The sequence below is a fragment of the Telmatospirillum sp. J64-1 genome, from assembly GCF_006980715.1.
In the GTDB taxonomy this organism is placed as follows: domain Bacteria; phylum Pseudomonadota; class Alphaproteobacteria; order Rhodospirillales; family Magnetospirillaceae; genus Oleiliquidispirillum; species Oleiliquidispirillum nitrogeniifigens.
Genome location: NZ_SBHN01000008.1, coordinates 53,888 through 166,062, shown reverse-complemented (window position 1 = coordinate 166,062; position 112,175 = coordinate 53,888). Strand labels below are relative to the sequence as shown.

Sequence of the window (112,175 nt, the reverse complement as noted above, 5' to 3'; positions counted from 1 at the left end):
GCCATGTCCGTTTCCGTCACCACCCGGCCGCCGCGCCCCGGCGAGGTGGACGGCAAGGATTATCACTTCATCACCGTGGACGAGTTCAACCGCCTGGCCGGCAATCACGACTTGCTGGAACATGCCCGCGTCTTCGACAATTACTACGGCACGCCGCGCGGCCCGGTCGAGGAAGCCCTGGCCTCGGGCAAGGACGTGCTGTTCGACATCGACTGGCAGGGCACGCAGCAACTGGCCCATAACGCGCGGGCCGACCTGGTCAGCATCTTCATCCTGCCCCCCACCGTCGAGGAACTGGAGCGCCGCCTGCGCGCCCGCGCCCAGGATTCCGAGGAAGTGGTCGCCAAGCGCATGTCCAAGGCCGCCGACGAGATGAGCCATTGGGCCGAATACGACTACATCATCGTCAATCACGACGTGGACTCCTCGGTCGCGGCGGTGCGGTCGATCCTGGGGGCGGAACGGCTGAAGCGCGAGCGTCAGGTCGGGCTGGCCGATTTCGTCAACCGCCTGCGCGGGCAGTAAGATCCCGCCGGACATCCCCTGCACAGGGAAATGCCGAAAAACGAGGAAGGGGCTTAGGCGCGTGGCCCATCCGTCCGGGCGGGGCGAAGGTTCCGCCGTCCCATTGCGGCTGGCGGCCTTCTATGCCGCCTTCTTCCTGTTCCTCGGCATCCATCAGCCTTACTGGCCGGTCTGGCTGAACGCGCAGGGCCTGTCGGCAGCGCAGATCGGCATCCTGCTCGCCGCGCCCCTGATCGTGAAGATCGCCGCCAATCCACTGGCGGGCAGCATCGCCGATGCGCGGGGCGACCGGAAAGCCCCGCTGCTGGCGATGTCTGGCGCAGGGCTGGCGGCTTACGGCCTGTTCTTCCCGGCGGAAGGATTCTGGCTGCTGCTGCCCCTGACCCTGCTGGTTTCCGCCCTGATCCTGCCCATGATGCCCCTGGCCGATACCCTGACCATGGCCAAGAGCCGGGAGCTGGCGCTGGATTACGGGCGCATCCGCCTGTGGGGGTCGCTGTCCTATATCGCCGCCGCAACCTTCGGCGGCATGGTGCTGGCACAAGCGGACGGCGACCGGGTGCTGTGGATGCTGCTCGGAGCGCTGGGGCTGGTCGTGCTGTCCTGCCTCACCCTGCCCGACCTCTCCCCGGAACCCCCGCACAAGCCGCGTCCCGGCGAGGACGGGAAAGGATCCTTCCTCCGGCTCGCCCTGCACCCGGTCTTCCTGCTCTTCCTCGCGGCCACCGCGCTGATCCAGACGAGCCACATGATCTATTACGGCTTCGCCACGCTGCATTGGCGCGATGCCGGGCTGTCCCCGGCCATGATCGGGCTGTTCTGGAGCCAGGGCGTGATCGCCGAAGTGCTGCTCTTCGCTCTGTCCGGCCTGCTGGTCCGCCGCGTCGGCATCGCCCGGCTGGTCGTCCTGGCCGGGCTGGCCGGTGCCATCCGCTGGGCCGTCCTGGGCGCGACCACCGCGCCCGCCGGCATCCTGGCGGTGAACTGGCTGCATTGCGCCACCTTCGGCATGACTCATCTCGCCGCCATGCATTTCATCCAGCGCGCCGCCCCGCGCACCATGACCGCCAGGGCGCAAAGCCTTTATGCCTCCTTCACCGCCGGGCTGGCGCCGGGACTGGCGATGCTGGGGGCCGGGCCGGTCTATGACGCCTTCGGCGGCAGCGCCTTCCACGTCACCGCCCTTCTCGCCCTGCTGGGCGCACTGGCGGGTCTCCTGCTGTGGCGGCGCTGGGACGGGCGGGAATTGGCATGAAGACCATCTCCCTGCGCCTTGCCCTTTACTATGTCGGCATGTTCCTGTTCATGGGCATCACCCTGCCCTATTGGCCGGTCTGGCTGGAAGCCCAGGGCATGGGCGCGGCGGAGATCGGCATGCTGCTGGCCGCCGCCTATGCCGCCAAGCTGGGCAACCCGCTGATCGGCGCCCTGGTGGACCGGCGGGGCGACCGCAAGAAGCCCATGATCCTGCTCTGCCTGGGCGGCATCCTGGCCTATCTGCTGTTCCTGCCGGCTTCGGGCTTCTGGTCCTTTCTGCTGCTGACCGTGATCACGACGGTCCTGGTCACCTCGCTGATGCCTTTGGGCGACAACCTGACCCTGCTGCAGGCCAAGCGCCACGGCCTGGATTACGGCCGCATCCGCCTGTGGGGATCGGTCGCCTTCATCCTCGCCTCCATTTCGGGCGGGGCCATTCTCGAACGGGTGGAGGCCGATATCGTGCTGTGGCTGGTGGTTGCCAGCCTGATGGTGCTGCTGGTCTTCTGCCTGTTCCTGCCCGATATGGAACGCACGGCGCGGCAGGACGGGAAACCGGCGGAGAAAGGCCTGCTCTGGCGCCTGCTGCGCCACCCGGCCTTCCTGACTTTCCTGGCAGCGACCAGCCTGATCCAGATGAGCCACATGGCCTATTACGGCTTCGCCACCCTGCATTGGCGTCAGGCGGGGCTATCCACCGACCTGATCGGCCTGCTCTGGGCCGAGGGCGTGCTGGCGGAAATCCTGCTCTTCGCCTTTTCCGGCGCATTGCTGCGCAGGATGGGAATCGGGCCGCTGCTGATCGTTTCGGCGCTGGGATGCGTGCTGCGCTGGGGCGTGCTGGGCCTGACCACCGACCCCGTCGCCTTGGCCGCAGCCCAGCTTCTGCATGCCGCCACCTTCGGTGCCGGGCATCTGGCAGCCATGCATTTCCTGGTCCAGGCCGCGCCCCGCGCCGTCTCGGCCCGCGCCCAAAGCCTTTATTACTCCATCACCACCGGCGTTGCCTCGGGCCTTGCCATGCTCGCCGCCGGACCGCTCTATGCCGCTTTCGGCGGAGCGTCCTTCCTGGTCATGGCGGCGATCTCGGTGCTGGCGGTGGCGATGGCCTGGCGCCTGATGCGCCGCTGGCAGGGCGAGGAACTGGTGCTTTAATCCTGCACCAGACCGATATGGACGCGATAGCAGTTCTGGCACCAGTACAGCTTCTCGCCCTGATGCTCGATCACCATCATGACGGCCGTGCCGCGGCAACTGGGACAGGAAGGCTCGGCTTCCTTCCTCTCGTCCTTTTCATCCTCCTCCTGAAGACGGAGGCAGGACGGCAGGTCGGCCGGATCAGACCGGCAATCCGGCTGCCGCGTGCAATCCTGGCAACCACAATCGGAAACATCGCCGCGATGAGTCTCGCAGACGCGTTCCCGCCTAAATCGCGCCCCGCCGGCGGGCGGAACGCGAAGGGAGATCGCAGCACTTTCCATGGCCGTTCCCAAAGGTCTTAGAGCTTTTGACCAGAGGGTAGCAAGATCTCGGCCTTACGTCTTCTCCCGATTGTTATTCTTCATACAAATCAGGGAATCACCTTAAACAGGATATAGCTATCCCGCGCATGCACAATAACAACATCTAGAAAGAAAGGGTCAGGAGCGTGGTGCGATATCGCAATAGGCCCCGCTGGAGAAGACCAGGGGCGGACGTTCCCATCGCTCGAAGCGTTCCACCTGCCCGACCATGATCAGGTGATCGCCGCCATCGTAATGGCGGTAGCTGCGGCATTCGAAACGCGCCACCGTGCCTTCCAGCACCGGCGCGCCGCCCAGGCCCTCGTCGAAGTCCAGACCGGCGAACTTGTCCGCGGACGGCGTGGCGAAATGGTTGGAAAGCGCGGCCTGGTCGGCGGCCAGCACATTGACGCACCAGAATTCCACCTCGCGGAAGACCGGGAAACTGGGGCTGCTGCGAGAAATGCTCCACAGCACCAGCGGCGGCTCCAGCGAGACGGAATTGAAGGAACTGACCGTCATGCCGACGCGCACGCCATCGGCAGAGCGGGCGGTGACCACCGTGACGCCGGTGGCGAAACCACCCAAAGCCCGCCTAAAGGCACGGCCGTCGAAGGATTGCGGCGCATGACCTGCGCCCACATTGCCGGCGGATTTCAGAATTCTGGCTCCGCTCACGCCGCACCCTTCGCCGGTTTCCCGGCCTGTTCATGCACCAGCATCAGGTCTTCCTCGTTCGATAGCGCGATTTCATCAAGCATCCCCTTTCACATAGCCAGACTGGCCGGGCTTGACCAGACATTCCTCTAAAATGGTGCATCCTCCCCTGCCGAACGGCCCGATCCCGGGCGACTACCCCTTTCGGGGCGGGTGGGCGAATCGTATTGCACGTGCTAAGGTCTTCTGGCCAATGACAAATTCGGACGGAGAGGAGCCATGACCATCGGTCACAGGATTCTTGGGAAAGGGCCGGAAAAAGTTATCATCCTGCATGGCTGGATGGGCGACCACAGTGCTTTCGAGCCGGTGTTTCCCTTCCTGGACGAGGATGCCTTCACCTTCGCCTTCATCGATTACCGGGGCTATGGCGCATCGCGCGACATGAAAGGCGAATATTCCATTGCCGAAATCTGCGACGATGCCGTCCAGCTGGCCGATCAACTGGGATGGGACCGCTTCCATGCCGTCGGCCATTCCATGGGCGGCATGGCGGTGCAGTGGCTGGCGGCCTATTTCCCCGAAAGGCTGAAGAGCGTGGTGGCGCTGACGCCGGTTCCGGCCAATGGCTATCCCATGGACGAGGACACGCTGATCCTGTTCCGCAGCGCCGCCGACAGCGCCGAAGCCCGCGGCACGATCCTGTCCTTCACCACCGGCCAGCGCCTGGGGCGGATGTGGGAGAAGAGAATGGTGGAACGGTCCTTCGCCACCACCACGCCGGAAGCCCATCGCGGCTATTTCGAAGCCTGGATGGGCACCGATTTCGCCGAGGACGTGGACGGCTGTGAACTTCCGATCAAGGTGCTGGTCGGCGACAACGACCCCGCCATGTCGGCCGACCTGATGTGGAACACCGTCATGAAATGGTTTCCCAACGCGGAAATCGAGGTGATGTCCAACAGCGGCCATTATCCCATGCAGGAAATCCCCGTATGGCTGGCCCAGGAAATTCAGTCCTACATGCAGGCCCATGCCTGAGCGAGGCGGGGCCGGAGCGGAAGCGGCCCCGCCCCGACCTTCCCCCCTTCCTTGATTCAGGGGGGTAAATGTGCATTACATGCCGGACCCTTTTTGAACGCGAATGCCGGGAGAAACCAGGATGGCGACAGGATATGCGGGCGACGTGACGCCGGAAGAAGCCTGGAAGATGCTGCAAGAGGAAACCGGCGCCGTGCTGGTGGACGTGCGCAGCCAGCCGGAATGGAATTACGTGGGCCTGCCCGACCTGACGGAACTGGGGCGCAAGCCGGTGCTGGTGCAATGGCAGGTCTTCCCGACCATGGCCCAGAATCCCGCCTTCGCCGAGGAACTGAAGGCCAATGGGATTGGCCCCGACCAGCCGGTGCTTTTCCTGTGCCGCAGCGGCGTCCGTTCGCTTGCCGCCGCCCAGGCCATGACCGCCCAGGGCTTCGCCCGCTGCTACAATATCAGCGGCGGTTTCGAAGGCCCGCTCGACGAGCAGAAGCATCGCGGCCGCCTCGCCGGCTGGAAGGCCTCGGGCCTGCCCTGGCAGCAGGGCTGAGACCTCTCCCGCGGACCAGCGGAAAAGCGGATACGAAAAAGGGGTAAGCCAGAATACCCGATGGCCTGCCCTTTGCCCGCTGGTCCAAGTCGGGGAGCGGCGCTTAGCCTCGTTGACGGAATTCGTCAAGTCGAGGACACCGCCTGTGCCATTTCCACGCCTACCCCTCCTGCTCGCCTTGTTCGCCGTCCCCAGCCTGGCCACGGCAGCCGAGCAGGCGGTACCGCCGCCCTCCGTCTGGAACGAGACGACCGTCCAGCGCCTGGCCGACACCTTGTCCAACGCGTCGATGGACGGTCTGAACCCACAGGATTATCCGCTGCCGCCGGAGTGGAGCGCTGCGCGCGAGACGGCGCTGGAAACGGCCCTGCTGACCTATGCCGCCGATCTGTCCCAAGGCCGGGTGCGGCCCCATGAGCGCGAAGACTGGCGCATTTCCCCTTCCCCCTTGGACCCCAACCGCCTGCTTGCCGCCGCCGCCATGGGCGGGGACGTCCTGGCCGAGGCCCTGAACCAGCTGGCGCCGCCCCATGAGGGCTACCGCCTGCTGCGCCAGAGCCTGATCGGCTATCAGCAGATCGCCGAAAATGGCGGCTGGCCGCAGATACCCGACGGCCCGCCCTTGCGCCTCGGCACCGCCGATCCGCGCCTGGACCTGCTGCGCGAAAGACTGCGCCTGACCGGCGACCTGTCCGCCGATGCCGGCGGCGGCCCGACCCTGGACACGGCCACCCTGGCGGCGCTGAAATCCTTCCAGGCGCGGCACGGCCTGCCGCCGGACGGCCAGTTGGGGCCGCGCAGCCTTGCCGCCCTCAACATCCCGGTGGAACAGCGCATCGCGCAGATCACCGCCAATCTGGAACGCTGGCGCTGGCTGCCGCGCCATTTCGAGCCCTTGCGCATCGAGGCCCATATCACCGACGCCACCGTCCGCCTGATCGACCACGGCACGACCCTGCTGTCCATGCGCAGCGTGGTGGGCCATCCCGAGACGCCGACTCCCAGCCTGATCGGCGAGCTGGAATATATCGTGGTCAATCCGCCCTGGTTCGTGCCCGACAGCATCACCGCGCGGGAAATCCTGCCGGAAGTCCGCAAGGACCCCTTCTTCCTGGCCGCCAACAACATGAGCGTCCTGGACCGCCGGAACCTCAGCCCGATCATGACGCCCATCGACTGGAACAGCTTCGAGGCGGGCAATTTTCCCTATCGCATCCGCCAGGAGCCCGGCCCCGACAATTCGCTGGGGCAGATCAAGTTCCACATGAAGGATGGCGGCAGCATCTTCCTGCACGACACGCCCGAGCGTCATGAATTCGCTTTGGACGAGCGGGCCTTGAGCCATGGCTGTGTGCGGGTGGAGAAGCCTGTGGAACTGGCGGCGATGGCCTTGGACCAGCCGGAGAAGTGGACGTCGGAAAGCCTGCATGCCCTGATCGGCGAGGGCAAGACGCGCTGGCTCAAGCCGCGCCAGCCCATTGCCGTCTATCTATTCTACTGGACCGCCTGGGTGGATGAAGACGGACGGGTCCAGTTCCGCGAGGATATCTATGGGCGCGACGAGATTATCCTTTCGGCCCTGACCCGGCGCAAGGGAGAGGGATAAGCCCGGCCCCGTCCCGACCCCATATGGAAGATCAGGAGAAATCACCGGGGTGCCCTGATGGACCGGCGGAAAAGACGGACTGAAGCAATCCTGGCGGGGGGCATCCTGGCGGCCCTCTCGGCCAGTTTCCTCTATCATGCCCTAAGACCAGAACAGCGGAAGCTGACCTATCTTCTGGACCATCAGGCCGGCGTCGATGACCCGGAATTCCACCGCACCGTGAACACCTTGTTCGGCCTCGGCCTGAGCGACGGCCATCGCCTCCAGACCCTGAAGAATGGCGACGAAATCTTTCCCGCCATGTTGTCGGCCATCGCGGCGGCAGAGCAAAGCATCAATTTCGAAACCTATATCTACTGGTCGGGCTCCATCGCCTGGACATTCGCCAAAGCTCTGGCCGAACGCGCCCGCGCCGGGATCAAGGTCAAGGTCTTGCTGGATTGGGCGGGAAGCGTGCCGATGAAGCAGGAACTGATCGATCACATGCGCAAAAGCGGCGTGCAGGTGGCCCGCTTCCGCCAGCCGCACTGGTATTCGCTGGACCGCATGAACAACCGCACCCACCGCAAGCTGATGATCGTCGATGGCGAACTGGGCTTCACCGGCGGCGTCGGCATCGCTGATAAATGGCTAGGCGACGCCAGGGGGCCGGAAGAATGGCGCGACAATCATTACCGCATCGAAGGCCCCGCCGTGGCGCAGATGCAATCGGCCTTCGCCGATCACTGGCTGGAGGAAACCGGCGAATTGCTGCGGGGTCCGCTGTATTTTCCACAACTGGAGAAATGCGGCCCCATTCCCGCGCAATTGGTCAGGAATGCGCCCTATCGGGGCAGCCAGTCCATGCATCTGGTGTTCATGCTGGCGATCTCTGCCGCCCGGCGTCATATCCGCATCAGCGCCGCCTATTTCGTTCCCGACGATTTGACCATCGCCCATCTGCTGGCCGCCCGGCGGCGCGGCGTGGAAGTGGACATCATCGTGCCGGGCCGTCACATCGATAAAAGCTATGTCCGCGAGGCCTCGCGCCGGCTTTGGGGCCCCCTTCTCGAAGCGGGGGTGCGGATCTACGAATTCACGCCCTCGATGTATCACTGTAAATTGCTGATTATCGACGAAAGCTGGAGCAGCATCGGATCGAGCAATTTCGACGAACGTTCCTTCCGCCTCAATGACGAGGCCAACCTCATCGTCTATGACCACGCCTTCGCCCGCGACCAGATCACGCTGTTCGAAGCCGACAAGCGCCGCTCGCGCGAATACAACTTTCACCAATGGCGCCGTCGCCCCTGGACGGAAAAAGCCAGCGAGGAAGCCTGGAACCTGCTGCGCGCGCATTTATGACCGCTCCAGTGGAAACCTGTCTTCCTTAGTGGAAAGATATTTTCCACCTCCCTCCCCTCAGCAGTCACCTCAATGTCACGGAATCCCTGGGCCTACCCGTTCGGGCGAGGTCTTTCCAGCTCTGGCATGAGATTTGCGCATACCGGCCATGTCCTGACCGGCATGCCCGCCGGAACGGCTGCAAGAAGACTTCGAACGGGAGGGGGCAGTGGCTGCGCTTGAAACATTCTACGATGTGATCCGACGGCAGGGGATTTCCCGCCGGTCCTTCCTCAAATTCTGTAGCCTGGCGGCGGCCAGCATGGGGCTGCCGCCTGCGATGGCGGGCAGGATCGCCCATGCCATGGAGACCAAACCGCGCATTCCGGTGCTCTGGGTCCACGGCCTGGAATGCACCTGCTGCTCGGAAAGCTTCATCCGCTCGGCCCATCCGCTGGCCAAGGACGTGATCCTGTCCATGATCTCGCTGGATTACGATCCGGTGATCATGGCCGCCGCCGGCGACCAGGCCGAGGCGGCGCTGGAAGACACCATCCAGCGCTACAAGGGCAATTACATCCTCGCCGTCGAGGGCAACCCGCCGCTCAACGAAGACGGCATGTTCTGCATTGTCGGCGGCAAGCCTTTCACCGAGCAATTGAAGCATGCCGCCAAGGATGCCATGGCCGTCATCTCCTGGGGCTCCTGCGCTTCCTGGGGCTGCGTCCAGGCCGCCCATCCCAATCCGACCCAGGCCACGCCCGTCCACAAGGTCATCACCGACAAGCCGGTGATCAAGGTGCCCGGCTGCCCGCCCATCGCCGAGGTGATGACGGGCGTGGTGACCTACATGCTGACCTTCGGCCGCCTGCCGGAACTCGACCGCCAGGGCCGCCCGAAGATGTTCTATTCCCAGCGCATCCACGACAAATGCTACCGCCGCCCGCATTTCGACGCCGGCCAGTTCGTCGAGGAATGGGACGATGAAGGCGCGCGCAAGGGCTATTGCCTCTACAAGATGGGCTGCAAGGGCCCGACCACCTACAACGCCTGCTCGACCACGCGCTGGAACGAGGGCGTCTCCTTCCCCATCCAGTCGGGCCACGGCTGCATCGGCTGCTCGGAAGACGGCTTCTGGGACAAGGGCTCCTTCTACGAGCGCCTGACCGACATCAAGCAATTCGGCATCGAAGCGAATGCCGACAAGATCGGCATGACCGCCGCCGGCGTGGCCGGTGCCGCCATCGCCACCCATGCCGCCCTCAGCGCCGTCAAGCGCGCCCGGGCGGGCAAGGGCGAAAACCAATAAGGCGCGGGGGAAAGAATGAGCATCACCACTCCCAACGGCTTCAATCTCGACAATTCCGGCCGCCGCGTCGTCGTCGATCCGGTCACCCGCATCGAAGGCCATCTGCGCATCGAGGTGAATGTCGACGAGGACAACGTCATCCGCAACGCCGTCTCGACCGGCACCATCTGGCGCGGCCTGGAACTGATCCTGCGCGGTCGCGATCCGCGCGACGCCTGGGCCTTCGTCCAGCGCATCTGCGGCGTCTGCACCGGCACCCATGCCCTGACCAGCGTGCGCGCGGTGGAAGACGCGCTTGGCATCGACATTCCGGAAAACGCCAATTCCATCCGTAACATCATGCAGCTCTGCCTGTATGTGCACGACCATATCGTGCACTTCTATCACCTGCATGCGCTGGACTGGGTGGATGTCGTCTCGGCGCTGAATGCCGACCCCCGGGCGACCAGCGCCCTGGCGCAATCCATTTCCTCCTGGCCGCTATCCTCGCCGGGCTATTTCCGCGACCTTCAGACCCGGCTGCGGAAATTCGTCGAATCGGGGCAGCTGGGGCCGTTCAAGAACGGCTATTGGGGCCATCCGGCCTACAAGCTGCCGCCCGAGGCCAACCTGATGGCCGTGGCCCATTACCTGGAAGCCCTGGATTTCCAGAAGGACCTGGTCAAGATCCACGCCGTCTATGGCGGCAAGAACCCCCACCCGAACTGGCTGGTCGGCGGCGTGCCCTGCGCCATCAATCTGGATGGGACCGGTGCGGTGGGCGCGGTCAACATGGAGCGCCTGAACCTGGTGTCTTCCATCATCGACCGTACCATCGCCTTCACCGAGCAGGTCTACCTGCCCGACCTCATCGCCATTGGCGGCTTCTACAAGGACTGGCTCCATGGCGGCGGGCTGTCGAGCAAGAACCTGCTGTCCTATGGCGACATTCCCGACCGCGCCAATGATTATTCGCCCGCCAACCTGATGCTGCCGCGCGGCGCCATCATCGACGGCAAACTGACCGAAATCCAAGACGTGGACCTGACCGACCCCGAGCAGGTGCAGGAATTCGTCGGCCATTCCTGGTACAAATATGCCGACGAATCCAAGGGCCTGCATCCCTGGGAGGGCGTGACCGAGCCCCATTACCAGCTCGGCCCCAAGGCGGTGGGCACCAAGACCGACATCAAGGCGGTCGACGAAGGCGCCAAATATTCCTGGCTGAAGGCCCCGCGCTGGCGCGGCCATGCCATGGAGGTCGGGCCGCTGGCCCGCTACGTCATCGGCTATGCCCAGGGCAATCCCGAATTCAAGGAACCGGTGGACAAGCTGCTGCGCGCGCTCGACCTGCCGCTCGAAGCCCTGTTCTCGACGCTGGGCCGCACCGCCGCGCGCGGACTGGAATGCGAATGGGCGGCGCAGAAGATGCGCTACTTCCAGGACAAGCTGATCGCCAATCTCAAGGCCGGGGACCTGCATACCGCCAATGTCGGCAAATGGGAGCCCTCGACCTGGGCCAGGGATGTCAAGGGCGTGGGCTTCACCGAGGCGCCGCGCGGGGCCTTGGGCCACTGGATCCATATCCAGAACACCAAGATCGCCAATTACCAATGCGTGGTGCCCACCACCTGGAACGGCAGCCCGCGCGACCTGCAAGGCAATATCGGTGCCTTCGAGGCCTCGCTGCTGGATACGCCCATGCACGACCCGCAGCAGCCGCTCGAGATCCTGCGCACCATCCACAGCTTCGATCCCTGCCTGGCCTGCTCGACCCATGTCATGTCGCCGGATGGCGAGACGACCATCGTCACGGTTCGCTAAGGGAGGACGGCCATGACCGTTCAGACGGATCCCAAGGACCTAGCGGTCCACGAAACCCCGCCGGGCGAGGCCCATGCCCGGACCTCGGTCTATGTCTACGAAGCACCGGTGCGCCTGTGGCACTGGATCAATGCCCTGGCCATCGTCGTACTGTCGGTGACGGGATACCTGATCGGCAGTCCGCTGCATTCCACCGGCGGCAGCGGCACCGACAACTTCCTGATGGGCGGCATCCGCTTCGTCCATTTCACCGCCGCCTATGTCTTCGCCATCGGCTTCCTCGCGCGGCTCTACTGGGCGTTCGTGGGCAACCACCATGCCCGCCAGCTTTTCACCCTGCCCTTCTGGAACGGGGCCTGGTGGCGCGAACTTTTCGGCGAGCTGAAATGGTATTTGTTCCTGGAAAAGGAGCCGAAGAAATATGTCGGCCATAACCCGCTGGCCCATGCGGTGATGTTCTTCGTCATCACCCTGGGCTCGATCTTCATGATCCTGACGGGTTTCGCCCTCTATGCCGAAGGCACCGGCCATGACAGCTGGCAATGGGCGGCCTTCGGCTGGATGACCGCGATCTTCCCCAATACCCAGGGCCTGCATACTTGGCACCATCTGGGCATGTGGGTGATCATCCTCTTCGTCATGGTTCATGTCTATGCCGCCGTGCGCGAGGACATCATGTCGCGCCAAAGCATCATCAGCACCATGATCAGCGGCGAACGCATGTTCAAGGACAACCGGCCCTGATCCTTCATGCACGGAAAGACCATGGACAACCAATTGGACATCACGCCCGAGCGTGACGAGGATTTCGACATCCTGGTGCTGGGCATCGGCAACCTGCTATGGGCCGATGAAGGCTTCGGCATCCGCGTGGTCGAGGAAATGCACCGCCGCTATCGCTTTCCCGATCCTGTGCGGCTGATGGATGGCGGCACGCAGGGGCTGTATCTGGTGCAGTATGTAAAGGCCTGCCGCCGCCTGCTGGTCTTCGATGCCATCGATTACGGCGAGCCGCCCGGGACCATGAAGCTGGTGCGCGACGAAGAGGTGCCGCGCTTCATGGGCGTCAAGAAGATGAGCCTGCACCAGACCGGCTTCCAGGAAGTCATCTCGGCGGCCGAATTGCTGGGCTGGGAGCCTGAAGCCATGGCCCTGATCGGCGTCCAGGCCGAGGAACTGGAGGATTGGGGCGGCTCCTTGCGTAAGGGCACCAAGGCCCGCATCCCGCAGGCCATCGAGGAAGGGCTGAAGGTCCTGGCCGAATGGGGCGTGCAGGCGCAGGAGCGCGAGGAACCGCCCGCAACCGGGCTGCTGCGCTTCGACCTGGACATCGCCGGCTACGAAGCGGGCCGCACGGCCATCCTGGAAAGCCTGTAGGCCATGTGCATCGGCATTCCCATGCGGATTCTCTCGGCGGAGGGCCTGCTCGCCTTATGCGAAGGACGCAATGGCGCGCGCCAGCAGGTCGACCTGTCCTTGACTGGTCCGCAGGCGGCGGGGACCTGGCTGCTGGTTCATCTCGATACCGCCCGCTCCGTCATGACCGCAGAGGAAGCCCGCCGGGTGGCCGATGCGCTGGAGGCCATCGAAGCGGTGCAACAGGGCCGGGATATCGACCACCTTTTCGCCGATCTGGTGGAGCGCGAGCCGGAACTTCCCGATTTTCTGAGAGAGGCAAAATGAGCGTCCTGGTGCGAAACCTGACCACCCGCCACGACATGCCTTTGGTCGATGAAGCCCAGGCCGATGCTCTGGCCGCCGGCGAAGGCGCGGTCGCCCTGTTCTTTCCCGGCAACCCCCAGACCAATGGGGAAAGCAACGATGTGGCGGTGATTCTGCCCGAACTGGTTGCCGCCTTCCAGGGCCGCTTCACCGCCGCCGTGGTCGCCCCCGATGCGGAAAAGGCGCTGGCGGCCCGGCATGGCGTCTTCGTCATGCCCAATCTGGTCTTCCTGCGCCGGGGCCAGGTCCTCGGCACGATCCCCAAGATCCAGGACTGGAACGTCTACATGACCAAGATTTCCGCCATCCTCGAAGGATAAGGAGCGCCGTCCATGTTCGAAGCCAAGCTCGATCTGTTGCAGATGCCCAAGGGCGTTGCCGGCTGGCGCGCGCCCCGCATTGCCAGCGACGAGGATATCGCCAGGCTGACCGAGGCCAAGGCCGCCCTGGATGCCTTGCTCGCCGCCGCCGAAACCTATGCCCAGGGCGGGCCCGGCACCGTCATTGACATCGCCCATCTCGACGCCCCCAGCCTGGAGATCCTCGACCAGATCCTGGGACAGGGCGAGGTGCAGGCGACGCTGGAGAACGGGAGCCGGACCCGCATCCAGGAAGCCGTGATGCCCGGGCTGTGGCGCGTCCACGGCGAGGATGTGCATTACCTGGAAGTGGGCGACGTGCCCGAAATGCTGCGCCAGGTCGCGGACACCGGCAGGGCCGAGCTTGCCATCCCCCCCGCCCTGCCCGAGGGCGCCATGAACGTGCTGCCGGTGCTGGCGGAAATCCGCGACACCATGGGGAAGGTACGGCGCGGCGAAAAAACGCGCGAGATCAACCTGACCCTGCTGCCCATGACGCCGGTGGATTTGAACGTCCTGGCCGAGGCTCTGGGCCTGGGGCGGGTGACCATCCTATCGCGCGGCTACGGCAATTGTCGCATCACCGCCTGCGCCTGCCGGGGCGTCTGGCGCATCAGCTATTTCAATTCCGACGACAAGATGATTCTGGACGTGGTGGAAGTGGGCGACATCCCCGCCGCTGCTTTGGCCGCGCGCGAGGATTTGGCCGATTCCGCCGACCGCCTGCGCCAGGTCATCAAGGCATACTGGCCATGACCGCCCCCTTGCTGCCCGGCATCTTCACCGGCGGCGGCGACCGTCTGGGCGAGCAGACACGGCTCGAATGCGGCGTCTGCTGGCACGTCTACGATCCCGCCCGGGGTTGCGAGGTCTGGGAGATTCCGCCCGGCACTCCCTTCGCCGCCCTGCCCGACCACTGGCGCTGCCCCAATTGCGACAACGAGAAATCCGTCTTCCTGCCATTGGACCAGGCACCGGAAGACGGCATGGACAGCCGCGTCGCCGCCCTGGTCGCCTGCTTCGAGGAGACGGCGCAAAGAATGTGCGACCTGCCCGTCCATAATCCGGCCCTGCGGGTCGATGCAGTGGGCTTCCGTCCCTTCGGGGAAGGCTGGCTGGGCATCCTGATCACGCCCTGGTTCATGAATATCGTTCTGCTGCCCAAACAGGCAGACGCCTGGGACCATCTGATGCCCGGCGCGGAAAAGCAGCGCCATGCCTTGCCCGCCGGGTCTTACGACTTCGAAGTGGCGCGGGCGGAGGGTATGGGAACCTACCAGACCTGTTCCCTCTTCTCGCCCATGCACGAATTCGCCGATCACGAGGGCGCGCGCCTGACCGCCGAAGCCGCCATCGACGCCCTGATGACGGCAGAGGAGGAGCCGCAGGAAGCGGAGGCTGACTCTCGTCGGATCGATCGCCGCGACCTGCTGCGCGGCCGTTTCGGAGGGCCCGAAAACTGATCCAGCATGCCGCCCGGCCCCTTCTCAGACTGGAACTGCAACAGCAGGGAAACCGTATCCGCTCCGCCTGCCTGCATTCCAGCCGATTGCTCGGCGCGGCCACCGTCTTTCACGGCCGCCGTCCCGAAGAGGTCCTGGACCTGCTGCCCCTGCTGTTCAGCCTGTGCGGCGCGGCGCAGCGCGCCACCGGGCTGATGGCCTGCGAGCAGGCCATGAACATCCTGGCCCCGCCCGCCCAGCGCATCGCCCGCCGGGTCTTGGTGCTGGGCGAAGCGGTGGCCGAACAGGGATTGCAAGTGCTGCGCGACTGGCCCCTGCTGCTGGGCGCGCCGCCCTTGATCGCGCAGGCGCGGGACTTGCGCAGCCTGCTCGGCGGCCTTGAAACCTGTCTGTTCGCGGGGCCCTGGCATCACCCCGGCGGCACGCCCCTGGCCCCCGACCGCAAGGCCTTGCAATCCCGCCTGTCGCGCGCCCGCGCCATCCTGGTCCAGGACATGCTGGACGGACAGGATCCCCGCGACCTGCTGATCGATGCCGGGGCGCTGCTGCGCTGGAGCCGGTCCGCCTCCGGCCCCGTCGCCGCCATGCTATGCCGTCTGCAAGCCGAGGGACTGGAAGCTTTCGGCCGCAGCGACATTCCCTTGCTGCACGAACCCGCGGAGGCACGCCTGGAAGAACGCCTGTCCGGCCCCGACGCCGCCCATTTCGTCGCCCGCCCCGACCTTTCGGGCCACCCCGCCGAGACCGGTCCGCTGGCCCGGCGCTGCGGGACAGGCATCGTTGCCCAGCTGATGCGCGAACATGGCAACGGCCTCCTGCCGCGCCTGGTGGCTCGGCTGGTCGACCTGACCGAGAACATGGAGGAATTGGAGGAGTCGGCTCGGCTTCTCCGTCCGGAGGACGGAGCCCCCCGGAGGACCGGACCGACGGAAGCTGAAACAAGCGGCACGGGCTTCGGCCTGATGCCTTCGGCGCGCGGCCTCCTGGCCCATCGGGTGGCGCTCGAAGACGGCCATGTCGCTGACTGGCGAATCCTCGCCCCCACCGAATGGAACTTCCACCCTGACGGCCCCCTGGTGCGCGGCTTGACCGGCGCATGGGCGGGGGAGGATGCTGAATGGCGGGCACGGCTGCTGATCGCCGCCCTGGATCCCTGTGTCTCCTGCGAGGTGAGGGTTGCGCATGCATGAAATGGCATTGGCCGAAGGCATCCTCCAGGTCCTGGAAGATCAGGGCAAGGCGCAGAATTTCAGCCGTGTACGGACGATCTGGCTGGAACTGGGGCAGTTGGCCCATGCCGACCCCCAGGCGCTGGCCTTCTGCTTCGATGCCGTCATGCGCGGCAGTCTGGCCGAAGGGGCCAAGCTGGAAATCCTGACCATTCCCGGCACCGCCTGGTGCCTGGAATGCGGCGAATCGGTCCCCCTGGCCCAGCGTTACGACCCCTGCCCGCGCTGCAATTCGCACCGGCTGCAGGTCACCCAGGGCGAAGAGATGCGTATCAAGGAATTGGAGGTGGAATGATGTGCACCGTCTGCGGCTGCGGCGAATCCCGCATCGAGGACCACCACCATCATCACGATCATCACCACGATCACAGTCATGACCATCACCATCACGGCCCGGACCTGCATTACGGGCAGGGTCTGGCGGGGGTGCATGTACCGGGGCTGAGCCAAGCGCGCATCGTGCAGATCGAGCAGGACATCCTGGGCCGCAACGACAGCGATGCCGCGCGCAACCGCCAACGCCTGGCCGAAAGCGGCATCTTCGCCCTGAACCTCGTCTCCAGCCCCGGCTCGGGCAAGACCACCTTGCTGGTCGAAACGGTCAGCCGCCTGCAGGAACATTTCCCCGTCGGCGTCATCGAGGGCGACCAGCAGACCGCCTTCGACGCCGACCGCATCCGCGCCACCGGCGCCCCGGCCGTGCAGGTCAATACCGGCAAGGGCTGCCATCTCGACGCCCATATGGTCGGCCATGCCCTGGACAAGCTGGCCCTGCCCGAGAATTCGGTGCTGTTCATCGAGAATGTGGGCAACCTCGTCTGCCCCGCCGCCTTCGACCTGGGCGAGGCGCATAAGGTGGTCATCCTTTCCGTCACCGAAGGCGAGGACAAGCCGCTGAAATATCCCGACATGTTCCACGCCGCCGACCTGATGATCCTCAGCAAGGTCGATCTGCTGCCGCATCTGCGCTTCGACGTGGAACGCTGCCTGGACTATGCCCGGCGGGTGAACCCGGAGATCCGCCCGCTTCTGCTGTCCACCCAAAGCGGCGAAGGCATGGAGGACTGGCTGAACTGGATCACCGAAGGCCGCCGGACCGCCATGCGCAAGCGCGCCGAATTGCTGGAAGGCAAGCTGGCCGCCTTGCGCCGCAGCCTGGAGGGCTGAGACGTGACGGCGCAGCCCTACCAGATCGTCATCCCCCTGCCCCGCCCGGGGCCGAGCGTGCTGGCCGTCGGCGCCTTCCTGAAGAACACCATCTGCGTGACGCGCGGCGACAAGGCCTATCTCTCCCCCGTCATCGGCGACCTGGACAGCGCCGATGCCTGCCGCCGGTTCGAGGCAATGGTCCAGGCCCTCTGCGCCGGGCTGGAGGTCGAGCCGATGGCCGTTGCCCACGACCTGCACCCGGATTTCCATTCCACCCGCTTCGCCCAGGGCTTGGGGATTCCGGCCTTCGCCGTCCAGCACCACCACGCCCATGCCACCGCCATCGCGGCGGAACACGGGCTGGACGCCCCCTTGCTGGGCCTGTCGCTGGACGGTTTCGGCCTGGGACCGGGCAATGAATCCTGGGGTGGCGAATTGCTGCTGGTCGAAGGCTCCGGCTACCGCCGCCTTGGCCATCTCGCTTTGCTCGCCCAGCCCGGTGGCGACATCGCCGCGCGCGAACCCTGGCGCATGGCCGCCGCCGCCCTGCACCGGATGGGGCGCGGCGCGGAAATTCCCTTCCGCTTCACCGATCATAAGGCGTCGGCCCTGCTGGGGCACCTCCTCGACCAGGGCCTGAACTGCCCGCCCTCCTCCTCCGCCGGACGCCTGTTCGACGCCGCCTGCGGGCTTCTGGACGTCCATCCCGTCGCCGAATTCGAGGGCCAGGCGCCCATGGCGCTGGAGGCCATGGCGACGGCCCCGGAAATCCTGCCGGGCGGCTATGGCCTAAGGGACGGCGTGCTCGACCTGCTGCCATTGCTCGATCATCTGTCGCATTGCAAGGATGCGGCACGCGGCGCCAACCTCTTCCACGGCACGCTGGCGCTGGCCCTGGCCGATTGGGTCGCCCAAGCCGCCGAGGAAACCGGGCTGCACCGCGTCGCCCTGGGCGGCGGATGCTTCTTCAACCGTGTCCTCTCCGGCCTGCTGACGGCGCATCTGCGGGAACACGCTATCGAGCCACTGACCTGCCGGACGATCCTGCCGGGAGACCAGGGCCTGAGCCTGGGGCAAGCCTGGATCGCCATACAGGAGATAAATCAGTGATCGGGCGGTGCCCGCATATCAAGGAGTGACCGCAATGTGTCTGGCCCTGCCGGCCCTGGTAAAGGACGTCCTGCCCGATGATACCGCCAGGGTGGAACTTGGTGGCGTGATGAAGGAAATCTCGCTGGCCCTGGTCGAGGATGTGCGGCCGGGCGATTACGTCATCGTCCATGTCGGCTATGCCCTGTCCAAGCTCGACCCCGAGGAAGCCGCGAAGACCCTGGCCTTGTTCGAGGAAATGGCGGCATCCGCCCCGGCGGTGGCGGAATGAAATATGTCGACGAATTCCGCGACGGCGTCCTGGCCCGCAGGCTGGCCGCCGCCATCCACGCCGAAGCCGCGCCGGAACGCCGTTATCACCTGATGGAATTCTGCGGCGGCCATACCCATGCCATCTCGCGCTACGGCATCGAGGACCTGCTGCCCGGGAATGTGCGGATGATCCACGGGCCGGGCTGCCCGGTCTGCGTACTGCCGGTAGGGCGCATCGACAATGCCATCGACCTTGCCCGCCGCCCCGGCGTGATCCTGTGCACCTATGGCGACATGATGCGCGTGCCGGGCTCGAACCGCCTGTCGCTGCTGAAGGCCAAGGCGGAAGGGGCGGATATCCGCATGGTCTGGTCCACGCTGGATGCGCTGAAGCTGGCCCGGGACAATCCCGACCGGCATGTGATCTTCTTCGCCATCGGCTTCGAGACCACCACGCCGCCGACCGCCGTGGCCCTGAAACAGGCACGGGCGCTGGAGTTGAAGAATTTCAGCGTCTTCTGCAACCATGTCCTGACGCCGCCCGCCATCCAGGCCATCCTGGACAGCGCCGACGGCTCGGAAAGGCTGGACGGCTTCATCGGCCCCGCCCATGTCAGCACGATCATCGGCTCGCGCCCCTACGAATCCGCCGCCGCCCATTACCGGAAGCCGGTGGTCATTGCCGGATTCGAACCGCTGGACGTGATGCAGGCGGTGCTGATGCTGGTGCGTCAGATCAATGCGGGCCGGTTTGCGGTGGAAAACCAGTTCTCCCGTGCCGTTACCCGCGCGGGCAACGAGAAGGCCCAGGCGCTGGTGGCCGAGATCTTTGAGCTGCGCGACAGCTTCGAATGGCGCGGCCTGGGGATGGTTCCCCATTCCGCCCTGCGCATCCGCGACGAATTCGCCGCCTGGGATGCGGAAAAGCTGTTCGACATCGCCACCCTGCCGGTGGCCGACAACAAGGCCTGCGAATGCGGCGCCATCCTGCGCGGCGTCAAGAAGCCCGCCGATTGCAGGCTGTTCGGCACGATCTGCACGCCGGAAAATCCCATGGGGTCCTGCATGGTATCCGCCGAAGGCGCCTGCGCCGCCCACTGGACCTATGGCCGCTTCCGCGATGCCCAAAAGAAGAAGGACAAGCAGCCGGCATGAAGATCACCCGCAAGGACTTCCCCCGCCCGCTGGACCTGAAAACAGGCCGCATCGACCTCTCCCACGGCGCCGGGGGCCGGGCCATGGCGCAACTGGTCGAGGAAATGTTCCTCGCCGCCTTCGACAACGATCTGCTGCGCCAGGGCAATGATCAGGCGGCCTTCGCCGTGCCGCCTGGGCGCATGGTCATGAGCACCGATTCCTATGTCATCTCGCCGCTATTCTTCCCCGGCGGCGATATCGGCTCGCTGGCGGTGCATGGCACCATCAACGACGTCGCCATGGCAGGCGCCAGGCCGCTCTATCTCTCGGCAGGCTTCATCATCGAGGAAGGCTTTGCCTTGGCCGACCTCGCCCGCATCGTCCAGAGCATGGCCAAGGCGTCCAAGGAAGCCGGTGTGCCGGTGGTGACGGGCGATACCAAGGTGGTCGAGCGCGGCAAGGGCGACGGCGTGTTCATCAACACCGCCGGTATCGGCGTCCTGCCCGAAGGCATGGCGATCTCGGGCGACCGCGCCCGGCCCGGCGATGCCCTGCTGATTTCCGGCAGCCTGGGCGATCATGGCGTCGCCGTCATGTCCCAGCGCGCCAGCCTGGGATTCGAGACGGAAATCCAGTCGGATTCCGCCGCCCTGCACGGCCTGGTCGCCGCCATGCTCGACGCCTGCCCCAGCGGCATCAACGTCCTGCGCGACCCCACGCGCGGCGGCCTCGCCGCCACCTTGAACGAGATCGCCCGCCAATCCGGTGTCGGCATGGTGCTGCGCGAAGCCGCCATCCCGGTGAAGGAGGCCGTGCGCGGCGCCTGCGAATTGCTGGGCCTGGACCCGCTTCACGTCGCCAATGAAGGCAAGCTGATCGCCATCTGCGATCCAGCTCAAGCCGAAACCCTGCTCAGCGCGATGCGCGCCCATCCCTTGGGGCGGGACGCCGCCATCATCGGCCATGTGGTCGAGGACGACCACCATTTCGTCCAGATGGAAACCGCCTTCGGCGGCGCGCGCGTGGTGGACTGGCTGGCGGGGGATCAATTGCCGAGGATCTGCTAGGGAGAATATGGGCTGCCCGCCCGCATATCCCCTCGCCTATTACGCCAGCCCTCCGTAGAGCAGGGCACAGATGAAGACGGCGGCGGCCACCCCGGCGATGTCGGCGGACAGGGCGGTGGGGATGGCGTGGCGCAGGCGGCGGACATTGATTGCACCGAAATAGACGGCCAGCACGTAGAAGGTGGTTTCCGTCGAGCCTTGCAGGGTGCTGACCAGATAACCGGCATAGGAATCCGGCCCGATGGCGGGATCGTTGATGACGGCGGCCAGGATGCCATAGGCGCCCGAACCGGAAAGCGGACGCAAAAGCGCCATGGGCAGGGCCTCGGCGGGCAGGCCGATCAGCTCCGTCACCCGGCCCAGCGGCACGATCACCATGTCCATGGCACCGCTGGCGCGGAACATGCCGACGGCGGTCAGGATGGCGACCAGATAGGGAATGATGCGCACCGCCACCTGGAAACCATCCTTGGCACCTTCGACGAAGGCTTCATAGATGCGCACGCCGCGCATCATCCCGAAGCCCAGCAGGGCGACCACCAGGCCGGGAATGATCCAGGGCGCGATCTGGCGGCCCCACATCACCGTCAGCGGCACCAAAGCGGCGATGCCGCCCAGCACCAGCACGGAAACCCATAGCGGATAGGCATTGACCGATTCATCGGCCACCGGCTGGTCGCTGGCGGGCTTGGCCTGGTCCGGGGCCTGGGCTTCCTCCTCCGCCTGCGCCTCCACCACCGGCATGGGCGAGCGGCGTTGCAGCAGCTTGGCCATGCAGATGGCCACCGTGGTCGAGACGATGGTGGCGAACAGCGTCGTCGGCACGATCCCCGCCGGATCGGTGGAACCTGCGGCGGCACGCAGGGCGATGACGCCGGTGGGCAGCAGGGTCACCGAAGACGTGTTGATCGCCAGGAACAGGATCATGGCATTGCTGGCCGTGCCCTTCTGGCGGTTCAGGCTGTCCAGTTCCTGCATGGCGCGGATGCCGAACGGCGTGGCGGCATTGCCCAGCCCCAGCACATTGGCCGACATGTTCATGATCATCGCCCCCATGGCCGGATGGTCGGGCGGCACATCGGGGAACAGGCGCTGCATCAGCGGCCGCACGGTGCGGGCGACGATGACCAGCAACCCACCGGCCTCGGCCACCTTCATCAGCCCCAGGAACAGCGTCATCACGCCGATCAGGCCCAAGGCCAGCGTCACCGAACTGTCGGCGCTTTGGATGACGCCCTGGGCGAGCTGCTCCATCGGCGTCGCGCCCTCGCCGGTGAATTGGACATGGCGCCAGGCGGCAACGACGAAGGCAACGGCCACAAGCACGAAGAAGATGATGTTCACGCGGTTTCCCCCACTGGAAGCGCGGCGAGTGTAAGGGAAATCCGTCAGGCTCGACAGAGGCTTGCCCCTTCTCCTAACATCCGCCTCCCAGCAGGAGCGAAACGTGAAGGAAAGTCTTTCAGAAGCCTTCAAGGCAACGATACCGGTCGCCATGGGATACATGCCCCTGGCCGTCACCTTCGGATTCATCTTCCAGAAGGCCGGGGCCGACTGGTTCCTGGCGCCGGTCATGAGCATCGTCCTCTATGCCGGTGCGGCGCAATTCATGTCGGTACCCATGCTCGGGCAAGGACTGCCGATCTGGGAGATCGCCCTGGCCGTCGCCCTGGTCAATCTGCGCCATGTCTTCTACGGCCTGTCCCTGCACAGCAACCTGCCGCGCAGCCGCCTGGGCAAGGTCTATTTCATCCATGCCCTGACCGACGAGACCTATTCCCTGCTGACCGCGCGCGAGGGCGGAACGAGCGGCCGCTTCAAGGTCATGGTCGCCGCCATCAACCAGGCTTGGTGGGTGGCCGGTTCCACCCTCGGCGCCCTGCTCGGCCTTTCGGTCAGCCAGGACGTGACGGGGCTGGATTTCGCCCTGACCGCGCTGTTCGTGGTGCTGTGCCTGGAACAGGGCCGCGCCGTCCGCTCGAACCTGCCCTTCCTCGCCGGACTGGCGGGCGCGGCCCTGGCCTGGCTGCTGCTGCCGGGCCAGTTCCTGGTGGGAGCCATCGGCATCGCCGCCGTGATCCTGCTGACCCTGGGGAGGCGAGCCTGATGGACACGGGATATGTGCTGGCGGCGATCCTCGCCACGGGGGCCGTCACTTTCGCCCTACGCGCCTTGCCCTTTCCCTTCATGGCGCTGCTGAAGGACAACAAGGCCATCGCCATCCTGGGCCGCCTGCTGCCGACCGCGATCATGCTGATCCTGGTTCTCGCCAGCCTGCGCGGCGTGGAGGCGGCGGCGCTGCCCTGGCTGGCCCATGTCGGGGGCATCGCCGCCACCGCCCTGCTGCATCTTTGGCGGCGCAACGCCCTGCTCAGCATTTTCGGCGGCACCGGCCTCTACATGCTGCTGCAACGGGGTTTGGACTCCTCGCTTCTCGTGTCATAGTGACGCCAACACCCCGGAGAAAGGTGAGGAAAACAAATGCCGCTCCGCAGGCTTCCCCCGCTCAACGCACTGCGCATCTTCGAATCCGCCGGGCGGCATGAAAGCTTCGCCAAGGCCGCCGAGGAACTGCATCTCACGCCCTCGGCCATCAGCCACCAGATCCGCACCCTGGAGGAGCATCTGGGGGTGGCCCTGTTCCAGCGCGGGCGGCGGGGCCTGACCCTGACGGAAGCCGGGCGGGCCTATCTGCGGACGGTCCGAAGCGCTTTCCAGCAGATCGCCGAGGCGACACTGAAGCTGCAAGGCGAAAGCGAGATCGAAACCCTGACCCTGGGGGCGGTGACCAGCTTCGCCAATGTCTGGCTGGCGCCGCGCCTGGGCAGCTTCGTCAAATCCCATCCCAGCATCGACCTGCGCGTGACCTCGCAGGTGCGGCCCGCCGATTTCGACCACGGGCTGGATGCCGCGATCCTGTACGGCGCGGGCGACTGGCCAGCCCTGCAAGCCGACGAATTGCTGCGCGTCAGCATCGCCCCGCTTTGCAGCCCGGCCCTGCTGAAGGGCGAACATCCCCTGGAGAAGCCCGAGGACTTGCGCTTCCACACCCTGATCCATAACGACAACAAGCTGCTGAGTTGGTCCGCCTGGCTCCAGGCCAATGGCGTGGACGGGGTGGCGAGCCATCGCGGCCCGCGCTTCGACCGCTCGACCCTGGCCCTGGACGCGGCGGCGCAGGGGCTGGGCGTGGCCTTGGACGACACCGACCTGCTGGCCCGCTCCTATCTCGAATCCGGACGGCTGGTGGCGCCCTTCGGCCCCGGCGCCCGCAGCGAGGCCGGCGCCTATTGGCTGGTCTATCCCGCCACCACCGCGACCCGCCCGGCCTTCACCGCCCTGCGCAACTGGCTGCTGGCCGAGGCGCGCGGCTCCGCGCTGGCCTGAACGGCAATTGATCGCCGGCTGCTGAAAATGCCCCGCATCGTCTCGTCACCCCCGCGAAAGCGGGGGTCCATGTGGGAGCTTATGGAGATGCGAACCGCTCAAGTCCGATGCTGCGGCAGCATGGATTCCCGCTTACGCGGGAATGACGATGAAAACAGGAGTTTTTCCGCAGACTGCTAGAACAGCAGCGTCACCAGCACCGGCACCAGGATCGCCGTCGCCAAGCCGTTCAGTCCCATGGCGAGACCGGCGAAGGCACCGGCCACCTCGTGGCATTGAAGGGCGCGGGCGGTGCCGATGCCGTGCGAGGCCAGGCCCATGGCGAAACCGCGTGCCGGCCATTCCTTGACCCGTATCAGATCGAGAACGGCGGAACCGATGACCGCGCCGACGATGCCGGTCAGGATGACCAGGGCCGCCGTCAGGGACGGCAGGCCGCCTACCTGTTCGGCCACACCCATGGCGATCGGGCTGGTGGCCGATTTCGGAGCCAGCGACAGCAGGGTCCGGTCCGAGGCGCCCAGGACCCAGGCGATCCCCACCGCGCTGGCCGCCGCCGTCAGCGAACCGGCCACCAGGGCGACGGCCACGGCCAGGATCGACCGTTTCAGGGCATGGAACTGGCGATAGAGAGGAATGGCCAGGGCAACCGTCGCCGGGCCGAGCAGGAAGTGGACGAATTGCGCGCCCTCGAAATAGGTGGCGTAATCGGTATCCGTCACCAGCAGCAGCCCGACCAGGACCAGCATCGCCACCAGCACCGGATTGACCAGCGGCGAACGCCCGGCCTTTTCCCACAACCACATGCCCAGCTGATAGGCCAGCAGGGTCACGGTCAGGCCCAACAGGGGCGAGGTCGCCAGATAGACCCAGATCTCGTGAAGCTCGCCCATTACCCGCGCCCTCCGTTCCGGGGCGTCAGCCAGCGCATGATCAGGGCGGTGACGGCGATGGTGATGACGGTACTGCCGATCAGGGCCGCCGACAGGGGCAGCCATTCCCGCATCACCAGCGGCAGATGCAGCATGACGCCCACACCGGCCGGAACGAAAAGCAGCGACAGGTTGTTGAGCAGGCCGCGGGCGGTGCCGTCCAGCCCTTCGGGGACATGGCCCCGCAGCATCAGGCCGACGAACAGAATGACCATGCCCAGGACAGGTCCGGGCAGCGGCAGGCCGAGAAGGCGCGCCAGCACCTCACCGGCGAGCTGGCAAACCAGCAGGAGCGTGATGTATCCGATCATCGGGCAATTCTAGCGGGAAAATCCTCCGGCGCGAAGCTGGTATTACCAATTTTCAGACCCGCAGTCTCCATGCCTCGCTGACATGGACGGGCCGCCCCGCGACCACCGTCGCCACCACGCGCGGCAAGGCGGGATCGGCGGCATCGACCAGCAGGATGTCGGCACGCCGTCCGACCTCGATGACGCCCCGGTCCTTCAGCCCCGCCGCGCGAGCGGGATTGCTGGAAACCGTCGCCCAGGCCGCCGCCAGGGAGAAACGGCCCGAGGTCATCAGGCGAAAAGGGGCGGCCAGCAGTGCCGGATAGAAGTAATCCGAGGTCAGGATGCCGCATAATCCCTGCCCGGCGATGGCGGCGGCATCCAGCCGCCCGACATGGCTGCCGCCACGCAGCACATTGGGCGCCCCCATGACCGTCACGTCGCCCAAGCTGCGGGCGCAGCGCGCGGCTTCCTCGGTCACCGGGAATTCGCAGATCCGGCAGCCCAGGCCGCTGTACCAGCTGCGGATCTCGGCGCTGTCATCGTCGTGGGAAGCCATGGGAAGACCGGCCATGCGGGCGGCCTGGGCCAGCATCTCCACGCTTTCCGGCACCCGTTCGGCGCGCTGCCGGACCTCCCCGACCAGGGCGGCGAAATCGGCCGTCGTGGTTCCCGCCCGGGCGGCATAGCTGGCAAGGCTGTCCGGCCGTTCCACCTTGGCCATGAATTCCGGCAGGTGGTCGTTGAAGGCCAGCAGATGGATACGTCCCGCCGCCACCCAGGCCAGGATGTCCACCACCGCATCCAGATTGTAGATCTCGTGGCGCAGATGCACCCTTGTGTCGCAGCTCAGCCGCCCGTTCAGGCTTTCCAGCGTGTCGAGAAAGGCGAAGGCCACCTCGCGCCCCCGCAGCCCCGGTTCCCATGACCAGGTCAGTCCGTGATAGGCCGTGGTGATGCCGTTGGCCGCCATCTGCCGGTCGGATTCGAGCAGGGCCAGATCCAGCGGAAAGGACACGCCGGGCCTGGGCATGATCTGGCGTTCGAAGGCATCGCCATGCAGATCGACGATGCCGGGCAGGACCAACAGGCCGCTGGCGTCCCAGACTTCGCGCACGCCCGTGCCGCTGCCGATCCGGGCGATGCGCCCGTCATGAAGAAACAGGTCGGTCTCGACCCAGCTCCCGTCGCCCTTGAGGATGCGTCCACCAACGATATGGATCGTCATCTCCCCCTCATGCTGCACTGCAAAAACAGGAATCCATAACCTGGGAAGGGTTTCTCCTCTCGTGAAGCTTTGATGACCATTGGAAAGGGCGGAACGGCCGAAAGGACGCCTTTCCCACTGATGGGGCAAGCGTCCTCTTTCTTTTCGGGCGTAACGGCAGGACAGGGAGTCGCGGCGGCGGACCGCCTCACCGGCCAAGATTGGGAGTCGTCGGCGTGACGGTGATACGCCCGGCCTGGGCGACGAGGCCCGTACCGGCGCCGATACCTGCATAGAGGCCGCTTCCGGTCCCCGCCCCGATTCCGGCACCCATGCCGACATCGGCGGTCACCTCCCGCCCTGCGTCGCGCACGCTCGCCCCGGCATTACCGGCAGGCGTTTCTCCGGCCCAGACACCGCCGGGCGCAGGCGCCGAAGGAGCGGGCGCGGCAGGCACAGGCGTACTGCCAGAGGGCATGTCGCCCGACCCGGCGCCGGGTGTCCCGCCCGATATTCCCCCGCCGTCCGGCACGGAAGGCGCGCCGCCGGGGCCGGGGATCACGAGCGCATTCTCGACCCGCAAGCCGGTCTCGGTCATCTGCACTTCGCCCACGGAATAGGTTCCCGCCTCGCCGTCCGTGATGGCGGTCGGCAGATCGGGATCGGCCTGCACCACTTCGGGCGCCGAATGCAGCGGTTCGAGGAAGCAGCCGGTCAGGACGAAGATGCTTCCGACCGTCAGGACGGGCAGCGGGCGACGGAGGAATGAACGAAGGTCCAGGCGCGGACGAACTGTGCTCATATGCCGATCTCCTATAGCCATAACCTAAGTGTCGCAACACCGCCCGCCCGCTCCAAGTCGGCAGAGGGAGCACAACCGATGCTCCCTCTTCCCCGAAAGAGCGTCATATTAGACCGTCCTGGCTGTCGCCGGGGTTGAGATGGGAGATCCAGCCCCCATTCTTCTGAGATGATCCTTCACCCGGGAGTATGAATGAGGTTCCTGCCCCTCGCCCTTTCCTTGGCCCGGCGCGACATGCGAGGCGCGCCCGGTAGCTTCTGGGTGCTGGTGGCCGGCATTGCCCTGGGGGTGGCCGTGATGGCCGCCATCGTCGGGCTGGCCGGGGCGGTGCTGGACGATCTTCGGACCGGGGCACGCAGCAGTGTCGGCGGCGATGTCTCCTTGCGCCTGTTCCACAATCCCGCCACCGATCAGCAACGCGCCTTCCTCCAGGCCGCCGGAGATTATAGCGAGACGGCGGAACTGCGCCCGCTGGCCCGGCGTTCGGATGGCAGCCAGCCGACCCTGGTGGAACTGAAAGGCGTGGACGGGGCTTATCCCCTGTACGGCCATGTCCTCCTCGATCCGGCCTCGCCCCTGGCAACGGCCCTGGAAGAACGCGACGGCTTGTGGGGGGCGGTGGTCGATCAGGCCCTGCTCAACCGGATGGATCTCTCGCTGGGGGACCATCTGCGCCTCGGCGGCATCCTGGCGGAGATACGGGCGGTGATCCAGGCCGAGCCCGACCGCTCGCTGCGCGCCTTCTCGCTGGGGCCGCGGGTCATGATCGGCCTTCCCGCCCTGGAACAAAGCGGCCTCGCGGCACCGGGCGCACAGGTCTACTGGTACAACCGCCTGCGCCTGCCGCCGGGCACCGACACGGCGGCCTGGATCGCCGGATTGGAAGAGCGTTTCCCCGATGCCGGATGGCGCATCGTCGATGCGGCGCAAGGCGTGCCGGGGATGGAACGCAGCACCCTGATCGCCCGCGCCCTGCTGATGATGGTGGGGCTGACGGTACTGCTGATCGGCGGCATCGGCATCGGCAGCGCGGCCAGCGGCCATCTCGCCCGCAAGGCCACCACCATTGCCATCCTGAAAAGCCTCGGCGCTCCGCCCAAGCTGGTCCAGGGCGTCTATCTCGCCCAGGTCCTGGGCGCGGCGCTGCTGGGCATCGGGCTGGGGCTGGCGGCCGGGGCGGTGGTGCCGCTGGCGGCCAGCCTGTGGCTGGAAGACTGGATGAGTCCGGGCATACAATGGCATGCCCTGGCCGTGGCCGCCGGTTTCGGCTTGCTGACCGCCTTGCTGTTCTGCCTCTGGCCGCTGGGACGCCTGCGCGAGATCAGTCCGCAGCGCCTGTTCCGCCAGGTGGTCGATCGCCCCGCCGCCCGTTCCCGCCCCCGCATGATGGCGCTATCCACGGTGACGGCCGCCTTGCTGCTGGTCCTGCTGTTCAACGCCAGCGGGATGCCTGCCCTATCCCTGGCCTTTGCCGTCGCCGCCGGTCTGGTGGTGCTGGCCTTCCTGGCCCTGGGCAAGGGGCTGGCGAAGCTGGCGGGCATGCTGCATTCCTCCTGGCCGCCCTTGCGCCTGGCCTTGAGCAACCTGTCCCGTCCCGGCGGGGCGACGGCTCCGATGACCATGGCCCTGGGGCTGAGCCTGACCCTGCTGGTCGCCCTGGAGATGATCCGCGCCAATGCCGCCCATCACATGGCCGCCACCCTGCCCGCCCAGGCGCCGGATCTGGTCTTCATCAACCTGCCGCCCCAGCCGGAAGGCTTCGACGAAGCCGTCGGCGCCGTCGAAGGCGTGCAGGCCGTCCGGCGGGCGCCCTTCCTCCATGCCCGCGTGACCCATCTGGGCGATGTGCCGGTCCATGCCCGCCCGGTGCCCGGCGATATCGCCTGGGTGATCCGGGGCGACCGTGGCCTGTCCTGGGCCGCCCATCCGCCGCCCGAGACGCGCCTTGTCGCCGGGGCGTGGTGGGATGCCGATTATGCCGGACCGCCCTTGGCTTCCGTGGATGCCCAGGCGGCGCGGCGGCTGGGTCTGTCGGTGGGGGACGAACTGACCCTCGACCTGTCGGGAAGCCCCCTGCGGGTCCAGATCGCCAATCTGCGGGCCATGGACTGGACCGGCCTGGGGCTGGATTTCCCCATCCTGCTCTCGCCGCCCCAGCCGCCGCCCGCCCATACGGAAGTCGCCGCCATCTGGGCCGCGCCGGAATCCCTGGACGCAATCGAGCAGACGGTTCTGCACCTCTTTCCCGAATCCCCGCCGATCCGCGTCGCCCCGGTCATCGCCACGCTGGGCGGCCTGGCCGAACGGGCCGGGGCGGCCCTCAGCGCCGTTTCCGCCCTGACCGCCTTGGGCGCCTTGATGGTTCTGGCCGGCAGCCTCGCCGCCAGCTACCGCCGCCGCCTGACCGAAGCGGTGCTGCTGAAGGTGCTGGGACTGAGGCCGCGTCAACTGATCGCTGCCAGCATGCTGGAATTCGCCCTTCTCGGCCTCTCGGCCTCGGCATTGGCCCTGCTTCTGGGCAGTTTTGCCGCCTATGCGGTGGTGGTCCGCCTGATGCCGGAAAGCGGTTTCTTCCCCCTGGGCGGCCCGCTGCTTCTTGCCGGTATCGCGGTCGCGACCATGGCGCTGGTCGGGCTGGCCCTGTCGCAGCGCATCCTTTCCCGGCCCTCGGCGCCGCTGCTGCGGCGCATGGCGGAAATGTGATGCGAGGAAAAGGTTGACCCGAAGGCCCGTGGTGAACAGACTCCCCCGTCTTTGCACCCTCACCGCTATCTGAGGATGGGCTTCCGCATCGCCGACGGAGGCACCGGACAGGAGATGTAAATGACGATCAGCATCGACATGGGATCGACACCGGCCGGCGTGCCGGCGACGCTCGATCTCGAGGAGCTGCTGGCCACACGCCTGCTGGTCCAGGGCAATTCCGGCTCGGGCAAATCGCATCTGCTGCGCCGACTGGTGGAACAGAGCACGTCGTGGGTGCAGCAGGCCATCATTGATCCCGAGGGCGATTTCGTCACCCTGGCCGATGCCTTCGGCCATGTGGTGGTCGATGCCAGCGCCCATACCGAAAGCGGCCTGCAACAGATCGCCAACCGTGTGCGCCAGCACCGCATCTCGGTGGTGCTGAACCTGGAGCATCTCGAAGCGGAACGCCAGATGCGCCATGCCGCCGCCTTCCTGGGCGGGCTGTTCGATGCCGACAGGGAGTTCTGGTATCCCATGCTGGTGGTGGTGGACGAGGCCCAGCTTTTCGCCCCCTCCGCCGCCGGCGAGGTCTCGGACGAGGCGCGCAAGGTGTCGCTGGGCGCCATGACCAATTTGATGTGCCGGGGCCGCAAACGCGGCCTAGCCGGCATCATCGCCACCCAGCGCCTGGCCAAGCTGGCCAAGAATGTCGCCGCCGAGGCCTCGAATTTCCTGATGGGCCGCACCTTCCTCGATATCGACATGGCGCGCGCCGCCGACCTGCTGGGGATGGAACGCCGCCAGGCCGAGATGTTCCGCGACCTCGCGCGCGGCCATTTCGTCGCGCTGGGCCCGGCCCTGTCGCGCCGCCCGCTGCCCATCCGCGTCGGCAGCGTGCAGACCTCGGCCCGCGCCGGCAGCCCCAAGCTGATGCCCCTGCCGACGACGCCGCCCGAGGATGCGCGCGAACTGATCATGAAGCCGGGCGAATTCGAGATGCCGCCCCGTCCGGCCATGGCCGTGCGCCCGTCGGCCTCGGCCACCGCCGATATCCTGGCCGAACTGTCGCGCCCCCGCCCTGCCCCGCCGCCGCGCCCGACGCCCGAACCCCGTGCCGAAGCCCCGGCGTCAGAAGGCGAGGATGCCGCCGTCGAAACGGAAAGCGAAGAAAGCGCGCCCACGGCCCCGCCACAGTTCCAGGAACCCCCCCGGCAGAGCGACCGTCCGCCGAGCCTGGACGACATCCTGCGCGAGGTCCTGGCCGACCCCGATGCCACCTTCCGTTCGGTCGCCGTTCTCTATCAGGATTTCCTGGTGCGCTGCCGCGCCTACCGGGTCAATGGCCGGGCGCTGGACTTGGCAGCCTTCCGCCGCAAGCTGGCGACGGCGCGGGCGGGCGTCGATGCCGCACCCACCGGCGACGATCCGGAATGGGAAAAGGCCGTGGCCATGACCGCCGAACTGCCCGAGGACCTGCACGGCGTCTTCCTGCTGCTGGCCCGCGCCGCCCGCAACCAGGCGCCCTGCCCCTCCGATGCCGAGATCGCCCGCGCCCGCGGCAGCCGTTCGGCCAACCGTGCCCGTTTCCTGCTGTCCTATATCGAGGAACGCGGCCTGATCGTTTCGCAGGACGATGTCTTCGGCAACCGCGTCATCGCCTTGCCCGCCCTGGGCTGGCAGACGGCGCCCGGCGACCCGACGGCACCCGATGAGTCATCGGACGACATCTTCGACGTGGCATGAAAGGATGGTGCCGCTTAAACGCGGCACTTTCCGCCTGATTTCGTCGGAAGGAAGAGCGTTCTAGAAGACGAACAGATAAAGCAGAATGATGATGGGAATCGGGATTCCGAGGAACCAAAGAAGAATACCTTTCATCATGCACCTCCGTTCTGTTGCAACTTATTAACAGTCGGAAGGCGCATTCGTTCCCTCTGTTCCGGTTTTTATTCAGCAGGATTGAAAGCGCAGGCGGAGAAGACCTCCGGAAGCCGGTCTGTTGTCCTGAGCCGGAAGGACGTTCTCCAGGGTCAGGGCCCCGTCCAGCTGCGCCGCCAGGCTGCGGATCAGGCGCAGCCCCAGATTGCTTTTCTTGCCCTGCCGGACCTCGGAAGAGAAGCCGATCCCGTCATCCTCCACCTCGACGACGATATCGCTGCCCTGGCGGTGCAGACGGACGGCGATCCTGCCGTTCTGCCGTTCCGGGAAGGCATGCTTGAGAGAATTGGAAACGGCTTCATTGACAAGCAGGGCCAGCGGCATCGCCTGGTCCAGTTCCAGGACGATCCGCGGCTCCACATCGGCGGACAGCGTGATACGGTTCCCGGTGGATGCCGCCAGCACGGTACAGAGACGGTTGATGTAGTCGCCCCCGTCCAGCCCGGCGAAATTTTCGCTCTGGTAGAGGATCTCATGGACCAGCGCCATGGCCTCGACCCGCGACAGGCTGTCCTCGTAGCCGCTTCTCGCCTCCGGAACGACCTTGCTGGCTTCCAGCATCAACAGGCTTTGAATGATCGCCAGATTATTCTTCACGCGGTGGTGGATCTCGTTGAGCAGGATCGAACGCTGCCGCAGCACGGCTTCCTTGGTCTGGATGGCCTTGGCCGTCCACCATGTCAGCAGGAACAACAGCGACAGACCGATCACAAGCGCGCTGACCGTCTTGATGGCGTCCTCGCGCCAAAGGGCCAGGACATCCTGCTTGCTGCTGGTCACGATGACGGCCAGCGGCCAGCCGCGTATGCTGCGATACGCCCCCAGGCGGAGCTCATCATCCAGCAGCGAAGTCATGTGTAGCCGTCCCTGGGGGGCCTGCGGCAAGTATTCCGTAATCAGTCTCGTCTGGCCGAAAGACGGCAGCGGAGTATCCCCGTCATCGCGAAGACGAAGCGCAATGACGTTGCCGTCGGTCTTGGTAATGATGATGTTGTCGTTGGGGGCCAGGGTCAGACGGGCATAGACGGCCTCGAAATAATCCCGTTCGACCGAAGCGACCACCACGCCGCGAAAAGCGCCTTGCCCGTCCCGGACGGCCATGCTGACCGAAAACAGCCATCTCTCGCTCACCGCGCCCTTGCGCAGGCCGCTGACATAGACATCCGCCCCCCTGGCATGGGCATGATAAAGAGCCGTGGCCGAGAAGTCGAAGCCTTGCGGTGCTTCCGTGACGCTGCTGGCCGTGACACGGCCATCCTGGTCCAGCACCCAAAGCTGCGACAAGTCGGGAAAATAGTTCATCCAGTCATGGAGTTCCTGATGCAGGGAGGGATCGTGGAGATCGCGGCTCGTCAGTTCGGCGCTGAGATATCTCAGCACGCCCTGGGCCTCGCTCAGGACTTTCAGCGCCTGTTCTTCCAGCAGTTCGGCCAGGACTTCGTTCCGCTGAAAGGTGTCCTCGATATGCGCCGTACGGGTTTGGTATAGGCTCCAGGCGGTATAGATCGTGAAGCTGATGGCACTGAGCAGAGCAATGAGCAGAAGACGCCAAGTGGCATCGGCCCTGACAGGTCGTGAAGGTGTCAACATGCTCCCTCGCGTGACTGTGCCCCACCCAGTCCCCCCGTTCGGCTTAACGCAGATGGGGCTTCTTACGATAGCAGCATATTTACCCCCCTTCTATTGTGGATTGTCCGGCACCACCACCTCTATTACTTTTGTCTGATCTTCGGCCATGGCAGCCAGCAGGGTATTGACCCCGTCCATGGCGGCGGAGATGGTCCAGCGGATCTGGTTCTCGGCCTCCTTGTCGCCATGGGCCACGGCCTCGGGCAGGATCTGCTGCTGCAGGAACGCCGCCACGCCGGCAAAGGCGCGCGCGGTCGAGGCGGCATGGTCGGGGGCCACCGTGAAGCGTCCGGTCTGCTCGATCTGGTCGGCCGCTTTCAGCAGATCTTCCATCATGGCGGCGATGCGTTCCTCGCTCTGGTCCGTCTTGCGGGCCACGAAGCGCAGGATGGCGGCATAGCGGGTATAATCGGACATGGACGGCCTCCTTCAAGCGAAGGGGCTGATTAGCAGCATCGGCCGCCAGAGGCCAGACTAGTTCTGGCCCGCCAGGGCCTGGGGCGGTTCGAGGCTGTCGAAGAAATCCAGCGCCGCCTGTTCGGCACCATCCGGCCAGAGATGGGGATAATAGCGCCCCTGCCGCGTATGGGATTGCTCATACAGGCACCAGACGACCGGATAGGCGCCGTCCTCGTCGCCATAGCGCTGGCACTCATAGGGGCTGTCATAGTCCCCCGCCGGGCGCGGCGGCAGGGCATTCTGGTCCAGCAGGGTATCGATGGCCGCGCGTCCCTCCTCCACCGGCACCAACTCGTCTTCCGGATTGTGCAGCAGCAGCGCCGCGACCTGCCCGGAACATTCCGCCGCCATGATGCCCCCGGCCACGCTGGCGATCCCGCGCAGCACCTCTCCCCGTGCACAGGCCAGGCTGTTGACGAAGGAGGCCCCCAGGGAATGGCCGACGGCAAAGATTTCCTCCTGGGCGATGCAATAGCGCTGGCTGAATTCCTCGACGATGCGGTCGAACAGCACCGCATCCGTGGGCAGGCGCCAGACGAAGGTGCCGTCGGCCTGCCGCAGGGCCTGGGGATAGACGAAGATGGAGCGTCCGTCATCGGCCCCTTCCAGGCGGTAATAGCGGCGCACCTGCTCGGCCGGATTGGTGCGGCCGTGAAAAGCGACGATCAGGCGGTGGGGACGGTCGGGCCGGTAATCGAGCGGCAGGGCGGCGATCAGGCGCCGCTCCTCGCCCTCCACCACAAGGCGTTCGGGCAAGGCGTCCGGCGGCGGAAGGCCGCAACCGGGCGACTGCGCCGCCGCCGTCGAAACGGCGGACAATGCGGCAAGACCAACGGAAAAGGCGAAAAGGCGTGCGTCCATACCCGGTAAACAGACGTTAAAAGGATGAGTTTCCACCCTATCCCTTCGACGTCAACCCGGCTTGACGTAACGCAACATCTTGGTACCGGTGAACCCCGGAATATCACGCCGTTCGGCCAGGGTCATGCCGTCCAGTTCGTCCAGCACCTCAGGGGAGAGCGTGGTACGGAAGCCGATGGCCGAAGACAGGGGCGAGGCGATGCGCTCGACCAGCCGCCCCAGCTTCTTGGCGGAAGAAAAGCGATTGATGATGAAGACTTCCCCGCCCGGGGCGCAGACGCGGCGCATCTCGCGCAGCAGGCGGCGCGGCTCGGGCGTCACCGACAAAACATACATGGCGACCACCGCCTCGAAACTGCCGTCGCGGAAGGCCAGGCGCTGCCCGTCCATGACCGCCAGCACCTCGACCTGGCGCAGGTTCAGGCGCTCGGCCCGTTCCCGCGCCTTGACCAGCATCTCGGGCGAGACATCGATGCCCACCACCCGCGCCTGCGGGCTATAGCTGGGCAAGGACAGGCCGGTGCCGACGCCGATTTCCAGCACCCGGCGGGAAAGGCCGCAATCCATCGCCTGCAGGGCCGCCCGCCGTCCGCGATCCAGCGCCGCTCCGAACACCAGGTCATAGATGCCCGCATTGCGGCCATAGGCCGCCTTCACGGCGGCGAAGGAAGAAAAGCTTCCCTGCTCCTGCGACTTGTCCTGGGGCATGTCTTCCCTTTCGGAACCGAGTCAGCTGCCGGTAGCGGCGCGATAGATCTCCATGGCCTCGGGCATCATGGCCTGCAATTGCTGGATACGCTGGCCCGGCGCCGGGTGAGTGGACAGGAATTCCGGCGGGCGTCCGCCCTGCTGCTCCATCTTCTGCCAGAAGGTGATGGCCGCTTGCGGGTTGTAGCCCGCCTGCGCCATGTATTGCAGGCCCAGCCGGTCGGCCTCCAGCTCCTGATTGCGGGAATAGGGCAGGATCAGGCCGTATTGCGCCCCGGCCCCCAGCACACCGGCGACGATCTGGGGATTGCCGAAGCCCGCCGCGCCCAGGGCCGACGCGGCCAGATCGGCGCCCATCTGGGTCGCCATCTGCGAACTGACGCGCTGCGAGGCGTGGTCCCGTTCATTATGAGCAATTTCGTGGCCGATCACGGCGGCCAGTTCGTCGTCGCTGCCGACGATCTGCATCATGCCTTCATAGACGCCGATCTTGCCGCCCGGCAAGGCGAAGGCATTGGCCTCCTGGCCTTGGAAGACCACCACTTCCCAATTCGAGGGATCGCGGTCCGCCGCCTGCAGAAGACGGGTGGCGACGCGCTGCGCGGTCTGCTGGTACTGCCTGTTGTTCGACACGGGCGTTTCCGACCGGATCTGCTGCCAGGCTTCCAGCCCCATCTCCTGAACCTGTTCCTCGGGCACCAGATTGAGGCCGATCCCGGTTCCCGTCGGCGCACAGCCCGAAATCAGCAAACCGCCGCCGAGGACGACGGCGGCAGCGGCATGACGAAAAACGGGACGCCCCCCCTGCTTGGCGGGCCGTTGGTCTACAGGCATGTCCACCTTCTCCACTCTTGGTGCTGACTTTCAACTTGCCAACATGTGGGTACAAGTGAAGTTCCACGCTAGCGGGGCGCTTGTTCAACGACTCCATACCAGCCCAGACCACGATAGGTTTCATAGCCCGGCGTCAGGGAAAAGCCTACCAGATGCCCTTTGTCATCGACATAGGAACCCGAGGAGGCATTGCCGGTGCGCAAGGGATAGACCTCGCTCAGCAATCCCTGGCTGTCGCTGGCGGCGATGACGCGGTGGCGGCTGTCCACCAGCAAGGCGCGGGTGCGCTGGCGTTCCTCGTCCGTCAGGCGCAGCGACTGGACGATGGTGCGGGCCTGGCTTTCCCAGTCGAAGAAGATGCCCAGCACGCCGATCACCGGCCCGTCCTCCGCCCCGTCCCTGCGCACCGCCGCCGCATAGGTGGCGACCGCCCGGCCGCCGAGCTGGGCATTGCGGCTGATATCGGCGACGGAGAATTCGCTGCCGCTGCGGCTGGACAGGGCCTGGCGGAACCATTCCTCTCCGGCGACCGAACATCCGGGAGCCTGCGGATAGCGGCCGGGCCGTCCGGTGGCGATCACCCGGCCGCTGCGGTCGGCCACCCACAGGTCGAGATAGACAGTATAGGCGCCCAGGATGACGCCCAGCCGCCGCGAGGCATGATCGGCGGCGGCCTGATCCGTCCGGGCACAGAGATCGACGATGGCGCTGTCGGTCGCCCACCAGCGCACATCGCAGGATCGTTCATAGAGATTGCGGTCCATCACCTCGATGGCATAACCGGCGAGATCGGCCAGGCGCGACCCGCGCACCTGCTGCGCCGTCTCCTGCAAATCCACGACTTCCTGCTGAAACATCTTGCGCAAATCCAGCGAAATGGCAGTCACACGCTGCGAAATCTCCTTCACCTCGCTGGCGACCACGGCGAAGCCCCGCCCGGCCTCGCCCGCCCGCGAGGCTTCGATCAGGGCATTCAATGCCAGGATATTGCTGGCCTTGGTCACCGTCTGGATTTCATCGATCTTCAGTGTCGCCAGTTCGGAAATCTTGCTGGCAAGCGCGAGTATTCTCTCAGGCATTCCCGTCTCTTCGATTCACCGGCATGCGCCACACATGCAGGAATGTGCGGAGCAGGACTATGACAGAATGAAAACTCTTTCCGGTCGTGAGGTGTAAACCTCAACTCTTCCCTAAGATGTGCTGCGCTGCACATCTAGGATGAGCATAGTTGCCCATCCCTCCGGACTTGCGCTTCGTTGCACTCAATTCTTCCGGGGTCTTGGCATGATCATGCAGAGGGCCCGTTCGGGACGCAACATCATAATGTGGGGCAGCCGCAAGAAATAATCACCCATCACCCTCAGGTGGAACCTTGCCGCCCACGCCCTTCCCGGCGCGGGCGGCACGGCCTTCCGTAGCGGCCTGTTACGGGGTCTCGGCCACGGGGGCATCGGCCGGGGTCAGCCGCAGCACCTCGCCGTCCTCGTGCTCGGTCAGCGCCCAGATGGAGCCGTCGGCGGCGATCTCGACGTCACGGATGCGTCGGCCCAGCTCGATCAATTCCTCCTCGGCCACCTGATCCCCAGAGATGGCTACCCGCATGATACCCTGCCCGACCAAAGCGCCGATCAGCATGTCGCCCCGCCATTCCTGGAAGGGTTCCCCCTCGTAGAAGGCCAAGCCCGAGGGCGCCACGGTCTCTTCGAAGGAATGAAAGGCCGAGACCATGCCTTCATGTTCGGTACCCACGCCCATGGGTGCACCGGAATAATCGCTTCCCGAGGTCAGATAAGGCCAACCGTAATTCTGGCCGGCCTCGATTCGGTTGATCTCGTCGCCACCCAAGGGGCCGTGATCGACCGCCCACAATTCCCCCGTATCGGGATTGAGGGCCAGGGCCTGGACGTTGCGGACACCGATGGCGTAGATCTTGTCGTCGGCTTCCTCGTCCTGGAGGAAGGGGTTGTCCGGCGGCACGCTGCCGTCATCGGCGACACGGATGATCGAGCCGGCCTGGTCGCCGGGATCCTGCGCGCGCGAGATATTGCGGCGCTCGCCGATCGACAGGAATAGGGTGTTGTCGGCGGGATTGAAGGCCATGCGCCCGCCGAAATGCAGGCCGCTGGAATCCTGGTCCTCCTCGTTCATCTCGAAGATGGTTTCCACATCCTCCAGCCGCGCCGTCTGGCCTTCCTCGACAAGCCGGCCCCGGATGATGGCCGTCCCCGCGCCGTGATCCGAAGGCTTGGCGAAGCTGAGATAGACGAACTGGTTCTCCTCGAACATGGGATGCAGGACCACGTCGAACATGCCGCCTTGGCTGCGGTCGGTTTCGCCTTCGAAGCGAAAGACCTCGGGTGTGCCTTCAAGAGGCTCCGACAATTGTCCCTCCGGGGTGCCGATGCGCAGATTGCCGGAATTACGCTCTGTCACCAGAAAGCGGCCGTCGGGCAGGAAAGCCATGCCCCAGGGATGTTCCAGCCCCTCGACCACCGTCTGTACCTGAATCTGATACTGCTCGGACGTCGTCGTGGGCGGGACCTGGGCCAGAGCGGCAGAAGAAAAGCCTGCAATCATGGTGGCAAGGGCAGTACTGCCCAGCAGCGGTCGAAGCGGGAGCGACATCGTCTTGGTCTCCTGATCGTGAAGATTGGGCAGGTCCGGGGCGCGGACCATTGCTGCCATAACCACCAAGACGACAAAGAGTTCCCGCCCTTCTCCCTTTTCCGAACACAACCAGACACCTGCGCGTGACGCGCGGGCAGACACTTGCGCATGACGTGCGGGAGAGGCCTTCCTTGGCCTTCCTTTCGCGCACCCGCCACCGCCAGGGGTCGAAGGGATAAATCATCCACAAGGATTAAGTAGGGCCGAACCTTCCGGACGGAAACGTGTTGGCGGCATATCGCCCGACGCTCGCAGACAGAAACGGGAGCAGGAAATGAGGCCAGAAGACAATCGCGAACCTGGAGTTGGAGTCTATGGCGACTCCGCCACGCCGACCAAGAAGAGCGGCGCGTCCTGGCTGTTATGGCTCGTCGTCCTTCTCGTGATCATCGCCCTGCTAGCCTGGGCGTTCATGTAAAAAGGAGGAAGTGTAATGGCAAAGACCATCGTCGGTCTTTATCACGGATCTGTTGATGCCCAACAGGTTCTCCATGATCTGGTCGAGAACGGCTTCAGCCGCGACGACATCAGCTACATCATTCCTCAGCAAGGCGATGCCGCCGCCCGCCGGGCTTTCGGCACCACGACCTCGGTCGAACCCAGTAGCGAGGACAGCACCTGGATGTCGAGCGAGGATCTAATGGATGTCAGCGGCATCGGTCCGGTCCTCGTGGACGGCCGCCTGAAGGAACGCCTGAGCGGCGGCGAAAACGCCCTGATCGAAAGCCTGGAAAGCGAAGGCGTGCCGGAAGAAGACGCGCGGGCCTATGGTGAAGGCGTCAAGAACGGCGAATGCCTGGTGGTGCTGCATTCCAGCGACGACCAGGTCTCGACCGGCGCCGACATCATGAACCGCCGCCACGCCTCGCATATGGAAGACCAGCCTCGCCGGCACAGCGAGATGAATGAGATCGACAGCGAGGAAGAACGGCGCGACATGAGCGGCACCGGTCTCGCGGGCGGCACCGGAATGGTCGGCGGCGCCGGAATGGTGGGCAGCACGGGCATGGAGAACCGGGGCAGCCTGGAAGGCCGCAGCAACATCGAGGACGAAACCGGGATCGAGCATCGCGCCAGCCTGGAAGAACGGAGCAGCATCCAGGGCGATACCGGCATGGAAAGCCGGAGCGGCATGACCGAGGATCGCACCAGCCTGGAAGGCAATACCGGCCTAGGAAGCGATACCGGCCTGGAAAGCGATACCGGCACCGAAGGCGGCAGGCTGGAAGCCGCCAAGGAAGAGCTGGAAATCAGCAAGCGCAAGGTCAGCGACGGCGAGACGCATGTCCGCTCGCATGTCGTCGAAACGCCGGTCGAAGAGAGCATTTCCCTGCGCCAGGAAAGGGCTGAGATCGAGCGCAAGGCGGTGGACAAGGAAGTCGAGGACAACGACGACCTGTTCCAGGAACGCGATATCAGCGTCACGGAAAGCCATGAAGAGCCGGTGATCCACAAGCAGGCGCATGTGGTCGAGGAGGTCGACGTCAAGAAGGTCGCCACGACCGAACAGCGCAAGGTGCGCGACAAGTTGCGGGAAACCAAGATCGACGTGGAAAAAGGACCCGGCAGCCGCAAAGGCTACAACAAACCCAACTGACCAGGGAGGCCAGCGTGTCCGACGACGATTCCATCCCCGTGGCCCGCGAAGAGGTCACGGTCGGCAAGGAACGGAAGGAAACCGGCCGGGTCACGGTCCACACCCATGTGCGCGAGGAGGTCCGGCCGGTCGAGGTCGATCTGGCCGAGGAGCGGGTGGAAATCCGCCGCATTCCCGCCGAACGCTTCGTGGATGGGCCGGTCCCCGACCGGCGGGAAGGAGACACGCTGGTCGTCTCGGTGCTCGAAGAGGTCCTGGTGGTCGAGAAGCGCCTGAAGGTGGTCGAGGAGATTCACATCACCCGCGTCACCAGCCATCACGCCCATCGGGAGGAACATCACCTCCGCCGCGAAGAGGTCGAAATCGAACGGAGCGGCGGCGGGACGTGATTCCCGCACCGAACCTTCGGCAGGGCGTCGTGTTGGCCTTCATATCTCCCCCTCATTGGCAAGCCACCAAAAGGAGCCGGATATGATGCCAGACAGAGAAAAGAAGCCCGGCGAAGGCCAGGTCTATGGCGATACCACCGTCACCACCAAGAAAAGCGGGCCTTCCTGGCTGCTTTGGCTGGTGGTCCTGATCGTGGTGATTGCCTTGCTGCTCTGGGCCTTTACCTAAAGGCCGCAAAGCAAAAAGCCGGGCAGTGCCCGGCTTTTTTTCTGCTTTCGCCCAAGGCGAAGATGGCGTCCCCACGGGGATTCGAACCCCGGTCGCCGCCGTGAAAGGGCGGTGTCCTAGGCCTCTAGACGATGGGGACATCGTGCGGCGGAGAACCCGCCGAAGGCAGAACCGAAGAAGATGGCGTCCCCACGGGGATTCGAACCCCGGTCGCCGCCGTGAAAGGGCGGTGTCCTAGGCCTCTAGACGATGGGGACGTCTTCGGCGTGGGCGGGGTTATACTTGGGTGACGGAAAAGCGTCAAGAAGCTTTTTGAAACTTTTTGGGCCGCCTCCCTCATGCGGCTAAGGGCCTTTATCGCACGGGGGAGGCGTCGTCGATGAACAATTGGACGGCGTTGCTGCCCTGCCAGCTGTCCAGGCGGAGGCAGCCCGCGAAATGCAGGGACTTGCCCACCCCCGACAGCAGCGCCACGCCCAGGTCGCTGTCGGCGGCGCGGAAGGCGATGCCTTTCAGGCGGCTGTTGCCCTGCCCCGCCAGCACGCAACGCACATGACCGCTGCCGACGATGTCGCTCTTGATCAGGCGGGCTTCGGTGATGGCGAAGCGCGGTTCCGGATTGCCCGACCCGAAGGGGCCGCATTGCCGCAATTTCTCGACCAGGTCCAGCGCGGCCCCGCCGGCATCGATGGCGCCATCGAGTTCCAATTCCGGCACCAGTTCCCCCGCCGCCTGCGCGGCTAGGCGCTCGCCCAGGAAGGTGCGGAAATCTTCCAGCCGGTCGCGCGACACGGTGAATCCCGCCGCCATGGCATGGCCGCCGCCCTTGACCAGGATGCCCGCCTGGCGGGCGGCGATCACCGCCGAGCCCAGGTCGAGGCCGCTGACCGAACGGCCCGAGCCCTTGCCCTCGTCGCCTTCGAAGGCGATGACGCAGGCTGGACGGTTGTAGCGTTCCTTCAGGCGCCCGGCGACGATGCCGATGACGCCGGGATGCCAGCCGTCCCCGGCCACCAGGACCAGCGGCAGGCCATCGTCGGGGCGGCTTTCGGCCTGCTCGATGGCTTCGAGCAGCACCATCGCCTCGATCTCCTGGCGCTCGCGGTTATAGTCGTTGAGGCGCTGCGCGATGGCCATGGCCTGGGCGGGATCGTCGCAGGACAGAAGCTGCGTGCCCAGATCGGCCTCGCCGACCCGCCCCCCGGCATTGACGCGCGGCCCCATGATATAGCCCAGGTGATAGGCATCCGGGCGTTCCTTCACCCCGCCGACATCGGCCAGGGCGGCAAGCCCGGCATTGGCGCGCCGCGCCATGACCTTCAGCCCCTGCGTCACCAGGGCGCGGTTGACGCCCTTCAGCGGCACCACGTCGCACACCGTCCCCAAGGCGACGATGTCGAGCCATTGCATCAGGTCCGGCCCCTTGCCGTTGCCGTAATGCCCGGCCTCGCGCAGGGCGCGGTTGATCCCCACGACGACCAGGAAGGCGACGCCGACGGCGGCCATGTGCCCATGGGGGCTGGTTTCGTCCAAGCGGTTGGGATTGACCACGGCGATGGCGGGCGGAAGCGCCGCCTCGGCTTCGTGATGGTCGACCACCACCACATCCAGCCCGGCCTGGCGGGCGACCTCCAGCGGCTCGAAAGCGGTGATGCCGCAATCCACCGTCACCACCACACCCGCGCCCTCGTCCTTCAGGCGCAGCAGACCGGCGGCATTGGGGCCGTAGCCCTCGCGGATGCGGTCGGGGATATAGACCCGCACGCGGGCGCCCACGGCGGTGAAAAAGCGCTGGAGCAGCGCCGAGGAAGTGGCGCCGTCCACGTCGTAATCGCCCCAGATGGCGATCAGTTCGCCGCCGCGCACGGCAGCGGCCAAACGTTCCACCGCCGCGTCCATGTCGCGCAGATGGAACGGATCGGGCAGCAGATCGCGCAGGGTGGGATTAAGGAAACTTTCGGCCTCGTCCAGGCCGATGCCGCGCGCGGTCAGCACGCGGCCGACGACTTCGGGAATGCCCAGACGCTGGCTCAAGGCCAGCGCGGCCCGGTCATCCCCACAGCCCAGACGCCAGCGCCGCCCGGTCAGCGAGCGCTCGACACCCAGGAAGGCTCCGGTTGCCATGGCCCCAGTCACACTCATACTGAGTCCCTTCGACACGTCTCGCATGTTCCGCCGCCGGACCGGTGAAAAGCGGAAAAACCGCCCGGCCCCATTTCAGCGGAATGATACCCCTGCCCCCCTTCAAGGAGGGTTAAAAAGAAACGGGGCGAGGCGAAAGCCCCCGCCCCGTCCTTCGGCTCAGCGATCGGCCGGCAGGAAACCGGTCTTGACGTTGAAGTTGTGGTGCGACTCGATGTAGCGCACGGTGCCCGACTTCGAGCGCATGACCAGCGAATGGGTGATGGCCCCGCCATGGAAGCGGCGCACACCCCGCAGCATGGCGCCGGTGGTGACCCCGGTCGCGGCGAACATCACGTCGCCCGAAGCCATGTCGAGCATGGAATACTTGCGGTTCAGGTCGGTGATGCCCCAGCGGGCGGCGCGGGCGCGCTCGTCGTCGTTGCGGAAGATCAGGCGGCCCTGCATCTGGCCGCCGATGCAGCGCAGGGCGGCGGCGGCCAGCACGCCTTCCGGCGCGCCGCCGATGCCCATGTAGATGTCGACGCCGGCTTCGGGCTGAGCGGTGGCGATGACGCCCGAGACGTCGCCGTCCGAGATCAGCATGATGCGGGCGCCGCATTCGCGGACCTTGGCGATCAGTTCGTCATGGCGCGGACGGTCCATGATGCAGACCAGCAGGTCGGACATCTCGGCGCCCTTGGCCTTGGCCAGGTTCTTCAGGTTGACGCGCGGATCCTCGTCCAGGTCCACCACGCCCTCGGGCAGGCCCGGGCCGACCGCGATCTTGTCCATATAGGTGTCGGGCGCGTTGAGGAAGCCGCCTTCCTCGGCCATGGCGACCACGGCCAAGGCGTTCGGGCCACCCTTGGCGGTGATCGTCGTGCCTTCCAGCGGGTCCAGGGCGATGTCGATCTTCGGGCCGCCCATGCCCACCTTCTCGCCGATATAGAGCATCGGCGCCTCGTCGCGCTCGCCTTCGCCGATCACGATGGTGCCGTCGATGGACAGGCTGTTGAATGCCTTGCGCATGGCATCCACCGCCGCCTGGTCGGCGGCCTTCTCATCGCCCAGGCCGACCAGACGCGACGCCGACAGGGCCGCTGCTTCGGTCACCCGCACCACCTCGAGGGCGAGGTTGCGGTCCATGGTGGCGGGATAACCGTTCGAGACGGGCTTCTCAGCAGACATTGCGTTGCCTTCCTCTCTTTTTCTCACAGGGCCGTTCCGGCCCCCTAGAAGGATTCGATACGAATGATACGGGCGGGCTCGACGACGGCGGCGATGGCGTTGATTCGTTCCACCGCCCGCATCAGAGCCTCTTCCCGCGTGTCATGGACGGTCAGCACCACAGGCACGGTTTCACCGGGCGCACGGCCACGCTGCAGGATCGCCTCCATCGAGACGTCCTCGTCGCGCAGGGCACCGGCAATCTCGGCGAAGACGCCAAGCTGATCGACCACCATCAAGCGGATGTAGTAGTTCCCGCGGTGTTGCTCCATCGGAACTATGGGCAGGGTCTCTAGTGCAGAAGCAGGAACACCGAAGGTCGGGGCGCGCCGCCCGGCGGCGATATCGATCAGGTCGGACACCACCGCCGAGGCCGTCGGGCCGGCACCGGCGCCACGGCCTTCATAGACCGAGCGGCCGACGAAATCACCCTCGGCGACCACGGCGTTGAACACGCCTTCCACATTGGCGATGGGCGAGCCCACCGGCACCATGGTCGGATGGACGCGCTGCTCGATGCCCTTTTCGGTGCGCCGCGCCACGCCCAGGAGCTTGATGCGGTAGCCCAGTTCCTCGGCGAAGCGGATATCCAGCGCCGAGATATTGGTGATGCCTTCGATATGCATGGCCGCGAAATTCACCGGGCAGCCGAAGGCCAGGCTGGCCAGGATCGACAGCTTGTGGGCCGCGTCCGTGCCTTCGATGTCGAAGGCGGGATCCGCCTCGGCATAGCCCAGGGCCTGGGCCTCTGCCAGCACTTCCGCGAATTCCCGCCCCGTCTCGCGCATGGTGGTCAGGATGTAATTGCAGGTGCCGTTCAGGATGCCGTAAAGCTGCTGGATGCGGTTGGCGGCCAGACCTTCGCGCAGGGCCTTGATGATCGGGATGCCCCCGGCCACCGCCGCCTCATAGGCCAGCGTCAGGCCCTTGTCCTCGGCCAGCTTGGCCAGGGCATGGCCGTGATGGGCCAGCAGCGCCTTGTTGGCGGTGACCACATGGCGGCCCCGGGCGAGAGCGGTTTCGCAGACCGCCTTGGCGATGCCGTCCGAGCCGCCGATCAGTTCCACCACCACATCGACATCGGCGTCGTTGGCCATGGCCTCGGCGTCTTCGTACCAGGGCAGGCCTTCCACATCGATGCCGCGGTCGCGGCTGCGGTCGCGCGCCGAGACGGCGGTGACGACGACCGGGCGGCCGGCACGGGCTTCGATCAGGCTAGCCTGCTCGCGCAGCAGACGAACGGTGCCGGCCCCGACAGTGCCGAGGCCGGCGATGGCGATCTTGAGAGGTGCGTTGGTCAAGGAGCGGATACCTGTTTCTTCTCGTATTCTTCCAGCACCTTTTCGTAGGAGCCCAGGAAGGTCTTGATGTTGCGCACGGCCTGACGGGTGCGGTGACGGTTCTCCACCAGCCCGATGCGGACATGGGTATCGCCGTATTCGCCGAAGCCGATCCCCGGCGCCACGGCCACCTGGGCCTCGCGCAGCAGCAGCTTCGAGAATTCCAGCGAGCCCAAATGGGCGAAAGCCGGCGGGATGGGAGCCCAGGCGAACATGGTCGCGGGCGGGCTGGGCACGTTCCAGCCCGCCTGATGCAACCCTTCGATCAGCACGTCGCGCCGTTCCTTGTAGACCCCGCGGATCTGCTCGACGCAATCCTGCGGGCCGTTCAGCGCGGCGGTGGCCGCCACCTGGATGGGGGTGAAGGCGCCGTAATCGAGATAGGACTTGATGCGCGACAGCGCCGCGATCAGCGTCTTGTTACCGGCGGCGAAGCCGATGCGCCAGCCCGGCATGTTGTAGGTCTTGCTCATCGAGGTGAACTCGACGGCCACGTCCTTGGCACCGGGAATCTGCAGGATCGACGGCGGCGGCTCGACGTCGAAATAGATTTCCGAATAGGCCAGGTCGGACAGGATGTAGATGCCGTGATGGCGGCAGTAATCGACGACTTGGCCATAGAAATCCAGATCCGCCAGCAAGGCCGTGGGATTGGACGGATAGTTCAGCACCAGCGCCACCGGCTTGGGCACGGAATGGCGCACGGCGCGGTCCAGCGCCTTGAGGAAATCCGCGTCCGGCGTCACCGGCACGTAGCGGCAGGAGCCGCCGGCGATGATGAAGCCGTAGGGGTGGATCGGATAGCTGGGATTGGGCACCAGGATGATGTCGCCCGGGCTGGTGATGGCCGAGGCCAGATTGGCCAAGCCTTCCTTCGAGCCCAGGGTGACGATGCATTCGCTTTCCTGGTCCAGTTCGACGTTGAAACGCCGGGCGTAATAGGCGCACAGCGCCTTGCGCAGACCGGGAATGCCGCGCGACATGGAATAGCGATGAGCGCGGGGATTGCGGGATGCTTCCACCAGCTTGTCGACAATATGCTGCGGCGTCGGCTGATCGGGGTTGCCCATGCCGAAATCGATAATGTCTTCACCGGCGGCGCGAGCTCGGGCCTTCATCGCGTTGACTTCAGCGAAGACGTAGGGCGGCAATCTTTTGATGCGATGAAAATCCTGCTGCATGATCCTGATCACTCGAGAATCGCGAATTCCCTCGGCCGCACGCCTCGGCCGCGGAATGTCTGCGGGGGGAAAAATGTTTAGCGCGCCAGGCGTCAATAGTCGATAAAGATTTCCGCCACCCGCCCCGGTGCCTCACCTACCCCGCCCGGCGCCGAGGCTTCGATTCGCATGGCGGAGGCCGGCACGCCGAAACCGGCGAGGACCTCGGCCACGGCATTGGCGCGCAGCAAGGACAGTTCGAAGTCCCCCAGCATGCGCTCGACGGGATCGCGGCCGCCGGTCTCTCCGCCGCCATGGCCGATGATGCGCACGACGCGGCCTTCCTGCTCGTGATACAGGTTGGCGACGGCCTTCAGCCGTTCGGTATCCTTGCCGCCCAGGCGCGACGAACCGCGCAGGAAAGTGATGCTCGTGACCTTCGACAGTGGCGCGGCCTCGGCGTTCGGGGAGGTCCGGCCCTGCGGCCGCGCTTCATTGCCCAGGGCGGCCTGATGCATGGCGGCATCCAGGTCGGTCTCGGCCAGGCGGCGGCGATAGACGTCCTCGGTCACGGGTGCGATGCCGCGCGCCACAAGATGGGAGGGAGCGAGGGCGCGGTCCGGGGGCGGCGGCTCGGCCGATGCGGTCTGGGTGGCGGGAGCGGAGGCGGCAGCGACCCGCGCCACGGCGGCGGCCAACTCGTCTTCCCCCTGATCGGGCTGGGCGGCGGCCAGATGGACGGCCTCCTCCCGCAGCACTTCGGGCCTCTGCGGCAACAGCGCCACGGGCGCCTCGAACAGGACGGCACGCGGGGCGGGCGGCGGCGGCTCCGCCGGAGCGGGGGCATCAAAAGCGGCACAAGCCGAAAGCAGGAGCGTGGACAGGGCCGTGCAGGCCAAGCCCGTCAATGCCTGATGCCGGTGCTGCCCTCTGCCGAACTGCCACATCGCGAAACGACCGCTCCGAAGGATGAAAATCTCATTAATTTCCCCAACTTGGGGCGAAGTACGTTTAACAGTCGCTCGCAAGAAAGTATATAGGTCTATGGAGCCTCTGCCCGTCACCCTTGGGCCCGCTCTCAGACTGAGGGGATAGTCCCTTCGCCAGGCTTGTGGCAGGGCTACTTCTGTCTGACAAGATAGGGTGCCTTGACCGAGGAAAGACGAATGGCTGAAGAGATGGGAGCAGATATCAAGCTGGCGGATCCCGCGGAATTTTCGGCAGCCATGGCGAACATTGCCGAGCGCAGCCAAAAGATCGTTTCCGAATTCCTGACCCGACAAACCGCGAATGGCGGTCTGGGAGAGGCCGATCCCCTGCATATCGGGGGCGCTTTCCTCGAAATGACGACGCGCCTGATGTCCGATCCGGCCCGGCTGGTCGAAGCCCAGATGAATCTGTGGCAGGACTACATGACGCTGTGGCAGAGCACCGCCCGCCGCCTGATGGGCGAGGAGACCGAGCCGGTGGTGCAGCCCGAGAAGGGGGACCGCCGCTTCAAGGACGAGATGTGGCAGGAGAATGAGGTCTTCGACTTCATCAAGCAGTCCTACCTGCTGACGTCGCGCTGGATGCAGAAGGTCGTCCAGGACGTCGAGGGGCTGGACGAGCACACCGCGCAGAAGGTGGATTTCTACACCCGCCAATTCGTCGACGCGATGGCGCCGAGCAATTTCGTGATGACCAATCCCGAAGTTCTGCGCACCACCATCGAGACCGGCGGCGAGAACCTGCTCAAGGGCCTGGACAACCTGCTGGCCGACCTGGAACGCGGCCATGGCCGCCTGAACATCCGCATGACCGACCTCGAGGCCTTCAAGGTCGGCGAGAATATCGCGGTGACGCCGGGCAAGGTGGTGTTCCAGACCGACCTGATGCAACTGATCCAGTACGACCCCACGACCGAGACGGCCTACAAGCGCCCGCTGATGATCGTGCCGCCGTGGATCAACAAATTCTACATCCTCGACCTCCGGCCGAAGAATTCCTTCATCCGCTGGGCCGTCGAACAGGGCCACACGGTCTTCGTCCTGTCCTGGGTCAATCCCGACGAGACGCAGGCCCAGAAGACCTTCTCCGACTACATGCTGGAAGGCCCGCTGGCGGCGCTGGACGCCATCGAGAAGGCCACCGGCGAGCGCCAGGTCAATGCCATCGGTTATTGCCTGGGCGGCACCCTGCTCGCCTCGACCCTGGCCTATATGGCGGCCAAGGGCGACGACCGCATCGTCAGCGCCACCTTCTTCACCACCATGCTGGATTTCGAGGAAGCGGGCGAGCTGTCGGTCTTCATCGACGAGGAACAGCTGACCTCGCTCGAGCAGCGCATGAACAGCCAGGGCTATCTCGACGGCTCGGAAATGGCGACCTCGTTCAACATGCTGCGGGCCAACGACCTGATCTGGTCCTTCGTGGTCAACAACTACCTGCTGGGCAAGGACCCCTTCCCCTTCGACCTGCTGTACTGGAACTCCGACTCGACCCGCATGCCGGCGGCCATGCACAGCTTCTACCTGCGCAACATGTACCAGCAGAACAAGCTGCGCGAACCGGGCGGCATCACGCTGGACGGCGTGCCGATCGACCTCGGCACGGTCAAGGTTCCGGCCTATATGCTGTCCACCAACGAGGACCATATCGCGCCCTGGAAATCGACCTTCGCCGGCACCTCGCTGTTCAGCGGCCCGGTCAAGTTCGTCCTGTCGGCCTCGGGGCATATCGCCGGCGTGGTCAATCCTCCGGCGGCGAACAAATACTGCTACTGGACCAACAACCGCAAGGTGAAGGACCCCGACACCTGGCTGAAGAACGCCAAGCAGAATCCCGGCTCGTGGTGGGTGGACTGGCAGAGCTGGATCGAGAAGCATGCCGGCCCGCAAGTCCCGGCCCGCAAGCCCGGCGACGGCAAGCTGAAGCCCATCGAGGATGCCCCCGGCAGCTTCGTGAAGGTCCGCCTGGCCTGACCGACCGGAAGACCTGACAAGAACGCCCCCGCCATCACCGGCGGGGGCGTTTTTTCTTATGCGGCTTCCGGGAAGTGCCTACCCCTGCCTCTGGCCCGCTGTGCCGTCTCAAAGCATAAGCAGGCGCCCAAGAGCCTCTCAGTTCATCCGCTGCCGTTCCAGCACCATGTCCTCGAGGCGCCGGGTGCGCAGATAGAGGCGGTAGCTGCGTTCGAGCAGGCTGCGCAAGCCGTCGGGCAAGGCTTCGTCCTCGGCGGCGTCGTGGCTGAGGCAGACATTCTCGGCGGCCAGACGGTTATGTTCGGCGCAGGCCTCTTCGAGGGTCAGTTCGCCTTCCTGCACCGCGCGCTGGAGCATCAGCCAGGCCATCACCTGGGTCAGGCGCGTGGTCACGCGCATGGATTCGCAGCTGATCCGCAGACGGGCCACCGGTCCGGCGCCCACATGCTCGCGCGGCTGCACATAGGCGGCGTAATTCCTCGCCTCGACGATGAGGTTGAGGGTTTCCTCGTAGGTCTTCACCAACAGGCTTGGCTGGGCCATCCGGCGCCTCCGTCCAGGCTCTTATCCTGTCCCCACGTGGCCTTCCCGCAGGCCATTTTCAATTCCGCCCCGTCCGCGAATCCGGGTGAGGAAATACCCCTGAAGGATAGCAGGGCCCAGCCGCTTGACAGTGTTTGAGGGCGCCTTAAATCCCATTGCGTCCGGTTGCCGGAATGGGGCCGGACGGCTGAAAACCGGGGACGATCAACAGGATGTCCCCGTTCCAAGACACCATGTTGCTTATGAAAGGATATGGTCATGCGCAGCTTCGATCTCTCTCCCCTCTTCCGCTCGACCGTCGGCTTCGACCATCTGGCGCGCCTGCTGGATGCGGCCCAGCGCGTGGACGAATCGGCCTTCTCCTATCCGCCCTACAACATCGAGAAGATGGGCGAGGACGATTACCGCATCACCATGGCGGTGGCGGGCTTCTCCGAAGAGGATCTGGATCTGACGGTCCAGGAAAATCAGCTGGTCATTACCGGCCGCGCCCGGAAGGAGGATGAAAACCTCCGCTACCTGCATCGCGGCATCGCCGGCCGCTCCTTCGAGCGCCGCTTCAACCTTGCCGACCACATCCAGGTCAAGGGCGCCAGCCTGGTGAACGGCCTGCTGCATGTGGACCTGGTGCGCATCGTTCCGGAAACCCTGCGTCCGCGCAAGATCCAGATCGGCACCGCCGCGCCGTCCCGCAGCATCGAGCACAAGACCGAAGGTGAAGACCAGAGCAAGGCCGCCTGAGCCTTCTCGGTCGAACCGCCAGTCAGGACGCGCCGGAGGGAAACCTCCGGCGCGTTTCGTTTTTCACGGAAACATCACTTTACAAGAGCAACAAATTTACGCCGCGCCGCAAAAAGTAGTTCAAGACTTTACAAATTTACAAAATCACAGGCATTGTTCTTAGTAAATTTGTATCCGATCTTCCGGGGAGACATTTTCCCTGGAGGCCTGAATGACCAAGGAACTCTACGACATCGCCGAACAGCCGCCCCTGGGCGCCGTTCCGCCGAAAATGCATGCCTGGCTGATCCGTCCCGAACGCTTCGGCGAACCCAAGGATGCGTTCCAGCTTGAAGTCGTGGATGTCCCCGAGATCAAGGATGATGAAGTCCTGGTCTACGTCATGGCGGCGGGCATCAACTACAACAACGTCTGGGCCGCCCTGGGCACGCCGGTCGACGTGATCGGCGCCCGCAACAAGGCGGGCGAGCCCGAACGCTTCCATATCGGCGGCTCGGATGCGTCGGGCATCGTCTACAAGGTCGGCGCCAAGGTCACCAACCTGAAGGTCGGCGATGAAGTAGTGATCCATTGCGGCACCTATGACGCCGATTGCCCTCTGGTGAAGCGCGGCGTCGACGAGATGTATTCGGGCAGCTACCGCATCTGGGGGTACGAAACCAACTGGGGCAGCTTCGCCCAGTTCACCCGCGTCCAGGCCCATCAATGCCTGCCCAAGCCCAAGCACCTGACCTGGGAAGCCTCGGCGGCCTACATGCTGGTCGGCGCCACCGCCTACCGCATGCTGATGGGCTGGGGCGAGCACGCCCTGCGCCCCGGCGACGTGACGCTGATCTGGGGCGGCGCGGGCGGCCTGGGTTCGATGGCCATCCAGATCGCCAAGGCCGTCGGCGCCACGCCGGTCGCCGTCGTCTCGGGCGAGGAGAAGATCCCCTATTGCATGCAGTTGGGCGCCGAGGGCTGCATCGACCGCCGCAAGTTCGACCACTGGGGCATGCTACCGCACTGGAAGGACGAGGAAGCCTATGGCAAGTGGCTGAAGGGCGCGCGCAGCTTCGGCAAGGCAATCTGGGACATCCTCGGCGAGAAGCGCAGCCCGCGCATCGTCTTCGAACATCCCGGCGAGACCACCATCCCCACCTCGCTGTTCGTCTGCGAGACCGGCGGCATGGTGGTGATCTGCGCCGGCACCACCGGCTACAACGCCACGGTGGACCTGCGCTACATGTGGATGCGCCAGAAGCGCGTCCAGGGCAGCCATTTCGCCAATGACGCCCAATGCGCGGCCTTCAACGAACTGGTCCTGGAGGGAAAGGTCGATCCCTGCCTGTCCGAAGCCTACAGCTTCAACGACCTGCCGCACGCCCACCAGCTGATGTACGAGAACCGCCACCCCGCCGGCAACATGGCGGTGCTGGTCGGCGCGCCGGGCTTCGGCCAGGGGGCGAAGGAAGGCGCCGCCGAGCGCCAGGCGGCCGAGTAAGGGGTTACGCCTCCCCTCCCGCTCCGCTAAACTCTTCTCCGGGCGGCGCCCTCGTTCCGCCCGGAGAAGAGCAAGCGAGTTCCTATGGAAAAGAAGGCGATGCTCGGCCACAAGGTCCGCCGTCTGCGGCGCGACCTTGGCCTCACCCAGGCCCAGATGGCCGAAGCTTTGGGCGTTTCGCCCAGCTACTTCAACCTGATCGAGAACAACCAGCGCCCCTTGACGGTCAACCTGCTGCTCAAGCTGGGCCAGGCCTTCGACGTCGACATCCAGAGCTTCGCCGACAATGAGGAAAGCCGCCTCGCCTCGGAACTGACCGAAGTCTTCGGCGATGCGCTGTTCCGCGACAACGACGTCAAGAAGCACGACATCAAGGAACTTGCCGCCATCGCACCGGGGCTGGGCCAGGCGGTGGTGGCCCTCTACCACGCCTATCGCGAGGCCCATGACGCGGTGCAGGCCCTGGCCGAGCACGTGGCCGACCGCGACAAGCTGCAACTGCTCCAAACCAAGGCCTTCCCGGTGGAGGAGGTCCGCGACTTCTACCACGCCACCGGCAACCATTTCCCCGACCTCGAGGCCGCCGCGGAAACGCTGTGGGCCAGCGGCGAGCTTTCCGCCAGCGACCTGTGGCGGAGCCTGAGCGACTATCTGCAGCGGCACCACCAGATCGCCCCCAAGATCATGCCCATCGACGTGATGGGCCAGACGATCCGCCGCTTCGACCGCCACAGCCGCCGCCTGCTGCTGTCGGAAATCCTGCCCTCCTCGGGCCGGGTCTTCCATCTGGCGGTCAAGATCGGCCAGCAGGAACACGGCGCCCTGTTCGACCGGATCGCCGCCTCGTCCGGCCTGTCCAGCCCCGAAGCCATCAAGCTGCTGCGCGCCGGGCTGGCGAACTACTTCGCCGGCGCGGTGATGATGCCCTACGACCGTTTCCTGCAAACGGCCAAGTCCACCCGCTACGACATCGAGATCCTGCAACGGCGGTTCGGCGCGAGTTTCGAGCAGGTGTGCCACCGCCTGACCACGCTCCAGCGCCCCTCGGCGCGCGGCGTGCCCTTTTTCCTGATCCGCGTGGACAAGGCCGGCAACGTCTCCAAGCGCTTTTCCGCCATGGGGATGCATTTCGCCCGCTTCGGCGGCGCCTGCCCGCGCTGGAACGTCTATGACGCCTTCCGCACGCCGGGGCTGATCCAGACCCAACTGGCCAGCATGCCCGACGGCTCGACCTATTTCAGCCTGGCCCGCACCATCACCAAGCCCGGCGGCGGCTATCACCAACCGCCCCAGCAATTCGCCATCGGCCTGGGCTGCGAGGTGGCTCATGCCCCGCAACTGGTCTATGCCGACGGCCTCGATCTGGAGAGGACGGAAGCCGCTGTGCCCATCGGCATCAACTGCCGCCTCTGTGAGCGCCCCGACTGCTCGCAGCGCGCCCATCCGCCGCTCAATCACCGCATGATCGTGGACGAGAATCTGCGCGGCCTGGGCGCCTATTTCTTCACGCCCAACGCCCCGCCCGGATAAGCCGAAACCGTCCTTGCCCGCCAAGGATGCAGAAGGGCGGAGGTTAACTCCAATGAACTTATGATGACCTGCTGTCCTGCCGCTGTAGCGGGGTTGTAGGGTTACCACGCATTAGGATAGTGTGGTTTCCCCAGTGGGATTGATACGATCCGAATGATGGCAGGGCTATGAGCAAGTACCGCTATACCACCACCGTGACGATGGCAGCCTTCAGCTTCGCGCTGATGTGCGAATTGGCCACGGCAAATCACGCAGAGGCTCAAATGGTGATCGGTGCGGGGCCGCAGCCTTCTGCCGTCATGGTCGATCTCGAGGTCCTGAACAGCATGGGCCAGGCGCTCACCTTGCCGCATATGCTCGCTCCGCAGCTTCGCCCGCCGTCCGACGCCGCGCCTTTCGAGACATCCTCGGTGATGGTCGACGAGCGGATCGTCCTGACCCCGCCCGCCCAAGTCCAGGCCGCCCCGGCGGTCTACCGCCACGGCAACGAAGTCATCACCCTGATCCCGCCGGGCCACCAGCAGCAGCGCAAGGCCACCGCCGCCAAGCGCGCGGAACAGCCCATCAAATCGGCCTCCCTCCGGACGTCCAGGCCCGCCGCGCCCAAGCAGCCCCCCCTGGGCCTGACCCAGGCGCCCGGCATCAAGCCGCAGCCGCCGCAAAGGAACATCCATCCGGTCAAGGTCGAGCAGACGGAGCTGGCGCAGGCAGTCCAAGAAGAGACGCCGAAAGCCGCCGCTCCCGACCAGACGGCCGCCCTGATCGAGACCGCCGGGCTGCCGCGCGAATGCGTGGAGGTGAAGCCGGAGGCGGCGGCGACCGAAACTCCGGCAGAGCCCGAAGCAAAGACGGTGGCGGAGCCCGAGGTGAAGACGGTCGCGGCAACGCCCGAGGCCGAGGCGGAAGCCGAAACCCCCGCCGCGCTTCCCGAAAACGACACCGCCGAGGAACCGGCGCCCATCGCCCTGCGGACAGAAGAGGCCGAGCCTCCGCTCGAAGAAGCCGCTCTCGCCGACGACAAGGTGAAGGAACCGGTCAAGATCGTGGTGGCACAGGCCGAAACGGTCATGTCGGTCGCCTCCCCCGTCCTGGCCGAGGCGCCCCCCACCTCCCTGCTGGAAGTCCAGGCTGAAGCCCCGCCGGCACAGAAGCCCGTTCCGCCGCTGCCCGAGGTCGATCCCCTGCCGCCGCCGGCTCCCGGCCTCGAACCCGCCGATCTCGCCCTGCGGCCCGAGGACGAAACCGTCCAGGAAGCCACCCTGCCCGCGCTGCCCCCCGCTGCCGGGAAGGTGCTCGGCCTCGATGACGGCCTGCGGGTGATCTTCGCGGTGGAAAACTCCGCCCTGCCCGAGGTGGCGCATCCGGAATTGCAGAAGCTGGCCTTGCGCCTTGCCAAGGAAGAGGGCCTGACCCTGCAATTGGTCGCCTATGCCTCCGGCGACGAGAGCGACACCAGCAAGGCCCGCCGCCTGTCTCTCTCACGCGCGCTGGCGGTCCGCGCCTATCTGATGGACAATGGCGTCGATTCGGAGAGAATCGAGGTCCGGGCGCTGGGCCACAAGAGCAGCGAAGGCGAGCCTGACCGCGTCGATGTGGTGCTGCTCCAGCGCTAGGAACCTGTATGAAAGGACCAGTCCGGCGAATTTTTGCCTTCATTCGGGCGTAATTGAGCGTTACGCAGTCAGTCCTGCCTCGACGCCATTCCTAGAGGAAGCCTCTTAGCATGACCCATCCGCGCCGTTTTCTGATCCGCATGGCTGCCTTTCTTGCCGCGGTGGCCGTGGTGCTGGCACTCCTCTCGCCCGGCCTGTCCGGTGCATTCCTCGCCAATCCCGCCCTGAACGGCCTGATCTTCGTGGTCTTCCTGGTGGGCGTGGCGCTGAACTTCCGCCAGGTCCTGCAAATCCGCCCCGAGATCGACTGGCTGGAGAAATTCCGCCGCGGCCAGGCCTCGCTGTCCTCGGAACAGGCGCCGCGCCTGCTGGCGCCGCTGGCGACCATGCTGGGCGAGAGCCGCCGGGGCGACCGCTTCACCATGTCGGCCATGTCCATGCGCTCGGTGCTGGACGGCATCGCCGCTCGCCTGGACGAACAGCGGGAACTGGCCCGCTATTTCATCGGCCTGATGATCTTCCTCGGCCTGCTAGGCACCTTCTGGGGCCTGACCCAGACCGTCAGTTCCATCGGCAACGTGATCCAGAACCTGCAGATCACCGGCGATGATTTCGCCTCGGCCTTCGCCGGTCTGCGCCAGGGCCTGGAAGCGCCGCTGGCGGGCATGGGCACGGCCTTTTCCTCCTCGCTGTTCGGCCTCGGCGGCTCGCTGATCCTGGGCTTCCTCGATCTGCAGGCGGGCCGCGCCCAGAACCAGTTCTACAACGAACTGGAAGAATGGCTGTCCGCCCAGACCCGCCTGACCGGCGGCACCGGCATCGTCGCCGAAGGCGGCGATCAGTCGGTTCCGGCCTATATCCAGGCGCTGCTGGAACAGACCGCCGAAAGCATCGACAATCTGCAGCGCATCCTGTCCCGGGGCGAGGAAAGCCGCATTTCGGCCAACAACAACATCCGCGCCCTGACGGAAAAGCTGACCACGCTGACCGACCAGATGCGCGCTGAACAATCCCTGATGCTGCGCCTGGCGGAAAGCCAGCTTGAAATGAAGCCGATCCTGGCCCGCTTGGCCGAAGCCAGCAGCCAGGGCATGGACGACAGCACGCGCAACCATATCCGCAATCTCGACGCCTCGCTGTCGCGCATGGTCGATGAAATGAGCGTCGGACGCGATGAGGTGATCCGCGAAATGCGCAGCGAGTTCAAGCTGCTGGCGCGCACGATCGCAGCCATCGCCGAAGAAACGGAACCCCGCTGAGGGAGTTAGAGGATCATGGCCTCCATCGGCCGCCGCGCACGCCGCACCACCGACATCTGGCCCGGCTTCGTCGACGCGTTGGCGACGTTGCTGATGGTCATCATCTTCCTTCTGATGATCTTCGCCCTGGCCCAGTTCTTCATGGGCCAAGCCCTGTCCGGGCGTGACGAGGCCCTGAGCCGCCTGTCGCGGCAGATGAACGAATTGTCAGAATTGCTGTCGCTGGAACGCCAGGCCAATGCCGATCTGCGCCTGAACGTCGCCCAGCTTTCCAGCGAATTGCAAAGCTCGGTCGCCGAACGCGAGCGCCTCGCCCTGCGCCTGTCGGAAGCCGAGGCCGCCGCCGAGACGGTGGATGTGCAGATGCGCGAAATCGCGCTGCTCAAGCATGACGTCGAGGCGCTGGAAGCCCTGCGCATCGAACTGGAACGCCAGATCGCCGAGATGGGCGCGAAGCTGGGCGAAAGCGAAGGGCAACTGGCCGAGGAGCGGCGCCTCAGCGACGAAGCCCGCGCTCATGCCGCCCTGCTCAACCAACAGCTCGAAACCCTGCGCCAGGAAATCGCCCGCCTTGCCGCCGCCCTGGATGCCTCGGAAGCCCTGGCCGCCGAGCAAAGGATCGAGATCGCCAATCTGGGCAGCCGCCTGAACCAAGCGCTGGCCAGCAAGGTCGAGGAACTGGCGCGCTATCGTTCGGAATTCTTCGGCCGCCTGCGCCAGGTTCTGGGCAACAAGCCCGGCATCCGCATCGAAGGCGACCGTTTCGTCTTCCAGTCTGAACTTCTGTTCGACTCGGCCTCGGCCGATCTGGGGAATGCGGGCCGCCAGGAAGTCACGCAGCTCGCCGAGACGCTGAAGACCATCGCGCGCGAGATCCCGACGGACGTGAACTGGGTCCTGCGCGTGGACGGCCACACCGACCGCCTGCCGATCCGTAGCGGCCGCTACGAGTCCAACTGGGAACTCTCCACCGCCCGCGCGCTTGCCGTGGTCAAGCATCTGATCGACCAGGGCGTCCCGGCCGACCGTCTGGCCGCCGCCGGCTTCGGGGAATATCACCCCATCGATACCGGCAACACGCCCGCCGCCCTGGCCCGCAACCGGCGTATCGAGCTGCGTCTCGACCAGCGGTAATCCGGCCTGCGTCAGATGAAAAAAGACCGGAGCATTCGGCTCCGGTCTCAAACTGCGGACAAATCCATTTTCCCCGTCACTCCCGCGAAAGCGGGAGTCCATGGAGCCCCCTCATCCATCTCCGGCGGCTCACACCTCCATGGGCCCCCGCTTTCGCGGGGGCGACGGATGAGGACAGGCGGAACCGGTTTTGCCAGCAACCTGCGACCAGGACATTCCGCCCCGGTCTTTTTTTCAGGGCATCACCCCTCGGACAGGTCGGTGCCCAGTTCCTGGCCCAGCAATTCGCGCAATTCGACCGAAGCATCCTTGGTCGCGATCCAGCGGCCGTCCTGGTAGCCGAAATGCCAGGCGCCCGAAACCGGCGAAGACAGCCAGACCTGCCGGTTGGGAGCATGCTTGTTGACGATGAACTGCCGGCCGTCCTCCAGTTCGATCGTCAGGATGCCGCCTTGCAGCTCCACATCCAGGTCGTCGCCCAGGGCGTCTTCGATGCGGTCGGCGATTTCCGACAGGAAATGATCGGCGATCGTGTGGAAACTGCTTTCGTCCAGACTCATATCTCGCTCTCTCCAGGCGGGGTTTTGGCCCGAACCATATCTTGGGAAAGGCCCGGCAACAAGCCCGCCCCCATATTGTCCGGCTATTCCGTGTCTGCGGACTTGCACCCCCGGCGATGATCCGCTATAAGGCCCGCTTCGGATTTGGGAGCAGCAGGACCATGAAGAAGGACATTCATCCCGAATACCACGAAGTCAACGTGGTCATGACGGACGGCACCGAGTTCAAGACTCGCACCACCTGGGGTTCGCCCGGCGACACCCTGCGCCTGGACATCGATCCCAAGTCGCATCCGGCTTGGACCGGCGTGCAGCGCCTGATGGACACCGGCGGCCAGGTCGCCAAGTTCAACAAGCGCTTCGCCAGCTTCGGCTTGAAGTCGTCGTAAGGCTTTCCGTAAGGCGCATCGGCCCTGTTCGATGCGCCTTACCGGTCTTTCGGGCGTCCCTCGCACCGCCTGCCTTGTGCAGTGCGGTTTTTTTGTGCCTGCCCAACACTTCTTTAACCTAATACGCTAGATTCTCTTTCGGATTAGTCGACAGCTCTTAAGGCATGGCGCAGCCTCGCTGCGCCCACAAGCGGTGGATAACGTGAGCGGCAGCGTTTCGATCACTTATTTCGAAGTCTATATCGCTGAGAATCAGCGCTGGATGCTGCATGCCCGCTTCCCGCGCGAACAGCGTGAGACGGCCATGCAAGAGGCCAAGGTGCTGGAACACAGCCTGGACCTGCCGGTCAAGGTGGTCCGCGAGACCTACTTTCCCCGCGACAACCGCACCGACGAAAAAACCGTCTATCTCAGCCCGAAACTGGCGGGACGCGACCCCTTCGGCTTCGGCAGCGGCCCGTCCTCCTACAGCCAGAAGGTCAACAAGCAGCGCGACGGGCGTTTCCAGGGGCTGGAACCGGCCAGCCCTGAAGTGCCGGGCTTCGAACAATTCTCCCCCGGCGCCCTGAGCAAGCTCGAGAACGAGCAGCCCCGTCCCTTCTTCCTGCGGGAAAGCAAGAGCGCCATCGAGAATGTGGCGCGGCTGGTCGGCATCCTGCTGGCAAGTCTGGTCGTCGCCGCCTTCGCCGCCATCATCGTCCGCACCGCATTGGGGCAGATGGTGGCCTCGGGCGTCAGGCTGAGCGCCGATCTGCAAACAACCATCCAGGTGGGCGTCTTTCTCGCCGTCTTCCTGGTCGCCGCCCTGCCGCTTGCCATGCGCTTGCTGAACTGGGCTCTGCTGCTGACCGACGATGCCCAGCCCGCGTCTTCCAACGGCGCGGCATCATCCGCCTTCGCCCCGCCTCCGGCGGAGGGCGCCCGCCGCCCCGACCCGATGACGAAGGAGCGTCCTAAATCCGCCAGCCAGGGCGATTACGCCCTGCCCTATGACGAAGCCATGGAGGCGGCGGCCAAGCAGCAGAAAGCGGAACCGCCCGCGGAAGACAAAAAGCCGGAAGACAAGGCCCAGGCCGAAACCAAGCCCGAACCCAAGGCCGAGGAAAAAGCCTCGGAGCCCACACCGGCTCCGAAAGCGGAGGAAAAGAAGAAAAAAGCCGCCGAGGAGAAGGAAAAGAAGGCCGCCGAACCGCCAGAACTCGAACTCTGCCGCCTCGACCTGACCCGATTCCTGAGCGGGGCGCTGACGGCGATCAAGGCCGAGCGCCCGCAACTGGACGCCTTCAACAAATTCGGTCTCAACCTGATCCTGGGCGGCGCGGCGGAAATGGCCGCCGAACGCCACCAGTTGGAGACCTCCTGGCAAATGGCCCTGCTTGCCGAGATCATGGAGATCACCGGCACCAAGCCCAGCCTCAGCCGCTCCTTCTGCGAGAAATACGAGAGCTATCTGCTGGAACCGCGCTATGTCCACATGATCCAGGCAGGCCGCGACGCCATGGCCAGCCTGCTGGAGGACGGTAGCGACCCCTGGCGGGAACTGCCCGCCGTGATGGAGGCCTGGAACAAGCCTTCCGCCACGAACCAGCAAGGCGGCAAGAGCATCATCGCCATCATGTTCACCGACATGGTGGATTCCACCTATCTCACCCAGCTTCACGGCGATGCCGTGGCGCAGGACCTGATCCGGCGCCACAACGCGATCGTGCGCGCTGCCTTGCAGGACAATGGCGGCAGGGAGATCAAGCATACCGGCGACGGCATCATGGCCTCCTTCGCCTCGGTCACCAATGCCGTCACCGCCGCCGTCGCCATCCAGAAGGCCGTGGCCGAGCATAACGAGAAATCGCCGACCCAGCCGCTGCATCTGCGCATCGGCATCAATGCGGGCGAGCCCATCAAGGAAGACAACGACCTGTTCGGCAGCACCGTGCAGATGGCTTCCCGCGTCTGCGCCCAGGCCGGTTCCGAGGAAATCTTCTGCACCAACGTGGTGCGCGAGCTTGCCTCGGGCGGCAAAGGCGCGGCCATCCGCCCGCGCGGCGAATACGAGCTGAAAGGCTTCGCCGAGAAGGTGCCCCTCTATGAAGTGGTCTGGGACGAAGCGGCGCTGACGGAGAAGGAAGAAGCGCCGGAAGGAACAGAAGCGGCGGTGGAGAAGGCGGAGTAACCGTCTTCGCAGGGCGGTGCCCGCCGCCGCCCTCTACCCTTCAGATGCTGCGGCGCAGGCGCCTGAGGGCCGCCTGGGTCGGGTAATGATCCATGAAATGGGCGGCCTTGCGCAGGAAGTTACGCTTGTGGCGCAGGCGCCACAAGGGCAGGCTCCAGCTTCGGCGGCTGGGCTTGATGCCTGTCTGGGACATGAAGACGACGGCCCGCAGGGCATGGCCGTGCAAGGTCGTCACGCGCACCGGCTCCAGCCGGTATTCCCAGCCTTCATAGGCTTGCAGGCGGTGGAAGGCGGCCTGGCCGAGGTCATGGATCAGCACGCCCTGCACCCAGCCCGAGCTATGGGGCAGCAGCATCGGATAGGTGCGGCCGGCGACGAAGACCCGGCGGAAGCCCTGGATTACCGCCGGTTCCATGGCATGGGTCGGCAGATGCGCCCCCAGGACCACTTCCTGGACATCGCCGTCCATCAAGGTGCCGAAGACGAACAAAGGCGTTCCAGCCACTTTTCCCTCAGGCCTTGAGCGGCAGAGTGTCGAGCACGAGATGCGGCGGCAGATACACTTCGGCACGGGTCCCCTGGCCGAGCGCGCTGCTCAACGTCAACTCCCCGCCATGCAATTCGATGAAGGATTTGGTCAGCGGCAGCCCCAGCCCGGTGCCGTCATAGCGGCGCGACAAGGCGCTGTCCACCTGGCCGAACGGTGCCAGGGCCTTGACCAGGTCCTGCGTGCTCATGCCGATGCCGGTATCCGTGACGGCCACGATCAGCCCGCCATCGGCGCAGCGTTCGGCAGAAATCTGCACCGACCCGCCGGGCGGAGTGAATTTCACCGCGTTGGAAAGCAGGTTGAGCAGGACCTGCTTGAAACGGCGCTCGTCCACCATCACGGAGGGCAGGTTCGGAGGCAGGGTCTCGCCCAGGAAGATGCGCGCAGTCTGCGCCCGCTCCCCCACCAGCCGCAAGGAAGCCCGCACCAGCGGCGCCAGATCCACCGGTTCGGGATGTAGTTCCAGATGGCCGGATTCCACCTTGGACATGTCGAGGATCTCGTTGATCACCTCGAGCAGGTGGCGGCCGGAATCGTGGATGTCCTGAGCATATCCGCGATAGGCAGGCACCCCCAGCGGCCCCATCATCTCCGAACGCAGGATGTCCGAGAAACCGATGATGGCATTGAGCGGCGTGCGCAATTCATGGCTCATATTGGCCAGGAATTCAGACTTTGCGCGATCGGCCAGCTCTGCTGCCTCCTTCGCCTGGCGCAGTTGCTCCTTGGCCTGCTTGTGGGCCGAGATATCCTTGATGATGGCCTGCACGATCTGGCGTTCGCCAAGGGTGACCAGGGACGCGGAAATATCGGCGGGAAAGAGACTGCCGTCCTTGCGGCACATCTGGATGTCGCCAACCAGCGCACTGCCCTGCCGCAGGGCCTGCTCGAAGGCGGCGCATCCGCGCTCCCGCGCCGGACCGGGCTGGTAGAGGCCGGCGACGTTCATACCGTTCAACGCCTCGCATTCATAGCCCAGCACTTCCTTCGCCTTACGGTTCCCTTCCCGCACGCGGAATTCCTCGTCGACCAGGATGATGGCATCGGGCGCGTCATTGGTCAGGGCCCGGTATTTCTCCTCGGACCGGCGCAAGGCTTCCTCGGCGGTTTTACGGGCGATAATGTCCTGGATCAGGCTGAAATAGCCTTTCACAGCGCCATCCTCGCCGAAATGAGGAAGGAAGACGACGTGTATATGGCGGCTGGAGCCGTCGGCAAAGCGGATCGTGTCCTCGGAATCCACCTCCCGCCCTGCCAGGACCTCCTTCAATTTTCCTTCCATGCATTCGAAGACGCCTTCTCCGAACACGTCCAGGATCGTCCGCCCGATCAGCGACGCAGGGGAAAGGTTGAGCCATTCCTCGTGGCGCTTGTTGGCGAAGCGGAAACGATGCTCGCTGTCGCAGTAGCTGATCAGGGCCGGCATGGCATCGGTGATCAGGCGGATGCTCTGTTCGCTCTGCCGCAGGATCTCTTCCGCGCGCTTGCGTTGCGCGACTTCCCGTTCCAGTTCGCGGGTCCGTTCCTGCACCCGCCGTTCCAATTCGTCATGGGCCTGCTGCAGGGCCTGTTCGGCCAGCTTGCGGGAAGTGATGTCCTGGACCGTGCCCCGCATCCGCTTGCCGCACCCCTCCTGTTCCGGCACCAATTCGCCCTGTTCCAGGATCCACAATTCCCTTCCATCGGGATGCCTGAGGCGGTGCTCGCAGCGAAAGGGCTCCTGCCCGTTCAAGGTCCGCAGCAGGGCGGATTCCACCCCCGGATGGTCTTCCTCGGGGATGACTGTCAGCATGGTTTCGTAATCGGGCGTGGAACCAGGGGCGAAGCCGGTAAGGCGGAAGACCTCGTCCGACCACCACAAGGTTCCGCTTTCGATGTCCCATTCCCAATTGCCCAGCTTGGCGATGCGCTGGGCCTCGGCCAGCCTTGCCCGGGCCCCGTCCAGTTGCTCGGCCAGATGGCGATAGCGCTCCTCGCTGGCACGCAGATCCTCGATCGCCTTCATCCGCTCGGTGATGTCGATGCCGGTATGGATCATGAAGCGCACCGAGCCGTCCTGATGGTTCAGGACGGTATTGGACCAGCGGATGCGCCGCCGCGAGCCGTCACGGTGGATCCAGTCGTTCTCATAGGTCCCGCCCAAGCCCCCCTTGAGCAGGCGCCGCATTTCACGGGCCAGCCCCTCCCGCTGTTCCGGCGGGATGATGATGTCCAGGAAGGGTTTGCCGACGATTTCCGGCGCGCTGTAGCCAGAAAGTTGCTCGGCCATGGGATTGAAATGAACGATGCGCCCTTCCGGATCGCTCACCGCCACCACGGCCCCCGTGGTTCTCACCACGGCACTGACGAAATCCCGCTCCTCGCGCAGGGCCTGTTCGGCCCGGCTGCGTTCGGTGATATCATTGGCATAAAGATGAACCACGCCGTCGGTACTGGGATGATAGGTCCAGCTCAGGACACATTCATCCAGTTCGACGATCACATCCCTCTGCGTGCGCTGTTCCGACAGGCAGGCCGTGACGAGGGAAAGGTGGCCGGGCGGCAACAGCCGCGCCACATCCCCCAGCCCAAGCTGGCGGCTCAAACCCTCTGCCGCCGAATTCCGATAGATCACCTGCCCGTCCGCCGCGGCGGCCAGGATGGGATGGGGATGTTCGCGGGGAAAAGCGGCCAAGCGCCTGTTTTCTTCCAGCAGACGCTTGCGTTCGCAGGCATGGCGCAGGGTGCGGGCAAGCAGGCTGCCATTGGTCAGGCTCTTGATCAGGTAATCCTGGGCACCGTGGCGCAGCATCTCCAGGGCAAGGCTGTCGTCGTCGGAACCGGTCAGCGCCACCACCGGCACGGCAGGCGCCACGGCCAGGACCGCCGACAGGCAATCGAGGCCACGCCCGTCCGGCAAGGTCAGATCGAGCAGAACGACATCGAAATCCCCTTCCCCCGCCAGACGGCACCCCTCGCCCAAGTTCTCAGCCAGGCTGAGACTGAAGGCATCGGAGCCTTCCTCGCCCAACCAGACCTTCACCAGATGGGCGTCGGCCGGATTGTCTTCAACCAGGAGTACACGCATTCCTTCCCCACGGGGCAACTCGCCCAGTGACCATTTAGCAGGGATGGAAGCCTGTTGGGAAGGGTTTGCTCAAGCGGCCTGGAACGCGATGCCGCTTGCCGCCAGTTGTTCCTCCAGCAAGGCCGTCATGGTCTTCAGCCCCTGGGCAGTCTTGGCCTCGCAACGGGCGACCAGCACCGCCTGCGTATTGGAGGCCCGAAGCAGCCACCAGCCTTCGGGACGGCGCACCCGCACGCCGTCGATATCAACCATATCGGCCCCCTGCTCCTTCAGCCGCGCCTTGACCTCCTCGATCACCGCGAATTTCCGGTCTTCGGGGCAATCGAAACGCAACTCAGGGGTGTTCACCGGGTGCGGCAAACGGTCATGGCGGTGGGCCAGGCTCTCATATTCCGACGAAGCCACCACGTTCATCATGCGTATGGCGGCATAAAGCGCGTCGTCATAGCCGTAATAGCGGTCGGCGAAGAAGATGTGGCCGCTCATCTCGCCGGCCAGCGGCGATCCGGTTTCGGCCATCTTGCTCTTGATCAGGGAATGGCCGGTCTTCCACATCAGCGGCGTGCCGCCCATCCGTTCAATCTCGTCGAACAGGGTCTGGCTGGCCTTGATGTCGGCGATGATGGTGGCCCCCGGCTGGTCGGCCAGCACTTCCTCGGCCAGCAGAACCATCAACTGGTCGCCCCAGAGGATGCGTCCCTGGCCGTCCACCACGCCGATGCGGTCGCCGTCGCCGTCGAAGGCGATGCCCATATCGGCCTGCTCGAACAGCACCGTATCCTGCAACTTGACCAGATTCTTGGGCTCGGTCGGATCGGGGTGATGGTTCGGGAAAGTCCCATCCACATCGGCGAATAGCAGGGTATGGCGGCCCGGCAGACGGTCGGTCAGCTGCTTCAGGACGGCCCCCGCCGCCCCGTTGCCCGCATCCCAGACCACCTTCAGGTCGCGCTTGCCGCGATAATCCTGGACCAGCCGCTCGACATAGCGCTCGGCGACGGATTCCTCGACAGCCTCGCCCTTGCCCTCGGCGAAGTCGCCGCCGGCGGCGATCTCGCCCAGACGGCGGATATCGGCGCCGAAGAAAGGCTTGCCGCCCATCACCATCTTGAAGCCGTTATGGTTCGGCGGATTGTGCGAGCCGGTGACCATGATGCCGCCATCGGCCCCGCTGACCTTGGCGGCGTAATAGAGCATCGGCGTCGGCCCGAGACCGATGCGGCGGACCTGCATGCCCGTCACCACCAGCCCCTCGACCAAAGCCGCCTCCAGTTCCGGCGATGAGAGGCGCCCGTCATAGCCGACGCAGACGACGCGCCCGCCCTTCTGCGCCAGCATGGTGCCGAAGGCGCGGCCGATGGCCCGCGCATCCGCCGCCGAAAGCGTCTCACCGACGATGCCGCGAATATCGTATGCGCGCAGGATGGTGGGGTGAAAGCGGTGGCTCTGGCTCATGCGGCCCATCCTCTTCCCTTTCCGGCTTCAAGTGATGACGGTCGGCGTGTCGCGGCCGGTGCGACGGGAAATTTCGGCCAGATCCTTGGCAATGGCGATCAGTTCGGCCAGGGCGTCCTGGTTGTCCTGGTCGTGCTTCTCGGGATCGGGTTCGTAGCGTTCCATATAGATCCGCAAGGTCGCCCCCGCCGTGCCGGTGCCCGACAGGCGATAGACGATGCGCGAGCCATCGGTGAAGACGACTCGGATCCCCTGCTTCTTGCTGACCGCCCCATCCACCGGGTCGGTGTAGCTGAAGTCGTCATTGAAGGCAACTTCGAAGCTGCCGATACGGCGTCCCTTCAGGGCCAGGTTGCGCAGATGCTCCATCACCCCTTCGGCGGCTTCGGTATCCAGGCCTTCGTAATCGTGGCGGGAATAGTAGTTGCGGCCATATTGGCGCCAATGGCCGCGCACGATCTCGTCGATCGCCTCGCCCCGCGCCGCGACCACGTTCAGCCACATCAGCACGGCCCACAGGCCGTCCTTCTCGCGTACATGGTCCGAGCCGGTGCCGAAGCTTTCCTCGCCACATAGCGTGGCCTTGCCGGCATCGAGGAGATTGCCGAAGAACTTCCAGCCGGTCGGGGTTTCCCAGCAGGGAATCCCCAGGGCCTCCGCCACGCGGTCGGGCGCTTGGCTGGTCGGCATGGACCGCGCGATCCCCTTCAACCCCTCGGCATAGCCCGGCGCCAGATGAGCGTTGGCCGCCAGCACCGCTAGGCTGTCGCTGGGGGTGACATAGAAATTCCGGCCCAGGATCATGTTACGGTCGCCATCCCCATCCGAGGCCGCCCCCATATCGGGCGCGGCGGGACCGTTCATCACCGCCACCAGATCATGGGCATGGACCAGATTGGGGTCGGGATGCCCCTGGCCGAAATCGGGCAGAGGCTTGCCGTTGATCACCGAACCCGGCACCGCGCCCAGGCGCTTTTCCAGGATCTCGCAGGCATAGGGGCCGGTCACCGCATGCATCGCGTCGAAGCAGATGCGGAAGCCGTCGTGGAACAAGGTGCGGATGGCGTCGAAATCGAACAGGCTTTCCATCAACTCGGCGTAATCCTCCACCGGGTCGATGACCTGCACCACCATGCCCCCCAAAGCGGTCTCGCCGATCTGGTCGAGATCGACATCGGGACAGTCGAGGATGCGGTAGCTAGTGATCTGGCGCGTGCGGGCATGGATGGCTTCCGTCACCTTTTCCGGTGCCGGGCCGCCGGCCGCGGTATTGTACTTGATGCCGAAATCCTCGTCCGGGCCGCCGGGATTGTGGCTGGCCGAGAGGATGATGCCGCCGAAGGCACCGTATTTGCGGATGACGCAGGACGCCGCTGGGGTGGACAGGATGCCACCCCGCCCCACCATCACCCGTCCAAAACCATTGGCGGCGGCCATCTTCAGGATGACCTGCACGGCCTCGCGGTTATAGAAGCGGCCATCGCCGCCCAGGACCAGCGTCTGACCCTCGAACCCTTCCTGGGTGTCGAAGATCGACTGCACGAAATTCTCGAGGTAATGGGGCTGCTGGAAGACCTTGACCTTCTTACGCAGGCCCGAAGTGCCCGGTTTCTGGCCTTCGAAAGGAGTGGATTCCCGGATGATGACTTTGATGGATGGTTCTGTCGCCATGGTCTTTCCGGATGGAGCGGTGGGGCCGCCAAGGCCCCGCCGGTAGGGATCAGTTGACGCCGGGACGTCCGACGCAGCGATAGGTGAAGCCCGCTTCGGCCATGTCGGCGGGATTGTAGATGTTGCGCAGGTCGACCATGATCGGGCGCTTGAGCAGGCTCTTCACGCGGGTCAGGTCGAGGGCGCGGAACTCGTTCCACTCGGTCAATATGGCGAGCGCGTCGGCGCCGTCCATGGTGTCGTAGGCATTATCGCAATAAACGATGTCGCTCAGCAGCTTGCGCGCCTCGTTCATGCCTTCGGGATCGAAGACGCGGACCAGGGCCCCCTGCTTCTGCAAGGCCGGGATGATGTCGAGCGAGGGGGAATCGCGCATGTCGTCGGTATTGGGCTTGAAGGTCAGGCCCAGCACCGCCACCGTCTTGCCCGCCACGCTGCCGCCGCAGGCGGCGACGATCTTGTCGGCCATGCGCTTCTTGCGCTGCTCGTTGATGTCGACCACCGTCTCAATGATGCGCAGGGGCGAGTTCTTGTCGCGCGCCGTGCGCACCAGGGCCAACGTGTCCTTGGGGAAGCAGGACCCGCCATAGCCCGGGCCGGGATGCAGGAACTTCTTGCCGATGCGCCCGTCCAGGCCGATGCCGCGCGCCACGTCGTGGACATCCGCACCCACCTGCTCGCACAAATCGGCAATCTCGTTGATGAAGGTGATCTTGGCCGCCAGGAAAGTGTTGGCGGCATATTTGATCAGCTCCGACGTCTCCAGGCTGGTGAAGACGATGGGCGTCTCGATCAGGTAAAGCACCCGGTAGAGCTGGCGCATCACCTCGCGGGCCCGCTCGACCTCGGTGCCGATGACCACGCGGTCGGGCCGCATGAAGTCGTTGATGGCCGAACCCTCGCGCAGGAATTCCGGGTTCGAGACCACGTCGAATTCGGCATCGGGGCGGGCTTCGCGGATGATCCGCTCGACCTCGCGGCCCGTCCCCACCGGCACGGTCGACTTGGTCACGACCACCGTGTAGCCCTCCAGCGACTGGGCGATCTCGCGCGCGGCGGCATAGACATAGGACAGGTCGGCATGCCCGTCGCCGCGGCGCGAAGGCGTGCCCACGGCGATGAACACCGCATCCGCCCCCGCCACCGCCTCGGCCAGGTCGGTGGTGAAGGACAGCCGGCCGGCGCGGACATTGCTCTCGACCAGCTTGTCCAGGCCGGGCTCGTAGATCGGCATGATATTCTGCTTCAGCCGCTCGATCTTCTCCGCGTCCTTATCGACGCAAACGACGTTGACGCCGAATTCCGAGAAGCAGGCACCAGAAACCAGGCCGACATAGCCGGTGCCGATCATTGCAATACGCATGGCGATTCTTTCCTTGCTCTTAGAAGCGTGCCGGGGCTGCTAAGCAGTTTCGAAGCTACCGACAGGGCCGATCTATGTAGCGCGGTTCTACTTGACGAAAGATTGAACGACTTCCGCCACCTGATCATGCATATCCTCGCGAGCCAGGGCAAAAGCGATATTGGCGGACAGCCAACCCACCTTGTCGCCGCAGTCGTAGCGGGTACCTTCGAAGCGCAGTCCGTGGAACGGCACGCCGCCGATGGTCTGGGCGATGGCGTCCGTCAGCTGGATCTCGTTGCCCGCACCCTTCTGCTGCTTGTCCAGGAATTCGAAGACGCGGGGATGCAGGATGTAGCGCCCGGTGATGGACAGGGTGGACGGCGCCGTTTCCGGATCGGGTTTTTCGATCAAGCCCTTGGCACGTGCGATGCGGCCGTTGTCGTGTTCCACGTCAAGGATGCCGTAACGCTTCACATGCTCGCGCGGGACATCGATGACCGCGACCACGTTGCCGCCCACTTCCGTGTGCAGGTCGACCATCTGACGCAGGCAGGGGGTCTTGGAGAGGATCAGGTCGTCCGGCAGGATGACGGCGAAAGGCTCGTTCTCGACCAGGTCCCTGGCGCACCAGACGGCATGGCCCAGCCCCAGGGGCTCGGTCTGGCGGGTATAGGACACCTGGCCGGATTTAGGCATCCACGAGGTGACCATCTCGATTTCCTTGAACTTGCCGCGCTCGGAGAGCGTGCGTTCCAAGTCGGGAGCATGGTCGAAATGGTCTTCCAGGGCCGTCTTGCCGCGTCCGGTGACGAAGATGAAGTGTTCGATTCCGGCGGCGGCGGCTTCCTCCACCGCATACTGAATCAGCGGCTTGTCCACCACCGGCAGCATTTCCTTCGGCATCGCCTTGGTTGCCGGAAGGAAACGGGTACCCATGCCGCCTACAGGAAAAACCGCCTTACGCACGCGACGCATAGAGAAATCCTTTCTGATAGTAACGGAATCAGCCCTACAGCACATGGCCTCTGAAACCACGTGCTGTATGTGCCATGCCTCCAGGCCCCGCGCAACCGGCGCCTGACGGAGTATTTAGGCCATCATATGGATAATAGAGGCGGAATTAGGTCGAAAGCAAAAGATCGCGGGCTTCATTCAACTTGGCAGCGAGCCAAGAGGAACCGCCCCGGTCGGGATGGGCCCCGGCCATAAGACGACGATGGGCGGCCTTGATGTCTTCGGGCGTAGCCCCGGGGGACAGCCCCAAAATGGCCAAGGCTTCCTCACGGGTCATGGGGCCGGAACCGGAGGAAGAAGAAGCTTCATCCTGATGTGTCCGCTCGCGCCATTCCGGCCAAGTACGGTCGAGCCAGGCTTCGACCAATTGGCGCGATTGTTCATCCGACGCCGCCTCGGACAGCAGCGCCAGCCCTTCCGCTTCCGTCAATTCCTCCAGCCTCCGCCCGGCCATGCTGCCGGACAGCACTTCGCCCGAGACCCGGCCGGTGGCATGATCCAGGAACATGCGCAGCAGCGGCGTCTCGATGCTGGAGGTCTGGCCGGAAGATTCCCGGCCTGCGGATGAGGCACGGCCCGAGGCGGTACCGGCGGCCGGTCCCGCCATCCCGCCGCCCAAGCCCTGGATCATGCGCAGCAGTGGAAGCAGGCCGAAGATGCGGGGCAGCATCCGCAAAGCGCGCCCGAACCAGGGCAGCAAGGCGGCGAAAGCGGCGAACAGCCAGTTCAGCCGCCCCGTCACCGCCAGCAGCACCAAGGCCACGACCGCCAGGAACAATCCCGCCCAGCGCAGGTTGCGCAGCACCGCACCGGGCGAGGCCGTCGCATACCAGCGGGCGAGCAGGATGAAGCCCACCAGCAGGACCACCCCCAGCAGCAGGGCCATGGCTCAGCCTCCGCCCATCTGGTGAGTCAGGCGCAGCACCTCGCCGCCCCGGCGCTTGCCGTAATCGGCCAGCGCCTTGCGCCCCCCGGCGGCGAAAACCGCCACGGCGGACAGCAGCTCGCGCAGTTGTTGCGGACTGGAGGCGTCGAAGCGGCAGCAGGCCCCGCCCGACAGCCGCGCCATCTCGGCGAAGGTGGAGGCGGCATTGGGATCGGTGCCTTCATGGAACAGGAAGAGCGGAACCCCCAGCAGCCCCAGCTGTCCGGCCTTGTGGCACAGGATGTCGGGATTCTCCTCGACCGCATCGCCGACGAAGACCAGGGCATTGACCTTGTTGCGCCCGGTTTCCTTGATGGCATGGTCGAGCAGGCGTCCGATCTGGGTCTGGCCGCCCCGGCAGGATACCGCCGTCATCCGCCGCGCCAGATCCTCGGACTGCGCGGTCCAGGGGCTGGCCTGGAATTCCCCGAAACCGCGATACCAGGCAAGCTGGATCAGCAGGCCGCCCAGGGATTTGGTCTCCTGGAACATCTCGGCCTGGATATGGACGGCGCGGTCCCAGCTATGCTGCCGGCTGGCCGTGGCATCCATGGCGAAGATCAGACGCCCCTGCGGCCCCGGCGCCGGTTTCGGCGCCGAAGCGAGTTTGTTCAGGAAAGCGTCGACTTCGCCCTTCGCGGGCAGGTTTTTCTCCGTCATGACCAGACGAAGATAGTGAGTCAGGCGGGCTTGAGCCAGACGGCAGTATCATGAAAGGCGGCCCCGCCCGCCGGCTGCACGGCTTCCGCCCCGACCAGGGTGTTGATCCCCGCCCCGCCGGGAAAGTCGTTGCTGCCCCAGATGCCTTCCACCACCACCGTGCCCCGGCGCAGGCCCTCGAAGGGACGAAGATGCAAAGCGGTCTCGCCGCGCCTGTTGCCGATTCGCACCAGACCGCCCTCCGCCAGGCCCAGAGCGGCGCAATCCTCGGGATGCAGCAGCGCCGTCGGCCGCTGGGCCTGACTGCGCGAGGTCGGCGTGTCGTTGAAGCAGGAATTCAGGAAATGGCGCGACGGCGCCGTGACCAGGCGGAAGGGATGCTCGTCATCGGCCGCTTCCGTCACCGCCCAGTGGTCCGGCAGGGCGGGCATGCCCTCGGTATCGCTGCCCACCGCCGACCAATCGGGCTTGAAGCGGAAGCGCCCGTCCGGCCAGCCGAAACCATCCAGGAAATGGGCCGTCTCGAAGGGCAGCGCCCGGTCCGCCCAGCCTTTCTCGTAAAGCTCGTCCGCCCCCGGCAGGCCGGAACGCCGCAGGGTATCGTCGACCAGTTCCCAGGCCGTCATCCCGAAGGCCGGATGCGCGGCCCCCAGACGCTGGGCCAGATCGTTGATCAGGTCGTGATTGCTGCGCGCCTGGCCCAGCGGCTCGATCACCTTGGGCGCCACCTGGACCAGGGTATGACCATAGGACTGCACCAGATCGTCATGTTCCAGGAAGGTCGGCGCGGGCAGCACCAGATCGGCCAGCAGCGCCGTTTCCGTCATCACCTGCTCATGCACGCAGAGGAACAGGTCCTCGCGCAGCAAGCCCTGCCGCACCAGGGCGGATTCCGGCGCCACCAGGGCCGGATTGGTGTTCTGCACCAGCATCACCGTGACCGGCGGGCCCCCCGCCAGATCGTCCGGCTCGTTGGCCAGCACCCGGCCCAGGCGGCTCATATCCAGGTTGCGGACCTTGCGCTTGCGATAGTCCTTCGCCTGCACGAAGGAGGCATCGATATCCGCCGTGGCCGAATTGCTCTGCACCGCTCCACCGCCCGGATGGCGCCAGGCACCGGTGATGGCGGGCAGGCAGGCGGCGGCATGCATCGAGACGGCGCCGTTCCGGCTGCGGGAAAAGCCATAGCCCAGCCGCAGGAAGCTGCGCTTGGTCCGCCCGTAGATCTGGGCGAAGGCCAGGATTTCCTCTTCCGTCAGGCCGGTGATCTCGGACGCCCAGGCGGGATCACGGGACGCCAGATGGGCTTCCAGTTCCGCCGCGCCGCTGGTGTAGCGCTCGATATAATCGCGGTCGGCGAAGCCTTCCTTGAACAGCACATGCATCACCGCGCAGGCCAAGGCGCCGTCGGTGCCGGGCTTGAGGCACAGATGCAGGTCGGCCTTTTCCGCCGTCGGCGTGCGATAGGGGTCGATCACCACCAGCTTGGCGCCACGGTTGCGCTTGGCCTGCTGGATCAGGCTCATCAGATGCACCTGGGTCGCCACCGGATTGGCGCCCCAGATGACGATCAGATCGCTTTCAGTCATTTCCCGGGGATCGAGGCCGCGCTTGACCCCGGCCCCGGCCATCCAGCCGGTCCCGGCGACGGTGCTGCAGATGGTTTCCTTCAGCCCCGACCAGCCCATGACATGGCGCAGGCGCTTGGTCGAACCCTGCTGCACCACGCCCAGCGTGCCGCCATAGAAGTAAGGCCAGACCGTTTCCGCCCCATGGCGTTCGGTCGCCTGCCTGATCTCCGCCACCAGCCGGTCCATGGCCTCGTCCCAGGTGATAGGGCGGAAACGGCCGCTGCCCTTGGGCCCGTCGCGCAGAAGCGGCGTCTCGATCCGGCCGGGATTATGGACGCGCTCGGCATAACGGGCGACCTTGGCGCAGAGGATGCCGTCGGTATAGGGCATCGCCCCGCCATGCAGCCGCCCGACCTTGCCGTCCGGCAGCACCTCGGCCTCGACGGCGCAGGCACTGGGGCAGTCATGGGGACAGGCGGTTCTCAGGCGGTTCGACGCATTGATCCGGTTCGACACGGGCAACTCCTTCTTCCTGCGCGCAGTCTATCATTTCTTCCGCAGTCAGGAAGGGGCTGCTATTCTCCGCCATCATGACCGAGACCATAGATTGCGCCGTGATCGGCGCCGGTGCCGTAGGATTGGCCGTCGCCCGCGCCCTGGCGCTGCGCGGGCGCGAGGTGCTGGTCCTGGAAGAAGCCGGGGCCATCGGCACCGGCACCTCCTCGCGCAACAGCGAGGTCATCCATGCCGGCATGTATTATCCCAAGGACAGCCTGAAGGCCCGCCTCTGCGTGCGCGGCAACCGCATGCTGCGCGATTTCTGCAGCGAACGCGGCGTCGATTTCGCCATGACCGGCAAGCTGATCGTCGCGACCGACGAGGCCGAGGACCGCGTGCTCGACGGATTGATGGAGAAGGCACGCCTCAACGGCACCGAGCCCCTGCGCCGCCTGACCGCCAGCGAGGCCCGCGCACTGGAGCCGGAACTGTCCTGCGTCTCGGCGCTGTTCTCGCCCGCCACCGGCATCCTCGATTCCCATGGCTACATGCTGGCCCTGCAAGCCGAAGCCGAAGCCCATGGCGCCCAGGTGGTGTTCAACACCCCCGTCACCGGCGGCCGGGGCCGGGTGATCGAGACGGGCGGCGCCGATCCCATGACCCTGTCCTGCCGCACCGTCGTCAATTGCGCCGGGCTGGGCGCCCAGAAGGTCTCCCAGGCCCTGGGGCTGGACAAGGTGCCGCCGCTCCATCTGTGCAAGGGCAACTACTTCCTTCTGTCCGGCAAGCGGCCTTTCTCGCGGCTGGTCTATCCGGTGCCGGTCGGCGGCGGGCTGGGTATCCATTACACGCTCGACCTCGCCGGCCAGGGGCGTTTCGGCCCCGACACGGAATGGGTGGACGGCATCGATTATCAGGTGGACGCACGGCGCGCCGACGTCTTCTACGCCTCCATCCGCCGCTACTGGCCGGACCTGCCCGACGGGGCGCTGCGCCCCGGCTATGCCGGCATGCGGCCGAAGATCCTGCCCCAGGGACAGGCCGCCGCCGATTTCCTGATCCATACCCGGCGCGAGCATGACGCCGAAGGTGTGGTCGCTCTTTACGGTATCGAATCCCCCGGCCTGACCGCCTCGCTGGCGCTGGCCGAGATGGTCGCGGAGTTGACCTGATGAAAACGCTTGCCCTGTTCTCCTCGCTGGCCCTGTCCGGTCTGCTTCTGACCTCTCCCGCCCAGGCCCAGGGGCGCAACATGCCCGACCCGGGCAGCTTCTCCGAACCGCTGATTGTCGAACCGGACCAGGTTCCGAACTTCCGCCGCTCCATGCGCGCCATCGTGGGCGAGATCTCGTCCTATGCCAAGACGCGCGACCCGAACTTCCTGGTCCTGGTGCGCGACGGTCTGGAACTCGCCCAACGCTCAGACCGCGAGGTGCAACTGGACGAATTCCTCGCCGAAGGACGCGACGACGTGATCATTCCGTCCCAGGGCACGCTGGAACGGGTCTATCTGCGCGCCGTCGACGGCTTCGTGCTGGACGGCACCTTCTGCGGCCGCGACGAATGGGACCGCGCCACCAGCGCGGGCGATACCGAGGATACCCTCGCCCTGGCCCAGACCGTGCGGCGCGAAGGCCCGCGGATGCTGACGGTGGAGCATTGCGGCAAGGCCGACCTGCGCAGCAACGCCCATCGCCGCGCCGCCTCGGCCAATATGCTGGCCTATGCCGAGGGCGGCCAGCAGATGGCAACCATCCCCAGCGGCCGCCCCTGGGGCGAGAATGCCGAAAGCGTGATGTCGCTGGCGGCCGCCAGGAACTTCCTGCTGCACGAGGATTCGCGGAGCTGGGACAGCCGGGCCGACTGGATCGCCGCCTTGCGCGGCACCAATCACGATTTGCTGATCGTCAATCCCTTCCACCGCATGGCCGATCCGCTGACGCGCGAGGAAGTGCAGAAGCTGAAATACAAGAGCCTGGGCAGCCGCCGCCTCGTCTTCGCCTCGATGAGCCTCGGCATCGCGCGCGAGACCGGCTTCTACTGGAACAAGGACTGGCGCCTGGGCAATCCCGCATGGCTGTCCGCCCCCGCCACCGTGCCCGGCAGCTATGTGGTCGATTACGAGGCCGAGCCCTGGAAGGACATTCTGGGCCGCACCATCGCCGGCATCATGGATTTGGGATTCGACGGCGTGATGCTCGAAGACGCCGACGCCTATTTGTTCTGGGAAGCGCGGATGCCGCTGAACTTCTTCTAAAGAGAGCTTGCTGAAACACAGATAAACACGAATAAACGGCTATATACCCGAGGGCATCCACACCTTTTCCTGTCATTCCCGCGAAAGCGGGAATCTAATCTATCGTGTCACAGCATAGCCCCCCGCTTTCGCGGGGATGACGATTTGAAGAGCAAATATATCTGCGCTCTTCCATGCCCTGAAATTCCAATCTATTTCTTTGGCTTTATCTCTTCCCAATCCTCATCCGTCAAAGCGGACAAGAAGTTGAACTGCCCGGCGCCTTGCAGCCATTCACCGCCGTCGATGGTGACGACTTCGCCGTTGATATAGCCGGCTTCATCGGCCAGCAGATAGGTGGCGAGATTGGCGAGTTCGGCATGGTCGCCGACGCGGCCCAGGGGATTCTTGCGCTCGAAGGTATCGGCCAAGTCTTCGCGCGGGACCAGGCGCTCCCATGCGCCCTTGGTCGGGAACGGGCCTGGCGCCACAGCATTGAGTCGGATGCCGCGCCCGCCCCATTCCACGGCCAGGCTGCGGGTCATGGCCAGCACACCCGCCTTGGCCATGGCCGAAGGCACGACGAAGGCCGAACCGGTCCAGGCATAGGTGGTCACCACCGACAGCACGGAAGCCTTGCGTCCTTCCGCCAGCCAACGCTTGCCGCAGCCCAGAGTCACATAGGCGGTGCCGTGCAGCACGGTTGCCAGCACCGCATCGACGGCGCGGTGCGACAGGCCTTCGGTACGGGCGATGAAATTGCCTGCGGCATTGTTGACCAGGGAATCCAGCGCCCCCTTGGCCCAGGCCTGATCCAGCATGGCGTCGACGGCCGCCGGATCACGGATGTCGCAGGGAATGGCCTCGACCTCAACGGAATGAAGCTTGCGGAATTCCTCGGCCGCTTCCTCCAGCACCTCGGCCCGGCGCCCCGTCAGCACCAGATCGGCCCCCAGTTCGGCGAAGCGCCCGGCCATACTTCTCCCCAGCCCGGTTCCGCCGCCGGTAACCAGGATGCGCTTGCCCTTCAGCAGATCGTTCTTGAACATGACCTCTCCCGCATCGGTGTTGGACCGACAGGGTGCGGGGGACCTCCGCTTCGGTCAAGACGGCAGCGGCAGGAAAGGCGGCATAGGCCACCCCTCCCCCCGAGCCCTTCAGTCGTTGGTTTTCCTCAATGGATATTGGACACGCCGGAGATGACGAAGCCTTCCTCCGGCGGATAGCGGCGGGCGGCCAGTTGGCGGGCCTCGCCTTCGTCATGGGCCTGGACCACTTGGCGGTTGATGTCGGCCCAACGGTCGGAATAGCGGGTGTGGTGCTTGTTCTGCTTCAGAAGTTCGCGGACTTCCTGGTTGTAGAGCTGGACCTCGAAACTTCTGCAACCCGGCTTGGGGCAATCGAGCGGATCCGTGAGCATTCAGCCTCCCGAAGACGTTGCGACGCTTGCGGGCCGGGGCGGCTGGCGGGCCGGCGCGCTCCGGTCCATCGGAAAGAACCATGATTCCACGCCTGCCCAACGGGGAGAAAGACCTCGAACTGGATAGATCGGGGCGCAAGCGACATACGCAAATCTAGCCCGCACGAATGGAGCGGGCTCTCAGCCGCGCCAGTCCGCCAGGGCCTGGGCGAGACGCCGACGCGCCGCGTCGTCGGGAGGCAGGCCGAAGCGCAGCCAGCGCGGCGAATGGGAAAAGGGACGTACCAGGATGCCCGACCGCGCCAGATGCTCGTACAGTGCCCAGGCGCGCGGCGCACCGGCCAGACGGAACAGGCTGGTGCCGCCGATGATCGCCAGACCGGCCTGGCGCAGCACCTCGTCCAGCATCCTCGCCTCCTCCGCCAGCCGCGTGCGCATGGCCTCGGCCCAGTCGCGGTCGGCCAGGGCCCGGCACCCCACCGCCACGGCCGGGCCGGGCACCGACCAGGGTCCCAGCCATTTCCGCAGGCAGGCGGCCAGATCGGGCTCGGCCAGGGCGAAGCCCAGGCGCAGCCCGGCGAGGCCGTAGAACTTGCCGAAGGAGCGCAACACCACCATGCCGGTCCTCAGCCGCCCGGCGGCGGACAATTCCGGCGTGACGTCGCAAAAGGCCTCGTCCACCACCAGCAGGCCGCCGCGCGCGGCCATCCTCTCGGCCAAGGCGGCCAGGGCCTCGGGGTCATGGGAACGGCCGTCGGGATTGTTGGGATTGACCACTACGATCACGCGCGCCAGGGTCTCGGCTTCCTCGGGGTCGGCCTCGACCACCTCATGCCCCCAGCTTTCCCAGGCCTTGGCATGCTCGCCATAGGTCGGGCCGCTGACCGCCACCATCCCCGGCGGCAGCAGGCGCGGCAGCCATTGGATCAGGGCCTGGGTCCCCGCCGCCGCCGCCACATGGTCGGGGCCGGGCGCGCCATAGCATGCCGCCGCCGCCTCGCGCAGCCGCAGGTCCGCACCGGCATCGGGCAGCCGCGTCCAGCTCTCCGCCGTCAGGGCGGGAAGCGGGTAGGAATGGGGATTGATGCCCGTGGACAGGTCAAGCCAGCCCTGGTCCGGACGCCCGAAACGCGCCTCGGCCCCGGCCAGATCGCCGCCATGCACGGGCAAGCCGCTGCTGGGATCGAAAATCATGGGGCAAGGCTGTATCACCCGCCGCCGCGCGGATCAAGGGCGGGGAAACAAGCTTTCCGAAAGACATTCTCCGGCGAAATTATTTAGCGCATCTAAACATCGGAAAGAAAGTCTAAGTCTTTCTTCTTTCCCCATGCTGAATTGCTGCGGCGCACGAATTGAAGGCTTTTGTACCCCCCGCCAAATCTAAAAAAAGAAGGACGGCAGCCGTCTCGGCCAAGTCCATAAGAAATGGGAGGAAAAGCGATGCAGGTCTTCGACGCCCCCGATTTCGACCAACACGAACTGGTGCTGCATTGCCAGGATCGCGCCAGCGGCCTGCGCGCCCTGATCGCCCTGCACGACACCACCCTGGGCCCGGCCCTGGGCGGCTGCCGCATGTGGCCCTATGGCAGCGAGGACGATGCCCTGCGCGACGTGCTGCGCCTGTCGCGCGGCATGACCTACAAGGCGGCGCTGGCCGGGCTGCCCTTCGGCGGCGGCAAGGCCGTCATCATCGGCGATTGCCGCCGCGACAAGACACCCGCCTTGATGGCCGCCTTCGGCCGCAAGGTCGAGGCGCTGGGCGGGCGCTACGTCACCGCCGAGGATGTCGGCACCACGGTCGCCGACATGGATGTCTTGCGCAAGGTCACTCGCCATGTCCTGGGCATTTCCGGCAGTTTCGGCGATCCCTCGCCCGCCACCGCCCGGGGCGTGCTGGCCGGTATCCGCGCCGCCCTGGCCCATCGTCTGGGCAATCCAGACCCCAAGGGACGCCGCATCGCCCTCCAGGGGCTGGGCAATGTCGGCTTCGCCCTGGCCCGCCTGCTCCGGGAACAGGGAGCAAGGCTGGTGGTGGCCGACATCCATGCCGATGCCTGCGCCCGGGCCGCCGCCGAACTGGGCGCCGAAGTCACCACTCCCGACAAGATCGCCGCCACCGAGGCCGACGTCTTCAGCCCCTGCGCCCTGGGCGGCGTACTGAACGACGACACCATTCCCCGCCTCAACGCCCCCATCATCGCCGGGTCCGCCAACAACCAGCTCGCCGACGCGCGGCACGGCGCGATGCTGGCCGAAAAGACCATCCTCTACGCCCCCGACTACGCCATCAACGCGGGCGGGCTGATCTATGTCGGCGGCGAGCGGCTGGGCTGGAACAAGCCCCAGGCGCTCGCCCGCGTCGATTCCATAGGAGACACGCTGGCAGAGATCTTCCGCCGCGCCGAAGCCGAAGGGCGCCCGACCGCCGCCCTTGCCGACGAGCTGGCCGAGGAGCGGTTGCGACAGGCACGCGAGAAAAAAGCGGCGGAGGCAGCCTAACCACCCTATGTCTGGGTGGCCGTAACTGCCATGGAGCGACCGGTTGGACACCCAGACGCTTCTCTATAACTTCACCGCTTTCTTCATCATCATCGATCCGGTGGGCACGGCGGCGATCTTCGCCGTCATGACCCACGGCCAGACCAACCATCAGCGCCGCAGCATGGCCCTGCGCGCGACATTGCTGGCCTCGGTCATCCTGTTCGTCTTCGCCTTCATCGGCGAGCCCTTGCTGACCGCCCTGGGGATCGGCCTGCCGGCCTTCCGCGTGGCGGGCGGCGTGCTGCTGTTCCTGCTGGCGGTGGACATGGTCTTCGCCCGCCAGTCCGGGCTGCGCTCGGTCACCGACACCGAGGACCGCGAGGCCGTGCGGCGCGAGGACATCACCGTCTTTCCCCTCGCCTTCCCCTTGATCGCCGGTCCCGGCGCCATGACGTCGGTGGTGCTGCTGATGGGGGAAGCCGCGGGCCGCCCCTTGCCGACGGCCGGCGTCCTGGGCGTGCTGGGGGCAGTGCTGCTTCTGCTGCTGATCCTGCTGCTGGTCGCGACCCGGGTGCTGCGGGTGCTGGGCCAGACGGGAGCCAATGTGATCAGCCGCCTGCTCGGCGTGTTGCTGGCAGCCCTGGCCGTGCAATTCATCTTCGACGGCCTGGCCGAGGCCCTGCGATTGTAATACCGGATCGTACTACCAAACCCTCTTTTACTCTTATTGTTCCTATGCTAATCCTGCGCTCCGATTGAGAGGCATTCGCATTACCCACTTGCCAAGGCTCCTGCTTGGGAAGCATACTGGCCAAGAATTGCGAACAACTAGCAATCGCATTTTTGAATCTCGGGGAGAAAGGGTTACCTGATGCGTCTTCATGCTCGTCTTATCGGCTTCGCCGTCGCCGCCGCCACCGTGGCCGGCGCCACTGCCGTGCAGGCCGCCGAGGTCAATGTCTATTCCTCCCGCCAGGATCACCTGATCAAGCCGCTGCTGGACCAGTACAGCGAAAGCACCGGCGTGCAGGTCAACCTGCTGAGCGGTTCCGCCGAGCAACTGATCGAGCGCCTGAAGAACGAAGGGGCCAACAGCCCCGCCGACGTGCTGATCACCGTCGACGTCGGCAACCTGCACAGCGCCAAGATGGCCGACGTGCTCCAACCCATTTCCTCGCCGGTGCTTGACAGCAACGTGCCCGCCAACTACCGCGATTCCGACGGCAACTGGTATGGCCTGTCGCGCCGCGCCCGCGTGATCTTCTACAGCAAGGACCGGGTGCAGCCGTCCGAACTGTCGACCTATGAAGCCCTGGCCGGCGACGAATGGAAGGGCCGCATCTGCATCCGCTCGTCCGGCAACATCTACAACCAATCGCTGCTGGCCGCGATGATCGCCACCGAAGGCGAGGAAAAGGCCGAAGCCTGGGCCAAGGGCATCGCCGAGAACATGGCCCGCCAGCCCCAGGGCGGCGACCGCGACCAGATCAAGGCCGTGGCGGCCGGTGAATGCGACGTCGCCATCGCCAACACCTATTATTTCGGCAACATGGCCGCCTCGGATAATGCCGAGGACAAGGCCGTCGTCGAGAAGATCGGCGTGTTCTTCCCGAACCAGGGCGATCGCGGCACCCATGTCAACCTGTCGGGGGCCGGTGTGACCAAGGCCTCGAAGAACAAGGAAGAAGCGATCAAGCTGATCGAGTACCTGACCTCGGACGAGGCCCAGGAATGGTACGCCCAGGTCAACAGCGAATATCCGGTGAAGCCGGGCGTGGCGGTCTCGCCCATCCTGGCCAGCTGGGGTGAATTCAAGGCCGATGCGGTCCAGGCCCAGAAGCTTGGCGAGAACAACGCCGCAGCGGTCAGGATCTTCGACCGGGTCGGCTGGCGCTGACGAGACGAGGCGGGGGAGAAATCCCCCGCCTTTTTCTTTTCCGCATCCTGTTAGGCGTCTCAGGCGGGAGGATCAGGATGTTCCTATGGCGCGGCCTGAAACCAGGGTCCCTGCGGGCCCTTTTGGAATTCCTTGCCGGTAGGCGCAAGCCCGGCAAGCTGGCGGCAAAGCCTGCGACGAAGCCACCGGACAAACCGAAGCCTAAGTAATACTCCTCCGCCCTTTGTCCCGGCTTAGCGCCGCAGGACGAATTTTCCCATCTCTTCCCGGTCCTGCCAGCCGAGGCGGACCAGTTCCGGGTCGGCATGTTCCTCGACCGGATAGCCGATGCAAAGATAGGCGACCAGGATCCAGTCCTCAGGGACATCCAGGTCGGCGCGCACCCGGACGGGGTCGATGATCGAGACCCAGCCCACCCCCAGGCCCCAGGACCGTCCCGCCAGCCACAGGGTATGGATCGCCGCCACCACCGAATAGTCGATGGTCAGCGGCATGGAACGCCGCCCCAGGCCATGGCCGGTCTCGGTGTCGCGATCGGCGAAGACCGCCAGATGCACCGGCGCGTCGTCCAGCCCGGCCAGCTTCAGCCGGGCATAAAGGCGGGCCCGCTCGCCCGAATAATCCTGCAGGGCTTCGGCATTGCTGGCGATGAAATTGTCCCGCACGGCCGCCCGTCGCACCGGGTCCTCGACATGGACGAAACGCCAGGGCTGGCTGTTGCCCACCGAAGGCGACAGGCAGGCCAGTTCTATCAGGCGGTCGATCAGCGTCCCATCCACCGGATCGGTACGGAACCGGCGCACATCCCGCCGCCAGACGATCAGGTCCTCCAGCTTCCGCCGGAAGGCGCCATCGAAATCCGGCTTGCCGATCTCCCCCATCGCCCTTCCCCTTTTTCAGTTCGACGGAAGCCGCCCTATTCTTCCTCCCGCTCCGTCTTGCCCCGGCGGGCGGGGATGCCGACGCGGCGGCCATGCTCGTCGCGCAGGGTCACCAATTCGGTAACGACGCCGTGCAGGGTGCGGACTTCCTGCGTGGTCAAGCCGGCGCGCTGGAACATGTTGCGGATGTTGCGCACCATGCTGGGGCGCTTCTCCTCATTGCGGAAGAAGCCGCACTCGTCCAGTTCGCGTTCCAGGTGGTTGAAGAAGCCCAGCAATTCTTCCTTCGTCGCCGGGCCGGTATGACCCAGGCTCATCTGCTGGGGCGGGGTCTCGTCGCCCGCCTGATACCATTCATAGCCGATCACCAGCACCGCCTGCGCCAGGTTCAGCGAGCAATAGGCGGGGTTGAGCGGCACGGTCAGCATGGCATCGGCCAAGGCCAGGTCGTCGTTTTCCAGGCCGTTGCGCTCGCGCCCGAACAGTACGCCGCATTTCAGCCCCTGCGCCGCCTTGGCGTGGATTTCCGTCGCGGCCAGGCGCGGCGTGACCACCGGCTTGGTCATGAAGCGGTTGCGCCCCGTCGTGGCATAGACATAGTTCAGGTCGGCGATCGCTTCTTCGGTGGTGTTGTAGACCTTGGCCCCTTCCAGCACCGAGACCGCCCCCGACGAGGCCGCCTGCGCCTTCTCGGACAGCCAATTCTCGCGCGGCGCGACCAGCCGCATGTCGGTCAGGCCGCAATTGAGCATGGCGCGGGCCGCCGTGCCGATATTCTCGGACAATTGGGGATGGACCAGGATGATGCTGGGCCCCTCGCCGTTCAGCACGCTGGGGGCCGGCTGCTTGGACGAATCGGTTCCGGCCATGATCTACGCCTCGGCTCCGTCGCGGAGCAGTTTATAGACGATACTGTCGTAGAGGGCGCCGAAGGACGCGTCGATGACGTTGGCCGAGACGCCGACGGTGGACCAGCGTTCCCCCTGGCCGTCGGCGCTTTCGATCATCACGCGGGTGACGGCGCCGGTGCCGGCCTGCGGGGTCAGGATGCGGACCTTGTAATCCACCAGCTTCAGGTCGGCCAGTTGCGGATAGCGATGGACCAACACCTTGCGCATCGCGGCGTCCAGCGCATTGACCGGGCCGTTGCCCTCGGCCACCGTCATCATCCGCTCGCCGCCCAGATCCACCTTGATGGTGGCCTCGGACAGGGTGATCAGTTCGCCCTTGGCGTTCCAGCGCCGCTCGTCGATGACGCGGAAGGAGTTCAGGCGGAAGAATTCCGGCACATGCTCCAGCGCCCGCCGCGCCAGCAATTCGAAGCTGGCCTCGGCGCCGTCATAGGCATAGCCGTTGTATTCGCGCTGCTTCACTTCCTCGACGAGGCGCGCGACCTTGGGGTCATTGGCTTCGACATCCAGGCCGATCTCGCGGAAGCGGGCCAGGATGTTCGAACGCCCGGCTTGGTCGGAGACGACGATATGGCGGCGGTTGCCGACCAGATCGGGAACCACGTGTTCGTAGCAGCGGGGATCCTTCTCGACCGCCGAGACATGTAGCCCGCCCTTATGGGCGAAGGCCGATTCGCCGACATAGGGGGCGTTGCGGTTGGGCGCGCGGTTCAGGCGCTCGTCCAGGGCGCGGGAGACATGGGTCAGACGCGTCAGGTCGTTGGCCGAGACCCCCGTCTCGAAGCCCATCTTGAGCATCAGGTTGGGGATGATCGAGATCAGGTTGGCATTGCCGCAGCGCTCGCCCAGGCCGTTCAGCGTACCCTGGATCTGGCGGGCCCCGGCGCGCACGGCGGCCAGGGAATTGGCCACCGCCGATTCGGTGTCGTTATGGCAGTGGATGCCCAGATGGCTGCCCGGTACGATTTCCGTCACTTGGCGGACGATGTCTTCCACCTCATGGGGCAAGGTGCCGCCATTGGTGTCGCACAGCACCACCCAGCGCGCGCCGGCCTCGTAGGCGGCGGCGATGCATTTCAGCGCATAGGCGGGGTTGCCCTTGAAGCCGTCGAAGAAATGTTCGGCATCGAACATCACTTCCTCGGCCTTGCTGCGCGCATGGGCGATGCTCTCGCCGATCATGCGCAGGTTTTCCTCCAGATCGATGCCCAGGGCGGTCTGGACCTGGAAGTCCCAGCTCTTGCCGACCATGGTCACGACGCGGGCCTTGGTGGTCAGCAGCGCCTGGAGGCCAGGATCGTTCTCAGCCGAGCGCCCGGCCCGGCGGGTCATGCCGAAGGCCGAAAGACGGGCACGGTTCAGGGAAGGAGGATTCTCGAAGAAGGCGTCGTCGGTGGGGTTGGCACCCGGCCAGCCGCCTTCCACGTAATCAATTCCCAACCTGTCCAGTTCGCGCGCAATCGCCACCTTGTCGGAAACAGAGAAATCGACGCCCTGTGTCTGGGCCCCGTCACGCAGGGTGGAATCGTACAGATAGACGCGCTTGTCGCTCATTGCCGGATATCACTCGCCCCAAGGGAAAGTTACGAAAATGCCCCAGGACGCGGCTTTGCTCAAGCACTATGACTGAAGGCACGGGCCTCGACGTCTTCCAGCCAGTCCAAAAGCGGATCCGCGGACCGGCGCCAGAGAGCATCGAGCAGCATCACATGCGGAACATCCGGGTCCATGATCGGCGTGACGCCATAGGCCCAGGCCGCCCGCCGCACGGCATCGGCTGGAATGAAACGGTCCTTCTCGCCGCCCATCACCAGCACCCGCTCGGCCTTGGTGCAGGCAGGCCAGATGCCCGGCGTCATCAGCTCGAAAAGCGCCCGGGCCGATTCCTTCTGCATCAGGGGCAGATAGCGCATCACCGCCGATTGCGGCGTCGCCTCCGAGAACAGCACAGGGAAGACGGCTTCGGGCGACACCGCCTGATGTCCCCAGGCCTGCAGCACGCCCAACTGCCAGAAGGCATTGGGGGAATAGAGGCTCATATGCAGGCTGGACGTGAACAAGCCTTCCGGCGGCACCGGATGCAACAAGGCCATGCCCGGAACGGCGCGGCGCTGGGCATAAAGCTGGGCGACCGCCGCTCCCATGGAATGCCCCACCAGGATCGGCACCTCTTCCATGCCGTCGACGACCTGTTCCACATCGGCCACATAATCGCACAGGGACCAGTTGTGCAGATTCTCTTCCCCGCCGCTCTTGCCGTGGCCGCGCAAGGACAAGGCATAGGATCGCCAGCCATTCTTGGCGAAATAGGGCAGGAAATGCTCGTTCCAGGCCCAGGCGCCGCAATAGGCGCCATGGATGAACAGCAACGGCGGACGACCCGGCACTTTCTTGCGAGGCTGGGCGTCAATGACCTCGATCGCGATTTGGCTCATGCAGGGATATTGCCCGGATTCTGTTGGGGAAAGGTAAAGGCTAGGCCCTCTTCCAGGTGGTGCCTCCGGCTCCGTCTTCCAATAGGATGCCGCGCGCGGCCAAATCATCGCGGATCCGGTCGGCCAAGGCGAAGTCGCGCGCCTTGCGGGCCTCCATGCGCTGCCGGATCAGGGATTCGATTTCGATTTCATCCACATCGCCGCCAGCGGCGCTCCATTTGAACCAGTGTTCCGGGTCCTGCTGCAACACGCCCAAGGCATCGCCCGCCGCCAGCAACCGCCCCTTTGCGCGGGCCTTCTCCTCGGGCGAAGCGGCCTTGTTCAGTGCCCCGGCCAGTTCATGGAGATGGGCGATGGCCAGGGGCGTGTTCAGGTCGTCCTCGAGCGCCGCCAGCATTTCCAGCGGCAATTCCTCGCGGCCCACGGCCTCGACGTCCTCGGCATTGCGCAGGGCGGTGTAGAAACGGTCCATGGCCTGGCGGGCCTGCTTCAGCCCCTCATTGGTCCAGTCCAGCGGCTGGTGGTAATGGGTCGAAAGCATGCACAGGCGGATGGCCTCGCCCGGCGCCTGTTCCAGCAAGTCGCGCACGGTGAAGAAGTTGCCCAGGGACTTGGACATCTTCTCTCCCTCGACCATCAGATGGCCGTTATGCACCCAATAGCGGGCGAAGGGCTGGCCGTGGGCACAGCGGCTTTGCGCGATCTCGTTCTCGTGATGGGGAAAGACCAGGTCCTGGCCGCCGCCATGGATGTCGAAGGTCTTGCCCAGATATTGTGCCGACATGGCGCTGCATTCGATATGCCAGCCCGGCCGCCCGCGCCCCCAGGGGCTGTCCCAGCCCGGCAGATCGTCGCTCGAAGGCTTCCACAACACGAAATCGGCCGGGTTCTTCTTATAGGGCGCGACCTCGACGCGGGCTCCGGCGACCAATTCGTCCTGAGAACGGCGCGACAGGCACCCGTAATCGGGCATCGAGGGCACCGAGAACAGCACATGCCCCTCGGCGGCATAGGCATGGCCCTTGTCGATCAGCGTCTCGATCATGGCGATCATCTGCGCGATATGGGCGGTGGCGCGCGGCTCGATATCCGGCGGCAGGGCGTTCAGCGCGGCGATGTCCTCGTGGAACATCCGCGTCGTCCGCTCGGTCAGGGCGGAGATGGGCTCGCCATTCTCCTTGGCCCGCGCATTGATCTTGTCGTCCACGTCGGTGATGTTGCGCACATAGGTCACCGAGGGATAAAGCCGTTTGAGCAGGCGGTACAGCACGTCAAAGACGATGATCGGACGGGCATTGCCGATATGGGCGCGGTCATAGACGGTGGGGCCGCAGACATACATGCCGACAGCCGAGGGATTCAAAGGCTCGAAAGCCTCTTTCTGGCGGGTCAGCGTGTTGTAGAGAACCAGCGGCACTTTCGTCTCCTTGAGAAATCCTGCGGCCCGCCCCTGTGCGGAAAGGCCATGCATAGCATAAGTCTTCTTGGGCTCCGCCCAAACCCGCCAGGAGGCTCGGCCTCCTGGACCTCGTTCATTTTTCCTCGTCATTCCCGCGAAAGCAGCTATGACGAAACGGGCTGGGCACTGGCCCATGCTTCGAGACGCCCCTGCGGGGCTCCTCAGCATGAGGTCTAAATAGCTGAAATAGCCTCATCTTGAGGAGCCGCATCAGCGGCGTCTCGAAAGATGAAGGCGGTCCAAAAGCATTTCAGCCTCTTTCTTCCCAGCCTCTCTTTCCTAAGCCGTCCGTCCCTTCAGCCGGGCTTCGACGCGGGCGCGGCCGATCAGCGGCAGCAGGGTCTTGAGTTCCGGCCCCTGCTCGCGCCCGGTGATGGCGAGGCGCAGGGGATGGAACAGGCCCTTGCCCTTGCGGCCCGTCGCCTCCTTGACGGCGGCCGTGAACCGCCCCCAGGTGTCTTCGTCCCAGGGCTCGGGCGGCAGCAGGCCGGCGGCCTGGGCGGTGAAATCGGCGTCCTCGATCACCGGCGCGACCTCGCCCCGGCAGATCCCCCACCATTCCCGCATGTCGTCCAGGCGCTCCAGATTGCCCCGCACGGCCGTCCACAGGGCCTCGTCCACGCCGGTCATGCCCATGGCTTCGAGGCGGCTCCTCGCTTCCTCGTAGGGCATCTCGTGGACCAGGCGGCTGTTGAGATGGGCCAGTTCGGCCGGGTCGAATTTCGGTGTCGAACGGCCGAATTTTCCGATGTCGAATTCGTCGATCAGTTCGTCCAGGCTGTGGCGCAGCTGGATGGCGTCCGAGGTGCCCAGCTTGGCCAGCAGCGAGTTCAGCGCCATCGGCTGGATGCCCTGTTCACGCAGTTCGCGCAGCGAGCCGCTGCCCAGGCGCTTGGACAGGCCGCCGCCGGAAATATCGGTCAGCAGCGGCAGATGGCCGAATTCCGGCACCGACGCTCCCAGGGCCTGGAACAGCTGGACCTGGACGGCGGTATTGGTGACATGATCCTCGCCGCGGATGATATGGGTGACGCCCAGTTCGGCATCGTCCACCACCGAGCACAGCGTATAGAGCGGCAGGCCGTCGCCGCGCAGCAGCACCGGATCGCTGAGATGGTCGGGATGGAAATGGCAATGGCCGCGTGCCATGTCCTCCCAGGCCACTTCCCGGGATTCCAGCTTGAAGCGCCAATGGGGCTGGCCGCGTTCTTCCTGCAGCCGCGCCTTGTCGGCCTCGCTGAGCTTCAGCGCGGCGCGGTCGTAGACCGGCGGCTTGCCCTGGGCGAGGCGGCGCTTGCGCTTGGCTTCCAATTCCTCGGGCGTTTCCCAGCAGGGATAGAGCCTTCCCAAGGCCTTCAGCTGCTCGACGGCGGCGGCGTAGCGGTTATGGCGCTGCGACTGCCAGGCCTTGCGGTCCCAGGTCAGGCCCAGCCAGCGCAGGTCTTCCATGATGCCGTCGGCGAATTCCGGGCGCGAACGCTCGGTATCGGTATCGTCCATGCGCAGCAGGAAATAGCCGCCATGGGATTTGGCGAACAGCCAGTTGACCAGGGCGACACGGGCATTGCCCACATGCAGAAGCCCCGTGGGGCTGGGTGCGAAGCGCACCAGGACGTTCATGCGTTCCTCGTAAAGGCATTGGTGATGGGATAGCGGCGGTCGCGGCCGAAGGCGCGGCTGGTGATCTTCACGCCCGGCGGGGCCTGACGGCGCTTGTATTCCGCCAGATCGAGCATCCGCCAGACGCGGCGGACCAGGGCTTCCTCGAAGCCCTTGGCGACCACGTCGGAGACGCCGAGTTCGTCCTCGATCAGATGGGACAGGATGGCGTCCAGCACCTCATAGGGGGGCAGGCTGTCCTGGTCGCGCTGGTCGGGCTTCAATTCGGCCGAGGGCGGCTTGGTGATCACCCTGTCGGGCATGACCAGGCCGTCGGGGCCCAGGGCACCCGCGGGCTTGGCTTGGTTGCGCCAGCGGCAGAGGTCGAAGACGGTGGTCTTGTAGACGTCCTTCAGTACGGAATAGCCGCCGCACATATCGCCATAGAGCGTGGCATAGCCGGTGGACATTTCCGACTTGTTGCCGGTGGACAGCACCATATGGCCGAACTTGTTGGAGATCGCCATCAGGGTGATGCCGCGCGAGCGGGACTGAAGGTTTTCCTCGGTGATGCCCGGCTCGGTCCCGGCGAACAGGCCGGACAGCATCTGGCCGAAGGCGCCCATGGCCGGTTCGATATTGATGATGTCGTAGCGCGTGCCCAGCATCCGCGCCACAGCCTCGGCATCGTCCAGGCTTTCCTGCGAGGTATAGGGCGAGGGCATCATCACGCAATGCACCTTGTCCGCCCCCAGGGCATCCACCGCCACCGCCGCCGAAAGCGCGGAATCGATGCCGCCCGACAGGCCCAGCAGCACGCCGGGGAAGCGGTTCTTGGTCACGTAGTCGCGCAGCCCCAGCATCATCGCCTGATAGATGTCTTCCAGCGGGTGCAGGGGCGGGGCCAGCGTGCTTTCGGTGGTCCAGCCGTTCTCGCCGCGCGTCCAGGTCGCGGTCTCCACCGCCTCGACCCAGGCGGGCATCTGCAGGATCGGACGGCAGCGGGCATCGAGCGCGAAGGACGCGCCGTCGAAGACCAGTTCGTCCTGGCCGCCCACCTGATTGACGTAAAGCAGCGGCAGGCCGCTTTCGGTCACCCGCGCCACGGCATGGTTCTGGCGCATGCCGGACTTGTCCGTCTCGAAGGGCGAACCGTTGACCACCACCAGCATCTCGGCGCCCGATTCCTCCAGGCATTCCGTGACGTCGGGAAACCACATGTCCTCGCAGATCATCACCCCCAGCCGCAGGCCGCGAAAGGCCATGGGGCCGGGGCATGGGCCGGGCTCGAAAACGCGGACCTCGTCGAAGACTCCGTAATTGGGCAGGTGATGCTTGTAGCGCACCGCCGCGATACGCCCGCCATCGAGCAGCAGCACCGCGTTATGGCGCTTGCCGCCGTCCAGCCAGGGCGCCCCGACCAGCAGGGCCGGGCCGCCATCGGCGGTTTCCGCCGCCAATTCCTCGACCCCTTCGCGGATACGCGCGAGGAAGGAATTCTTCAGCACGAGGTCTTCCGGCGGATAGCCGGACAAGGTCAACTCGCCGCAAATGACAAGCTCGGCCCCTTGCTCCGTGGCCTGGGCGCGGGCTTGGCGAATGCGGGCCACATTGCCGGCGACGTCACCGACCACGGGGTTGATCTGGGCGAAAGCGATGCGGATCGTGTCGGTCATTGTCCTGCCGTCTGCAAGGAAGCGGTCCTTGGTATTTGCGCTTTCACGCTTTTAGGCGCAAGCGAGCCCGCTGGCAATGGCGTCCACGCCCCCGGCCCGAAGGGGAAACCCCTCCCCTCACCGCCCGGGAAGGAAGATGAGCTGACGCTCGGTACGGTCTTCGAGAAGACCCCGGCGCATCTGGCCGAGCAGGCTGCGCAGGCTTTCCTCCTCGGCCCCCGGCTGCGCCTCGACCCTGCCGCCGATATCGGAAAGGGGCTGTTCCTGATGGCAGAAGGCGGCCATGGCGGTGATCCGCCCGGTTCCGGACGCCGCCTCGGTCGGCACCCGCCCTTCGCAAAGCTGCGCAGGCGAGGCATTGACGGCGGGCGAGAAGGCGAGCACGACCCGCAGGCTGGGCGTGACCGCCTGCTCCGGCATCCTGGTGAAGGTGACGTAGCGCAGGCCGACGGGGCCGGAAAAGTTCCGGGTCACCCAGTCCTCCATGCCCTCCCCGGTCGGAACATTGTGCAGCTCCAGCAGCATGGCGCCGCGCCCGGCGATATAATCGACATGGCTGTAGACCGCCGGGGAATGGTTGCCGCCGGGCGTGGTCACCGGCCCGCCGCAGGCCGCCAGAAGGGCAAGGGCGGCCAGGGCACAGAAGCGTATGCGCATCCTCTTCTCCTTAAACTTCCTTGGCGGGAAAGGCCTTATCCGCTGAACCGTCCGCCGATCAGGAATTCGATATTCCCTTCCGGTCCCTTGATCGGGCTTTCGGTGATGCCCAGGACCTGCCAGCCCGGCAGAGCGGCCAGCCAAGCCGAGATGCGGTCGCAGACTTCCTGATGCAACTCCGGCTCGCGCACCACGCCGCCCTTGCCGACACGGCCCTTGCCCACTTCGAATTGGGGCTTGATCAGGGCGACCAGCCAGCCGCCGGGCCGCACCAGGGACAGGGCGGCGGGCAGAACCACCTCCAACCCGATGAAACTGGCATCGCAAACGACGATATCGATGGGATCGGGAATCGTCTCGGCGGAAAGGTGACGCGCATTGGTCCGTTCCATCACCACCACGCGGGGATCGCTGCGCAGCTTCCAGGCCAGCTGGCCGTGGCCGACATCGACCGCATAGACCTTGGACGCGCCGCGCGTCAGCAGGACATCCGTGAAGCCGCCGGTCGAGGCGCCGACATCGAGTCCGATGAAGCCGGTGGGATCGATGCCGAAATGGTCGAGCCCCTTCACCAGCTTCAGCCCGCCGCGCGAGACCCAGGGATGGTCCTGGCCGCGCAGGTCGATGGCGACGTCCTCGCCCACCTGCAGACCGGGCTTGTCGAGGCGCTTTTCGCCGGAAAAGACCAGCCCGGCCATGACCAGGGCCTGGGCGCGGGCGCGGCTCTCGGCTAGCCCCCGGTCCACCAGCAGCTGATCCAGACGCTTGCGGCTCATCGCACGGAACTCCGGCGCGAAGGGAAAGAAAAGAAGAGATGAGACATGGCCGAATGATGCCCTACCCCATGCGAGGGAACAAGCGCCGCGCCTCGGGAAAGGAAATTGCGCCTTTCTGAAGGAAGAGCTAATATGACAAAAACGTCCAATAAGGTTTTATAACAAATAATGCCGACACTCCTCTTCACGCATCCGGCTTGCCTCGAACATGACACCGGCCCCCATCATCCGGAATGTGCTGACCGCCTGAAAGCCGTTCTGGCGGCGCTGGAAGGCGAGGAATTCACGCTGCTGCACCGTGAAGAGGCGCCCCATGCGACCATGGAGCAATTGCTGCGCGCCCATCCGCCGCATCATGTGGATTACGTTCTGTCCCACCTGCCCCATGGCGACATGGTCCATCACCTGGACCCCGACACCGTGGTCTCGGCCAATTCCGGCGAGGCCGCCTTGCGCGCCGCCGGGGCGGTGGTGGCCGCCGTGGATGCCGTCGCCCGCAAGGAATGCCGCAACGCCTTCTGCGCCGTGCGGCCGCCCGGGCACCATGCCGAACGGGACCAGTCCATGGGCTTCTGCCTGTTCAACAATGTCGCGATCGGCGCCCTGCATGCGCGCGAGGTTCATGGCCTGCGCCGCGTCGCCGTGATCGATTTCGACGTCCATCACGGCAACGGCACCCAGCATATCTTCGAGGAAGACGCCGAACTCTTCTACGGCTCGACCCACCAGGCCAATGCCTTTCCCGGCACCGGCGGCATCGCGGAATGCGGCGTCGGCGGCAATATCTGCAACGTCCCCCTGCCGCCCGGCGCGACCGGGGCGGAATTCCGCAGCGCGATGTCCGAGAAGGTGTTGCCCGCCCTGCGCGCCTTCCGGCCCGACATCATCCTGATCTCGGCGGGCTTCGACGCCCATGCCAGCGACCCGATGGCCCATCTGCGCCTGACCACCGCCGATTTCTCGTGGGTCACCCATGAAATCCTGAAAATCGCTGACGAAACCTGCAATTCGCGGGTGGTATCGGTGCTGGAAGGCGGCTACGACCTCACCGCGCTGGCGGCCTGCACGGTCGCGCATGTGCGGGCCCTGATGGGATCATAAGTTTGAGTCGGGGGGCTTTTCCGCCCCTGCCCTTGCCTCCGCTGAATGCCGCGCGTAAACTTCCGGCCTTTCGTTTCTGAACCCCATGGGGAGTGAGTATGGCCGAGACCGGAAACACAGCCGCCGACATCCAGGCGCTGAGCTTCGAGGAGGCCCTGGCCGAACTCGAACGCATCGTGCGCCAACTGGAAGAGGGCAAGGGCCGGCTCGAGGATTCCATCGCCGCCTATGAACGCGGCGCCCAGCTCAAGCGTCATTGCGAAGAGAAACTGCGCGAGGCCCAGGCCAAGGTGGAACGCATCAGCATCGGCCCCGATGGAACGGTGGGCGTTACCCCCGCCAACATCACGTGACCGCCATGTCTTCACGGCTGGAAGAGGCCCTGGCCTCCACCGCGCAGGTTGTCGCCGACGAGATCGAGCTTCTGCTGCCCCGGTCCAGCGATCCCGAAGCGCAGCTGACCGAAGCCATGCGCTATGCCTGCCTGAACGGCGGCAAGCGCCTCCGCCCCTTCCTGGTCATGACCGGCGCGCGCATGTTCCATGTCGCCGAGCAATCCGCACGGCGCGTAGCTGCGGCGATCGAGATGCTGCATTGCTATTCGCTGGTCCATGACGACCTGCCGGCCATGGACGACGACGACCTGCGACGCGGGCGCCCCACCTGCCACCGCCAGTTCGACGAGGCGACGGCGATCCTGGCCGGCGACGCCCTGCTGACCAAGTCCTTCGAGATCCTGGGGGACGAGGGCACCCATTCCGATCCCGCCGTGCGCTGCGCCCTGGTGGTCGCCCTGGCCGAGGCTGCGGGCCATCGCGGCATGGTCGGCGGCCAGATGGTCGACCTGATGGCCGCCTCAATCGACATGGACATGCCCGCCATCACCCGCATGCAGCAGATGAAGACCGGCCGCCTGATCTGTTTCTCCTGCGAGGCCGGAGCCATCCTGGGCAAGGCGCCGCAACCCCTGCGTCATGCCCTGCGTGCCTATGCCCATGATCTAGGATTGGCCTTCCAAATAGCCGATGACCTTCTTGACGTGGAAGGCGATGCCGCCCAAGTGGGCAAAGCTGTGCGGAAGGATGAGGAGGCCGGCAAGGCGACCTTCGTTTCCCTGCTGGGAGTCGAACGGGCCCGCGCCCAGGCCAGGATGCTCGCGGATCAGGCCGTGGCCCATCTCGATCCCTTCGACAGCGAAGCCGACCTGCTGCGCGACGTGGCGCGCTTCATCGTCGAACGCCGCGCCTGATCCAGATTTTTGAAGAAAGACAAGAAACAGTGACTCAGACGAGCAAGACTCCCCTGCTGGACACCGTGACAGTTCCCGCCGACCTGCGTCATCTGGGAGTCGAGGAACTGAAGCAGCTCGCCGAGGAATTGCGCCAGGAGACCATCTCCGCCGTCTCGGTCACCGGCGGCCATCTGGGCGCCGGGCTGGGCGTGGTCGAACTGACCGTGGCCCTGCATCATGTCTTCAACACGCCCGAAGACCGCCTGATCTGGGATGTCGGCCATCAGGCCTACCCGCACAAGATCCTGACCGGACGGCGCGACCGCATCCGCACCCTGCGCCAGGGCGGCGGCCTGTCGGGCTTCACCAAGCGCTCGGAAAGCGAATACGACCCCTTCGGCACCGGCCATTCCTCGACCTCCATCTCGGCGGGGCTGGGCATGGCCGTGGCGCGCGACATCAGCGGCGGCAAGAACCAGGTCATCGCGGTGATCGGCGACGGCGCCATGAGCGCGGGCATGGCCTACGAAGCCATGAACAATGCCGGGTCGATGGATTCGCGGCTGATCGTCATCCTCAACGACAACGACATGTCCATCGCCCCGCCGGTCGGCGCCATGAGCGCCTATCTGTCGCGGCTTCTGTCATCGAAATCCTACAGCTCCATCCGCCATGTGCTGCGGGACCTGGCCGCCCTGCTGCCCGCGCCGCTGGAACGCGCGGCCAAGCGCGCCGAGGAATATGCCCGGGGCATGGTTTCAGGCGGCGGCACGCTGTTCGAGGAGATGGGCTTCTATTATGTCGGCCCCATCGACGGCCATAACCTGGAACATCTGCTGCCCGTGCTGCGCAATGTGCGCGATGCCGCCGATCCCCGCCCCTTCCTGATCCATGTGGTGACCCAGAAGGGACGCGGCTATCCGCCCGCCGAGGCCGCCGCCGACAAGTATCACGGCGTGAGCAAGTTCGACGTCATCACCGGCACCCAGGCCAAGCCCAAAGCCAATGCGCCGACCTATACCTCCGTCTTCGCCAAGGCGCTGATCGCCGAAGCCGAAGCGGACGACCGCATCGTCGCCATCACCGCCGCCATGCCGTCGGGCACCGGGCTGGACAAGTTCGCCGAGAAATTCGCCAATCGCAGCTTCGACGTGGGCATCGCCGAGCAGCATGCGGTGACCTTCGCCGCCGGTCTGGCCTGCGAAGGATTCAAGCCCTTCTGCGCCATCTATTCCACCTTCCTGCAGCGCGGCTACGACCAGCTGGTCCACGACGTCGCGGTGCAGAAGCTGCCCGTCCGCTTCGCCATCGACCGCGCCGGTCTCGTCGGGGCCGACGGCGCCACCCATGCCGGCAGCTTCGACATCGCCTATCTGTCCTGCATCCCGCATATGGTGGTGATGGCTCCGTCCGACGAAGCCGAGCTGATGCATATGATCGCCACGGCAGCCAGCATCGACGACCGCCCCTCGGCGGTGCGTTACCCGCGCGGCGAAGGCGTGGGGCTGGACCTGCCGGAACGGGGCGAGATCCTGCCCATCGGCAAGGGCCGCATCCTGCGCGAGGGCCAGACCATCGCCCTGCTCAGCCTGGGCACCCGCCTGGCCGAAACCATGAAGGCCGCCGACGAACTGGCGGCGCGCGGCCTGTCGGTCACGGTGGCCGACGCCCGTTTCGCCAAGCCCCTGGACGAAGACCTGATCCGCCGCCTGGCCTCCACCCATGAGGTGATGGTCACCATCGAGGAAGGCTCGATCGGCGGCTTCGGCAGCCATGTGGCGCATTTCCTGGCCAATGCCGGGCTGATGGACCGTGGCCTACGCCTGCGTGCCATGACCCTGCCCGATATCTTCCAGGACCATAATTCGCCCCAAACGCAATACGACGAGGCCCGTCTCAACGCCCCCCATATCGTCGAAACCGTTCTCTCCGCCCTGGGACAGGACCATGCCCAGGCTCCCGCCCGGGCGTAAGTACACAACAGGCGTAAGTACACAAATTGCATCTCCCTGTTCGCATGATATGATTGCAAAAAAAACGACAGACAGGGCGGACGTAAGAAATGGATGCCAGCGAACTGCAAAAAGTGCAGGAGAATGCGCGGCGCGCCAGTGCGCTGCTCAAGGCGATGAGCAACGAGCATCGCCTGATGGTGCTATGCCAGCTTCTGCACGGCGAACGCTCGGTGGGCGAGCTGGAACGCCTGATCGGCCTCAGCCAATCCGCCCTGTCCCAGCACCTGGCCCGCCTTCGCCGCGACAACCTCGTCCAGACCCGCCGCGCCGCCCAGACCATTTATTATTCCCTGGCCGGCGAGGAAGCCCGCGCCGTGATCGAAACGCTCTACGACCTGTATTGCAGCCGTCCCGACGATCAGTGCCTGGCCGTGGGCTAGACGACTCACGCGCCTATCCCACTGCTTCAGGGGCACCGCTTTTCTTCAGGAAAGCGGGATCGCAACACTCTTGGCATAGGCCGGACGTTCGAGCAGGCGGTCATACCAGGACCGAAGATGAACCAGGTCGGGACGCTCGATCGGAAGATTGAACCAGGCATGGATCAACGTACCGAGCGGAATGTCCCCAATACCCAAGGCCTCCCCGGACAGGAACGGTCTGTCGGCCAGGGTGGCATCGGCGATCGTCAGCAATTGGCTGGCCGTTTCAATGGCAGCCGCAACGGCCACCATGTCCCGTTTCTCCGGCGCCGTTCTTATCAGGTTCCAGAAGATGGTGGTGAAGGGCGGGACGAAATTGATGCTTGCCCAATCCATCCATTGGTCTGCCTGGGCCCGTTTGGCGGGGTCACCGTCATGCAAGGAGCCTGATGCATACCGGGCGGCGAGATAGCGGACAATCGAATTGGACTCCCACAGAACCGTCCCGCCGTCTTCCAGGACCGGGATCTTGCGGTTGGGGTTGAGGCGCCCGAACTCGGGCGTGTCGAGCTTTCCGAACGCCCCTCCTGCGTCGATACGCTCATAAGGAACGCCCGCTTCCTCCAGGCACCAGAGCACCTTCTTGACGTTGTTCGAATTATCGCGTCCCCAAACCCGGATCATTCTGTTATCCCTTCGTTCCGTTTCCGGCATGGTTCATCACCCAGCCTGCCGCCGATCTGCGCTGGGCGGCATCGGCTTCACGTCCTGCGGAACAGCCAGATCCCGTTCGCATCCACGTCCCGCCTCGCGCGGCCCTGCCCGACCAGATGGTTGACATGGGCCAGGCCTTCACCGATGGCGAAGAAAAGCTGGTGGGCGTCGAGGTCGCGGCGGAACAGCGCCTTCAGCAATTCAAAGCCGGTCGCGCCTTCGCCGCAGGCGGCCAGCGTCGCCTCCAGGCGTTCGTCATGATGATGCGCCAGATCGGTCAGGCGGGCATGCAGTCCCCGGAAAGGCAGGCCGTGGCTGGGCAGCACCAGGGTGTCTTCGGGCAAGGCGTGGAACTGTTCCAGCGAGGCCAGGAACTGGGCCAGCGGGTCGGCTTCTGGCTCCATGGGCCAGACGCTGACATTGGGGCTGATCTTCGGCAGCACCTGATCCCCGGCGATCAGCACCCCCAGTTCCGGGCAATGCAGACAGGCATGTTCCGGCGAATGGCCGGTTCCGACGAAGACCGTCCAGGCTCGCCCGCCGATCTCGATGACCTGTCCGGCCCGCAGGCGGTTGAAACGCGGCGGTGGAGGCGTGACGCGGGTAGCGTAGATGTTGCGCCGTTCGGCCGCCAGGTCCAGCGTCGCTTGGTCGCAGCCCGCCCGGCGATAGAATTCCACTTGGTTGGCGACGAAGTCTTCCGTCCGGTCGATACCCAGCATGCGGCCATGCAGGTATTCGCCCTGCGTCGCCCACATTTCGACACCGAAGCGGGCGCAGAGCCATCCCGCCAGCCCCATGTGATCGGGATGGAAATGGGTGACGACGACCCGCCGCACGGGCTTTCCGGCCATGGGTCCGGCCAGCAGCTCTTCCCACAGGGCGCGGGTTTCGTCATTGGCAAGGCCGGTATCGACGATGACCCAGCCGCCTTCCTCCTCGATCAGCCACAGATTGATGTGGTCCAGCCTGAAGGGCAGCGGCATCCGCAGCCAATGCACCCCCGGCGCCACCTGGGTCAGCCCGGCAGGTTGGGGAGCGGCGGCGAAGGGAAAGGTCAAGGCTGCGGCGTTCATGGCGTTCCTTCCGGGACAAAGGCTCAAGCCTAAGGAAGGATTCGCTCGTCCTCAATACATCTTCCCGCCATTGGGCACTTTGCGGTCGGGCGAGATCAGCACGACATTGCCTTCGGCATCGGGCAGGCCCAGGACCAGGCATTGGGACATGAAGCTGCCGATCTGCTTGGGCGGGAAATTGACGACCCCCAGGACCTGTCGGCCGATCAGGCTTTCCGGCGTGTAGTTCTGGGTGATCTGCGCCGAGGATTTACGTTCACCGATCTCGCCGCCGAAATCGATCCACAGCTTGATGGCCGGGCGGCGGGCTTCGGGAAAGGGCTCGGCGCGAAGGACCGTACCGACGCGGATATCGATACGAGCGAAATCATCCCAGGTGATGGTCACGTCATTTCCTCCGGAAACGAAAACGGCCGCCCTTTTTAGCAAAGGACGGCCGTTCCAGACAGGTCGAGAAGAGCGGAAAACCTACTTCTTGGCCTTCAGCAGCATCTCGCGCAGTTCGTCGAGATTCTGGGTGAAGCGCTTGTTCAGCAGATCGAAGGCTTCGCTGTTGGACTTGGCGACCATTTCCGACAATTCGCGCATATTGGCCAGGGTGCGCTCGAAGGCTTCCTTGACCAGTTCGGTCTGCTTCGCGGCCTTGTCCTGGGGAGTGCCGGCCTCGGTCAGGCTCTTGCCCACGGTCGAGACTTCATCAACGGTCTGGCGCAGGATTTCCGCCTGACGCTTCAGGACGGCCTGCATGCCTTCCAGGGCCAGCTTGTTGGCGGCGGCCACCGCCTCGACATTCTTGCGCTGGCTGGACAACACGGATTCCACGTCAACGCCCGGAACTTTGAAATCGCCCAGCATCTTGTTCATCTCGTTCATGTATTTCGAGACGTCGAAATCGTATTTCTGGTCGGTCTTCGTCGCCATGGCTGTGTTCACCCATATTTAGTATGTCGCGCAAATACTACCCTAAATCGCATAAAATCTTCCGTCAACGCGTTTTTCGCAGCGCAACATTACTCTCATAAATGTCACGGAGCCGCGCCTGCGCCTTCCGGAGGTGGTTCTGGAGCAGGCGCCACCACGTCTTCTTCGGGCGGGCGTCTGCCGCGCCGCGAGCCGAAGCTGGCAGCCAGGCTTTCGCAGCGGCGCAGGGCCTTGTCCAGGGCGGCCATGGTACGCGACATGTCCTCGCTGTCGTCGTGCAGCCAGGTCCTGAAGGTATAGACATGGACGGCCACCAAGCCGTTGACCTTCGCCAGTCCGCTCAGCCCGTCGGAACTGATCCGCGCGGCTTCGAGCATCAGCGCCGCCGAGCGGCAGATACGCTGGAAGCCGCACAGCACCGTGACGGGATCGCCCCCGGCTTCCTGGGCGATCACCCGCAAACCGGGCTTGTAGGGAGCAAGGGCGTCGAAACGCCGCATCATCACGTCGAACAGGCGGTCGCGGGCCGAGATGTCGGTGGCGCTGCCGCCTTCCAGGACCTTCTCGTCGATATGGGCGGTGAAGGCGGACAGGATTCCGGCCTTGTTGCGGACCCGGCGCGACAATTCCAGCAGGGACATGTCGGCGCGTTCGGCGATATCGGCCAGGGACAGGCGGCGCCATCCCATGTCGGCGGCCAGATCCATGGTGGCCTGGAAAACCTTTTCCGGCAGCTTGTCCTGCATGTCTTCCACCTCCTCTTGGCCCAGGAGATATTCTGCTCCATTCTCATATAAATTGCCTACACCCCCTTTTGGACTGGACAAAAGGGTCAGATGACTCCTTCTCGAGGAGATAGACGGAAATGGAACAACGGCTCAGTCTCGTCACCCTGGGCGTCGCCGACTTGAAGCGCAGCCGGGCCTTCTACGAACGCCTGGGATGGCGGGAATCCGCTGCGGGGAATGAAGAGGTAGCCTTCTACCAGGCAGGCGGCACGGTGTTGGGCCTGTTCGGGCGGCAGGACCTGGCCGAGGATGCCGGGCTGACGCTGGCGGGTCACGGAGAGGTCCCGGCCTTTTCCGGCGTTACCCTGGCACACAACGTCCCCGCCAGGGAAGACGTCGCCCGTGTCCTGGCCGAGGCCGAAGCCGCCGGTGCCCGCATCCTCAAGCATGCCCAGGATACGAGTTGGGGCGGTCATCACGGCTATTTCGCCGATCCCGATTCCCATCTGTGGGAAGTGGCCTGGAACCCCTTCTTTCCCCTGGACGAGCAGGGCAACATCACCCTGCCCTAAGGCTGTCAGCCGCCTTCGCGCAGCACGCGGGCCAGGGTCAGCGCATCGACCGAGGCCGCACCGGCACGCAGCAGCGTCCCGGCGCATTCGCCCAAGGTCGCACCGCTGGTCAGGACGTCATCCACCAGCACCACGCGCTTCCCCTCCACCTTGGCGGCCTGGGCGGGAGTGACGGCGAAGGCGCCCTTGACGTTACGCGCCCGTCCCTGGCGACTGAGCCGCCCTTGCGACGGCGTGCGGCGCAACCGCCGCAAGGCATCGGGCGCCACCGCCACGCCGGTCAGCCTGCCTACCGCCAAGGCCAGCAAGGCCGCCTGATTGTAGCGCCGGGCAAAGAGGCGCCAGCGGTGCAGCGGCACCGGCACCAGCAGGTCCGCCTCGGCCAGGATGTCGGCACCGGCCCGCACCATCCAGCGGGCATAGGCCGGGGCCGCATCGGTGCGGTCGCCATGCTTGAAGCGCAGCACCAGCGCCTTGCTGTGATCATCATAGCGGAAGGCCGCCCGCGCCCGGCCGAAAGGCGGCGGCGCGGCCAGGCAGGCCCCGCACAAAGCCCCCGGTCCCGGATCCAGGTCGAAAGGTTGGCCGCAGCAGGCGCAGAAAGGCGGGGCGAGGAAATGCACCTTGCTCCAGCAGGCGGGACAGAGCGCCCCGGGCTGATCGACGATCGCGTTGCAGGCCAGGCATTGCGGCGGCAGGACCATGTCCAGGATCCGCCGGCCCAGGCCGCCGAGCCTTATCCAGCCGCTTTCCCCTTCCCCTCCGCCCCAGGCCATGCCATATACCCCGCCATGTCCGATGCCATGAACATCTTCGACCGACGCCTGCTGCGCAAGCGGCGCGATCGTGCTGCGGCCAATCTGCCCGCCCATGACTTCCTGTTCCGCGAGGTCGCCGACCGCCTGGCCGACCGCCTGCTGGACGTCACCCGCAAATTCCCCATGGCGCTCGACCTGGGCTGCCATGGCGGCGAGATCGGGCAGATCCTGGAGGGGCGCGGCGGGATCGAGACGCTGGTGCAATGCGATCTGTCGGAAGCCATGCTGCGCCGCGCCGCCGGAAACGGCCGAGGCCCGGTCGTCGCCGCCGACGAGGAATTCCTGCCCTTCGCCGATGGCAGCTTCGACCTGGTGATCAGCAATCTCAGCCTGCATTGGGTCAACGACCTGCCGGGCACGCTGGCGCAGATCCGCCGCATCCTCAAGCCCGACGGGCTGTTCCTGGCCTCCTTCCTGGGCGGCGACACCCTGATCGAGCTGCGCCGCGCCTTCATGGACGCCGAACTGGCCGAGGAAGGCGGCGCCGGACAGCGCGTGGCCCCCTTCGCCGATACCCGCGACGCCGGGGCCTTGCTGCAGCGGGCGGGACTGGCCCTGCCGGTGGTGGACAGCGAGACCATCACCGTCACCTATGCCGATCCCATGAAGCTGATGGCCGATCTGCGCGGCATGGGCGAGACCAATGCCGCCGCCGGACAGCGCAAGGCCTTCACCCGCCGTTCCACCCTGCTGCGCATGATGGCCAATTACCAGCAGGCCGAGGCCGGTCCCGACGGCCGCCTGCCCGCGACCTTCCAGATCATCACCATGACCGGCTGGGCGCCGCACGAATCCCAGCAGAAGCCGCTGATGCCGGGCAGCGCCCGGGCCCGGCTCTCCGATGCCCTGGGCAGCCGCGAGGAAACCATCCGCCCCAAAAAGGACGACTGACGGCGCGATGCTCTTTCCGACTCCGCTGGTGCGCGGCAGACTGATTCGCCGCTACAAGCGTTTCCTCAGCGACCATGAATTGGAAAATGGCGAGATCGTCACGGCCCATTGCGCCAATTCCGGCGCCATGCTTGGGCTGGACCTGCCCGGGGCGGAAGTCTGGCTGTCGCCGGCCACGAATCCCGCGCGCAAGCTGGCCTGGACCTGGGAATTGATCCGCGTGGACGGCGGTCTGGTGGGCATCAACACCGGCCATCCCAACGCCATCGCCGCCGAAGCCATCGCCGCCGGGCTCATTCCCGAGCTCACCGGTTACGAAAGCATCCGGCGCGAGGTCGAATATGGCCAAAACTCGCGGATCGACCTGTTGCTCGAAGGCCCCGGCCGCCCCAAATGTTGGGTCGAGATCAAGAACGTCCACCTGAAGCGGGGACCCGCCGCCGAATTTCCCGATGCCGTGACGGCGCGGGGTGCCAAGCATCTGGCCGAACTGGCCGAAAGGGTACGGGCTGGCGATCGGGCGGTGATGCTCTATCTGGTACAGCGGAGCGATTGCGACAGCTTCCAACTGGCCAGCGATATCGATCCCGCCTATGCCACGGCCTTCGCGCTGGCCCGCCGGGCGGGGGTCGAGGCGTTCTGCTACGCCTGTGCGCTCAGCCCGGACGGGATAAGAGTTGACAGGCCGCTGCCGGTGGTTTTGCCTTAAGATAGCTAAAAAGTTGATGAGAGACATGGAACACGACGATTACACGGCTGAAGCTGGACGCGTTCGCCTACATGGACCCGAAGCCTTTGAAGCGATGCGCAAGGCTGGCCGTCTGGCCGCCGAATGCCTGGACTTCATCGGTCCCTATGTGGTTCCGGGCGTGACGACCGACGAGCTGGACCGGCTGTGCAGCGAGTTCATCGCGGAACGCGGCGGCATCAGCGCGCCCTTGGGCTATCGCGGTTTCCCCAAGTCGATCTGCACCTCGATCAACCATGTGGTCTGCCACGGTATCCCCGGCGACAAGAAGCTGGCGGATGGCGACATCGTCAATATCGACGTCACGCCGATCCTGGATGGCTGGTATGGCGATTCCAGCCGCATGTATGTCGCGGGCAAGCCCAGCGTGAAGGCGCGCAAGCTGATCGACGTGACATATGAATGCCTGATGCGCGGGATCGAAGTGGTGCGTCCCGGCGCGACCCTGGGCGATATCGGCCATGCCATCCAAACCTGGGCGGAAAAGCACCGTTTCTCGGTGGTGCGCGATTTCTGCGGCCATGGCGTAGGCCGTGTCTTCCACGAAGCCCCGAACGTCATGCATTACGGCAAGCCGGGCCGCGGGCTGGTGCTGGAACAGGGCATGATCTTCACCATCGAGCCGATGATCAATGCCGGCAAGCCCGACACCAAGATCCTGTCCGACGGCTGGACAGCGGTGACCAAGGACAAGTCCCTGTCCGCCCAGTTCGAACATACGATCGGCGTCACGGCCGATGGCTGCGAGATCTTCACCTTGTCCCCCACCGGCCAGCACCGTCCCGTCTTCGAAAGCTGAGGCGCCGTGCCCGAAGACGTCGAGAAGCCGCATCATCTCGGCCACCGCCAGCGCCTGCGCGACCGCTTCATGGCGGGCGGGGCCGAGCCGATGCCCGATTACGAGCTTCTCGAATTGCTGCTGACCCACGCCATTCCCCGGCGGGACGTCAAACCCATCGCCAAGGATCTGATCGCCCGCTTCGGCAATTTCGCGGGCGTCATTTCCGCCGATCCCAAGAGCCTGGCGGAAAGCAAGTTCATCGGCGACAACGCCGTGGTGCTGATCAAGCTGGTGCGGGAAGCCGCCCTGCGCCTGGCGAAGCAGGATGTAATCAACCGCCCCATCCTGTCCTCCTGGGACCGGTTGCTCGATTACTGCCAGGCCGCCATGGCCTATGGCGACACCGAACAATTCCGCCTGTTGTTCCTCGACCGCAAGAATGTGCTGATCGCCGATGAGGTGCAGCAGAAAGGCACGGTCGACCATACGCCGGTCTATCCGCGCGAGGTGGTCAAGCGGGCTTTGGAATTAGGGGCCTCGGCCATCATCATGGTTCACAACCACCCTTCGGGCGACACCACGCCCTCACGCGCGGATATCGAGATGACCCGCATGGTGCGCGATGCCCTGAAGCCGGTGGGAATCGCCCTGCACGACCATCTGATAGTCGGGCGCGGCCGCCACACCTCGTTCAAATCCGAAGGATTGCTTTAGCTTCCCCCACCCCCTTCCGGATTTTCTCCTTTACCGAAAGGCAGATATCCGATAGGCCTATATCCCTTCAAGGGTTTGCCGGCCTCCAATGTCGGAACAACGGAACTGCCGTGAACAACGCCTATCTCGATATCGTCCGTCTCGTCGAACGCCTCCACCGTCATTTTCTCGATGTCCTGCGCACTGAACTGCGGCAGATGGGGATCGACGACATCAATGCCGTGCAGGCCTTGCTGCTTTACAATATCGGAGAGGATGAAGTGGTGATCCGCGACCTGAAGGATCGCGGCTATTATCACGGCTCCAACGTCTCCTATAACATCAAGAAGCTGACGGAATTCGGTTACCTGACCCAAGAACGTTGTGCCCATGACCGTCGCTCGGTTCGCCTGCGCCTGACCGACAAGGGCATGGCCCTGTGCAACGGCATCAGGGACCTGCAGACCCATCTGTCCAGCCGCCTCAGCCCCGAAATGGAAGACGGGCTGGAAAAGGCCAACGGCACCATGCTGGAACTGGAACGGCTCTGGACCGACTTCATCCGCTACGGGCGGCGCTGAAGCCTCTTCTTTCCCGGATATGCCCCAGCCTTTCGGCATATCCGGACGCGGCATTCACGATGCCGACATGCCGGGGCACTCTGCAAGACATAGACTTTCCAGAATTTGAGAATTTGGTTCGGCGGCGCTCAGCGCTACTCGATCAGGTCCACCACGCCCGGCAGGCGCTCTTTCAGCGTGGCGCGTGCACGGGACAGACGGCTGCGGACGGTGCCGATGGGAATGGCCAGCATGGCTGCAGCATCGTCATAGGAAATGCCGTCCACGGCGACCAGCATCAGGACCTGACGCAATTCCTCCGGCAGCACGGCCAATTCGTCGCCCAGTTGCCGCAAGGCTTGTGAATAGGCCGCCGCCTCCGCCGGGCCGTGATCGCTGCCGGCGGTTTCTTCGAGAACATCGTCGCTGACGAATTCATAACGGCGATGAGGTGCGCGGCTGAGATAGTTGCGCACCAGGTTCATCGCGATTCCCAGAAGCCAAGTCGACAATTCGGCCTGCCCCCGAAAGGAGGACAGGGCGCGAAAGGCCTCGACAAATGTCTGCTGGGCCAGTTCCTCGGCATCGGTCGGATTGCCGATATTTTTCAAGATAAATTGATACAAACGCTTTTGGTGAGAGGACACGAGAGCCGTGAAGTCCTCTTCGGTAACGACCGCCTCATTTTCCTGAAAATCAATCATCCACGACCCAGAATCCAGAAAATGAACTATAATTTTACTTTATTTTTACGTCTAATTGGTCGAGCGGCGTCACGGCAGGATGATTGTTAATCTTTTATGGACACCTCGCCTGTAATTCTGAACGTTACGTCAGACAAGTTTGTTTGTAAAGAAGTGTATTACTACCAGGGGATAGAAACAGGCCCGGCCGGACGAGGAAGCGGCTTGGGCGGCGGCGGCGGCAGATAAACGTATCGGTCGCATCGTTCCCGCAAAATGCCCGTAAGCTGGGACAACTGCTGCTGGAAAGGGTCTTCCGCCACACCCGCAAGAACAGGAAAAGCTTTCGCATCATGGCAGCTCCGCCTCTCGAAGGGCAGCAGATGCTCCGTCGCATATTCCCGCAGCGCGGCATAGCCGGGGGCCTGATCAAGATCCGAATAACGCTCCAAAACGCTCGCATATTGCCGCCATTTGCGGACGATTTGTGGCTCCGCCAAGGACTTGGCGACCGGATCGAGGGTGAGGATCGACAGAAGCGGCACGGCCTTGGCCACCGCCACGCGCAATCGCTGCTCACCTTCCTCCCATAGCCGCAGGAGCGCCGACCGGCTGCCGACCTGTTCGCCCCGCAGCACCGCACCGTTTCCTTCCCAGGCGCGCACCAGCGGAACCAGCTGAAAGGCATTGGTCCGCTCGAAGTCCTGGTCCAGCCGTTCGAGCTGGCGATAGGTCCGCACTCCCGCCAGCCAGACCACATCCTCGAAGGTCTCGGCATCGACGGCAGGCAGATGATCGAGGATGCGCCGCAATTCCGCTTCGCCGCCCCCCTCTTCCGCCGCGCCCTGGCGATAGGCGCCCGCGATCTCGACCAAGGCTCCGCCTGCAACACGGCTGTCGACGAAGGCGATCAGCGGTGTTTGCAGACCCGGCGGCAGATGGCGTCCATGCCGCTCGATCCAGGATTGGCGCGCCTCCAAGCGCTCGGCGGCCTGCCGCAGCAAGGCCGGATCCGGCGGGCCGTCCTGCGCCACCAAGGCGGTCAGGTCGGCGAAAGGCAACGGGGAATGCGCGATGAAACCGGCCTGCCGCATCTCCTTCAGGGCGGTCCGCAGCCGCAGGGCCATCGGCTGCGGACGCAGATCCTCCGCAAGCAGCTGGCCCAATTGAGGCAGGGAGACGGTCCGCAATGCGGCAGCCAGGTCATCGGCGGCACCGGTCACCCGCGCCTGGGCCTCCCGGCGGACCGACGGCGAAAGGCTGCTCGGCGGCAACCCCGCCAAGGCGGTGTCGAAACGGGCCGCGCTTTCCTGGGCCAGCACGGCCATCGCCTCGCTGGCGGCCAGAACGCCATCGAGTGCCTGCTCCAGGCGCCCCAGCGCCTCGTCGATGGCCGCATCCGAACTGCTGAGGGCAATCAGGGTTTGGAGAGAAGCGCCGATCTCATCGAGCGGCAGGGCTGCCGGATCGATGGATGCCAAGGCCCCGCCCAGACGGGCCCCGCCTGCGGTCACCAGGGCATCGTTGGCCGGCAGGGTCTCCACCGCGAGCCCGGGCTGTTCCGCCAAGCCGCGCCCCAAGGCAACCCGCCCGGCCGGACCGTCCAGCCAATCCAGCGCGACCCTGGCGCCACCAGCCCATTGGACCAGGCTTTCCCATTGCTCGCGCGGATGTTCGGTTTCCCCCAGGCGATAATGACGCAGCATCGCCTCCAGCGTCCGGCTCCGCTCGACGAACCCGGCGAAGGCCGCCAATTCCGCATCCGGCGATTGCAAGGGCTGGTCCGCCCACATCGCAACCTCCGCCTCGAGCGCCTCCATCGCTGAAACGAGCTGACGGCGCACCGGCGCGACCAACAGCGTCCCCGTCCGGTCCATCAGATAGGCCGCCGCCGAGGCTTCCAATTGCCCCGTCCACGAAGCCGGTACGAGGAAAGCGCGGGCACGCCCCCCCTCGACCAGCGCCGCCACCTCCCCCAAAGCCCGCAGGGCCACGGGAGAAGCAAGGCCGGATTCAGCGCGCCCGGCATCGATCTCGGCGGTCAAGACCTGCAAGCGGTTCTCCAGTTGCTGCATCCACAGCCAGCCCGCCGCGCCCCAGGCCGTGACCAGCGCCAGAACCGCCACGACCAATACCATTCCCACCCGCCCCCAGGCTGGCGCCGGGCGCGGAGATTGCGGAAAATGCCGCCCGAGATCCTCGGTGAAAATCTGCTCCAGAGGATCGCTGCCGATCCCTCCCCCCAAGGGCGGCGGAGCGAACAGGAAGAGCCCCGCCAGATACAGCCCGTCTTCCCGCTCCGGCGGGAGAAGCCGCTGCAAGCCGAATGTCACCGTCTCCGACAGATCACTCAGGACCGGTGCCGAAAGCAGAGAAGCCGCCGCCAGTTCGCCCCGCGAGGCGCAGGCAAGGGCTCGGCGGGAGGTCTCGGCCAGGATTCCCTGCCATAGCCCGTCGGCCTCCGTTCCCAGCAAACCCAACGGCGGGTCCGCCGGATCGAGGGCGGAATGCTCCAGCAGAACCAGCACCGGCAGGCGCGCCAGTTCCAGGGCTTGCACAACCCTATCCAGCGCGCCTTGAACAGCGGCCAGTTCCTCGATATCGGGTAGAACCAGGGCGATGCCTGCCAATGGCCGACGCCGCAAACGGCGGCGCAATTCCCGCCACTTGCCTTCGGCCTGAAGCAGGTCGACGACGATCAGTTCGCCGGCGGGATGAAGCCGCGAAAAGCCGTCCGGACCGAGTTCAAGCAAGCTGTCCCCATGCCGCAACACGAGCCAAAGCGGCGGCTGCGGCCGGATCATTCCAGGATGAACCTCAACCGTTCGGTCATCTCAAGCCACAGATAGCTTTGCAGTACCAGACCGACGGCGACCATGCCGCCAATCACATGCCAATGCCGCAGCCTTCTGGGAGAAACCTGCCTTGATGCTGTCTCGATCGGTGGAGGTGGCAAGGAAAGGGGCGGCGAAAGAATGGGCCGGACAGGCGACAGCGCCGCGATCCGTCCACTATCGCCGCAAGGGAAAAGGGCTTGGCGCAGACCGATTCCCGACAGGGCATCGACCACCAGGGAAAAGCGTTCCTCCCCTGCCGCCAGACGCAGATGAAGCTGCAGGCGCACCTTGTCGTCGATCGCCGGGCCGATGCCCAGCCGCGCCTCCAGGGGATGGCGGCGCCACATCTCCCGCCCTTCCCAGGCCTGTTCCACTCCCAGCAGCCTGTCCACCGCGGCAACCATCAGCCGGGCTTCCAGGATATCCTCACGCTCCACCGCCGCAGGCTGCTCCATGAAGGAATGGAAGCTGCAACAGCGCGACAGGGTGCCGATCACATGGGCCACGGCCGCGTCGGACCAGGGCGGCGGGGCGGCGACCACGGGACTGGGTGCCGGATCGCCGATGCGGCGGCGGCGCATCCGCGTGGGACGCACGGGCAAGCTGCGCGCTAGGGTCAGGACCTGTCCCATCAGCACGGCCCAGCGCGCCTCCGGCAGCGATGGGCAGGACATGTCCCCGCCCCGGCGCCACGCCCGCCAGACCTCGCTCCCTGACGCCGAGGGCTCGGCCGGAACGGCGACCACCGGCGCGACAGGCGCGATGCAATCGACAAGAACAGGTCGCATGACGGATGCCCGGCCGCCGCCCGCCTAGAGCGGACTTAACCCGACTTCTGGATAATGCCCTTCAGGGCATCGCCGATTTCCTTGACCATGGTGCTTTGCAACTGAGTCACCATCGTCCATTCCTGCATCATCTGCTGCATTCTCAGCAGGTCAGTGGTGCTTTCGGGATTCATGCTCTGCGTGAAGCTCGCCAGTTCATCCTGGCGAACCTGCATGGTGCGGCCGATGGTCTGATTGATCGTGTCAAATGTCAGCGCCACGTTTCGTCTCCGTCAGTTGCGGCTCAGGCCCGATAACGGGCAGAGACCTTGTTCACCACCGCTTCCGCGGCGTCATAAGCCAAGAGCACGCGGGAAAGATTGCGGTATTCCTCGACCGATACGCCCTTGTCCATGTATCGCTTGAGCGCAATGCGGGCTTGGCCGATCTGTTCGAGCAGGCTCGCCGCGTATTGCCCATCGGCATCCGCACGCAGCCGGCCCTCGATTTCAAGAAGCTGGACGGGTCCTTCATCCTGGCCGGTCATCTTCGCTCTCCCGCCTAATCCGTCAGCCGTTGTTCGAAAAGCTGCTCGCCATTGCGGATCGTCACCTTGCCGTCCTCGATGGCGACGAGCTGGTAGTTGTCGGCGATGGTCCCGCCGACCATGACCCGGCGGCCGTCATCGGTGATGATGTAGGGCAACGGGCCCGCGATCACGCCGCGAATGAAGAAGGGCAGCTTGCCCACTTCCGGCACGAAGGCCGTGCGGATGGGGAGATTGCCGCCATATTGTTCGGCGAAAGCCTGGGTAAGGCCTTGCCATTGCTCCAGTTCGGCCTTGCCCAATGCGCCATGGGCGACCAGGCCGGTTTGACTTTCCTCGACCCGCACGCGATGAGACAGCGGCGATTTACCCAGGACTTCGCGGAACTGCCGCTCCAGGTCGGAACGGGTCATGATCTCGTCGATCACGTCGCGGGTCCCAGCCACATCCTCGCGAAGGGTCGCCAGGATGCGGTTCCGGGTCGAATTGTCGGCGACATGACCGGTCAGCCGCAAGGCGCCGGGACCGGCATCGACAACCTGCACAGTGTCCGCAAGTTCGGCCAGCCGGTTGCGCGCCTCGCGCAGCAGGTCTTCCTGGACCCAGACCCGCATCACCATCTGCACGCCGGGCAGCGTCAGGTTTTCCTCGACCAAAGCGCGTTCTGCGGCATCGGCGACATAGCCGCTGACCATCACGACGCGATTGCTGATGGCCCGGACCTGGACCTGCTCGCTCAGCCCCATCTGCTGCAGCCGCTGGACGATCTCTTCGACCGGCTGGACCTCAGCCACCACCGGCACGTCTCCCCCGGCCCCGCCCGACAAGGTGCTGAAGGCGACGAATCCCGCCCCCACGGCCAGCAGAACCACCAGGGGATAAAGCTTGAAATGCCCCATGACGGACAAGGCGCCGCGCTCTTTCTTGGCGGCGGGCTGCGCACTGGCGGCAACCGCCACCGGCTTGTCCGCTCCGGCCTTCTGCGGCAGCGCAGCTGCCTCCTGGGCCTGGGATGCCGTCTGGACCTGCATCTCCGGC

Annotated in this window: 109 protein-coding genes, 2 tRNA genes and 1 pseudogene (2 of these 112 running past the window's edge); 56 read left to right on the top strand and 56 right to left on the bottom strand. The window is 65.3% G+C overall.

Annotated elements, in window-relative coordinates; genetic code table 11:
* The 3 genes from gmk to EPD66_RS10000 form a co-directional block, all read left to right on the top strand.
* Positions 1-525, top strand: the 3' portion of a protein-coding gene (gene gmk, locus EPD66_RS10010) for a guanylate kinase (protein ID WP_142848355.1). Its footprint begins 132 nt before the window's first position; only the last 525 of its 657 coding nucleotides appear in the window; its start codon lies off the left edge, out of view; the stop codon is at positions 523-525.
* 61 nt (positions 526-586) lie between these two features.
* The gene (locus EPD66_RS10005) at positions 587-1,780 is read left to right on the top strand and encodes a 3-phenylpropionate MFS transporter (RefSeq protein WP_185961341.1); all 1,194 of its coding nucleotides are present in this window, start codon (positions 587-589) and stop codon (positions 1,778-1,780) included.
* A complete protein-coding gene (locus EPD66_RS10000; RefSeq protein ID WP_142848353.1) occupies positions 1,777-2,937 on the top strand; it encodes a 3-phenylpropionate MFS transporter in 1,161 nt (386 codons plus the stop codon). The genes EPD66_RS10005 and EPD66_RS10000 overlap by 4 nt, the downstream gene beginning before the upstream one ends.
* Here the strand turns inward: EPD66_RS10000 and EPD66_RS09995 are convergent.
* Positions 2,934-3,263 (bottom strand): hypothetical protein, encoded by a 330-nt coding sequence (locus EPD66_RS09995; protein ID WP_142848352.1) that lies wholly within the window; start codon positions 3,261-3,263, stop codon positions 2,934-2,936. The genes EPD66_RS10000 and EPD66_RS09995 overlap by 4 nt on opposite strands.
* Before the next feature lie 159 nt (positions 3,264-3,422).
* A complete protein-coding gene (locus EPD66_RS09990) occupies positions 3,423-3,962 on the bottom strand; it encodes a flavin reductase family protein (RefSeq protein ID WP_142848351.1) in 540 nt (179 codons plus the stop codon).
* 258 nt (positions 3,963-4,220) lie between these two features.
* On the opposite strand from EPD66_RS09990, the gene EPD66_RS09985 reads away from it, so the two are divergent.
* The 19 genes from EPD66_RS09985 to hypE all read left to right on the top strand — a co-directional run bounded on the left by EPD66_RS09985 (position 4,221) and on the right by hypE (position 21,055).
* A complete protein-coding gene (locus EPD66_RS09985; RefSeq protein ID WP_142848350.1) occupies positions 4,221-4,982 on the top strand; it encodes an alpha/beta fold hydrolase in 762 nt (253 codons plus the stop codon).
* A gap of 121 nt (positions 4,983-5,103) precedes the next feature.
* Positions 5,104-5,526, top strand: a complete 423-nt coding sequence (locus EPD66_RS09980; protein ID WP_221930946.1) for a rhodanese-like domain-containing protein — start codon at positions 5,104-5,106, stop codon at positions 5,524-5,526.
* Between the two features lie 145 nt (positions 5,527-5,671).
* The gene (locus EPD66_RS09975) at positions 5,672-7,132 is read left to right on the top strand and encodes a murein L,D-transpeptidase (RefSeq protein WP_142848348.1); all 1,461 of its coding nucleotides are present in this window, start codon (positions 5,672-5,674) and stop codon (positions 7,130-7,132) included.
* A 57-nt stretch (positions 7,133-7,189) separates the two neighbouring features.
* Entirely contained in the window at positions 7,190-8,476 is a 1,287-nt protein-coding gene (locus tag EPD66_RS09970) for a phosphatidylserine/phosphatidylglycerophosphate/cardiolipin synthase family protein (protein ID WP_142848347.1), read from the top strand.
* A gap of 208 nt (positions 8,477-8,684) precedes the next feature.
* Positions 8,685-9,764: a hydrogenase small subunit gene (locus tag EPD66_RS09965; protein ID WP_142848346.1), complete on the top strand. Its 1,080-nt coding sequence runs from the start codon at positions 8,685-8,687 to the stop codon at positions 9,762-9,764.
* A 15-nt stretch (positions 9,765-9,779) separates the two neighbouring features.
* A complete protein-coding gene (locus tag EPD66_RS09960; RefSeq protein ID WP_142848345.1) occupies positions 9,780-11,567 on the top strand; it encodes a nickel-dependent hydrogenase large subunit in 1,788 nt (595 codons plus the stop codon).
* Between the two features lie 12 nt (positions 11,568-11,579).
* The gene (gene cybH, locus EPD66_RS09955; protein ID WP_142848344.1) at positions 11,580-12,311 is read left to right on the top strand and encodes a Ni/Fe-hydrogenase, b-type cytochrome subunit; all 732 of its coding nucleotides are present in this window, start codon (positions 11,580-11,582) and stop codon (positions 12,309-12,311) included.
* Between the two features lie 21 nt (positions 12,312-12,332).
* Positions 12,333-12,944 carry a HyaD/HybD family hydrogenase maturation endopeptidase gene (locus EPD66_RS09950; protein ID WP_142848343.1) on the top strand — a complete coding sequence of 204 codons (612 nt, stop codon included), beginning with the start codon at positions 12,333-12,335 and terminating at the stop codon, positions 12,942-12,944.
* A gap of 3 nt (positions 12,945-12,947) precedes the next feature.
* Entirely contained in the window at positions 12,948-13,250 is a 303-nt protein-coding gene (locus EPD66_RS09945) for a HypC/HybG/HupF family hydrogenase formation chaperone (protein ID WP_142848342.1), read from the top strand.
* Positions 13,247-13,609 (top strand): hydrogenase accessory protein, encoded by a 363-nt coding sequence (locus tag EPD66_RS09940; protein WP_142848341.1) that lies wholly within the window; start codon positions 13,247-13,249, stop codon positions 13,607-13,609. Before EPD66_RS09945 ends, EPD66_RS09940 begins: the two co-directional genes overlap by 4 nt.
* Before the next feature lie 12 nt (positions 13,610-13,621).
* The gene (locus EPD66_RS09935; protein WP_142848340.1) at positions 13,622-14,404 is read left to right on the top strand and encodes a hydrogenase expression/formation protein; all 783 of its coding nucleotides are present in this window, start codon (positions 13,622-13,624) and stop codon (positions 14,402-14,404) included.
* Positions 14,401-15,111, top strand: a complete 711-nt coding sequence (gene hybE, locus EPD66_RS09930; RefSeq protein ID WP_142848339.1) for a [NiFe]-hydrogenase assembly chaperone HybE — start codon at positions 14,401-14,403, stop codon at positions 15,109-15,111. Before EPD66_RS09935 ends, hybE begins: the two co-directional genes overlap by 4 nt.
* A gap of 86 nt (positions 15,112-15,197) precedes the next feature.
* Positions 15,198-16,301: a nickel-dependent hydrogenase large subunit gene (locus tag EPD66_RS09925; RefSeq protein WP_142848338.1), complete on the top strand. Its 1,104-nt coding sequence runs from the start codon at positions 15,198-15,200 to the stop codon at positions 16,299-16,301.
* A complete protein-coding gene (gene hypA, locus EPD66_RS09920) occupies positions 16,294-16,635 on the top strand; it encodes a hydrogenase maturation nickel metallochaperone HypA (protein ID WP_185961340.1) in 342 nt (113 codons plus the stop codon). Before EPD66_RS09925 ends, hypA begins: the two co-directional genes overlap by 8 nt.
* Positions 16,635-17,507 (top strand): hydrogenase nickel incorporation protein HypB, encoded by an 873-nt coding sequence (hypB, locus tag EPD66_RS09915; RefSeq protein WP_142848393.1) that lies wholly within the window; start codon positions 16,635-16,637, stop codon positions 17,505-17,507. The genes hypA and hypB overlap by 1 nt, the downstream gene beginning before the upstream one ends.
* Before the next feature lie 3 nt (positions 17,508-17,510).
* Positions 17,511-18,599: a hydrogenase maturation protein HypF gene (locus EPD66_RS09910; protein ID WP_142848337.1), complete on the top strand. Its 1,089-nt coding sequence runs from the start codon at positions 17,511-17,513 to the stop codon at positions 18,597-18,599.
* A 34-nt stretch (positions 18,600-18,633) separates the two neighbouring features.
* Positions 18,634-18,870, top strand: a complete 237-nt coding sequence (locus EPD66_RS09905; protein ID WP_142848336.1) for a HypC/HybG/HupF family hydrogenase formation chaperone — start codon at positions 18,634-18,636, stop codon at positions 18,868-18,870.
* On the top strand, positions 18,867-20,006 hold the full coding sequence (gene hypD, locus EPD66_RS09900; RefSeq protein ID WP_142848335.1) for a hydrogenase formation protein HypD: 1,140 nt from the start codon (positions 18,867-18,869) through the stop codon (positions 20,004-20,006). Before EPD66_RS09905 ends, hypD begins: the two co-directional genes overlap by 4 nt.
* The gene (gene hypE / locus EPD66_RS09895) at positions 20,003-21,055 is read left to right on the top strand and encodes a hydrogenase expression/formation protein HypE (RefSeq protein ID WP_142848334.1); all 1,053 of its coding nucleotides are present in this window, start codon (positions 20,003-20,005) and stop codon (positions 21,053-21,055) included. The genes hypD and hypE overlap by 4 nt, the downstream gene beginning before the upstream one ends.
* A gap of 39 nt (positions 21,056-21,094) precedes the next feature.
* On the opposite strand, the gene EPD66_RS09890 is transcribed toward hypE, so the two are convergent.
* Positions 21,095-22,399, bottom strand: coding sequence for a nucleoside recognition domain-containing protein (locus tag EPD66_RS09890; protein ID WP_142848333.1), 1,305 nt, complete (start codon positions 22,397-22,399; stop codon positions 21,095-21,097).
* Between the two features lie 103 nt (positions 22,400-22,502).
* Between EPD66_RS09890 and EPD66_RS09885 the strand changes: the two genes are divergently transcribed.
* From EPD66_RS09885 to gcvA, 3 genes are read left to right on the top strand one after another with little or no spacing between them, the layout of a single operon-like run.
* Positions 22,503-23,162: an AzlC family ABC transporter permease gene (locus EPD66_RS09885; protein WP_142848332.1), complete on the top strand. Its 660-nt coding sequence runs from the start codon at positions 22,503-22,505 to the stop codon at positions 23,160-23,162.
* Positions 23,162-23,500: a branched-chain amino acid transporter permease gene (locus EPD66_RS09880; protein ID WP_221930945.1), complete on the top strand. Its 339-nt coding sequence runs from the start codon at positions 23,162-23,164 to the stop codon at positions 23,498-23,500. The genes EPD66_RS09885 and EPD66_RS09880 overlap by 1 nt, the downstream gene beginning before the upstream one ends.
* Positions 23,501-23,536: 36 nt before the next feature.
* Entirely contained in the window at positions 23,537-24,442 is a 906-nt protein-coding gene (gcvA, locus tag EPD66_RS09875; protein ID WP_142848331.1) for a transcriptional regulator GcvA, read from the top strand.
* 176 nt (positions 24,443-24,618) lie between these two features.
* Here gcvA and EPD66_RS09870 read toward each other — a convergent pair whose 3' ends face one another.
* From EPD66_RS09870 to EPD66_RS09855, 4 genes are read right to left on the bottom strand one after another with little or no spacing between them, the layout of a single operon-like run.
* Positions 24,619-25,335 carry an LrgB family protein gene (locus tag EPD66_RS09870; RefSeq protein ID WP_142848330.1) on the bottom strand — a complete coding sequence of 239 codons (717 nt, stop codon included), beginning with the start codon at positions 25,333-25,335 and terminating at the stop codon, positions 24,619-24,621.
* Positions 25,335-25,685, bottom strand: a complete 351-nt coding sequence (locus EPD66_RS09865; protein WP_142848329.1) for a CidA/LrgA family protein — start codon at positions 25,683-25,685, stop codon at positions 25,335-25,337. Before EPD66_RS09865 ends, EPD66_RS09870 begins: the two co-directional genes overlap by 1 nt.
* Before the next feature lie 52 nt (positions 25,686-25,737).
* Positions 25,738-27,165 (bottom strand): alpha-D-ribose 1-methylphosphonate 5-triphosphate diphosphatase, encoded by a 1,428-nt coding sequence (locus EPD66_RS09860; protein WP_142848328.1) that lies wholly within the window; start codon positions 27,163-27,165, stop codon positions 25,738-25,740.
* A complete protein-coding gene (locus EPD66_RS09855; RefSeq protein ID WP_142848327.1) occupies positions 27,080-27,673 on the bottom strand; it encodes a hypothetical protein in 594 nt (197 codons plus the stop codon). Before EPD66_RS09855 ends, EPD66_RS09860 begins: the two co-directional genes overlap by 86 nt.
* Before the next feature lie 192 nt (positions 27,674-27,865).
* On the opposite strand from EPD66_RS09855, the gene EPD66_RS09850 reads away from it, so the two are divergent.
* Complete coding sequence (locus EPD66_RS09850) at positions 27,866-30,376, top strand: ABC transporter permease (RefSeq protein WP_142848326.1); 2,511 nt, start codon at positions 27,866-27,868, stop codon at positions 30,374-30,376.
* 120 nt (positions 30,377-30,496) lie between these two features.
* Positions 30,497-32,104 carry an ATP-binding protein gene (locus tag EPD66_RS09845; RefSeq protein ID WP_142848325.1) on the top strand — a complete coding sequence of 536 codons (1,608 nt, stop codon included), beginning with the start codon at positions 30,497-30,499 and terminating at the stop codon, positions 32,102-32,104.
* Positions 32,105-32,311: 207 nt separating this feature from the next.
* Here EPD66_RS09845 and EPD66_RS09840 read toward each other — a convergent pair whose 3' ends face one another.
* The 7 genes and pseudogenes from EPD66_RS09840 to EPD66_RS09810 form a co-directional block, all read right to left on the bottom strand.
* On the bottom strand, positions 32,312-33,889 hold the full coding sequence (locus tag EPD66_RS09840; RefSeq protein ID WP_142848324.1) for a sensor histidine kinase: 1,578 nt from the start codon (positions 33,887-33,889) through the stop codon (positions 32,312-32,314).
* 90 nt (positions 33,890-33,979) lie between these two features.
* On the bottom strand, positions 33,980-34,345 hold the full coding sequence (locus EPD66_RS09835; RefSeq protein WP_142848323.1) for a hypothetical protein: 366 nt from the start codon (positions 34,343-34,345) through the stop codon (positions 33,980-33,982).
* Positions 34,346-34,402: 57 nt separating this feature from the next.
* Positions 34,403-35,248 (bottom strand): PHB depolymerase family esterase, encoded by an 846-nt coding sequence (locus EPD66_RS09830; protein WP_142848322.1) that lies wholly within the window; start codon positions 35,246-35,248, stop codon positions 34,403-34,405.
* A gap of 51 nt (positions 35,249-35,299) precedes the next feature.
* On the bottom strand, positions 35,300-35,956 hold the full coding sequence (locus EPD66_RS09825) for a class I SAM-dependent methyltransferase (protein WP_142848321.1): 657 nt from the start codon (positions 35,954-35,956) through the stop codon (positions 35,300-35,302).
* A gap of 21 nt (positions 35,957-35,977) precedes the next feature.
* Positions 35,978-36,790, bottom strand: a complete 813-nt coding sequence (locus EPD66_RS09820) for a M48 family metallopeptidase (protein WP_142848320.1) — start codon at positions 36,788-36,790, stop codon at positions 35,978-35,980.
* Positions 36,791-37,611: 821 nt separating this feature from the next.
* Positions 37,612-37,869 (bottom strand): annotated as a pseudogene (locus EPD66_RS24810) (methyl-accepting chemotaxis protein); the annotation flags it as partial.
* A 346-nt stretch (positions 37,870-38,215) separates the two neighbouring features.
* Positions 38,216-39,415, bottom strand: coding sequence for a PQQ-dependent sugar dehydrogenase (locus EPD66_RS09810; RefSeq protein ID WP_185961339.1), 1,200 nt, complete (start codon positions 39,413-39,415; stop codon positions 38,216-38,218).
* Positions 39,416-39,731: 316 nt separating this feature from the next.
* Between EPD66_RS09810 and EPD66_RS24040 the strand changes: the two genes are divergently transcribed.
* The 4 genes from EPD66_RS24040 (at position 39,732) to EPD66_RS24035 (ending at position 41,672) form a co-directional block, all read left to right on the top strand.
* Positions 39,732-39,875, top strand: a complete 144-nt coding sequence (locus tag EPD66_RS24040) for a hypothetical protein (protein WP_185961338.1) — start codon at positions 39,732-39,734, stop codon at positions 39,873-39,875.
* Between the two features lie 15 nt (positions 39,876-39,890).
* The gene (locus tag EPD66_RS09805; RefSeq protein ID WP_142848317.1) at positions 39,891-41,054 is read left to right on the top strand and encodes a DUF2382 domain-containing protein; all 1,164 of its coding nucleotides are present in this window, start codon (positions 39,891-39,893) and stop codon (positions 41,052-41,054) included.
* A gap of 14 nt (positions 41,055-41,068) precedes the next feature.
* Positions 41,069-41,443, top strand: a complete 375-nt coding sequence (locus tag EPD66_RS09800; RefSeq protein WP_142848316.1) for a YsnF/AvaK domain-containing protein — start codon at positions 41,069-41,071, stop codon at positions 41,441-41,443.
* Positions 41,444-41,525: 82 nt separating this feature from the next.
* On the top strand, positions 41,526-41,672 hold the full coding sequence (locus EPD66_RS24035; RefSeq protein WP_185961337.1) for a hypothetical protein: 147 nt from the start codon (positions 41,526-41,528) through the stop codon (positions 41,670-41,672).
* A gap of 63 nt (positions 41,673-41,735) precedes the next feature.
* Here EPD66_RS24035 and EPD66_RS09795 read toward each other — a convergent pair.
* The 7 genes from EPD66_RS09795 to EPD66_RS09765 all read right to left on the bottom strand — a co-directional run bounded on the left by EPD66_RS09795 (position 41,736) and on the right by EPD66_RS09765 (position 48,470).
* A tRNA-Glu gene (locus tag EPD66_RS09795) sits at positions 41,736-41,811 on the bottom strand.
* A 42-nt stretch (positions 41,812-41,853) separates the two neighbouring features.
* Positions 41,854-41,929, bottom strand: a tRNA-Glu gene (locus EPD66_RS09790).
* 97 nt (positions 41,930-42,026) lie between these two features.
* Entirely contained in the window at positions 42,027-43,796 is a 1,770-nt protein-coding gene (gene recJ / locus EPD66_RS09785; RefSeq protein ID WP_142848315.1) for a single-stranded-DNA-specific exonuclease RecJ, read from the bottom strand.
* A 177-nt stretch (positions 43,797-43,973) separates the two neighbouring features.
* The gene (gene glpX / locus EPD66_RS09780) at positions 43,974-44,942 is read right to left on the bottom strand and encodes a class II fructose-bisphosphatase (RefSeq protein ID WP_142848391.1); all 969 of its coding nucleotides are present in this window, start codon (positions 44,940-44,942) and stop codon (positions 43,974-43,976) included.
* 86 nt (positions 44,943-45,028) lie between these two features.
* Positions 45,029-46,333, bottom strand: a complete 1,305-nt coding sequence (locus EPD66_RS09775; protein ID WP_370511875.1) for a homoserine dehydrogenase — start codon at positions 46,331-46,333, stop codon at positions 45,029-45,031.
* On the bottom strand, positions 46,321-47,544 hold the full coding sequence (locus EPD66_RS09770; RefSeq protein WP_142848313.1) for an LL-diaminopimelate aminotransferase: 1,224 nt from the start codon (positions 47,542-47,544) through the stop codon (positions 46,321-46,323). The genes EPD66_RS09775 and EPD66_RS09770 overlap by 13 nt, the downstream gene beginning before the upstream one ends.
* Positions 47,545-47,636: 92 nt before the next feature.
* Positions 47,637-48,470 carry an OmpA family protein gene (locus EPD66_RS09765; protein WP_142848312.1) on the bottom strand — a complete coding sequence of 278 codons (834 nt, stop codon included), beginning with the start codon at positions 48,468-48,470 and terminating at the stop codon, positions 47,637-47,639.
* Between the two features lie 219 nt (positions 48,471-48,689).
* On the opposite strand from EPD66_RS09765, the gene EPD66_RS09760 reads away from it, so the two are divergent.
* Entirely contained in the window at positions 48,690-50,486 is a 1,797-nt protein-coding gene (locus EPD66_RS09760) for an alpha/beta hydrolase (protein ID WP_142848311.1), read from the top strand.
* A gap of 138 nt (positions 50,487-50,624) precedes the next feature.
* On the opposite strand, the gene EPD66_RS09755 is transcribed toward EPD66_RS09760, so the two are convergent.
* Positions 50,625-51,029 (bottom strand): DUF1465 family protein, encoded by a 405-nt coding sequence (locus tag EPD66_RS09755; RefSeq protein WP_142848310.1) that lies wholly within the window; start codon positions 51,027-51,029, stop codon positions 50,625-50,627.
* 258 nt (positions 51,030-51,287) lie between these two features.
* On the opposite strand from EPD66_RS09755, the gene EPD66_RS09750 reads away from it, so the two are divergent.
* The 6 genes from EPD66_RS09750 (at position 51,288) to EPD66_RS09725 (ending at position 58,789) form a co-directional block, all read left to right on the top strand.
* Positions 51,288-51,770, top strand: coding sequence for an Hsp20 family protein (locus EPD66_RS09750; protein ID WP_142848309.1), 483 nt, complete (start codon positions 51,288-51,290; stop codon positions 51,768-51,770).
* A gap of 211 nt (positions 51,771-51,981) precedes the next feature.
* Entirely contained in the window at positions 51,982-53,253 is a 1,272-nt protein-coding gene (gene ccrA / locus EPD66_RS09745; RefSeq protein WP_142848308.1) for a crotonyl-CoA carboxylase/reductase, read from the top strand.
* 84 nt (positions 53,254-53,337) lie between these two features.
* Complete coding sequence (locus EPD66_RS09740) at positions 53,338-54,783, top strand: short-chain fatty acyl-CoA regulator family protein (protein WP_142848307.1); 1,446 nt, start codon at positions 53,338-53,340, stop codon at positions 54,781-54,783.
* A gap of 167 nt (positions 54,784-54,950) precedes the next feature.
* Positions 54,951-56,396, top strand: a complete 1,446-nt coding sequence (locus tag EPD66_RS09735; RefSeq protein ID WP_142848306.1) for an OmpA family protein — start codon at positions 54,951-54,953, stop codon at positions 56,394-56,396.
* 110 nt (positions 56,397-56,506) lie between these two features.
* Entirely contained in the window at positions 56,507-57,655 is a 1,149-nt protein-coding gene (locus tag EPD66_RS09730; protein ID WP_142848305.1) for a flagellar motor protein MotA, read from the top strand.
* Between the two features lie 15 nt (positions 57,656-57,670).
* Entirely contained in the window at positions 57,671-58,789 is a 1,119-nt protein-coding gene (locus tag EPD66_RS09725; protein ID WP_142848304.1) for a peptidoglycan -binding protein, read from the top strand.
* A gap of 242 nt (positions 58,790-59,031) precedes the next feature.
* Here the strand turns inward: EPD66_RS09725 and cyaY are convergent, their stop codons facing one another.
* Complete coding sequence (gene cyaY, locus EPD66_RS09720) at positions 59,032-59,349, bottom strand: iron donor protein CyaY (protein ID WP_142848303.1); 318 nt, start codon at positions 59,347-59,349, stop codon at positions 59,032-59,034.
* A gap of 161 nt (positions 59,350-59,510) precedes the next feature.
* Between cyaY and rpmE the strand changes: the two genes are divergently transcribed.
* Positions 59,511-59,738, top strand: coding sequence for a 50S ribosomal protein L31 (rpmE, locus tag EPD66_RS09715; RefSeq protein WP_142848302.1), 228 nt, complete (start codon positions 59,511-59,513; stop codon positions 59,736-59,738).
* 202 nt (positions 59,739-59,940) lie between these two features.
* Entirely contained in the window at positions 59,941-61,908 is a 1,968-nt protein-coding gene (locus tag EPD66_RS09710; protein ID WP_142848301.1) for an adenylate/guanylate cyclase domain-containing protein, read from the top strand.
* 40 nt (positions 61,909-61,948) lie between these two features.
* On the opposite strand, the gene EPD66_RS09705 is transcribed toward EPD66_RS09710, so the two are convergent.
* The 9 genes from EPD66_RS09705 to EPD66_RS09665 all read right to left on the bottom strand — a co-directional run bounded on the left by EPD66_RS09705 (position 61,949) and on the right by EPD66_RS09665 (position 74,682).
* Positions 61,949-62,413, bottom strand: coding sequence for a gamma-glutamylcyclotransferase family protein (locus tag EPD66_RS09705; RefSeq protein WP_255448437.1), 465 nt, complete (start codon positions 62,411-62,413; stop codon positions 61,949-61,951).
* 7 nt (positions 62,414-62,420) lie between these two features.
* Positions 62,421-65,525: a PAS domain S-box protein gene (locus EPD66_RS09700; protein ID WP_142848300.1), complete on the bottom strand. Its 3,105-nt coding sequence runs from the start codon at positions 65,523-65,525 to the stop codon at positions 62,421-62,423.
* A gap of 69 nt (positions 65,526-65,594) precedes the next feature.
* The gene (gene pgmG / locus EPD66_RS09695; RefSeq protein WP_142848299.1) at positions 65,595-66,980 is read right to left on the bottom strand and encodes a phosphoglucomutase/phosphomannomutase PgmG; all 1,386 of its coding nucleotides are present in this window, start codon (positions 66,978-66,980) and stop codon (positions 65,595-65,597) included.
* Positions 66,981-67,007: 27 nt separating this feature from the next.
* Complete coding sequence (locus EPD66_RS09690) at positions 67,008-68,651, bottom strand: alpha-D-glucose phosphate-specific phosphoglucomutase (protein ID WP_142848298.1); 1,644 nt, start codon at positions 68,649-68,651, stop codon at positions 67,008-67,010.
* Between the two features lie 49 nt (positions 68,652-68,700).
* Complete coding sequence (locus tag EPD66_RS09685) at positions 68,701-70,014, bottom strand: UDP-glucose/GDP-mannose dehydrogenase family protein (protein WP_142848297.1); 1,314 nt, start codon at positions 70,012-70,014, stop codon at positions 68,701-68,703.
* Positions 70,015-70,101: 87 nt separating this feature from the next.
* On the bottom strand, positions 70,102-70,971 hold the full coding sequence (galU, locus tag EPD66_RS09680) for a UTP--glucose-1-phosphate uridylyltransferase GalU (protein ID WP_142848296.1): 870 nt from the start codon (positions 70,969-70,971) through the stop codon (positions 70,102-70,104).
* A gap of 145 nt (positions 70,972-71,116) precedes the next feature.
* Positions 71,117-71,896, bottom strand: a complete 780-nt coding sequence (locus EPD66_RS09675) for a molecular chaperone DnaJ (RefSeq protein ID WP_142848295.1) — start codon at positions 71,894-71,896, stop codon at positions 71,117-71,119.
* A gap of 3 nt (positions 71,897-71,899) precedes the next feature.
* Entirely contained in the window at positions 71,900-72,595 is a 696-nt protein-coding gene (locus EPD66_RS09670; RefSeq protein WP_142848294.1) for a VWA domain-containing protein, read from the bottom strand.
* Between the two features lie 20 nt (positions 72,596-72,615).
* On the bottom strand, positions 72,616-74,682 hold the full coding sequence (locus EPD66_RS09665; protein ID WP_142848293.1) for a molybdopterin oxidoreductase family protein: 2,067 nt from the start codon (positions 74,680-74,682) through the stop codon (positions 72,616-72,618).
* Between the two features lie 74 nt (positions 74,683-74,756).
* Between EPD66_RS09665 and EPD66_RS09660 the strand changes: the two genes are divergently transcribed.
* Both EPD66_RS09660 and EPD66_RS09655 read left to right on the top strand, forming a co-directional pair.
* Positions 74,757-75,836, top strand: a complete 1,080-nt coding sequence (locus EPD66_RS09660) for an NAD(P)/FAD-dependent oxidoreductase (protein ID WP_142848292.1) — start codon at positions 74,757-74,759, stop codon at positions 75,834-75,836.
* Positions 75,836-76,921: a hypothetical protein gene (locus EPD66_RS09655; RefSeq protein WP_142848291.1), complete on the top strand. Its 1,086-nt coding sequence runs from the start codon at positions 75,836-75,838 to the stop codon at positions 76,919-76,921. Before EPD66_RS09660 ends, EPD66_RS09655 begins: the two co-directional genes overlap by 1 nt.
* 191 nt (positions 76,922-77,112) lie before the next feature.
* Here EPD66_RS09655 and EPD66_RS09650 read toward each other — a convergent pair whose 3' ends face one another.
* From EPD66_RS09650 to cobD, 3 genes are all read right to left on the bottom strand, one after another.
* Positions 77,113-77,949, bottom strand: a complete 837-nt coding sequence (locus tag EPD66_RS09650) for an SDR family oxidoreductase (RefSeq protein ID WP_142848290.1) — start codon at positions 77,947-77,949, stop codon at positions 77,113-77,115.
* A 125-nt stretch (positions 77,950-78,074) separates the two neighbouring features.
* Positions 78,075-78,320: a hypothetical protein gene (locus tag EPD66_RS09645; protein ID WP_142848289.1), complete on the bottom strand. Its 246-nt coding sequence runs from the start codon at positions 78,318-78,320 to the stop codon at positions 78,075-78,077.
* Positions 78,321-78,500: 180 nt separating this feature from the next.
* Complete coding sequence (gene cobD / locus EPD66_RS09640; protein WP_142848288.1) at positions 78,501-79,514, bottom strand: threonine-phosphate decarboxylase CobD; 1,014 nt, start codon at positions 79,512-79,514, stop codon at positions 78,501-78,503.
* Positions 79,515-79,760: 246 nt separating this feature from the next.
* Here cobD and EPD66_RS09635 point away from each other — a divergent pair, with 246 nt between their 5' ends.
* The 3 genes from EPD66_RS09635 (at position 79,761) to EPD66_RS09625 (ending at position 82,698) form a co-directional block, all read left to right on the top strand.
* A complete protein-coding gene (locus tag EPD66_RS09635) occupies positions 79,761-80,819 on the top strand; it encodes a Glu/Leu/Phe/Val dehydrogenase dimerization domain-containing protein (protein WP_142848287.1) in 1,059 nt (352 codons plus the stop codon).
* Between the two features lie 43 nt (positions 80,820-80,862).
* The gene (locus EPD66_RS09630; RefSeq protein ID WP_142848286.1) at positions 80,863-81,492 is read left to right on the top strand and encodes a MarC family protein; all 630 of its coding nucleotides are present in this window, start codon (positions 80,863-80,865) and stop codon (positions 81,490-81,492) included.
* A gap of 180 nt (positions 81,493-81,672) precedes the next feature.
* Entirely contained in the window at positions 81,673-82,698 is a 1,026-nt protein-coding gene (locus EPD66_RS09625) for a Fe(3+) ABC transporter substrate-binding protein (protein ID WP_142848285.1), read from the top strand.
* A 233-nt stretch (positions 82,699-82,931) separates the two neighbouring features.
* Here the strand turns inward: EPD66_RS09625 and bluB are convergent, their stop codons facing one another.
* The 9 genes from bluB to EPD66_RS09580 form a co-directional block, all read right to left on the bottom strand.
* Positions 82,932-83,579: a 5,6-dimethylbenzimidazole synthase gene (gene bluB, locus EPD66_RS09620; RefSeq protein ID WP_142848284.1), complete on the bottom strand. Its 648-nt coding sequence runs from the start codon at positions 83,577-83,579 to the stop codon at positions 82,932-82,934.
* A 35-nt stretch (positions 83,580-83,614) separates the two neighbouring features.
* Entirely contained in the window at positions 83,615-84,448 is an 834-nt protein-coding gene (locus EPD66_RS09615) for an RNA methyltransferase (protein ID WP_142848283.1), read from the bottom strand.
* A 3-nt stretch (positions 84,449-84,451) separates the two neighbouring features.
* Complete coding sequence (gene cimA, locus EPD66_RS09610) at positions 84,452-86,044, bottom strand: citramalate synthase (protein WP_142848282.1); 1,593 nt, start codon at positions 86,042-86,044, stop codon at positions 84,452-84,454.
* A gap of 59 nt (positions 86,045-86,103) precedes the next feature.
* Positions 86,104-86,925 (bottom strand): alpha/beta hydrolase, encoded by an 822-nt coding sequence (locus tag EPD66_RS09605; protein ID WP_185961336.1) that lies wholly within the window; start codon positions 86,923-86,925, stop codon positions 86,104-86,106.
* Positions 86,926-86,965: 40 nt separating this feature from the next.
* Entirely contained in the window at positions 86,966-88,342 is a 1,377-nt protein-coding gene (gene cysS / locus EPD66_RS09600; RefSeq protein ID WP_142848280.1) for a cysteine--tRNA ligase, read from the bottom strand.
* Positions 88,343-88,663: 321 nt separating this feature from the next.
* Positions 88,664-90,004, bottom strand: a complete 1,341-nt coding sequence (gltX, locus tag EPD66_RS09595; protein WP_142848279.1) for a glutamate--tRNA ligase — start codon at positions 90,002-90,004, stop codon at positions 88,664-88,666.
* The gene (locus EPD66_RS09590; protein ID WP_142848278.1) at positions 90,001-91,659 is read right to left on the bottom strand and encodes an NAD+ synthase; all 1,659 of its coding nucleotides are present in this window, start codon (positions 91,657-91,659) and stop codon (positions 90,001-90,003) included. Before EPD66_RS09590 ends, gltX begins: the two co-directional genes overlap by 4 nt.
* A 117-nt stretch (positions 91,660-91,776) precedes the next feature.
* Positions 91,777-92,316, bottom strand: a complete 540-nt coding sequence (locus EPD66_RS09585; RefSeq protein WP_142848277.1) for a hypothetical protein — start codon at positions 92,314-92,316, stop codon at positions 91,777-91,779.
* A 35-nt stretch (positions 92,317-92,351) separates the two neighbouring features.
* Positions 92,352-93,092 carry a TlyA family RNA methyltransferase gene (locus EPD66_RS09580; RefSeq protein WP_142848276.1) on the bottom strand — a complete coding sequence of 247 codons (741 nt, stop codon included), beginning with the start codon at positions 93,090-93,092 and terminating at the stop codon, positions 92,352-92,354.
* Between the two features lie 168 nt (positions 93,093-93,260).
* Between EPD66_RS09580 and EPD66_RS09575 the strand changes: the two genes are divergently transcribed.
* The 5 genes from EPD66_RS09575 to EPD66_RS09555 all read left to right on the top strand — a co-directional run bounded on the left by EPD66_RS09575 (position 93,261) and on the right by EPD66_RS09555 (position 97,819).
* Positions 93,261-94,193 carry a histone deacetylase family protein gene (locus tag EPD66_RS09575; protein ID WP_142848275.1) on the top strand — a complete coding sequence of 311 codons (933 nt, stop codon included), beginning with the start codon at positions 93,261-93,263 and terminating at the stop codon, positions 94,191-94,193.
* A 98-nt stretch (positions 94,194-94,291) separates the two neighbouring features.
* Positions 94,292-94,546, top strand: coding sequence for an exodeoxyribonuclease VII small subunit (locus tag EPD66_RS09570; protein ID WP_142848274.1), 255 nt, complete (start codon positions 94,292-94,294; stop codon positions 94,544-94,546).
* 5 nt (positions 94,547-94,551) lie between these two features.
* A complete protein-coding gene (locus EPD66_RS09565) occupies positions 94,552-95,442 on the top strand; it encodes a polyprenyl synthetase family protein (RefSeq protein WP_142848273.1) in 891 nt (296 codons plus the stop codon).
* Between the two features lie 29 nt (positions 95,443-95,471).
* Positions 95,472-97,397 (top strand): 1-deoxy-D-xylulose-5-phosphate synthase, encoded by a 1,926-nt coding sequence (gene dxs / locus EPD66_RS09560; protein WP_142848272.1) that lies wholly within the window; start codon positions 95,472-95,474, stop codon positions 97,395-97,397.
* A gap of 89 nt (positions 97,398-97,486) precedes the next feature.
* Positions 97,487-97,819, top strand: coding sequence for a helix-turn-helix transcriptional regulator (locus tag EPD66_RS09555; protein WP_142848271.1), 333 nt, complete (start codon positions 97,487-97,489; stop codon positions 97,817-97,819).
* A gap of 45 nt (positions 97,820-97,864) precedes the next feature.
* Here the strand turns inward: EPD66_RS09555 and EPD66_RS09550 are convergent, their stop codons facing one another.
* From EPD66_RS09550 to EPD66_RS09530, 5 genes are all read right to left on the bottom strand, one after another.
* Complete coding sequence (locus tag EPD66_RS09550) at positions 97,865-98,515, bottom strand: glutathione S-transferase family protein (protein WP_221930943.1); 651 nt, start codon at positions 98,513-98,515, stop codon at positions 97,865-97,867.
* Between the two features lie 47 nt (positions 98,516-98,562).
* Entirely contained in the window at positions 98,563-99,591 is a 1,029-nt protein-coding gene (locus tag EPD66_RS09545) for an MBL fold metallo-hydrolase (protein ID WP_142848270.1), read from the bottom strand.
* A gap of 51 nt (positions 99,592-99,642) precedes the next feature.
* Positions 99,643-99,978, bottom strand: a complete 336-nt coding sequence (locus EPD66_RS09540) for a tRNA-binding protein (protein ID WP_142848269.1) — start codon at positions 99,976-99,978, stop codon at positions 99,643-99,645.
* Between the two features lie 81 nt (positions 99,979-100,059).
* A complete protein-coding gene (locus EPD66_RS09535) occupies positions 100,060-100,512 on the bottom strand; it encodes a phasin family protein (RefSeq protein WP_142848268.1) in 453 nt (150 codons plus the stop codon).
* Positions 100,513-100,616: 104 nt separating this feature from the next.
* Positions 100,617-101,258, bottom strand: coding sequence for an Lrp/AsnC family transcriptional regulator (locus EPD66_RS09530; protein ID WP_142848267.1), 642 nt, complete (start codon positions 101,256-101,258; stop codon positions 100,617-100,619).
* 119 nt (positions 101,259-101,377) lie between these two features.
* Here EPD66_RS09530 and EPD66_RS09525 point away from each other — a divergent pair, with 119 nt between their 5' ends.
* The gene (locus tag EPD66_RS09525; RefSeq protein ID WP_142848266.1) at positions 101,378-101,812 is read left to right on the top strand and encodes a VOC family protein; all 435 of its coding nucleotides are present in this window, start codon (positions 101,378-101,380) and stop codon (positions 101,810-101,812) included.
* Positions 101,813-101,817: 5 nt separating this feature from the next.
* Here EPD66_RS09525 and EPD66_RS09520 read toward each other — a convergent pair whose 3' ends face one another.
* Positions 101,818-102,588 (bottom strand): ComF family protein, encoded by a 771-nt coding sequence (locus EPD66_RS09520; protein WP_142848265.1) that lies wholly within the window; start codon positions 102,586-102,588, stop codon positions 101,818-101,820.
* Between the two features lie 15 nt (positions 102,589-102,603).
* Here EPD66_RS09520 and EPD66_RS09515 point away from each other — a divergent pair, with 15 nt between their 5' ends.
* From EPD66_RS09515 to EPD66_RS09495, 5 genes are all read left to right on the top strand, one after another.
* Complete coding sequence (locus tag EPD66_RS09515; protein WP_185961335.1) at positions 102,604-103,521, top strand: methyltransferase domain-containing protein; 918 nt, start codon at positions 102,604-102,606, stop codon at positions 103,519-103,521.
* 7 nt (positions 103,522-103,528) lie between these two features.
* Positions 103,529-104,230, top strand: coding sequence for a DNA/RNA nuclease SfsA (gene sfsA, locus EPD66_RS09510; protein WP_142848264.1), 702 nt, complete (start codon positions 103,529-103,531; stop codon positions 104,228-104,230).
* Positions 104,231-104,255: 25 nt separating this feature from the next.
* On the top strand, positions 104,256-105,068 hold the full coding sequence (gene map, locus EPD66_RS09505) for a type I methionyl aminopeptidase (protein WP_142848263.1): 813 nt from the start codon (positions 104,256-104,258) through the stop codon (positions 105,066-105,068).
* Positions 105,069-105,074: 6 nt separating this feature from the next.
* Entirely contained in the window at positions 105,075-105,764 is a 690-nt protein-coding gene (radC, locus tag EPD66_RS09500) for a DNA repair protein RadC (protein WP_255448436.1), read from the top strand.
* 110 nt (positions 105,765-105,874) lie between these two features.
* Positions 105,875-106,324 carry a MarR family transcriptional regulator gene (locus EPD66_RS09495; protein ID WP_255448435.1) on the top strand — a complete coding sequence of 150 codons (450 nt, stop codon included), beginning with the start codon at positions 105,875-105,877 and terminating at the stop codon, positions 106,322-106,324.
* 134 nt (positions 106,325-106,458) lie between these two features.
* Here EPD66_RS09495 and EPD66_RS09490 read toward each other — a convergent pair whose 3' ends face one another.
* The 6 genes from EPD66_RS09490 to sctD form a co-directional block, all read right to left on the bottom strand.
* Positions 106,459-107,007 carry an RNA polymerase sigma factor gene (locus EPD66_RS09490; protein WP_142848262.1) on the bottom strand — a complete coding sequence of 183 codons (549 nt, stop codon included), beginning with the start codon at positions 107,005-107,007 and terminating at the stop codon, positions 106,459-106,461.
* A gap of 161 nt (positions 107,008-107,168) precedes the next feature.
* A complete protein-coding gene (locus EPD66_RS09485; RefSeq protein WP_142848261.1) occupies positions 107,169-109,739 on the bottom strand; it encodes a hypothetical protein in 2,571 nt (856 codons plus the stop codon).
* Positions 109,740-109,786: 47 nt separating this feature from the next.
* Positions 109,787-110,611, bottom strand: a complete 825-nt coding sequence (locus EPD66_RS09480) for a hypothetical protein (RefSeq protein ID WP_142848260.1) — start codon at positions 110,609-110,611, stop codon at positions 109,787-109,789.
* Positions 110,612-110,646: 35 nt separating this feature from the next.
* A complete protein-coding gene (locus tag EPD66_RS09475; protein WP_142848259.1) occupies positions 110,647-110,871 on the bottom strand; it encodes an EscF/YscF/HrpA family type III secretion system needle major subunit in 225 nt (74 codons plus the stop codon).
* Positions 110,872-110,894: 23 nt separating this feature from the next.
* Positions 110,895-111,137, bottom strand: coding sequence for an EscE/YscE/SsaE family type III secretion system needle protein co-chaperone (locus tag EPD66_RS09470; RefSeq protein WP_142848258.1), 243 nt, complete (start codon positions 111,135-111,137; stop codon positions 110,895-110,897).
* Positions 111,138-111,151: 14 nt separating this feature from the next.
* Positions 111,152-112,175 carry the 3' portion of a type III secretion system inner membrane ring subunit SctD gene (gene sctD, locus EPD66_RS09465; RefSeq protein WP_185961334.1) on the bottom strand. Its footprint extends 341 nt past the window's final position, so only the last 1,024 of its 1,365 coding nucleotides appear in the window; its start codon lies beyond the right edge, outside the window; the stop codon is at positions 111,152-111,154.

What these genes read in the sequence shown, in the direction of transcription:
- EPD66_RS09605 (WP_185961336.1), bottom strand. Translation starts at nt 86,925, where the DNA reads ATGAGCCAAATCGCGATCGAGGTCATTGACGCCCAGCCTCGCAAGAAA.
- EPD66_RS09645 (WP_142848289.1), bottom strand. Translation starts at nt 78,320, where the DNA reads ATGCTCACGGATCCGCTCGATTGCCCCAAGCCGGGTTGCAGAAGTTTC.
- EPD66_RS24040 (WP_185961338.1), top strand. Translation starts at nt 39,732, where the DNA reads ATGAGGCCAGAAGACAATCGCGAACCTGGAGTTGGAGTCTATGGCGAC.
- EPD66_RS09995 (WP_142848352.1), bottom strand. Translation starts at nt 3,263, where the DNA reads ATGGAAAGTGCTGCGATCTCCCTTCGCGTTCCGCCCGCCGGCGGGGCG.
- EPD66_RS09575 (WP_142848275.1), top strand. Translation starts at nt 93,261, where the DNA reads ATGCCGACACTCCTCTTCACGCATCCGGCTTGCCTCGAACATGACACC.
- EPD66_RS09810 (WP_185961339.1), bottom strand. Translation starts at nt 39,415, where the DNA reads ATGTCGCTCCCGCTTCGACCGCTGCTGGGCAGTACTGCCCTTGCCACC.
- EPD66_RS09820 (WP_142848320.1), bottom strand. Translation starts at nt 36,790, where the DNA reads ATGCCTGTAGACCAACGGCCCGCCAAGCAGGGGGGGCGTCCCGTTTTT.
- EPD66_RS09725 (WP_142848304.1), top strand. Translation starts at nt 57,671, where the DNA reads ATGGCCTCCATCGGCCGCCGCGCACGCCGCACCACCGACATCTGGCCC.
- EPD66_RS09750 (WP_142848309.1), top strand. Translation starts at nt 51,288, where the DNA reads ATGCGCAGCTTCGATCTCTCTCCCCTCTTCCGCTCGACCGTCGGCTTC.
- EPD66_RS09845 (WP_142848325.1), top strand. Translation starts at nt 30,497, where the DNA reads ATGACGATCAGCATCGACATGGGATCGACACCGGCCGGCGTGCCGGCG.
- bluB (WP_142848284.1), bottom strand. Translation starts at nt 83,579, where the DNA reads ATGGGGGAGATCGGCAAGCCGGATTTCGATGGCGCCTTCCGGCGGAAG.
- EPD66_RS09950 (WP_142848343.1), top strand. Translation starts at nt 12,333, where the DNA reads ATGGACAACCAATTGGACATCACGCCCGAGCGTGACGAGGATTTCGAC.
- EPD66_RS09490 (WP_142848262.1), bottom strand. Translation starts at nt 107,007, where the DNA reads ATGATTGATTTTCAGGAAAATGAGGCGGTCGTTACCGAAGAGGACTTC.
- glpX (WP_142848391.1), bottom strand. Translation starts at nt 44,942, where the DNA reads ATGGACCGCAACCTCGCCCTCGAGGTGGTGCGGGTGACCGAAGCAGCG.
- hypB (WP_142848393.1), top strand. Translation starts at nt 16,635, where the DNA reads ATGTGCACCGTCTGCGGCTGCGGCGAATCCCGCATCGAGGACCACCAC.
- EPD66_RS09730 (WP_142848305.1), top strand. Translation starts at nt 56,507, where the DNA reads ATGACCCATCCGCGCCGTTTTCTGATCCGCATGGCTGCCTTTCTTGCC.
- EPD66_RS09690 (WP_142848298.1), bottom strand. Translation starts at nt 68,651, where the DNA reads ATGGCGACAGAACCATCCATCAAAGTCATCATCCGGGAATCCACTCCT.
- EPD66_RS09740 (WP_142848307.1), top strand. Translation starts at nt 53,338, where the DNA reads ATGGAAAAGAAGGCGATGCTCGGCCACAAGGTCCGCCGTCTGCGGCGC.
- EPD66_RS09835 (WP_142848323.1), bottom strand. Translation starts at nt 34,345, where the DNA reads ATGTCCGATTATACCCGCTATGCCGCCATCCTGCGCTTCGTGGCCCGC.
- EPD66_RS09755 (WP_142848310.1), bottom strand. Translation starts at nt 51,029, where the DNA reads ATGGCCCAGCCAAGCCTGTTGGTGAAGACCTACGAGGAAACCCTCAAC.
- EPD66_RS09940 (WP_142848341.1), top strand. Translation starts at nt 13,247, where the DNA reads ATGAGCGTCCTGGTGCGAAACCTGACCACCCGCCACGACATGCCTTTG.
- EPD66_RS09825 (WP_142848321.1), bottom strand. Translation starts at nt 35,956, where the DNA reads ATGCCCCAGGACAAGTCGCAGGAGCAGGGAAGCTTTTCTTCCTTCGCC.
- EPD66_RS09685 (WP_142848297.1), bottom strand. Translation starts at nt 70,014, where the DNA reads ATGCGTATTGCAATGATCGGCACCGGCTATGTCGGCCTGGTTTCTGGT.
- EPD66_RS09625 (WP_142848285.1), top strand. Translation starts at nt 81,673, where the DNA reads ATGCGTCTTCATGCTCGTCTTATCGGCTTCGCCGTCGCCGCCGCCACC.
- EPD66_RS09935 (WP_142848340.1), top strand. Translation starts at nt 13,622, where the DNA reads ATGTTCGAAGCCAAGCTCGATCTGTTGCAGATGCCCAAGGGCGTTGCC.
- rpmE (WP_142848302.1), top strand. Translation starts at nt 59,511, where the DNA reads ATGAAGAAGGACATTCATCCCGAATACCACGAAGTCAACGTGGTCATG.
- EPD66_RS09980 (WP_221930946.1), top strand. Translation starts at nt 5,104, where the DNA reads ATGGCGACAGGATATGCGGGCGACGTGACGCCGGAAGAAGCCTGGAAG.
- cyaY (WP_142848303.1), bottom strand. Translation starts at nt 59,349, where the DNA reads ATGAGTCTGGACGAAAGCAGTTTCCACACGATCGCCGATCATTTCCTG.
- galU (WP_142848296.1), bottom strand. Translation starts at nt 70,971, where the DNA reads ATGCGTCGCGTGCGTAAGGCGGTTTTTCCTGTAGGCGGCATGGGTACC.
- EPD66_RS09945 (WP_142848342.1), top strand. Translation starts at nt 12,948, where the DNA reads ATGTGCATCGGCATTCCCATGCGGATTCTCTCGGCGGAGGGCCTGCTC.
- EPD66_RS09850 (WP_142848326.1), top strand. Translation starts at nt 27,866, where the DNA reads ATGAGGTTCCTGCCCCTCGCCCTTTCCTTGGCCCGGCGCGACATGCGA.
- EPD66_RS09580 (WP_142848276.1), bottom strand. Translation starts at nt 93,092, where the DNA reads ATGAGCCGCAAGCGTCTGGATCAGCTGCTGGTGGACCGGGGGCTAGCC.
- EPD66_RS09700 (WP_142848300.1), bottom strand. Translation starts at nt 65,525, where the DNA reads ATGCGTGTACTCCTGGTTGAAGACAATCCGGCCGACGCCCATCTGGTG.
- EPD66_RS09470 (WP_142848258.1), bottom strand. Translation starts at nt 111,137, where the DNA reads ATGACCGGCCAGGATGAAGGACCCGTCCAGCTTCTTGAAATCGAGGGC.
- sfsA (WP_142848264.1), top strand. Translation starts at nt 103,529, where the DNA reads ATGCTCTTTCCGACTCCGCTGGTGCGCGGCAGACTGATTCGCCGCTAC.
- EPD66_RS09905 (WP_142848336.1), top strand. Translation starts at nt 18,634, where the DNA reads ATGTGTCTGGCCCTGCCGGCCCTGGTAAAGGACGTCCTGCCCGATGAT.
- EPD66_RS09655 (WP_142848291.1), top strand. Translation starts at nt 75,836, where the DNA reads ATGAAAACGCTTGCCCTGTTCTCCTCGCTGGCCCTGTCCGGTCTGCTT.
- EPD66_RS09480 (WP_142848260.1), bottom strand. Translation starts at nt 110,611, where the DNA reads ATGCGACCTGTTCTTGTCGATTGCATCGCGCCTGTCGCGCCGGTGGTC.
- EPD66_RS09590 (WP_142848278.1), bottom strand. Translation starts at nt 91,659, where the DNA reads ATGACCGACACGATCCGCATCGCTTTCGCCCAGATCAACCCCGTGGTC.
- EPD66_RS09770 (WP_142848313.1), bottom strand. Translation starts at nt 47,544, where the DNA reads ATGCAGCAGGATTTTCATCGCATCAAAAGATTGCCGCCCTACGTCTTC.
- EPD66_RS09635 (WP_142848287.1), top strand. Translation starts at nt 79,761, where the DNA reads ATGCAGGTCTTCGACGCCCCCGATTTCGACCAACACGAACTGGTGCTG.
- EPD66_RS09615 (WP_142848283.1), bottom strand. Translation starts at nt 84,448, where the DNA reads ATGGCCGGAACCGATTCGTCCAAGCAGCCGGCCCCCAGCGTGCTGAAC.
- EPD66_RS09870 (WP_142848330.1), bottom strand. Translation starts at nt 25,335, where the DNA reads ATGGGCGAGCTTCACGAGATCTGGGTCTATCTGGCGACCTCGCCCCTG.
- EPD66_RS09650 (WP_142848290.1), bottom strand. Translation starts at nt 77,949, where the DNA reads ATGTTCAAGAACGATCTGCTGAAGGGCAAGCGCATCCTGGTTACCGGC.
- EPD66_RS09970 (WP_142848347.1), top strand. Translation starts at nt 7,190, where the DNA reads ATGGACCGGCGGAAAAGACGGACTGAAGCAATCCTGGCGGGGGGCATC.
- hypD (WP_142848335.1), top strand. Translation starts at nt 18,867, where the DNA reads ATGAAATATGTCGACGAATTCCGCGACGGCGTCCTGGCCCGCAGGCTG.
- EPD66_RS09525 (WP_142848266.1), top strand. Translation starts at nt 101,378, where the DNA reads ATGGAACAACGGCTCAGTCTCGTCACCCTGGGCGTCGCCGACTTGAAG.
- EPD66_RS09855 (WP_142848327.1), bottom strand. Translation starts at nt 27,673, where the DNA reads ATGAGCACAGTTCGTCCGCGCCTGGACCTTCGTTCATTCCTCCGTCGC.
- EPD66_RS09860 (WP_142848328.1), bottom strand. Translation starts at nt 27,165, where the DNA reads ATGCAGGTATCGGCGCCGGTACGGGCCTCGTCGCCCAGGCCGGGCGTA.
- EPD66_RS09805 (WP_142848317.1), top strand. Translation starts at nt 39,891, where the DNA reads ATGGCAAAGACCATCGTCGGTCTTTATCACGGATCTGTTGATGCCCAA.
- EPD66_RS09960 (WP_142848345.1), top strand. Translation starts at nt 9,780, where the DNA reads ATGAGCATCACCACTCCCAACGGCTTCAATCTCGACAATTCCGGCCGC.
- EPD66_RS09545 (WP_142848270.1), bottom strand. Translation starts at nt 99,591, where the DNA reads ATGAACGCCGCAGCCTTGACCTTTCCCTTCGCCGCCGCTCCCCAACCT.
- EPD66_RS09570 (WP_142848274.1), top strand. Translation starts at nt 94,292, where the DNA reads ATGGCCGAGACCGGAAACACAGCCGCCGACATCCAGGCGCTGAGCTTC.
- hypA (WP_185961340.1), top strand. Translation starts at nt 16,294, where the DNA reads ATGCATGAAATGGCATTGGCCGAAGGCATCCTCCAGGTCCTGGAAGAT.
- recJ (WP_142848315.1), bottom strand. Translation starts at nt 43,796, where the DNA reads ATGGCAACCGGAGCCTTCCTGGGTGTCGAGCGCTCGCTGACCGGGCGG.
- pgmG (WP_142848299.1), bottom strand. Translation starts at nt 66,980, where the DNA reads ATGAGCCAGAGCCACCGCTTTCACCCCACCATCCTGCGCGCATACGAT.
- EPD66_RS09550 (WP_221930943.1), bottom strand. Translation starts at nt 98,515, where the DNA reads ATGCCGGAAACGGAACGAAGGGATAACAGAATGATCCGGGTTTGGGGA.
- EPD66_RS09985 (WP_142848350.1), top strand. Translation starts at nt 4,221, where the DNA reads ATGACCATCGGTCACAGGATTCTTGGGAAAGGGCCGGAAAAAGTTATC.
- EPD66_RS09515 (WP_185961335.1), top strand. Translation starts at nt 102,604, where the DNA reads ATGTCCGATGCCATGAACATCTTCGACCGACGCCTGCTGCGCAAGCGG.
- EPD66_RS09830 (WP_142848322.1), bottom strand. Translation starts at nt 35,248, where the DNA reads ATGGACGCACGCCTTTTCGCCTTTTCCGTTGGTCTTGCCGCATTGTCC.
- ccrA (WP_142848308.1), top strand. Translation starts at nt 51,982, where the DNA reads ATGACCAAGGAACTCTACGACATCGCCGAACAGCCGCCCCTGGGCGCC.
- EPD66_RS09675 (WP_142848295.1), bottom strand. Translation starts at nt 71,896, where the DNA reads ATGGCCCTGCTGCTGGGGGTGGTCCTGCTGGTGGGCTTCATCCTGCTC.
- EPD66_RS09765 (WP_142848312.1), bottom strand. Translation starts at nt 48,470, where the DNA reads ATGTGGCAGTTCGGCAGAGGGCAGCACCGGCATCAGGCATTGACGGGC.
- EPD66_RS09660 (WP_142848292.1), top strand. Translation starts at nt 74,757, where the DNA reads ATGACCGAGACCATAGATTGCGCCGTGATCGGCGCCGGTGCCGTAGGA.
- cobD (WP_142848288.1), bottom strand. Translation starts at nt 79,514, where the DNA reads ATGATTTTCGATCCCAGCAGCGGCTTGCCCGTGCATGGCGGCGATCTG.
- EPD66_RS09565 (WP_142848273.1), top strand. Translation starts at nt 94,552, where the DNA reads ATGTCTTCACGGCTGGAAGAGGCCCTGGCCTCCACCGCGCAGGTTGTC.
- gltX (WP_142848279.1), bottom strand. Translation starts at nt 90,004, where the DNA reads ATGAACGTCCTGGTGCGCTTCGCACCCAGCCCCACGGGGCTTCTGCAT.
- EPD66_RS09865 (WP_142848329.1), bottom strand. Translation starts at nt 25,685, where the DNA reads ATGATCGGATACATCACGCTCCTGCTGGTTTGCCAGCTCGCCGGTGAG.
- EPD66_RS09535 (WP_142848268.1), bottom strand. Translation starts at nt 100,512, where the DNA reads ATGGCGACGAAGACCGACCAGAAATACGATTTCGACGTCTCGAAATAC.
- map (WP_142848263.1), top strand. Translation starts at nt 104,256, where the DNA reads ATGGAACACGACGATTACACGGCTGAAGCTGGACGCGTTCGCCTACAT.
- EPD66_RS09670 (WP_142848294.1), bottom strand. Translation starts at nt 72,595, where the DNA reads ATGACGGAGAAAAACCTGCCCGCGAAGGGCGAAGTCGACGCTTTCCTG.
- EPD66_RS24035 (WP_185961337.1), top strand. Translation starts at nt 41,526, where the DNA reads ATGATGCCAGACAGAGAAAAGAAGCCCGGCGAAGGCCAGGTCTATGGC.
- cimA (WP_142848282.1), bottom strand. Translation starts at nt 86,044, where the DNA reads ATGAGCGACAAGCGCGTCTATCTGTACGATTCCACCCTGCGTGACGGG.
- EPD66_RS09520 (WP_142848265.1), bottom strand. Translation starts at nt 102,588, where the DNA reads ATGGCCTGGGGCGGAGGGGAAGGGGAAAGCGGCTGGATAAGGCTCGGC.
- EPD66_RS09555 (WP_142848271.1), top strand. Translation starts at nt 97,487, where the DNA reads ATGGATGCCAGCGAACTGCAAAAAGTGCAGGAGAATGCGCGGCGCGCC.
- EPD66_RS10000 (WP_142848353.1), top strand. Translation starts at nt 1,777, where the DNA reads ATGAAGACCATCTCCCTGCGCCTTGCCCTTTACTATGTCGGCATGTTC.
- gcvA (WP_142848331.1), top strand. Translation starts at nt 23,537, where the DNA reads ATGCCGCTCCGCAGGCTTCCCCCGCTCAACGCACTGCGCATCTTCGAA.
- EPD66_RS09735 (WP_142848306.1), top strand. Translation starts at nt 54,951, where the DNA reads ATGAGCAAGTACCGCTATACCACCACCGTGACGATGGCAGCCTTCAGC.
- cybH (WP_142848344.1), top strand. Translation starts at nt 11,580, where the DNA reads ATGACCGTTCAGACGGATCCCAAGGACCTAGCGGTCCACGAAACCCCG.
- hybE (WP_142848339.1), top strand. Translation starts at nt 14,401, where the DNA reads ATGACCGCCCCCTTGCTGCCCGGCATCTTCACCGGCGGCGGCGACCGT.
- EPD66_RS09585 (WP_142848277.1), bottom strand. Translation starts at nt 92,316, where the DNA reads ATGCGCATACGCTTCTGTGCCCTGGCCGCCCTTGCCCTTCTGGCGGCC.
- EPD66_RS09530 (WP_142848267.1), bottom strand. Translation starts at nt 101,258, where the DNA reads ATGCAGGACAAGCTGCCGGAAAAGGTTTTCCAGGCCACCATGGATCTG.
- hypE (WP_142848334.1), top strand. Translation starts at nt 20,003, where the DNA reads ATGAAGATCACCCGCAAGGACTTCCCCCGCCCGCTGGACCTGAAAACA.
- EPD66_RS09880 (WP_221930945.1), top strand. Translation starts at nt 23,162, where the DNA reads ATGGACACGGGATATGTGCTGGCGGCGATCCTCGCCACGGGGGCCGTC.
- EPD66_RS09840 (WP_142848324.1), bottom strand. Translation starts at nt 33,889, where the DNA reads ATGTTGACACCTTCACGACCTGTCAGGGCCGATGCCACTTGGCGTCTT.
- EPD66_RS09760 (WP_142848311.1), top strand. Translation starts at nt 48,690, where the DNA reads ATGGCTGAAGAGATGGGAGCAGATATCAAGCTGGCGGATCCCGCGGAA.